Consider the following 114675-nt stretch of genomic DNA (forward strand, 5'->3'; position numbering starts at 1 on the left):
GTAGTGCTCGGGCTTGTAGGGGCCCTCGACGTCCACGTCGATGTACTCGGCCTGGTCCTTGGTCAGCTTGGTGAGCTTGCCGCCCAGCGCTTCCAGGTGGATGCGCGCGACCTTCTCGTCCAGCACCTTCGGCAGGCGGTACACCTCCTTGTCGTACTCCTGGTACTTGGTGAACAGCTCGACCTGCGCGATCACCTGGTTGGAGAACGAGTTGGACATGACGAAGCTGGGGTGACCGGTGGCGTTGCCCAGGTTGAGCAGGCGGCCCTCGGACAGCACCAGGATGGAGTGGCCGTCCGGGAACACCCACTCGTCGACCTGCGGCTTGATGTTGATCCGCCGGATGCCGGGGAAGCGGGCGAGGCCGGCCATGTCGATCTCGTTGTCGAAGTGGCCGATGTTGCCCACGATCGCCTGGTGCTTCATGGCCGCCATGTGCTCGATGCGCACGACGTCCTTGTTGCCGGTCGTGGTGATCACGATGTCGGCGCGGTCGATCACGTCCTCCAGCGTCTGCACCTCGTAGCCGTCCATCGCGGCCTGCAGGGCGCAGATCGGGTCGATCTCGGTGACGATGACCCGGGAGCCCTGGCCGCGCAGCGACTCGGCCGCGCCCTTGCCGACGTCACCGTAACCGCAGATCACGGCCACCTTGCCGCCCATGAGCACGTCGGTGCCGCGGTTGATGCCGTCGATGAGCGAGTGGCGGATGCCGTACCGGTTGTCGAACTTCGACTTGGTCACCGCGTCGTTGACGTTGATCGCCGGGAACAGCAGCTCGCCGGCGGCGGCCAGCTGGTACAGCCGCATGACGCCGGTGGTGGTCTCCTCGGTCACGCCGCGGATGCCCTCGGCGATCTTGGTCCACTTGCCCTTGTCCGCCGCCAGCGAGGCGCGCAGCGTGCCCAGGAAGACCTTCCACTCCTCGGGGTCGTCGGCCTCTGGCTGCGGGACGACGCCGGCCTTCTCGTACTGCAGGCCCTTGTGGACGAGCATCGTGGCGTCGCCGCCGTCGTCCAGGATCATGTTCGGGCCGCCGCCGTCCGGCCAGGTCAGCATGGACTCGGCGGTCCACCAGTACTCCTCCAGCGTCTCGCCCTTCCAGGCGAAGCACGGGATGCCCTTCGGCTCCTCCTCGGTGCCGTGGGGGCCGACCACGACCGCGGCGGCGGCGTGGTCCTGGGTGGAGAAGATGTTGCAGGACGCCCAGCGCACCTCGGCGCCCAGGGCGACCAGGGTCTCGATCAGCACGGCCGTCTGCACGGTCATGTGCAGTGAGCCGGAGATCCGTGCGCCCTTGAGCGGGTAGACCTCCGAGTACTCGCGGCGCAACGCCATCAGGCCGGGCATCTCGTGCTCGGCCAGCCGGATCTCTTTGCGGCCGAACTCGGCCAGGGAGAGGTCCGCCACGGCGAAATCGATGCCGTTGCGGGTCTGGAGCCTCTCGGCGGTCATCGCGGATTCCTCCATTGTCGGGTCGACGAGCCGACACTACCGCCCGCCACGCCGGGCCACGGAGGTCGGCGGCATCTGCGCACCAATGGACCAGAGTAGGGCGAAGCGGAAGTGATGTTCGCGGGAGGACTTGTGCTGATTCCCGGCCCCGACACACGGGTGGTCGAACTGCGGGTGCACGGTGTCCAGGGCACCACCCCGCAGTCGCTGGTCGACGCGGTGGCGGCGGTGGACGTGGCGGGCGACGGGCTCGGCCGCGTCGTGCGGCCGGCCGACCGGCTCCGCAGACCCGCTCCCGGCCCGGTGCTGCAGGCCGCGGGACGGCCCGTGACCAGGGTCGTCGAGGGTTACGTCTGGGGCGCGATGACCTCCGGCGGCTGGGCCAAGGCCACCTGGGCGCTGCTCTTCCCGTTCTCGCTGGCGAACGTGGCGCACTGGATGCTGCCGCCCGTGCCGACCGGTTCGGTGCCCGCTCACCTGCTCGGTGTCGCGCTGCGCGCGTTGCTTCGGTTGGCCGCACTGCTGCTGACCGTGCTGTTGATCGCACAGCTCGAAGTGATCAGCCTGGACCTGGTGGCCGCGCAGTGCCTCGCGCCGGGCGCCGCGTGCCTGTGGGGCCCGTCGTGGCTGAGCACGACGCCGTGGGTGCGCGCCGTCGTGGGCTTGGCGCCGATCGCGCTGGCCGTGCTGGTGCTGCACCGGATGTCCAGTGTGGACTGGCGGATCGAGCGCAAGGAGGTGCCCGCGGCCGAGGGCGTGGGGTCCGGGTTGCCCGGCGCGCACGTGGCCACCGACCCGGACACGCCCGCGTTGCGGGTGCTGCACGTCGTGGCAGGCCTGGGCACGGCCGTGGTGGTCGCGCTGGGCGGGCAGGCCGGTCCGCTGCTCGCGCCCGGCTGGCACGGCGTCGCGATCACGGTGTGCTGGGCGGCGGGGCTGGTGCTGGTCGGGGTGGCGGCGATGGGCGCGATGCTGCTGGACGACCCGACGGGCGGTGCGCCGCACCGGGGTGGCCGGTGGCTGCGGGCGGCGTTGGGTCGCGGGCCGCGGCGGGTGCTGCAGGTGGTGGCGTGGGTGTCGCTGCTGGTCGCGGTCGCGTTGCTGGTCCGGCTGCCGGAGCGGTTGCCCGGCGCGGACCTGGCCGTGCAGATGGTGGCGGCGGTGGTGGCGCTGGTGTGCGTGTCGATCGCGGTGCTGCTGGTGCCGGCCGCGCTGCTGGCCCGGCGCACGTGGGCCGCGCAGCCGCGCGAGCTGCGGCCGTGGGCGGGCGGGTGGATGGCCGCTCCGGTGGTGGCGGTGGCCGCGCTGCTCGGCGGCGGGTTCGGCGCGGGGGTGGCGCTGACCGTGCGGTGGGCGCTCGGGCAGCACGGCGAGCTGCCCGGCGGGTACGACTACATCGCGCTGCTGTGGGGCGTGGCCGGGGTGCTGGCGTTCCTGACCGGGGTGGCGATGGCGGCGACCACCGGGATGATGCGGTGGAGCTCACTTCGGCGTGACAAGGAGTGGGCGCGTGAGGCGTCCTTGTTGCACGCGGGACGCGCACGGGATGCGAAGCGCGCTGCGCGGGCGTGGTGGTGGGCGCGGTGGCAGCGGCGGCACAGCCACCACGTGGTGCTGATCATGTCCTCGGTGTTGGCGGTCGGCGCGGTGCCGGCGGCGTGGCTGCGGCTGCGCGGGGTCGAGCCGCCGTCGTGGTCGCGGCCGGTGATCGGGTTCGGCGTGGTCGTGCTGGCGGCGCTGGCGCTGTCGCTGCTGCGGGCGGTGTACCTGGCGGCGCGGCGGCCGGACAAGGCGCGACAGGTGGGTGTGCTGGCGGACCTGGCGGCGTTCTGGCCGCGCGAGGCGCACCCCGTGGTGCCGCCGTGCTACGCGTTGAAGGTGGTGCCGGAGCTGGTCGCGCGGGTGCGGGAGCACCTGACCGACCCCGGCACGCGGGTCGTGCTCGCCGGGCACAGCCAGGGCAGCCTGCTCGCGGCGGTGGCGGCGGCACGGCTGCTGGAGGAGCTGCCCGCGAACGAGGCGGAACGGGTCGGCCTCGTCACCGCCGGGTCGCAGCTGCAGTGGGCGTACCCGCGGGCGTTCCCGGCGGTGGTGCCGCACAGCTCGCTGGAGTCGCTGGCCGGCCGGTTGGCGGGGCGGTGGCGTGCGCTGTGCCGCGGCACGGACGCGCTGGGTGGCGCGGTGATGACGTGGGACCGGCAGGTGTTCGACGGGATGCTGCTCGGCGCGGGTTTCCGGCCGGACGGCACGTCGGGCGCGTTGCCGCCGGCGCAGCGCGGTCCGACGGGCGCGCTGGTGCTCGGCGGCGACCACTGGCTGCCGGACCCGCAGCGGGGACCGTTCCCCGGTCGGCGGTGGGCACCGGGCGTCAACCGGCACGCCGACTACACCTCCGACCCCGAGTGGGACCGGGCGATCGCCATCGCGGCCGGGCTGGAGACGACGGAGCCGCCCGCGCCACCCGTGCTGCCGACCGCGCGGCAGGCACCGGTCAGGTCGCCGTCACCCGAAGCGACGTGAGCAGCCGGTCGGCCGCGTCCGTGCGGCCGGTCCCGGCGAGCAGGCCGGCGGGTGCGAGCACGTAGTCGCGGTCCACGGTGATGGCGGCGGTGCGCAGGACCGGGCGCAGGACGGGGTCGGCGCGCAGCACCCGTTCGACGTCCTCGGTGGAGTCGGCGTGCCGGAAGACGCCGCCGGACAGCACCAGCAGACCCGCGCCCTTCGGTCCGAGTTGACCGTCGACCAGTCGGAGGTGGCGGCGGACGGCCAGCACGGCGGCGAGCGCGGCGAGCCGCCGGTCCACGGTCGGGTCGTCCGGCAGCCACGTCACGTCGGCGGCCCGGGCGGCGGCTTCCTCGTGCAGCACGGCGGCTTCCGCCTTGTCGACCAGCTTCTCGGCCAGTGCCTCGGCCACCACGCCCGGCGCGGACCAGCGCAGGCCGAGGTCGCCCTCGACGGTGCGCCGGTCCGGCGGCAGCGCGACCGTCCGCTCCTGCTCCGGGCCTTCCACCACGGAGACCGCGGAGTAGACGTCGGTGGTGGCGCCGCCGACGTCCACGACCAGCACCGCGCCCTCCCGGTCCTGCAGCGCCAGCCGCGACACGCCGGTGAGCACGGCGTCGGGGGTGACGGCACGCACGAGCCCGCGGAACCTGCGGCCGCGGGACAGGCCCTTGCCGCCGATGACGTGCCGCAGGAAGACCTCGCGGATCGCCGCACGGGCCGGACCCGGTGCGAGCTCGCCCACGTCGGGCAGCACGTTCGCGGTGCGCACCACCGTGCGGTGCCCCAGCGCCTCGGCCGCCTCCGGCTGGGCTTCGACGTTGCCCGCGAGCACGATCGGGCAGGCGACGCGGTCCAGCGCGCGGGCGTTGTGCAGGAGCACCGACGCGTCGCCGCCGTCCGTGCCGCCGACCAGCAGGACCAGGTCCGGCCTGGCCGCGCGCAGCGCCCGGACGCCCGCACCGTCGAGCGGACCGGCCGAGACGTGCACCACCTTCGCGCCCGCCGACAACGCCACCCGGTACCCGGCCTCGGCGCTGACCAGCCGTTCCTGCCCCACCACCGCGAGCCGCAGCCCGCCACCGGCCGACGAGCAGGCCAGCGTGTGCTCGGCGGGGTTTAGCGCACCTGTGACGGCGTCAATACCTCGGAGCACCTCGGGCGGGGTCGTCGTGTGCTGCGCGGTACCCAGCAACTCGCCGTCCCCGGACACGAGGGCGCCCTTCGTCCACGTCGAGCCGATGTCGAGGCAGAGCACGGTCATGGTCGCGAAACTACCGGTGCCGCCGAATGTCGGTACCCACCTCTAGGCTGAACGGACCAACCGGGCGACCGTCCGCGGAACACCGGCCACCCGAACACAGGAGGCGAGACCGTGCCAGGCAACGGGCTGTGGCGCACGAAGTCGATCGAGCAGTCGATCGCCGACACCGACGAGCCGGGCACCAGGCTCCGCAGGGACCTCACCGCGTGGGACCTGACGGTGTTCGGCGTCGCGGTCGTGATCGGCGCGGGCATCTTCACGCTCACCGCGTCCACCGCGGGCAACCTCGCGGGGCCCTCGGTGTCGCTGGCGTTCGTGCTGGCGGCGGTGGCGTGCGCGTTGGCCGCGTTGTGCTACGCGGAGTTCGCGTCGACCGTGCCGGTGGCGGGCAGCGCGTACACGTTCTCGTACGCGACGTTCGGCGAGTTCATGGCCTGGATCATCGGCTGGGACCTGGTGCTGGAGTTCGCGGTCGGCGCGGCGGCGGTGGCCAAGGGCTGGTCGGTGTACCTGCAGACGGTGCTCGGGCAGGTCGGCGTGTCGGTCAAGACCACCGCGGCGGTCGGGGGCGTCGACGTCGACTGGGGCTCGTTGCTGCTGATCGCCGTGCTGACGGTGCTGCTGGTGATCGGCACGAAGCTGTCGTCGCGGGTCAGCGCGGTGATCACGGCGGTGAAGGTGGGCGTGGTGCTGCTCGTGATCGTGCTCGGCATCGGGTACGTCAAGGCGGCGAACTACAGCCCGTACATCCCGCCCGCCCAGTCCGGCGGCACGACCGCGACCGGGTTGGAGCAGTCACTGTTCTCGCTGGTCACAGGCTTCGAGGGCAGCACGTACGGGGTGCTGGGGCTGCTCGCCGCCGCGTCGCTGGTGTTCTTCGCGTTCATCGGCTTCGACGTGGTGGCGACGACCGCCGAGGAAACCCGCAACCCGCAGCGGGCCGTGCCGCGCGGCATCCTCGGGTCGCTGGCGATCGTGACCGTGCTGTACGTGGCGGTGTCGTTGGTGATCACCGGCATGCTGCCGTACGACCAGCTCAAGACCCAGCCGGACGGCACGCGGGCGACGCTGGCCACGGCGTTCTCGGCCAACGGCGTGGACTGGGCGGCCACCGTCATCTCGGTCGGCGCGCTGGCGGGTCTGACCACCGTGGTGATGGTGCTGATGCTGGGCCAGTCGCGGGTGCTGTTCGCGATGTCGCGTGACGGCCTGCTGCCGCGCGGCCTGGCGCGCACGGGCAAGCACGGCACGCCGGTCCGGATCACCGTGGTCATCGGTGTGCTGGTCGCCGTCGCGGCGGGCTTCTTCCCGGCGGGCAAGCTGGAGGAGATGGTGAACGTGGGCACGCTGTTCGCGTTCATCCTGGTGTCGGCGGGCGTCCTGGTGCTCCGCAAGACCCGCCCCGACCTGCCCCGCGGCTTCCGCGTGCCGTTCGTGCCCGTGGTGCCGGTGCTGGCGATCCTGGCGTGCCTGTGGCTGATGCTGAACCTGACCGCGCTGACCTGGGTGCGGTTCCTGGCGTGGATGGCACTGGGCGTCGTCGTGTACTTCGTCTACAGCCGCCGCCACTCCCTCCTGGGCCGCAAGGGCACCACCGCCGTGCCCGTGGTGAAGCACGACGAGATCCCGTAAACGCGCCGGGAGCGGCTTGATCCCTTCACCCGGACCAAGCCGCTCCCGGCCAAGCGGTCAGATTTTCGCGAACTTCCTCAGGGCTTCCAGATCGGGTACCAGGACGTCACGCCTCAGGTGACTGACCACCACCCCTGCCTTCCGCAGATCGGCGAACGCCTTCTCCGCCATCCGGGGCTTCAACCCGGCGACGGAAGCGAGTTCCACGTTCGTCAGCGGAATTCCCAGTCTCCACCCATGGGCCTCTTCACGGCCGTACGACTGCACCAACTCGGCCAGCGCCCTGGCCACCCGTTCAGAGGGCGAGTGGGACAGGAAATCACGCCTGCGCCGGTTCGCCCAGCGCAGCCGCTCGTTCATCACCCCGATAATCTCCACGAACGCGTCGTTGCGCCGGTGCAGGAAGCCCATCAGCTCACCGCTGGTGATCAGCTTCGCGACCACGTCGCCGCACGTGACGACGGTGGCCGAGCGCGGCTTCTGGTCCAGCGCCGCCATCTCGCCCACCAGGTCGCCCGCGACCCTGATCGCGAGCAGCGCTGTGCCGCCGGCCTCGTCCGTGGCTTGCACCTTCACCACGCCGTCGAGCAGCAGCAGGACATGGGTGTCCTTCGCATCCTGCACGATGACCTCCCGGTCGGCGGGGTACCGCACGACCGTGCCGATGTTCAGCAGTTCTTGTCGGGTGTTCTCCCGCAGGCGACCCAACAGGGTGTTGGTGGGCCATTCCGGGTCAACCACGCCGACCGATGCCACCGCCACAGCCGCAGCGCTGCGGGACGCTGTCGGCCGCCCGCCCGTGCGGGGGATGCCACGGTCCACGGAGATCCGCCTCGCCCCGGAGATAGGCGCGTCACGCGACGGACGCACCACCGACACCGGTCGGTGGGTCCGGCTGAGGATCTCGGCGACCACGTCCGCCGGAGCGCGGTCGCGGAGCGCGCGGACGTCATCGGTGCCGAACGAAGAATCTTCGATGAGGCTCTCGACTTCCGTCGATCGACTCGCAGCCCTCTCAGAGATTGCCATCTAGGAGGAGAAGGAGGGATCCTGACGTCGCACCCAGACGCCGGAGGGCGACGAGCCGCTGCGGCTCGTCGCCCTCCGGAACGGGCAGGCGCCCTAAGACTTGGTCAGCGACCGGTCCAGGTCGGGTTCCAGGTAGATCAGGCGGGCGGCCGGGACCTTGTTGCGGACGCGTTGCTCGGCGGCGTCGATGGCTTCGGCCACCTCGTTGATCGACAAACCCGAGTTCAGCGCGATCTTCGCCGCCACGAGCAGCTCGTCCGGCCCGATGTACTGGGTCTTGATGTGGATGACGCGCTGCACCTTGCCCGCCGCCAGCTCGTCCACGATCAGGTCCAGCTCCGCGGGCGCCGAGCCCTCACCGATCAGCAGCGACTTCATCTCCACGATCAGGATGATCGCGATGACGCCCAGCAGCACGCCGATGCAGAGCGTGCCGATCGCGTCCCACACCGGGTCACCGGTGAGCATCGACAGCCCCACGCCCATCAGCGCCAGGATCAGGCCGAACAGCGCGCCGGCGTCCTCCAGCAGCACGACCGGCAGCTCCGGCATCTTCGACTGCCGGATGAACTGCCACCACGTGGCGTCGCCCTTGACCGCCTTCGACTCCACGATCGCCGTGCGGAAGCTGTAGATCTCCAGGCCGATCGCGACGACCAGGATGGCCACCGCGACCAGCGGGCTGCTGAGTTCCTCGTGCGCCTCCAGCTTGTGGATGCCCTCGTACAAGGCGAAGACCGAGCCCAGGCTGAACAGGATCAGCGCGACGACGAACGAGTAGAAGTACCGGTCCCGGCCAAACCCGAACGGGTGGTTCGGGGTGGCCGCGCGCCGCGCGGTCTTCTGCCCGAGCAGCAACAGGCCCTGGTTGGACGTGTCCGCCACCGAGTGCACCGACTCGGCGAGCATCGATGACGACCCGGTGATCAGGAAGCCGACGAACTTTGCCACCGCGATCCCCGCATTGGCCACCAGTGCGGCGATGATCGCCTTGGTCCCGCCCCCTGCTGACACGGTTGCTCCCTACGCGCCCAAGTCCGAATTGTTGGTGTGACCCTACTCAACCCCGGGGGTCGCCCGGAAAAGCTGGGTGTCGACATCCGCTGTGACCAGCACCTCAGGGTCACGCGCGGGCAGCCACACGGACTGGCCCCGTGCCAGCTCCACGGTCTCGTCGCCGCACGTCAACCGCGCCCGGCCGCGTGTGCAGAGCAGGATCTGGGGCCCGCTGTGGTCCACCCGGACGCGCACCGACGGCCCGACCTCGATGCGCGACAGCTCGAATTCCGGGCACGGCGTCCGGTACGACCACAGCCCCGGCGAGGCCTGCACCCCGGTCTGCACGGGCATGTCGCCGCACGCGAAGTCCAGCACCCGCATCAGCTCGGGCACGTCCACGTGCTTGGGCGTCAGTCCGCAGCGCAGCACGTTGTCGGAGTTGGCCAGGATCTCCACGCCGGTGCCGTGCAGGTACGCGTGCAGGTTGCCGGCGGGCAGGTAGATCGCCTCACCGGGCTGCAGCACGATCCGGTTGAGCAGCAGCGCGGCCAGCACGCCCGCGTCACCGGGGTACGCCTCGCCCAGCTCCAGGATCGTGCGGCACTCCAGGTCGAACTCTCCGTGCTCCTTCACGTGCAGCACGCACGCGTCCAGCACCTGCGGCAGGAGCATGTCCAGCGCGGTCTGCGGCAGCGTGATGAGCGTGGTGAACATGGCGCGCAGGCCGTCGCCGTCCGGCTGGGCGGCCAGCAGCTCGGCGTACGGCGCGAAGTCCGGCGCGTCCAACGACCGCAGCAACGCCACCGTGCGCGCCGGCTCGCGGAACCCCGCCAGCGCGTGGAACTCGGTCAACGCGCAGATCAGCTCGGGCTTCGCGGACGGGTCCTTGTAGTTGCGGATCGGCGAGTCCATCGGCACGCCCGCCGCGTCCTCGGCGGCGAAACCGTTCGCGGCCTGCTCGGCCGACGGGTGCGCCTGCAGGCTCAGCGGCTCGTCCGCGGCCAGCACCTTGAGCAGGAACGGCAACCTGCTGCCCCAGCGGTCGGCGTGGCGGGTGCCGAGCTGGCCGTCCGGGTCGTCGGTGAGCAGGTCGAGCAGCGACCGCGCCTCACCGTCCGGTCCCACCACCCGTGACGGGTCGCCGGGATGGGCGCCCATCCACAGCTCCGCCTCCGGGTGCGGCGTCGGCACCTCCTTCCCGAGCATCTCGGCGATGGCGGTGCGCGATCCCCACGCGTACGCGCGCACCGCGTTGTGCAGCAGGTCCACAGTCATCCCCTCACACGGCCGGCGCGTACAGCCCGGGTCCGCCCAGCGTGCCCGCCGCCAGACCCAGGTACAGCGCGGCCAGCTCGAACCGCAGGGCCAGCAGCGCGGCGCACACCGCCTCGCCGCCGCTGACCTCCTCGGCCGGTTCGAGCACGTCGGCTCCGGACAAGGTCTCCATCGCGACCCGCCGGGCGAAGTCGGCCTGCGGGCCCTGTCGCACGGCCACCAGCAGCACGCGGACCAGGCCGTCGTGCTCGTCGTCCGGGTCGGCGAACAGGTCGGCACCGGACGTGCCGCGCACGGCCCGGCGGTGCAGCACCGACCGGGTCAGGGCCTGAGGATAGCCGGCCACGTCGCTCACCACGCCCGCGTGAGCCGCGAGGACGCCCGCACCGTGCGCGGCGACGGCCGTGGCCAGGTCGTCCAGGCCCCACAGCAGCGGGGTCCGCTCGGCGATGCGCAGGGCGAGCGTCTTCGCCGGGTTGACGAACGACTCGTGCATCGGGTGGCACCGCTCGGCCTCGCGGTCCAGCTCGTCCGCGACGGCCTGCACGTCCACGTCGAGCAGCCCCAACGACTTCAGCGCCACCACCCACGCGGCGAAACCGCGGGCGAAGCCGAAGCCCTGCGGCACCGGCACCCGCGGCGGGATGAGCAGCGCGTGCTGCGCGGCGGACGCGGCCACCGGGCCGTCCGGCTCGGCGGTCAGCAGCACCCGGGCGCCACGCCGGGCCACCCGGTCCACCGACTCGGCCATCCGCACGTCACCGGGGTCCTCGGAGTGCGCGAGGACGACGTCCAGAGCACCGACCCACGTCGGCACGTCGTCGGCGACCACGACCGGCACGGGGCAGCGCGCCCCGAGCAGCGCGGTCACCACGCCGGCGATCGCGCCACCCACACCTGGCCGCGTGACCAGCACCAACGCCCTCGGGCGCTCGGAGAACACCCGGTCGACGCCGAGGTCGCCGGCCGCCTCGGCGGTCGCCCGGACCTGCGCGCCCGCGCGTGCGGCGGCGCGCAGCAGACCCTCCCGGTCGGCGTCGGCGAGCCGGGACTGGTCGTCGAGGAGGCTGTCGTCAAGCACCCGAGCTCACCCGGCCGTCGGCTCGACAGCTTCGTCCAGCAGCAGCACCGGGATGCCGTCCCGCACCGGGAACGACCGGCCGCACGACGTGCAGGTCAGGTAGTCCGCGAGCGGGTCGGACGCGGTGCCGACCTTCAGCGGCGCGTGCTCCGGGCACGGACAGGCCAGGATCTCCAGCAACTGCGCGTCCAGTTGGACAGCCACGGCGCTCATCCCCTCACGATCGCCAGGACCTCGTCGCGCAGCGCCGCGACGGAGGCCGCGTCGGCGGCTTCGACGTTGAGCCGGAGCAGCGGCTCGGTGTTGGACGCACGGAGGTTGAACCAGGAGCCGTCCGGCAGGTTCACCGTGAGGCCGTCCAGCTCGTCCAGCTCGACGCCCTCGCGCGAGCCGAACTCGGCCTTGATGGCGGCCAGCCTGCCCTGCTGGTCGTCCACCGTGGAGTTGATCTCGCCGGACGCCGCGTAACGGGCGTAGTCGCTGGTCAGAGCGGACAGCGGGCCGTCCTGCTCACCGAGCGCGGCCAGCACGTGCAGCGCGGCCAGCATGCCCGTGTCGGCGCGCCAGAAGTCGCGGAAGTAGTAGTGGGCGGAGTGCTCGCCGCCGAAGATGGCGCCGGTCTTGGCCATCTCCTCCTTGATGAACGAGTGGCCGACGCGGGTGCGCACCGGCACGCCGCCGTGCTCGCGGACGATCTCCGGCACCGCGTGCGAGGTGATCAGGTTGTGGATGATCGTGCCGCCGGGGTCCTTGGCCAGCTCGCGCACCGCGACCAGGGCCGTGATGGCGGACGGGGACACCGGCTCGCCGCGCTCGTCCACCACGAAGCAGCGGTCCGCGTCGCCGTCGAACGCGACGCCCGCGTCCGCGCCCTCTTCCTGGACGCGTTTCTGCAGGTCGACGATGTTCTTCGGGTCCAGCGGGTTGGCCTCGTGGTTCGGGAAGGTGCCGTCCAGCTCGAAGTACATCGGCACGATGTCGATCGGCAGGCCCTCGAACACCTTGGGCACCGTGTGGCCGCCCATGCCGTTGCCCGCGTCGACCACGACCTTCAACGGCCGGCTGCCGCTCAGGTCCACCAGTTCCCGCAGGTAGGCGGCGTAGTCGGTGAGCATGTCCTGCTCGGTGACGGTGCCCCGGGTGACGCCCTCGGCGTCCGGCACGCCCTGCTCGGCGTCCTCACGGATCTGCGCCAGGCCGCTGTCCTGGCCGACCGGCGCCGCGCCCGGGCGGCACAGCTTGATGCCGTTGTACTTGGCCGGGTTGTGGCTGGCGGTGAACATCGCGCCGGGCAGGTCGAGCTTGCCGGAGGCGAAGTACAGCATGTCGGTGCTGGCCAGGCCGATGCTGACCACGTCGACGCCCTGCGCCGTGACGCCCTCGGCGAACGCCGCGGCCAGGCCGGGCGACGAGTCGCGCATGTCGTGCCCGATCACCACGGCGGGTCCGCCGACCAGGCGGGCGAACGCCGCACCGAAGTCGCGTACGACGTCGGCGTCGAGCTGCTCGCCGACGACACCGCGGATGTCGTAAGCCTTGACGATGCCGGACAGATCGCGCACGGCCACACTCCCAAGTTGGCTCTTGACACTGCCTTGGGAAGCCTACCGGCGCGCGCCTCGGCGTCGTGTCCGGTCGCTGGGTCTTCGTTCAGTCTTCGTTCGGATCGGGCAGAACGCGCAGGTGGCCGCGTCGGATCGTGCCCGCGGGCAGCTCCGGCAGCTCGACCTGCGGTGTGGCCCGGCCCGCCTCGCGGACCGCCTCGGCCAACGCCGTCAAGTCGTCCACGGTGGGTTCGGGGGCGCGGAACTCGCCCTGGTGCCGGACGACCTCCCAGCCGCGCGGCGCGGTGAGGCGCAGGGCGTGCTCTTCGCAGAGGTCGTAGGAGTGCGGTTCGGAGTAGGTCGCGAGGGGTCCGACGACCGCGGTGGAGTCCGCATAGGCGTACGTGAGCGTGGCGACTGCCGGGTTCGCGCACCCGGTTCGCGAGCACCGTCTCACGCTCCGCACGGCGGGGACGATATCGCGTCCCGCGCGGCGTGTGTTGGATTACCTCCGGCGCGGCGCTGGCGGTGGTGCCGCGCTCGGGCAACTTGCCTGGTCGCGGAGGTACGTGGACGGGGCCGTCCGGCGGACAACTACCCTCTACCCCGTGGTGATGGCTCGGGGTTCACGGCGGCAGGGCGCTCCGCGGCGACGCAACCGCGACCGGCACGGTCGAGGGCTGCGCGGCCCCCTCTACCCGGCCACGTTGCCCGCGGCCCGGAGTCGGGCGGAGCGGTTCGACGCGCTGGTGCTGGAGGCGTTGGAGCCGATCGAGGCGCGGTGGCGGACCGAGCTCACGCAGCTGGACGTCGCGGTGGACGACGTGCCGGACATCCAGTCGGGTGATGACGGCGACGTGGTGGAGGACGGCAACGTGCCCTTGGCACGGCTCGTACCCGCCGGCGCCGACCGCCGTGCCCGGATCGTGCTGTACCGACGGCCTCTGGAGGCGCGGGCCAAGGACGGCGCCGACCTGTCCGACCTGGTGCACGACGTGCTGGTCGAGCAGGTGGCCAACTACCTGGGCCTGGACCCGGACGTGATCGACGGCGACTGACCCGAGCGTTCAACTCGGGGTACCCGAACGTAGGACACTCGCGTTCCGAACGTTGGACTCTCGCGTGTGTCCTACGTTCGCGTCGCGTGTGTCCTACGTTCGGAACAGGTGAGTTGAACGTTCAGGGGCGACGGCGGGACGGTAGGGCGGTCAGGAACGTGAAGAGGGCCGCGGCGGCCTGGAGCAGCAGGAGCAGTTCGCGCAGGGTCGAGGACACCTCGACGCGCACCTCCGAGGCCGTGGTGGGCACCGTCACGCCGACCAAGTGGCCCCAAGCACGCACGATCGTCGTCTCACGGCCATTCACCCAAGCCCGCCACCCCGGCTCCTCCTCCGCCGCCAACACCAACAACCGCCCCTCGGGCCCCTCGGACACCCGCACGCCGACCTCCGGCGGAGCGGCTTCAACAGGAGCGATGCCCGGCGCGCCCAGCTCGACAGGAGGGTTGCCGCCGGTCCGGGCCCGCCGCGCCAGCTCCGGTGACAGCAGCACAGCATTGCCCGCCGCCAACTGCACCCGCAGCACCGGTCGCCCGTCCGACATCGCCGGCGTCACGGCCACCAGCTCGCCCACCGCCTCGCGCACCACCTGCGCGGTCTTGCGGTCGGGCGCCACGACGAACGCCACCCCCGAGGCCGCCGCCTGCGCCAACGCCGTCCGCGCCGCCGACGCCGACCCGCCGGTCAGATCGCGCGACCACCGCTCCAGCCGCGCGGTGGCCGTCGGCGCGGGCACCAGGTCGTCGTCACCGAACGCGGGAAGCCGCCCCGCCACCAGCCTCGTCGGCGTGCCCAGCACCAGCACCGAACGCCCGGTGGACGGCACCTCCTGCGCCAACGTCGACGGCAGCCGCGCGCCGTCCGCCGTCAACGCACCCGAGCGCAGCCCGACGAACCCGGCGCACGCCAACCCGACCACCGACAGCACCCCGACCACCGACACGACCCGCCGCACCGGCACCGTGCCGACGTCCCGCCGGAACGCCGACAGCACCACCCACAGCAACCCCCACCCGACCAGCACCAACGGCCCGCCGGTCCACCCTGGTGACGCGTCGCCGCCGGGCAGCGGCGCCACCACCACGGTCCGCAGCACGATCACCGCGAACCCGCCGAGCACCACCGCCGCCCAACCCGCCAGCATCGACCGCGACGGCCGCAGCACCGCCGCGACCAGCGCGAACCCGACCACCACGAACCCCACGAACGGCACCGAACCCGTCCCGCCCGGCCGCAGCGACAGCAAATCCACCAGCCCCACCGCGGGCGACGCCACGAACGCGCCCACCCCGTGCAGCACGACGGCCGGGTTCTGCAACACCACCGCCGGCCACGGCAGCAGCAGCGCCATCGGCAGCAGCACGACCATGAACAGCGACGCCACCCGCCGCCGACCGTCACCGTGCCGCCCGGGCACCACCACGAACCCCACCAGCGCCGCCAACGCCACCAGCCCGTGCACCAACGGCGAGAACGCGCCGACCGCCGCCAACGCCAGCGCCGTCCCCGACGCCACCGGCAGCCACGACGCGCCCGCCCCACCCCGAAGCACCGCGGCCACCCCGGCGAACACCACCGGTGCCAGCACGTGCACCACGACGACGTCCAGCCGTCCCTGGCTCACCGCCGCCGTCGCCGCCGGCAGCAACGCGTACGCCGCCGCCACCAAGGCCCGCACGGGTCGCCGCACGGGCATCCGCCGTGACGCCGCGTACGCCGCCAACCCGGCCAGCGGCGCGTCGCCGAGGAACAGCAACGCCACCAGGGTGGCGGGCGACCCGACCAGCACGCCGACCGTCCCCAGCACGGCCAACGCCGCCGGTGCGGGCGCGGTCGTGCCACCGGCCACCGGGTGCCACGCGGCCAGGTACGACGACCAGGTGCTCTCCAGGTCACCGACCGGCAGCAGCCGACCGCCGCTCAGGTCGAGCCCGATCCGCGCCGCGTTGGCCAGGATGCCGAACACCGTCAGCCCCACGACCAGCAGCAACGGCGGCCCGAGCACCAGCGACCACAGCACGCGCGCCCGGTCGACCTCCACGAACACCACACCGGGCGCACCGGGAGCACGCGGCACGGGCGAAGGACGGGGACGCGGCGAAGGGCGTGGCCCGGGTGGCGCCTCCACCGGCACGGCCACCACAGGCCGGCGCAACCCGCCGGTCGCCCGCACGGGACGCCGCCGGGACAGCACACCGGCGGGCAGCGCCGACGGGCCGACCACCGGACGCTCCACTTCGGACGGAAGCGCCCACGCGCCCGGCCGCGCGTCGTCCTCGGGCAGCCGCCCCAACGCCAGGTCCGCCTCGACCCGACGCCGCACCAACGCCGCCGACGCGCCGCGGATCGCGTTGCGCAACCGGGTGATCCGGCTGGTGAACAGCCCGCGCACGACACCGTGCGCCGGTCGTTCGGCACGTCCCGCCACCAGCCGCGCCCGCCCGCTCAGCAGGTACCGCAGGGCGCCGATCTCGGCCCGCGCGTCGGAAAACCGGCGCAGCAACAAAAACCCGATGGCGCGCAGGAACGCGAGCACCGCGAACCGGGGCAGCCCCAGCACGAACGACAACGTCCCGCAGTTGAGCAGGAACGTGCGCAACCCGTGCGCCCGGTCCACACCGCGCAGGGCCGGCCCGGGAGGCGCCGCCGCCGCGTCCAACCGCCGCACGCCACGCCCCGCCGCACGCGCGTGCCGCAGCCGTGCCACCGGGACCGACAGCACCAGGTGCCCGGCGAGGTTGGCGCGCCAGCCGAAGTCGATGTCGTCGCGCAGCAGCGGCAGGGCGCGGTCGTAGCCGCCGAGTTCCTCCCACGCCGTGCGGCGGATCAGCGACCCGGCCGACGGCACCGCCAACGCCTCGGTGCTCTGCCGGAACGACCCGGCCAGCTCGACCCGACCCATGCCGGTCTGCCGGTGGCCGGACGCGTCGGTCGACAGCGCCGCCTCCACCACGAGCCGCGGGTCGGTCCAGTCCAGGCTCAGCGGGCCGAGGACGGCCGCCGACGGCGACACCTCCGCCGCGGTCAGCAACACGGACAGGCAGTCCGGTTCCGGCGCGCAGTCGTCGTGCAGCAGCCACAGCCACGCGCCCGGATCACCCCACCGCTGCACGGCGTGCTCCACGGCGGCGTGGACGGCCGCGCCGAAACCGGTGCCGCGGGGCAGCGTCAGCACACCGTCGATCACCCGATCGGGACCTTCGGAGGCGTCGGCGAGCAACTTCGCGGTGCCGTCCACGGAGCCCGTGTCGACGGCGATCACGTGCCGCGGGCGCGGCTGTTGGCGGCGCAGCGCGGACAGCGCCGTGCCCAGCCACCGGTCGCCGTCGTGGCACACCAGTACCGCCAGCACGGGCGCGGTGCGCAGCCGCGGAGTGGCGCCGCTCGTCAAGTGCCGCTCCTAGTTGCTCCGACTACGCCGTGGGACGACCACGGTAAGCCAGAGCACGGGGCGCGAGCGATCACCCGTGCGCATCGATCACACGGCGCGCTTTTTGAGCTTCCTCCGCTCACGCTCGGACAGGCCGCCCCAAATGCCGAAGCGCTCGTCGTGCTGCAGGGCGTACTCCAGGCATTCGGAGCGCACCTCACAACCGAGGCAGATCCGCTTGGCCTCCCTGGTCGAGCCGCCCTTCTCCGGGAAGAACGCCTCCGGGTCGGTCTGCGCGCACAGGGCGCGCTCCTGCCAGTCCTGCTCATCGGCCGCGTCGAACAGGTCGAGTACGACCGGCTCCGGTGCCGGGACGTCCCCGTCCACGATGCGACCCCCGTCGAATTCCTGCATAGTCCGCCTCCTCGCCTTCCGCTCTCCCCGGTTGGCGGACACCACTCGCCGTCCCCACAACGACGAATGACACCGATGTGATTACACCTGTGTCACAACACGCGGTCAAGCGGAGTCCACAGGACGGGGGATATTCCTGCGGATGGCGCGAAAAGCCTTGACTAGCAGCACAGACGGTGATTGAGGAGGTGCTCGCAGCGATAATGGCTGCGCGGATGGCCTAGTGGACGCCTGTGAAGCACCGGCGCCGGGACGTCACACTGGTGGGGTGAAGCGATCAGCGGTGCGACCGAGTCCACTGTTCCTCAGCCTGCTCGCGGTGACGGTGGCAGGCGCCGTGCTGACCCTGTTCGACGACTCCACCGCCGCGCTGACCGCGGGCACCGTGCTGTTCGTGCTCGGCGGCTGGGCGGTTTCACTGTGCCTGCACGAGTTCGGTCACGCGATCGTGGCCTACCGCGGCGGCGACTACGCCGTCCAGGCCAAGGGTTACCTGACCCTCGACATCCGCCGCTACACCGACCCGGTGTTCAGCATCGTGCTGCCGTTGGTGCTCTTGGCGTTCGGCGGCATCCCGCTGCCCGGCGGCGCGGTGTGGATCAACCACCACGCGTTGCGCGACAAGCGGGTCGAGTCGATGGTGTCGTTGGCCGGACCGCTGAGCAACCTGGTGCTGGGCATCCTGCTGTCGCTCTCGGTGATCCTTTTCACCCCGCCGGTGGGTTTGGCCGCCGCTCTGTCGTACCTGGCGGCCGTGCAGATCCTCGCGTTCGTGCTCAACATCCTGCCGATCCCGGGCCTGGACGGGTGGGGCGCGATCGAGCCGTACATGTCGTACTCGGCGCGGCAGTTCGGCGCGAAAGCCCGGATGTGGGCGCCGTTCGTGCTCTTCGCCGTGCTGATCGGGTTCCCGACCATCGGCAGGCTGTTCTTCGAGGCCGGGTACGGCGTGTTCGAGTTGATCGGCGGCGACCGCTGGCTGGCGGCCGACGGGCAGGGCACCTTCCTGTTCTGGCGCTGAGCGCCGGTGGGAGGATGGCGACTCGTGAAGGTCGTCGTACTGGTTGGCGGAGTTGGCGGGGCGCGGTTCCTGGTCGGGCTGAAGAGCCTGCTGGCCGGTCCGGAGCACGAGATCACCGCCGTGGTGAACACGGGTGACGACGTGTGGATGCACGGGTTGCGGATCTGCCCCGACCTGGACACCTGCATGTACACCCTCGGTGACGGGATCGACTCCGAGCGCGGGTGGGGTCGCGCGGGCGAGACGTGGTCGGTCAAGGAGGAGCTGACCGCCTACGGCGCCGACCCGACGTGGTTCGGGCTGGGCGACCGGGACATCGCCACGCACCTGGTGCGGACCCGGATGCTGCGCGCGGGCTACCCGCTGTCGGCCGTGACGGAGGCGTTGTGCCACCGGTGGGAGCCCGGCGTGCGGCTGCTGCCGATGTCGGACGACCGGGTGGAGACGCACGTCGTCGTGACGACCGAGGAGGGCGAGAAGGCCATCCACTTCCAGGAGTGGTGGGTCAAGCACCGGGCCGGGCTGCCCGCGCGGTCGTTCGCGTCGGTCGGGGTGGAGACGGCGACGCCCGCTCCCGGTGTGCTGGACGCGGTGCGCGACGCGGACGCGGTGCTGATCGCGCCGTCGAACCCGGTGGTGAGCGTGAACACGATCCTGGGCGTGCCGGGGGTGCGTGACGCGTTGCGCAAGACCGAGGCGGGTGTGGTGGGGCTGGCGCCGATCGTCGGCGGCAAGCCGCTGCGCGGGATGGCGGACGCGTGCCTGTCGGCGATCGGCGTGGAGACCTCCGCCGAGGCCGTCGGCCGGTACTACGGGTCGCGCAAGACCACCGACAAGGGCGTGCTCGACGGCTGGCTCGTGCACACCGGCGACCGCTCGGACGTGCCGGGGGTCGCGGTGCGCGCGGTGCCGCTGCTGATGTCCGATGTGGACGCCACGGCGGCGATGGCGCGGGCGGCGCTGGAACTGGCCGGTGTCGACGTTGACTGACCACGCGGCCGGTTCGCCGATCACGTTGTTGCCGGTGACCGGTTTGCCGGAGTTCCGGCCCGGCGACGACCTGGCTTCCGCTATCGCTTCGGCCGCGCCCTGGCTGGCTGACGGCGACATCGTCGTGGTGACGTCCAAGGTGTTGTCCAAAGTGGAAGGTCGGCTGGTGTCGGTGCCCGCCGACCCCGAGGCGCGCGACGCCGTGCGGCGTGAATGGGTCGAGGCCGAGTCGGTGCGCGTGCTGGCGCGGCGCGGGCGGACGTTGATCACCGAGAACAAGCTGGGGATCGTGCAGGCGGCGTCCGGTGTGGACGCGTCCAACGTCAACGGCGACGAGATCGCGTTGCTGCCGGTGGACCCGGACGGGTCGGCGGCGGCGTTGCGGGCGGCGTTGGCGGCGGCGTCGGGCGTGTCGGTGGCGGTCGTGGTGACCGACACGATGGGCCGGGCGTGGCGGGTGGGTCAGACCGACGCCGCGATCGGGTCGTCCGGGCTGGCCGTGCTGCACCGGTACGCGGGGTCGGTGGACCGTTACGGGAACCCGTTGGTGGTGACCGAGGTGGCGGTGGCCGACGAGATCGCGGCGGCGGCCGACCTGGTGAAGGGCAAGCTGGGCGCGGTGCCGGTGGCGGTGGTGCGCGGGTTGCCGTTCGCGGACGACGGTTCCACCGCCCGTGAGCTGGCCCGGCCGGTGGCCGAGGACCTGTTCCGGCTCGGGACGGCGGAGGCGGTCGCGCAGGGGCGGGCCGAGGCGGTGTTGCTGCGGCGTTCGGTGCGGGCTTTCGCCTCGTCGCCGGTGTCGGTGGACGCCGTGCGGCGGGCCGTGGCGGCGGCGTTGACCGCGCCCGCGCCGCACCACACGCGGCCCGTGCGGTTCGTGCGGTTGTCCGAGCGGCGGGACGTGCTGCTGGACGCGATGGCCGACCGGTGGCGGGCGGACCTGCGCGGTGACGGGTTGTCCGAGGATCGGGTCGCGGCCCGGGTCGCTCGGGGTGACTTCCTGCGGAACGCGCCGGAGATCGTCGTGCCGTTCCTGGTGCGTGACGGTGCGCACGCGTACCCGGATCCGCGCCGGGCGGAGGCCGAGCGGACGATGTTCACGATCGCGGGCGGTGCGGCGGTGCAGGGGCTGCTGGTGGCGTTGGCCGCCGAGGGGCTCGGGTCGTGCTGGGTGTCGTCCACGATCTTCTGCGCGGACGTGGTGCGTGACGTGCTGGGGCTGCCGGCCGACTGGGAGCCGTTGGGTGCGGTGGCGATCGGGCACCCGGAGGCGGAGCTGACGCCGCGGTCGTTGCCCGAGCTGGACGAGAGGTTCCTGGAGCTGTGAGCTTCTCGGCGTTGCACGCGGACGCGGTGGCGGCGTTGGGCGCCTGGCGTCCGGCGGACCCGGCGCAGGAGTCGCTGCGGCAGGCTTACCTGGGGTTCCTGGCGGCGCGGGAGGACGCGTGCCGGCGGTCGTGCGAGCCGGGGCACATCACCGCGTCAGCGCTGGTGGTGGACGCTTCCGGGGAGCGCACGCTGCTGACCCTGCACCCGCGGGTGGGGCGTTGGCTGCAGTTGGGCGGGCACTGCGAGCCGTCCGACACGACGCTGGCCGGTGCGGCGCTGCGTGAGGCGACGGAGGAGTCGGGCATCTCCGGCCTGCGCATCTCGCCCGTGCCGGTCCACCTGGACGTTCACCCGATCACGTGCTCACTGGGCAAGCCGACCCGTCACTTCGACGTCCGCTTCCTGGTCCGCGCCCCGCTCGACGCCGAACCGTCCCGCAGCTCGGAATCCCTCGACCTGGCCTGGTGGCCCCTGTCCGCCCTACCGCCCGACGTCGACGACCTGCACCCCCTGATCGCCGCCACCACCCCCCACCTCTGACCCACCCGCGCGTGAGTCCAACCTCCAGCCCGCGCGTGTCCTACGTTCGCGTCGCGCGTGTCCTACGTTCAGAACACCCGAGTTGAACACTCAGCACACGGCCCGCTGTCCTGAACGTTCAACTCGGGGTACGCGAACGTAGGACACGCCCGTTCCGAACGTAGGACACGCGGGTCCTGGAGGTAGGACACGCGCGGGGGTCAGGAGTCGCCGTTGAGGCGTTGGGAGAGGCCCGGGGGGTGTTGGGGCTGGCCGCCGGAGAGGCGTTGGGACAGGGTCGGGCGGGAGGTCGGGACCTGTTGGACGGTCGGGACCGGGCCCGGGGCCACGCGCTGTTCCGGTTCGGGCTCGGGAGCGGCGGGTGGCGGTGGAGGCGGGGGTGGCGGTGCGGGTTGACCTGCGGCTACGTGCGCGGCCAGCACCATGGTCGAGTCCGGGTCGCCGCCACGCGGGTCGACCGCGTTGACCATGGCGCGCGGGATCTGCTGGGTCGCCGACGAGTCCATGGGCGACGTCATGTTGTCCGGCGTCACGACGTGGATGCCACGTGCACGAGCACGGGCCAGCGCCGCGTCGGCCCGAGCGCGGGGGTCCATCCGGATCTCTCCTGCGTGTGCCTTGGGCCGGCTGGTTAACGCCGGCGTGCCGATCGGTGACGCTCGTCGACACGGACCACCGCCCGTGCCGCCGGAGTGCTCATGCCAGAGTATTCGCAAACTACGGGTGGAAGTAAGCCGAGGAGGAAAAACGGCATGTCGGAGCTGCAAGGCGCCGAGGCAGTGGTTCTGGTCGGGGGCAAGGGAACCCGACTTCGACCACTGACCCTGTCCGCGCCCAAGCCCATGCTGCCGACCGCCGGGGTGCCGTTCCTCACCCACTTGCTGTCGCGGATCCGGGAAGCCGGCATGACCCACGTCGTGCTGGGCACGTCCTACAAGGCCGAGGTCTTCCAGGAGCACTTCGGTGACGGCACGGCGCTCGGCCTTGAGCTGGAGTACGTGGTCGAGGACGTGCCGCTGGACACGGCGGGCGCGATCCGCAACGTCGCCCACAAGCTGCGCGAACGCGACGTGGTGGTGTTCAACGGCGACATCCTGTCGGGCGTCGACCTGCGTGCCGTGGTCGACACGCACCGCAAGGCCGAGGCCGACGTGACGCTGCACCTGGTCCAGGTGGACGACCCGCGCCGGTTCGGCTGCGTCCCGACCGACGAGGACGGCCGCGTCACGGCGTTCCTGGAGAAGACGGAGAACCCGCCGACGAACCAGATCAACGCGGGTTGCTACGTGTTCCGGCGCGAGGTGATCGAGGCCATTCCCGCAGGTCGGCCGGTATCGGTGGAACGGGAGACGTTCCCGGGGCTGCTGGCCGCCGGCGCCCGCGTGCAGGGTTACGTCGACGCGTCGTACTGGCTGGACCTGGGCACGCCAGCCGCGTTCGTGCGGGGTTCGGCGGACCTGGTGCGCGGGATCGCGCCGACGGCCGCGCTCGCGCTGCGGGGTGAGGCGGTGATCCTCGACGGCGCGTCGGTGGACGAGAACGCCGTGGTCAAGGGCGGTGCGACGGTCGGCACGAACTGCACGGTCGCGGCCGGCGCGGTGGTGGACGGCTCGGTGCTGTTCGACGGCGCGGTGGTCGGCGAGGGCGCGCGGGTCGAGCGCAGCGTGCTCGGGGCGAACTCGCTGGTGCAGGCCGGTGCGGTCGTCTCGGACGCGGTGATCGGGGACAACGCGGTCGTCGGCGCGCGGTGCGAGCTGATCAACGGCGCCCGGGTGTGGCCGGGTGTCGTGCTGCCGGAGGGCGGTGTGCGGTTCTCCGCCGATGTGTAGAGGTGCAGAGGTCTGATGGTCAGTGATGCTTTCTAGGACGTGGGCGCCGACGTTCCCGCTGGACTTCGGCGCGCTGCTGATGCCGTTGCGGCGGGGTGCGGGCGATCCGACGTTCCGCGTGGACGACGCCGGGGTGTGGCTGGCCGCCAACACCCCGGCGGGTCCGGGCACCCTGCGCGTCCGCCGCGCCGACGTGGTGGAGGCGGACGCGTGGGGCGACGGCGCGCAGTGGCTGCTGGACGGCCTGCCCGCGTTGCTGGGCGCCGGGGACGACGATTCGGCGTTCGAGTGCCACCACCCGCTGGTCGCGGAGACGCGGCGGCGGCGTCCGGGCATCAGGCTCGGCACGACGGGCCGCGTGTGGGACTCGCTGCTGCCCGCGATCCTGGAGCAGAAGGTGACCGGCGTCGAGGCGTTCCGCTCGTACCGGGAGCTGGCACGGCGGTTCGGCACACCGGCGCCGGGCGTGCCGGACCTGGTGGTGCCGCCGACGCCCCGGGCGATCCTGGGCATCACGGACTGGGAGTGGCACCAGGCGGGTGTCGACGGCGGACGTCGCCGCGCCCTGATCGCGGCGGCCCAGGTGGCACACCGCCTGGAACGTGCGGCGGAGCTGGGCGGCGAGGAGGGCCGCAACCTGCTCCGGAAGGTGCCGGGCATCGGCGTGTGGACGGCCGCCGAGGTCGCGCAACGCGCATGGGGCGACCCGGACGCGGTCAGCTTCGGCGACTACCACCTGGCCGGCATCGTCGGCTGGGCGTTGGCCGGGCAGGCCGTGGACGACGATCGAATGGCCGAACTCCTGGCCCCGTACGCCCCTCAACGCCACCGCGCGGTCCGCTACGTCCTCGCCTCGGGCGTCACCAAACCCCGCCGAGGCCCCCGCTTCTCCCCCCGCGACTACCGCGCCATGTGATCGCCCATCCCGATCGACTCCAACGCCCGCCGGAGACGGACGTGCAGGTGCCGGTCGGTGTTGGCGATCACGTCGAGGTCGAGTTCGTCCAGCAGGACCGGGAGGTCCTCCAAAGCAGGAACGTGCGCCAACTCGATGCCTAGTTCGATCAGGCAGGTCAACGCCCGGGCCACCGTGTGCGGCGCGAACTCGCGGATGTCCGGTTCCGCGAACAGGTCGTCGAGCAGACCGAGGGCATCGACCTCCTGCTCACCGGCGTCACCCAGCAGTCGCAATGCACAGCGGACCACCGATTCGGTTGTCGCGTCGCTGCTGACCCCGAGCGAGACGACCTCTTTGAGCATGAGAGGTGTGGTCGCCCGGTCCCTGGCCAGGAGGTCGAAGAACATCGCCCGGTAGTGCTCGTCCAACCGCGCACCTCCCTTCAGCGCGGCCAGGACCGACGTGTAGGCAGCCACCCGCTCTTGCGGGTCGGTCGAGGTCAATACGGTCGCCAGCAGGTGCCAGGGGGTGACCCACTGCCCTTCGTGGGGCACCAGCTCGCTCAACGCGGCCGTCAGGTCCGACATGAGGGGTTCGAGGTTGTGCAGCAGCAATCCCTCGCGCCAGGACGTGCGGAACGCCTCCCACCGGCGGATTTCATCGAGGTAGTTCGGCGCGGCAAGCTTCGCGTGATCGCGCGCGGGAACCGCGCTTCCCAGCAACCACACCACGTCGACCGGTGGAGGCGGCAACCACCCCCGCAGCACGACCGCGTCCAGTGAAGGTTCGACCGTCAGCACGCGCGTGATGCTGTCCCACTCCTCCTCACCCAGCTGTGACTGCCACAGCAGGGCCAGGGACTGCCACTCCGGTCGAGGGAAGTCCGATACGGCGTACCCGCGACCCACCACGACGGCGAGCGTGACCAGGTTCACCGTGTAGGCCGCGATGCGATGGGCGATCGTCAGCGAGCGTGGCAGGTAGTCGGGGTGGTCGGAGCCTGGTTGCCGGTGTTGGGCCGTGTCCACGAGTGCGGTGAGCAGCTTGTGCAGCTCGGTGCGGTCGGCGTCGGGGGTCCTCCGGAACAGTTCGCGAAGGAACGAGATCACCGGGCTGCGCGTGGTCAGCGGGGCGAAGGACAGCACCGGTTCCAGCCAGCCCGCGTCGGTGCCCTGACGCCCGTAGCGCGACTTGGCGGCGCGTTCCTGTGCGAGCACGTCCAGCGACACGCGGTGCACCAGGCGGGCGACCAGGAACTCGCCGAACGTCGCGTGCAGGAACTCGTAGGTCTGCAGGACGCGGCTGTCCTGGGCGGCACGGGCGGCGTGGACGAAGAAGAACCGGCCGACCGCCAGCTGGGCCGAGCTGAGCCGGAGGCGGCGGTCCGGGCCGGTTCGCGGGCCACCGGGCAGGAGGGCGTTCAGGTCGTCGTCCAGCTCGGTCTCGTCGATCCACTGCACGCCGCGGTTGAACATCGCGAACGCCACCACGGACAGCCTGACCAGTTCCTCCTCCACGGCTAGCTCGACCTGGTCGTCCAACGCGTCGTGGAGGCTCTTCGCGACCTCGCGGCGGGCGAACCTGGTCAGCAGCTGCTCGTACAACGTGGCCGTCGCCAGTCCCTCGCCCGCGGTGTGCAGCGCGTTCCCGTCCGCGTTGTAGAGCGCCAGCATGAACAGCAGCAACGGCTGGGCGGCCAGGCCCTCGAAGCGGAGTGCCACGTCCGGCGCCAGGACGGCGCGCGGGTTGGCGGTGTTCCAGACGTCGAGCCAGCGGCGCACCTGGTCGTGGCCGAACGGCTCCAGCTTCAGCACCTTGGTCGGACCGGCGAACCGGGCCCGGTTCGCCACGGCCGTGCGGCTGGTCAGGACGAAGATCACCGCACGTCCCTGATCCGCCTCGCGCTGCTGGAACTCGCGGATCCGCGCCAGGTAGTCCGACTTGCTCGTGCCGGTGGCCTGGAGCAGTTCGTCGAAACCGTCCAGCAGGACGACGGGGACGGCGGGCGCCGCCGCACGGGCGAGTTCCGGCCAGGTGAGCCGCTCGCCGGTCGCCCGGGTGATGGCGTCCTCGACCTGTTCCTGCAGGCTCGCGTCGGCAGGCACGTCCCGCAGCACGACCCGGATCGGCAGGAAGTCCTCCGGCGGCAGCCGGGCGGCCAGGATCTTGGTCAGCAGCGACTTGCCCGCGCCCGGTTGGCCCAGCACGACCAGCGGCGCGGTGGTGGCCCCGGAGGAGGTGAGGTAGCCGGCGAGGTAGTCGTCCAGGTCGGTGCGGACCGGCTCGGCGGACCACCACTCGTCCCGGCTGACGTCGGCGGACTGGTCCGCGTCGACGACCTTGAAGCGCGGCGACACGTACGCCTGCGCCAACGTCGGCAGGACCAGGCCGGAGGGGACGTCGCCCTCCACGATCGGACGGCCCAGCACCGCGCGGTGACTGCGGGCGAGGGCGTCGCGGCGGTCGTCGGGCGGCTGGGCGCCGACGAGCGGCTCCAGGAAGGCGCGCAGGTCCGCCAGGCCGGCGCGGACCTCGGTCCGGGTGGCGGCGTGCTCGATCCCGGTGGTCCACACCGCGAACTCCGGGCAGTTGAGCGACAGTCGGCGGTACAGCGCCCGGTAGTGCTCCACGGCCCGGCCCGGCACGCCCAGGCAGGTCTCCACGAACTCGTCGCGCTTGTCCTGGGTCAGGTCGGACCAAGCTGCAAAGCCGCGGAGGAAGTCGATGACAGCCGCGACCAAGGCCTGGTAGTAGTCCCAGAGTGCGGTGGAGACGGCGTCGGGCGCCTGTTCAGGGCTCGGCAGCGGGCCCGGGGTGTCCAACAAAGCGAGGGCGTGGGCCGACTTGCGCGTCGATGTCGGCCGGTCCGCGCCGGCCAGCGCCAACTGCTCGCCCGCGCTGAGCTTGAGCTGGAACGGCAGGCCGATGTCGTCCAGGGTCTCGAAGAACGCGGTGATCACCAGGACGGCGTGGGCCGCTTCCAGTAATCGGGTTCGTTCGACGCGGTGCAGGCCGGTGACGCGCTCGCGCACGGACGACAGCACCTGCTTGCCCACCCGCACGACCTCGGTGCGTGCGTCGAGCAGGTCGATCCCGCCCATGGCCAGCACCGTCGCCGCCGAGGCGTGGTCCACGAGCTTCACCAGACCGGTGTCGCCGCCGAGCAGCTTGACCGCGTCACGGTAGGAGAAGGAGCCGCGCATCGGAACATCATCCACGGCAACGGGCCGAGGCAGGGCGCGGTCAGCGGGTCATCAGGCGAAGCCGCAGGGCCAAGCCCGCGCGCACGGCCAGCATCAGCGGTGCCCACAGCGGGCCGCGGTGGCGGTCGGCGAGGTAGCGGTAGGCGCTGGAGTGGTGGGCGGCGAGCATCCGCTTCGACGCGCGCTTGGTGGAGTGGCCGCCGATGTGCACGACCTCCGCCTCGGGCACGTAGACGTTCAGCCAGCCCGCACGGCCGAGGCGGTCACCCAGGTCGACGTCCTCGAAGTACATGAAGTACCGGGGGTCGAAGCCGTCGACCGAGTCGAACGCCTCCCGGCGCATCAGCAGGCACGAGCCGGACAGCCACCCGGCGGTGCGCTCCTCCGGCGCCGCCGCGGCCTGCCGGTACTCCCGCGACCACGGGTTGCCCGGCCACACGACCGCGAACAGCGCGTGCCCCACCCCGCGCCCCAACGAGGGCAGCAGCCGTGCCGACGGGTACACCGCGCCGGACGGTTCGCGGATCAGCGGTCCGAACGCGCCGCCGCGCGGCCACCGCTTGGCCGCTTCCAGCAGCTCGTCCAGGCTGCCCACGCCCCAGGACAGGTCGGGATTGGCGATCACGACCCAACCGACCGAGTCGGGCAGTGAGGCGACGCCGCGGTTCGCGCCTGCGCCGTAGCCGAGGTTGCCCCCGGTGGGCAGGAACGTCACGTGCGGGTGCTCGGCGGCCGCGCGTTCGGGCACGCCGTCGGTGGAACCGTTGTCCGCCAGCACCACCGACACCGGCCGGGTGGTCGCCGTGGACAGGGTGGACAGGAAGGTGTCCAAGGTCTCACCGGGCGAGTAGGTGACGGTCACCACCGCCAGCTCGTCTCCGTAACGCGTCACGCCGGCAACCCTAGTGGTGACGCGCTTGGCGCACGACGGCGTGCCCCGGAACGGCCGAACGGCTCAACGCCGCCGGTACGTGCGGGCCGCGCGTTCGTAGGCCAGCCGGTGCCGGGCGGCCGACGTGGACCAGGAGAAGTCCTTCGCCCGCACGACCGCCGCCGCGGCCAGTTCCGCCCGCCGGGCCGGGTCGTCCAGCAACTCGCTCAACGCCGCCGCGATGTCACCCGCGCCGACACCGCAGTACGCCACCGCGTCGCCGCCCACCTCGGGCAGGCTCAACCGCCGGGTCGTGAGCACGGCCGCGCCGCACGCCATCGCCTCCAGCACCGGCAGCCCGAACCCCTCGCCGAGCGACGGGTAGGCCACCACCTCGGCGCCGCCGAGGAAACCGGCCAGCGACGAGAACGGCAGGTAACCGGCCCGGATCACGCGCACCCGGTGCGGCACCGCGTCCAGCGCGCGTTCCACCTGGCTGTCCCAGCCGGGCTGGCCGGCGAGCACGAGCGCGGGCGGGTCGCGCCGGTCGCGGACCGCTTGGGCGAACCCGCGGATCAGCGCCGGGACGTTCTTGCGCGGCTCCAAGGCGCCCAGGAACGCCACGTAGGGCGTGTCACCGAGGGACAGCCTGCGCCGGACCGCGGCCACGTCCTCGGGTGTCGGCGGGTGGAACCGCTCGGTCTCCACGCCGTGCTGGGCGATGTGCAGCAGCCGCCGGTCCGCGCCCGCCACCCGGGCCAGCTCGTCGGCGGTCGCCCGGGACGGCACCACGCACAGCGCCGCCCGTCGCAGCGAGGCCCTGGTCCAGGCGCGGAAGAAGCGCGCCTTGACCGACGAGTGCAGCACCGCGTCGGTGAAGAAGGTCGCGTCGTGCAGCGTCACCACCGACGCCACCCGGTTCGCCAGCGGCACGGTGTAGTGCGGCGAGTGCACGACCGCCACGCCGAGTCGGTTGGCCAGCCGGGGCAGGGTGGTCTGCTCCCAGGTCAGCCGGGCGGTCCTGGTCGCGACCGCGTCGGCCGCCGGGATGACGCGCGAACGCGGGGCCAGCGACGTGTAGAGCTCGGCGTCGCGGGGTTGGCACACCACGCTGAGCCGGGCGCCGTCCGCGTCCAGCGCCGCCACCAGGGAATCAACGTACCGCCCGACGCCACCTCGGTCGGCTGGGACGGCGGTGGCGTCGATCAGCACGCTGGGTTCGACGGGTGACACGCGGTGAAGGGTACGGCGGGCTGCGGACAGGTTGACCGGGAATGACGCAAACGGTTCGTCAACGAAACAGGTCGAGATGGATGGCCCACACCGAACGAGCGGCGTTTTCCCAGGTGAACGCCTCGGCCCTGGTCCGCCCGGCGGTGATCAGGCGGTCGACGAGTGACGAATCGGACAGTACCGGGCGCAGCCCGGCGACCAGCGCCGCACGGTCGCCGCGCGCCACCGTGACGCCCGCGCCGCCCGCCACCTCCACCAACGCGGGCGCGTCCGAGTGGACCACCGGCACTCCGGCCGCCATCGCCTCCACCACCGGCAGCCCGAAGCCCTCGGCCAGGCTCGGCGCGGCCAGCACCGCTGCCCGCCGCAGGACGAACGCCAACTGGGCGTCACTCAGCCGTCCCATCAAGTGGACGTGTGGCGCTCGCAGGTCCGCCCCTCCCCAGCCCTGCGGGCCGACCACGACCAGTGGCACGCCCAGCTCCGCCGTCGCCTCCGCCAACAGGCCGAAACCCTTGCGCGGCTCGATGGTCCCGATCGCCAGCACGTACCGGTCCGGCACGTCCACCGGCTCCTCCGCCGGGAACGCCGTCACCCCGTTTCCCACCACGTGGACGGGCACCGGTCCGGGCGCGTACCGCCGCAGCTCCTCGGCCACCACGGACGTCGGCACCACGATCGCACCGGCCCGCGCCACCGCCCGGCTGATCACCCGCTGGTGCCACGCGACCCCGCGCGGCGTCAACGTCGACGGGTGCGTCCACGGCACGGTGTCGTGCACGGTCACCACCACCCGCCCGCGCGGCGGCGCCAACGGGGTGAAGGCGTGCACCGAATCACCGCCCGGCCAGTACGGCACACCCCGCTCCCAGGCGGCGATCAGCGCACGTCGGGGCAACGGCAGCACGCGCGGCCCCCGCACCCCGGGGATGACGGCCGCCGACACGTCCGCGTGCCTGCTCACCACCCCGGTCACCGTCCACCCGGCGGGCGCGGTGGCGGCCAGCGCGGCGGCCAGCTCGCGCGTGTACCGGCCGGTGCCACCGGGCACCGGCGCCAGCAACTGCTCGGTCAGCACAACGAGGTCGGGCACGTCGCGTACCGTCTCACGCCGTGTCGATCCCCAGCACGACGGTGGTCGTGGTGACGTGGCGCGGGCGGGAGCACATCACCGCGTGCCTCGACGCCCTCGCCCGACAGAGTCCACATCGGACGCTCGTGGTGGACAACGCCTCCGACGACGGCACCGCCGAGCTGGTCGCCGCGCACCCGAGCCGGCCGGAGACCCTGCGCCTGCCGGTCAACCGCGGGTACGCGGGCGGGCTGGCGGCGGCGTTGCCGGGGATCACCACGGAGTACGTGGCCTGGCTCAACGACGACGCGAAGCCCGAGGACGGCTGGCTCGCGGCCCTCGAAGACGCCCTGGACGCCACGCCGGACGCGGCAGCGGCGACGTCGTCCCTGCTGCTGGCGGACGGCTCGACGCAGTCGGTCGGCGTCCGGCTCACCGCCGACGGGCACGGCGCCGACCTGGTCCTGGCCGGTCGCGAGGTGTTCGGCTTCTGCGGTGGCGCGGCGCTGCTGCGGCGGGAGGTGTTGGAGCACGTGGGCGGGGTCCCCGCCGCGTTCTTCTGCTACTACGAGGACACCGACACGGCGTGGCGGCTGCGGCTGGCCGGGCACCGGGTGCTGTCGGTCGGCCCGGCCCGCGTCCACCACCGGCACGGCGCGAGCACGAACCCCGGTTCCCCGCTGTTCCACCGCTGGAACGAGCGCAACCGCCTGCTGACGCTGCTGCGCTGCGCGCCCCTCGCCACGGCCCTGCGGGAACTGGCCAGGTTTGCCGCGATCACCGCCCTGCTGCCGTTGCGGCGAGACACGCCCGACGCGGCCAACTTCCACGTGCCCCTGCGCCTGCGAGTGGTGCTGGAAGTGCTGGCGAGGCTGCCGATCACGGCGATCGAGCGGTGGAAGATCAGCCGACGTGCGACAGTGGACCGGCGCGTGGTGTGGCGGGAGTGGGCGGGCCGTTAGGGGAGCACCGGGTGGTCGAACGGGCACTGGTCCGGGTGTTGCGCGACCGCGAGCCGGTGGGTATCGGTTTCCTCGTCGCCCCGGACCTGGTCCTGACGGCGGCGCACGTCGTCGGTGACGCCTCGGCGACCGAGGTCGACTTCCCCGTGCTCGGCGTGACCGCGCGGGCCGAGGTGGTCCACCGCCCGGAGGGCGTCGACGTGGTGGGCCTCCGCCTCGACCGCACCCCTCCCGGCGCACGGCCGGTGCGCGTGGTCGCCGAGGGCGATCTGCGCGACCACCGGGTGCGGACGTTCGGCGTGCCCGACCGCCGGCCGGACGGCGTGTGGTCGCAGGGCGTGGTGCGCGGCGCGATCGCGGGCGGCCGGATCCACATCGAGGACGACCGGGCGCACGGCCTGCCGATGCTGCGCGGGTTCAGCGGCAGCCCGGTCGTGGACGACGACCTGGCCGCCGTGGTCGGCATGGTCGTGGACGTGGAGGCCCGTCGCGAGCACCGCATCGGGTACGCGCTGTCCGGCGCGGTCCTGCACGACGCGTGGCCGGAGCTGTCCGCGACCGCCAACCAGCCGAGCCCGTTCCGCGGCCTGGAGCCGTTCCAGCCCGAGGACGCCGAGCACTTCTTCGGCCGCGAGGACCGCACCCGTGAGCTGGCCGAACAGCTGGACCGCGACGGTGTCCTGGTGGTCACCGGCCCGTCCGGCTGCGGCAAGTCGTCGCTGGTGCTGGCCGGTCTGGTGCCGCCGCTGCCGCACGCCGTCGTGGTCCGCCCGGCCGGTTCGCCGTGGGCGGCCCTGGCCGCCGCGCTCGACGTCGAGGAGGTCGACGCGGACCGGGTCGAGGACGTCGTCAACCGGCTCCTCGTCCGCCACGACCTGCGCCGCCTCACGCTGGTGGTGGACCAGGTCGACGAGGCCCTGACCCGGTTCCCGGACGAGACGGCCGACCTGCTCGACGCCCTCCTGGACGTCGCCGCGTCACACCACCGCACCCCGCGCGTGGACCTCGTCCTCACGACCACGACCGAACCGCTCAACCGCCTGCTCGCCGATCCCCGGTTCGGTTCGCGCCTGGCCAGCCGCACGGCCACCCTGGGCACGCCGAGCGCCGCCGAGCTGCGCGTGGCCGTGGAGGGCCCGCTCGCCGCGCCCGGCCTGCCCGTGCTCCAACAGGGCCTCGCCGACGCGCTGCTCGAAGACCTCGACGGCGAGCGCAACCCGTTGCCGCTGCTGGAGTTCACCCTGACCCTGCTGTGGGACCGGCAGGACCGGGGCGTGCTCACCCACCAGGCGTACCGGGAGCTGGGTGGTGTGGCCGGTGCGGTGTCCACGTACGCCGAGCAGGTGTGGCGGCGGTTCGACCCGGATGAGGTGCGCCGCGTGCTCACCCAGCTGGTCAGCCCCGCTGGAAGACGGCGGCTACCTGCGCCGGGCCGTGCCGCCGGACGAGCTGGGCCCGATCGCGCTCGAACTGGCCCGCACCCGCCTGGTCACGCTCGGACCGGACACCGTGGAGCTGGTGCACGAGGCCCTGGTGCGGCACTGGGACCGGCTGCGGGGCTGGGTCGAGCAGGACCGGGAGTTCCGGCTCTGGCAGGACGAGCTGGACCGCCAGGCGACCCGCTGGCGCGACACGCGCGAGCGTGCGTTGCTGTTGCGCGGCAAGGCACTGCAGCACGCGTGGGCGACCACGGCGCAACGGCACGACGACGTGACCGAGCGGCAGCGCGAGTTCGTGACGGCGAGCGCGAAGGGCTACGTCGTCCGGCTGGCGACGGTGGTGCTGTCCGCGGGTCTGGTCCTGGGCTTGGCGTTCGGCGTCGTCTACACCGTCGTGGTGTTGATCAGCCAGCAGAACGTGGTCTCGGCGGAGAACGCGGTGAGCGCGCTGCGCGCCCGAGCCGAGGAGAGCCCCTTCGACCAGCGGGTCTTCGACGCGCTCCGGGCGCACCGCACGTCCGACACCCTGTACACCCGGCAGTCGCTGCGCTCGCTGTCACGGTCGCTGCGCCACGCCGTGCTGCTGCTCCGACCGACCTCGGTGGTCAACGCGCGCGGCAGCCGGCTCGCCCGGCAGCTGCCGGACGGCCGGGTCGAGCTCTGGGACCTCGCCGCCGCCTCCGCGATCGACGTCCCGGGCCTGCCGACCGGCGCGACCCTGACCTGGACGGGCGACGACGCGCTCGTGGTCACCGCCGCCGGACACCCGCTGGTCGTGACGGAGAACCTCGCCCCACGCCCGGGACCCACCCGGACCAGGTGCGACGGTGATCGGCTGCGGCTGGAGGACGCGTTCACCGGCGCGGTGACGGCCGAGGTGCGGCCGAGCGACCAGGCGTGCGAGTCGGGTGCGTTCAGCCCGGACGGCCGCGCGTTCGAGATGGTCTACCGGAACCCGTACATCAACCCGTCGATGCTCCAGTACGGCGCGACCGACCCGGACGGCCCGCGGTACGTCGCCCAGGTGCCCAACGACGCGCTGGTCACGCACCTCGAGGTCGAGCCGTCCGGCGCGCACCGGGTCCTCCTCGCGGTCGACGGCTCGGCGCTGCTGCTGCGGATCCCGCCGCCGGACGACCTGGAACGCGCCCTGGACACCGCCCACGACGCCCGGTTCACGCCCGACGGCAGGCACGTCGTGCTCCACGGGTCCGATGTCGAGGTCTGGCACGTCGACAGCCGCACCCGGACCGGCCGGATCGAGGGCCGCGCGGAGGACGTCGCGCTCGACTCGGCGACGCTGGCCGTGCGCGGCGAGGACGGTCGGATCACGCTGTGGAACCTGCCCGACCTCGCACCGCTCGGCGACGTGCCCGGCCCGCCGGACGACGTGTGGCTGCGGTTCCTGGACCCGGGCCGGCTGGTGGTCGTGCGCGGCCAGGAGGTGGGCGTGTGGTCGGCCCGGACCGGTGAGCCGATCGGCAGGCCGTTCACCGCGGTCGGCAAGGCACCGCTGAGCGCCGTCGCGGTCGGGGCCGACCAGCTCGCGGTGGTGAGCGCGGACAAGTGGGTGCGGTGGCACGCGATCGCGGACGGCGGGGAAGTGCCGGGCTCGGCCTTCACGTTCGGCGGCCCGCCGGCCCGCTCCCCCGACGAGCCGCTCGCCGTGGACGCCGACGGCGAACTCCTGGCCGTGCCGGTGGCCGACGGCGTCGAGGTGTGGGACCTGGCGCGGGGCGAGCGGCTGGAACGGCTCGACGTCCAGGCCGACTTCGAGGTCACCGACCTGCGGTTCCGCGACGACCCCGACGAGGTGGAGGTCACCGTGGACGGCGTGGACGGCGGTGGCCAGGCCGACGGCGGGGTGCTAGTCGAGCTGTGGACGCGGGACGTGCTGTGGGGCCTGCCCGGATTGCTGGGCCGCGACGACGAGACTGTCGAGCGACTGGCCGTGCCCGCCGTGCCCGGCTACGCCAACGCGGGCGGCGAGTACGGCGGACTGGAGTCCGGTGACCCGGCCGCGTGGCGCGACGTCGTCTGCGGTGTGGTGACGCGCAGTGGGCTGTCCGAGGGTGACGTGGAACCGCCGGCCGGGTCGTTCGACGGCCCGGTCTGCTGAAAGGGGAGTTCGGTGACCGAGTACGTCGAGGTGCGCACGGAGGACGGCGAGCTGGTGCCGTTCGAGCTGGACGAGGACTACGACGGGCCGGTGCGCGCGGGCCGCTGGAACCCGGTGGAGCGCGCCGAGGAGACGTTGGAGAACGGCATCGAGCGGGCGAAGAAGGTGGCCCGGTCGGTGGCGGCGAAGATCGGCAGCATGCCGTCGCCGCGCCCGGACAAGGTCGCCGTCGAGATCGGCTTGAAGGTCAGCTCCAGCGCCGCGCTGGCGATCGCGAAGTCCTCCGCCGAGGCCCACGTCAAGATCACCGTCGAGTGGCACCGCGACAGCCTGCCCGCCGAAGCCCCGCCCGAGGACAACGAGTCGAAGCCCGACCGGGAGCCCGAAGCGGAGGCGTAGGACACCTTGACCGCACGCTGCGGAGCGTGATGAGGCAGAGTTAGCCCGTGGAGCAAGGGACCCTGCCTGACGTCTCGGTGGTCGTGGTCAACTACCGGGGCGCCGACGACACCATCACCTGCCTGCGCGCGCTGTTCGGCGACCTCGACTACCCGGCGGAAAAACTGCAGGTCATCGTGGTCGAGAACGCCTCGGGCGACGGCAGCGCGGACCGCATCCGGGCCGCCGAGCCCAGGGCCGAGGTGGTCGAGGCGCCGGCGAACCTGGGCTTCGCCGGCGGCTGCAACCTGGGTGTGCGCTCCGCGCGCGGGTCGGTGGTCGCGTTCCTCAACAACGACGCCCGCCCTCACCCGCGGTGGTTGCGCGAGGCGGTGGCCGTGCTGCGCGCCGAGCCCGCCGTCGGCGCGGTGGCGAGCAAGGTCCTCGACTGGGACGGCCGCGAGATCGACTTCGTGGACGCCGGCCTCACCTGGTTCGGCATGGGCTACAAGCGGCACGCCGGGCAGCCCGACGACGGCAGCCACGACACACCGCGCGACGTGCTGTTCGGCACCGGCTCGGCGCTCGTGGTCCGGGCCGGGGTGTTCCGCGAGCTGGACGGGTTCGACGAGCGGTTCTTCATGTTCTACGAGGACGTCGACCTCGGCTGGCGGATGAACCTGCGCGGCTGGCGCGTCCGGTACGTGCCCACGTCCCTGACCTACCACAAGCACCACGCCTCGATGTCCTCTGTGGACACCAGCCGTGAGCTGTACCTGTTGGAGCGCAACGCCCTCGCCGCGCTCTACAAGAACTTCTCCGACGAGACGCTGGCCAAGGCGCTGCCCGCGGCGCTGGCCCTGGTGGTCCGCCGCGCCACCGCGCGCGGCGAGCTGGACGCCACCCAGCTGGAGATCACCCGCCGTCCGGCGAACCCGGAGGACGACCACGCCCCCGTGCCCGTGTCGCGGCAGGCGCTGGCCGGGTTCCTCGCGATCGACCAGTTCGTGGAGCTGCTGCCGTCGCTGGCCGAGTCGCGCAAGGCCGAGCAGGCCGCCCGCCGCGTGTCCGACACCGACCTCGTGCCGCTGATGCGCAAGGCGATGGAGCCCGCCTACCCGCTGCCCCGCTACCTGGCCGCGCACGACGTGCTGGTCGAGGTGTTCGGGCTGGAGGAGGTGTTCGGCCGGCCGCGCCGGGTGCTGGTGATCACCGGCGACGCCATCACCGAGCGGATGGCCGGTCCCGCGATCCGCGCCTGGAACATGGCCGACGTGCTGTCCGGCGAGCACGAGGTCCGGTTGGTCACGGTCAACCCGCTGTGCGCGCCGCCCGAGGCGTCGTTCCCGGTGCTCAAGGTGGCCCGGCGCGACCTCGGCGCCCAGGTCGAGTGGGCCGACGTGGTCGTGCTGCAGGGTCACGCGCTGGAGTTCGTGCCGGAGCTGAAGAAGCCGACGTCCACCAAGGTCGTGGTCTGCGACATCTACGACCCCATGCACCTGGAGCTGCTCGAACAGGGCAAGGACGCGACCGACGAGCAGCGCGGGCTGGACCTCGTCGGCGTCACGAAGGTGCTCAACGACCAGTTGGCGCGCGGCGACTTCTTCCTGTGCGCGTCGGAGCGGCAGCGGCACTTCTGGCTCGGCCACCTGACCGCGCTGGGCAGGCTCACGCCCTCGCTGTACGACAACGACCCCACCGTGCGCTCGCTGCTGGCCGAGGCGCCGTTCGGGCTGCCGGGCAAGCCGCCGCAGCGCACCGGGCCCGGTCTGCGCTCGACGTTGGGCATCGGCGAGTCGGACAAGGTCGTGCTGTGGGCGGGTGGCGTCTACAGCTGGTTCGACCCGCTGACCCTGCTGCACGCGATGGACCGGTTGCGCGGGCGCCGCTCGGACGCGCGGCTGGTGTTCCTGGGCATGAAGCACCCGAACCCCGAGGTGCCGGACATGGACATCACCGGGCAGACCCGGGCGCTGGCCAAGCGGCTGGACCTCGTGGGCTCGCACGTGTTCTTCAACGAGACGTGGGTGCCCTACCAGGACCGGCAGAACTGGCTGCTCGACGCGAACGCGGGCGTGACCACGCACTACGAGCACGTGGAGACGACGTTCGCGTTCCGGACCCGGGTGCTGGACTACCTGTGGGCGGGGCTGCCGATCGTGACCACGGACGGCGACTCGTTCGCCGACCTGGTGCGGCGCGAGGGCCTGGGTGTCGTGGTGCCGTCCGAGGACGCGGACGCGTTGGCCGACGCGTTGGAGAAGGTCATGTACGACACCGCTTTCGCGGCCGCGTGCGTGGACCGGATCGCGGTCGTGCGGGAGCGGTTCACCTGGGAGAACGTGCTCGCGCCGCTGACCGACTTCTGCCGCAACCCGCGGCCCGCCGCCGACCGGCTGCCCGGCTCGTCGTTCATGGTGCGCAACCGGCCGCTCGGCAAGCTGGAGAAGGTGCAGCGGGACGTGGCGCTGGTCAAGGAGTACATGACCGCCGGTGGTGCCGGTGAGGTGGCCCGTCGGGCGACCGGCCGGGTGCTGAAGAAGTTGCGCGGCCGTGGCTAGGCCGTTGCGGGTGCTGATCGACGGCACCCCCCTGCTCGGGCAGCGGACCGGGATCGGCCGCTACACGGCGGCGTTGGCCGAGGAGCTGGCGTCGATGCTGGACGAGGTCGACGTGCGCGCGGTCGCGTTCACGCTGCGCGGGTGGCGTGCGCTGCGGACCGTGCTGCCGCACGACGTGGTGGCGCGCGGGCTGCCCGTGTCGGCGCGGCTGCTGCGGCAGTTCTGGCTGCGGATGCCGTTCCCGCCGGTGGAGTTCCTGGCCGGGCCGACCGACGTCATGCACGCGACGAACTTCATCCTGCCGCCGGTGCTGCGGGCCGGTGGCGTGACCACCATCCACGACCTGGCGTTCCTGGACGCGCCCGGCGACCTGCCGCCGTCGGACCGGCGGCTGCCCGAACTGGTGCAGAAGTCGGCGACGCGGGCGGACGTCGTGTGCACGCCGACCCGCGCGGTGGCCGAGGTCGTGATGGACCGGCTCGGCGTGCCCGAGTCGAAGATCGTGGTGACGCCGCTCGGCGTCGACCCGGCGTGGTTCGCCGCACGGCCGCCGTCACCCGCGCTGCGCGCCCGGTTGGGCCTGCCGTCGGAGTACTTGCTGTTCGTCGGCGCGGGTGGGCCGCGCAAGGGTCTCGGCACGTTGCTGACCGCGCATGCGGCACGGCCGTCGTTGCCGCCGCTGGTGCTGGCCGGGCCGCACGTGGTCGGTTCCGATGATCGCGTGATGCGGACCGGGTACCTGAACGACGTGGACCTGCGCAGCGTCGTGGCGGGTGCGGCGGCGTTGGTGCTGCCGTCGCGCGACGAGGGGTTCGGGCTGCCGGTGCTGGAGGCGTTGGCGTGCAACGTTCCCGTGGTGTGCACGGACGTGCCCGCGTTGCGCGAGGTCGCCGGTGGGTACGCGGCGCACGTGCCGGTGGATGACGTGGAGGCGTTGGCGACGGCCATGGTCGACGCCGTCGAGGCTTCCCCCACGCCCGCCGACCAGGTGGCCCGGCGGACGCACGCGGCGGAGTTCACGTGGCGCCGGACGGCGGAGTCGACGGTGTCGGCCTACCGGCGTGCCGCCGGGCGGTGACAGGTCGGGCTGGTCGGCAACGCGAACGGTGTGCGCCCCTCGGGTGGCGTTCGGCGTTCGGCGTTCGGCGTTCCTCGTTACGAGTGCCCGGGTTGCCGGTCGCTCCGGGCGGGCTTGAGGACGTTCCACGAGATCTGCCGTGAATTCGTCACGGCACAGACGCGACGCAAGAACCGCTGACGCTCGCCTTCGAGGCGGGTCGCGGTCGCTTCAGGGGATCGCCCGATCGCGGACATGGCGGAAAGGTTCTCGCACTGCTCGAGCGCAAAACCAGTGCGATAATCCGACTCCACCCCAACGGCGCAACCGACCCCTCGGGTGGTCACTCAGCGCGGCCACTGCGATGATGCCGGCCATGAGCTTCACGGCTGTGTGGCCGATCACGGACGAGCACGACGCCGACGCGGCCGACGAGATGACCGTCGACTCGCCGGAGGACGTCGACACCCTCCTGACCCGCCTCGCCGAGCCCGGCGCGGGCCCGGCCGTGATCGAGCACCAAGACCGCGAGCTGATCACCGACACCGAGGGTCTGCTCGGCGCGCCCGGCGCCACCAGGATCCCCGACCACGACGTCGCCGCCGCCATCCACCAGGGTTACGGCTACCTCACCTACGCCGACCCGGACCACGACTACTCGACGCTGGCGGGTGATTCGGCGTCGCCGGAGTACCGGTCCGAGTACGTCGACTACCCGGCTGGTGCGGGCGTGCCCCTGGAGGTCTTGGCGACCGCCTTGAAGGAGTTCCTGGCCACCGCCAAGCGTCCTACGGGCGTTACGTGGCAGGCCGCCTGACGCCGTGCCGGAGGTGCGGTCACCCGGCCCGGCCCTGCCCTCCCACCCGCACCGGTGCTTGGGTTGTTTCACGAAGTCGTGGCGGCCAGGGCAGTCCTGCGGACAGTGCGGAAACGGCGGCGACAGCCGGCTAAGCGTCCCGGCGTCGGTCCATCACCTCGGGGAGCGCCTGGAAGCCCGCCGACTTGTAGGTGGCGACGGCGCCGGCGTTGGAGCTCGGGGTGCAGACCAGGGCGCTCGACGAGCCCAGCTCACGGAGCGTGGCCGCGGCGGCGAGGGTGATCGCCTTGCCGTAGCCGTGGCCCCGGTGGTTCGAGTGCACGCCCATCGGCTCGATCAGCCCGGGCCTGCCCTGGCCGGCCGACCACACCGTCACGGCCGCCACGGCGTTGTCCTGCTCGTCGTACGCGACCAGGCACCGGGCGTCGGGGTAAGGCGTTCCGGCGGCCATCGCGCGCCAGCGCTCGTCGGTGAACGTGGAACCGCTGAACGACGCCCGCTGCACGGCCGCCCGCACGTGCGCCCGCTCCGGGCCGATCACCTCGACCCGCACGCCCGGGTCCTCGACCGGCTCGGTCAGGTCACGGCGCAGTGGCGTCCACGGGTCGTCGGTGGCCCAACCCGCCTCGGCCAGCACGTCCTGGAGCAGCGCGCCCTTCGGCGCCTCGACGTACACCTGACCCGCGACCAGCACACCGCGCGCCGGTTCGGTCACGTCCTCGACCACCCGCCGCGCCAGCTCCTCGTCCTGCTGGACGTCCGGCGCGATCGTCATCCGCAGCAGGTCGGGCGCGTCCAGCAGTCCGACGGCGAGGATCCGCCCGTCCCGGCTCCAGGTCCGCACGGCCGCCGCCGTCGCCTCCGCGCCGTAGCGCCAGAACCAGCCGACGTCGCCGGGGTGCAGCTGCATCGGCGCGCCGTCGTGCTGCCACTCCCGCAGCGCGGCCACCGCCCCGGCCAGCCCGTCGACGGCCGGCGTGCCCAACTCGATCACCATGCCCCGCATCACACACGACGGCGCGACCGACCGCACCCCGGTTTCGAGCCCGGTGCGAAGAACTGCCGGCCTGAACCGACGGCTCAGGGCACCGCGTTCGCCTTCACCGCCGCCGTCAACGCCTGCTGCCAGTGTCGAAGTGGCTTCAGGCCCGCGTCGGCCCAGGCCTTGCCGGACAGGACGGAGTAGGCCGGGCGTGGTGCGGGGCGGGGGAAGTCGGCGGTGGTGCAGGGGTGGACGCGGTCCGGGTCCAGGCCCAGTTCGGTGAAGATGGCGCGGGCGAAGCCGCACCAGGTGGTTTCGCCGGCGCCGGTGGCGTGCAGGACGCGGGACGGTGTGCCGCCGGAGGACACGAGGGCCGCCAGGTCGAGCAGGCCGTGTGCCAGGTCGAGCGACCAAGTCGGCGAGCCGGCCTGGTCGTCCACAACAGACAGTGTCTCGTGCGTGGCGGCCAAGCGGGCCATGGTCTTCACGAAGTTGTTGCCGTGCTCGCCGTAGACCCAGGCGGTGCGGACCACCCACGAACGGTCCCAAGTGGACAGGATGCGGTGTTCGCCTTCGAGCTTCGTGCGTCCGTAGACCGAGCGGGGGCCGGTTTCGTCGGTTGGCTCGTAGGGCCGCGTGCCGTCGCCGGGGAACACGTAGTCCGTGGACACGTGCAGCAGCGGCACGTTGTGCTCGCGGCAGCTGGTGGCCAGGTGCCCCGGGCCGACCGCGTTGACCTCGAACGCCCGGTCGGCGTCCGACTCCGCCGCGTCCACCGCCGTGTAAGCCGCCGCGTTCACGACCACCGGCCGGTAGCCGGCGTCACGCGCGCTGGACGCGAACACGGCCACCGCGTCCGCCACGGCCGAGGCGTCGGTCAGGTCCAGCTCGGCCGACGACGGCGCGTGCACGAGACCGTCCTCGGGCGCCGCCGCCACCACGTCCCGCCCGAGCTGGCCGCGGCCACCGGGCACCAGGAGTGCGAGAGCCATCAGCGGGCCAGGGCCGCGCGCTGCTTGAGCGGCTCCCACCACGACCGGTTGTCCCGGTACCACTGGACAGTCGAGGCGAGGCCCTCGGCGAAGTCGACGCGGGGTGCGTAGCCCAGCTCGGTGCTGATCTTGGTGATGTCCACCGAGTAGCGCCGGTCGTGGCCCTTGCGGTCGGCGACGGGCTCGACGAACGAGTCCCAGTCACGGCCCGTGGCCTGCAGGAGGCGCTCGGTCAGCTCGCGGTTGGTCAGCTCGGTGCCGCCGCCGATGTTGTAGATCTCACCGGACCGGCCACCTTCCAGCACGAGCTGGATGCCCCGGCAGTGGTCGTCCACGTGCAGCCAGTCGCGGACGTTGAGCCCGTCGCCGTACAGCGGCACCTTCTTGCCGTCGATCAGGTTGGTGACGAACAGCGGGATGACCTTCTCGGGGAACTGGTACGGACCGTAGTTGTTCGAGCACCGCGTGACGCACACCGGCAGCCCGTGGGTGCGGAAGAACGAACGGGCCAGCAGGTCCGACGACGCCTTGGACGCCGAGTACGGCGAGTTCGGCTCGAGGATGTGGTCCTCGGTCCACGAACCCTCGTCGATCGTGCCGTACACCTCGTCCGTGGAGACGTGCACGAACTTCGTCACGCCCGCCTCCAGCGCGCCCTGCAGCAGCGTCTGGGTGCCCAGCACGTTGGTCAGCACGAAGTCGGCCGAACCGGAGATCGAACGGTCCACATGCGACTCGGCGGCGAAGTGCACCACCACGTCCGTGCGGCTCATCAGGTCGGCGACCAGCTCGCGATCGCAGATGTCGCCCCGGACGAAGGTCAGCCGCGGGCTGTCCGCGACCGGCGCCAGGTTCTCCTCGTTGCCGGCGTAGGTGAGCTTGTCCAGCACCACCACCTCCGCATCGGCGTAGGCCGGGTACGCGCCGCCCACCATCTCCCGCACGTAGTGCGAGCCGATGAACCCGGCCCCACCCGTTACCAGAACCCGCATGCTCAGTGCCCTCCTGAAGCCGGCTGCTCATCGCAGTCTGTCACGAGGCCCTTCTGTGCAACCCACCTGGTTGTTACAGCGTCTCCCGTATAAGAGGAAAGTGCGACGCGGTTCACCTCCGCGCCACTAATCTCGATCAGGCACGCCTGAGCGCACGGGGGAGGCAGGCAGTGGGCTCCAGTTTGCCCGGAACAGCCGGTGGATCGGCTGCTCTTCGTGTCCTCACGCTCACCGCCCGTTCACTCCTGGCGCTGGTGTCGGCGGCTGTGCTCGTCGTCACGTGGTACGGCTGGTACTACCTCAGCGACATCGACGAGGACATCACAACCACCGACGTCATCGCGTCCTCGGTCACCCAGGACGACAACGGCGTGGCCATCCCGCCGCTCGACGGCGCGGTCGACATCCTGCTGGTCGGCGTCGACAGCCGCACCGACGCGCAGGGCAACCCGCTGTCGGACGAGGTGCTGGCGCTGCTCAACGGCGGTGTGGCGGACGGCACGCAGAACACCGACACGATGATCCTGGTGCACATCCCCCAGGACGGCACGCGCGCGGTGGCCATCTCGTTTCCCCGTGACGCGTACGTGGAGATCGCCGACGGGTTCGGCAAGCACAAGCTGAACTCGGCGCTGGCCAGGCAGAAGAACGACACGGCCCAGGAGCTGCGCGAGCGGGGCGTGACCGACGAGGCGCGCATCGAGCTGGAGTCGACGCTGGCGGGCCGCAAGACGTTGGTCAAGACGATCGAGGGGCTGACCGGCGGCTCGGTCACCATCGACCGGTACGCCGAGGTCAACCTGGCCAGCTTCTACGAGGTCACGAAGGCGCTCGGCGGTGTCGAGGTGTGCCTGAACCAGGCGACCCGCGACCGCGACTCGGGGGCCGACTTCCCGGCCGGCCGGCAGACCGTCGAGGGCGCCAAGGCGCTGTCGTTCGTGCGGCAGCGCGGCGGGCTGCCCGGCGGTGACCTGGACCGGATCGTGCGGCAGCAGGTGTTCATCGGCGCGCTGGCCCGCAAGGTGCTGTCCACCGGCACGCTGACCGACTTCGACCGGCTCAACCAGCTGGTGACGGCGGTGAAGAAGTCCGTCGTGCTCAGCGAGGGGTGGAACATCACCCAGTTCGCCATGCAGATGCAGGGCCTCGTCGGCGGCAACATCCAGTTCCGCACCATCCCGGTCGGTGACCCGGTGGACACGTGGAGCGACGGCAACGTGCTGCCCGTCGACCCGGTGCAGGTGCGGCAGTTCATCAAGGGCCTGGCGGATGACCAGGGCACGTCGAAGGCGCCCAGCACGACCACGACCCCGTCCGGACCGCCGAACTCGGCGATCACCGTGCACGTCTACAACGCCGCCGGGGTGAACCGGTTGGCGGCCGGTGTGCTGGAGGCGTTGGCGGAGAAGGGGTTCCGCCGCGGTGTGGCCGACTCCGCGCCGTACGCCGAGACGACGGTCGTGCTGCACGCGCCGGGTGAACGGGCGAGCGCCGAAAAGGTGATCCACGCCCTGGGTGGTAACGCCGAGGCCGTCGAGGACGACTCCGTGCCGAGAGGGCAGGTGCTGGTGTACGCCGGCGCCGACTACTCGCCGCCGGACCGGACCGACCCGGCGTCCGTGGACGTCACCGGCACGAGGATCGCGCCCTCCACCAGTTCCACCCCGCCGATCACCGCCGACGGTGTGGTCTGCGTCAACTGAAGCACCCACCTCGTGGCGAACCGGACGTCCGACCGGCCCAGGGTGGTTAGCCTGATCGGACACACGATTTTCGTAGGAGGACTCCGGTGAGGGCTGCGGTGATCGCCGGACGCGTGCTCATCGCGTTGCTGTCCGCGGCCGTGCTGGTGGCTGCCGGCTACGGCTGGTCGACGGTGCAGCGCGTGCAGGAGAGCGTGAACACGACGGACGTGCTGACCGCGTTGTCCGACGTGCCGAACGCCCCGCCCGCGAACGACGGCGCCACCGACATCCTGCTCGTCGGCAGCGACAGCCGCACCGACGCCCAGGGCGTGCCGCTGCCGGACCACGTGCTGCGCAAGTTGCGCACCGAGGCGACGGACACGCTGAACACGGACACGATCATCGTGATGCGCGTGCCGCACGACGGCCGCAAGGCGCACGCCGTGTCCATCCCGCGGGACACCTACGTGCCGATCCCCGGCCTGCGCGAGGAGAAGATCAACTCGGCGTACGGGTTGACCAAGTTCTTCACCATGGAGCGGTTGGCGAACGAGGGCGTGTCCGACCTGACCGAGCGGTCCAAGGCGGGCGACCAGGCCGGGCGGCGGGCGCTGGTGCAGGTGGTGCAGGACCTGACCGGCGTGCGGGTCGACCACTACGCGGAGATCAACCTGTACGGGTTCTACCTGCTCACCGAGGTGATCGGGGGCGTGGACGTGTGCCTGAAGCAGGCCACGTCGGACCCGGACTCGGGCGCGAACTTCCGGGCGGGCGTGCAGACGGTCTCCGGCGGTGACGCGTTGGCGTTCGTGCGGCAGCGCAAGGGCATCCCGAACGGTGACCTGGGTCGGATCACCCGGCAGCAGGTGTTCATGTCGGCGGCGATGTCGAAGCTGCTGTCCGCGGGGACGCTCGCCGACCCGGCGCGGCTGTCCGGGCTGCTGGACGCGGTGAGCAAGTCGATCGTGGTGGACGAGAACCTGGACCTGGCGACGTTCGCGGGTCAGGCGCGCGGACTGGCCGGCGGGAACGTCGAGTTCGCGACCATCCCGGTGACCGGCGTGGGCGCCCGCAACGACCGCGGCCAGAGCATCGTCACGGTGGACCCGGTCCAGGTGAAGGCCTTCGTCGCCCAACTCCTGGGCGAGAACCCGACCACCCCGCCCCCTCCCCCGTCGACCTCCCCCGCCACCGAGGTCACCTCCACCAACCGCTTCGCCACCACCCCGCTGCTCTCCCTGGACGGCCCCCGCCACCGCGCCGCCGCCCAACCGGGCCCACCCTGCATCGACTGACCCGCGTGTCCTACGTCCAGAACGCGCGTGTCCTACGTTCGCGTACCCCGAGTTGAACATTCGGAACGGCGGGCCGTGTTCTGAGTGTTCAACTCGGGTGTTCCGAACGTACGACACACGCGTTCTGAACGTAGGACACGCGGGTGATCGGGGTGATGGGCGGCGGGACGGCGGGGCGTGGCAAGGTTGGCCCATGACCGTCACGGATGCCCTGTTCGCGCCCCTGTTCGCGGCGAATCCCGGCCGTCCCCTGATCACGCACTACGACGACGCGGCGGGTACGCGGGTCGAGCTGTCCCGCGCCACCATCCGGAACTGGGCGGCCAAGACGGCGAACTGGCTGCGTGACGAGCACGACGTCGAACCGGGCGACCCGGTGGCCGTGCTGCTGCCCGCGCACTGGCAGACGGCCGGTGTGCTGCTGGGCGCGTGGTGGTGCGGCGCGGCGGTGACCGACGACCCGACCGGGGCCAAGGTGGCCGTCGTGGCGCCCGGCGTCGAGGCGCCCGGTGCGCTGGTGACGGCGGTGGCGTCGTTGCACCCCATGGGGCTGGGCAGCGGCGCGCCGGTCGACTACAACGACGACGTGCGCGTGTTCGGCGACGACTTCGCGCCGTGGGAACCGGTCCCCGGCAACACCCCCGCGCTGCTGCAGTCCACTGTGGACGAGGTGGTGGAGGAGGCGCACCAACGGGCGGCGACGTTGGGCATCACCACGACGTCCCGGGTGCTGTCCACTGTGGAATGGGGCCTGCCGGACGGCCTGTTGAACGGTTTCCTGGCAGTGCTGGCGGGCGGCGGCTCGCTGGTGCAGTGCAGCAACGCCGCACCGGACCTGCTGGCCGCGCGCCGCGCCAGTGAGCAGACGACGCTGGACCTGGTCGGCTGAGCCCGAGTACCTAGGCGGGCTGCCCGACCTTCCGGCCCTTCGCCAGCCGTGCGACGGTCAGCGACCCGGCGTTGAACCCGACCGCGATCGCGGCCACCGCGAGCACCAGGACGAACTCGTAGCCGCCCTGGCCGAGCAGCCCGTTCGGCAGGTGCACGAGGATCAGCGCGCCGAGCATGTTCACCGCCAGCAGCACGCCCACCACGGGCGTCGCCACGCCGAGGACCAGCAACGCGCCGCCGCCGAGTTCGACGATCGCGGCGAACCAGGCGGACAGCGTCGGCAGCGGCACGCCCATGCCCGCGAACGCGGTGGCGGTGCCGTCGAGCCCCCACTCGGCGACCTTCTGCCAGCCGTGCGCGATGAAGACCACCCCCACGCCGATGCGGCCGATGAGCGCTGCCACGTCCTTGAGCATTGCGTTTCCCCTTCGGGTCGGTGACCGGACGCCTCCGACGTTATATGAACTTTCAACAACTTCCGGCGGTCGTGGACTGTTTGACAGCGACTCGACAGGGGCGTAGAAAACCAATCAGTTAGATAACCGAGTGGTTAGGTACCCATGGCGGACGATCCCCTGAGCATCACCTTCGCGGCCCTGGCCGACCCGACGCGGCGGGCCATCCTGGCGCGGCTGGCCGAGGGCGCGGCGACCGTGAAGGAGCTGTCCGAGCCGTTCGCGATGAGCGGCCCGGCGGTGTCCAAGCACCTGCGGGTGCTGGAGCGTGCGGGGCTCATCACGCGTGGCCGTGACGCCCAGTGGCGGCCGTGCACGCTCGACGCCACGCCGTTGCGCGAGGTCACCGAGTGGGCCGACGGCTTCCGCCGGTTCTGGGACGACAGCTACCGACGCCTGGACACCTACCTCGAACGCATGAAGGAGCAGGAAGATGACCACTGACACCACCTCGTCGTGGAGCACTCCGTCCGATGTGGAGGTCGCCGTCACGAGGACGTTCGACGCGCCGCAGAAGCTGGTGTTCGACGCGTTCACCAAGCCGGAGCACGTCGTGCACTGGATGCTCGGCCCCGAGGGCTGGACCATGCCGGTGTGCGAGATCGACCTGCGGCCGGGTGGGCGGTGGCACATGGTGTGGCAGCGGGCCGACGGCACCGAGATGGCGATGACCGGCGAGTACCAGGAGGTCACGCCGTGGTCGAGGACGGTGCAGACCGAGTCGTGGGGCCCGGAGTGGGTGTCGACGGTGAACACGACCGAGTTCATCGCGGACGGTGAGCGGACGACGGTCGTGCAGACGATGAAGTACCCGTCGCGGGCCGACCGGGACCGGGCGGTGGAGACCGGGATGAAGGACGGCGCGGACATCAGCTACGACCGGCTGGACTCCTACCTCAAGTCGGTGCGCTGACGCGCGCCCGTTCGGCGGCGACGTGCACCGATCGGGTTTGGTGTTCACGCGAAAGGGTTACTGAGCGGTTGACCTTCGTCGCGGGACCGTGAACCGGATCGGTGGACATGCTGAGTTCGTACCTGGAGTCCGTGCGGACGGGCTTCGCGGCGTTCGTGGGCGTCGGCGTGCTGGTCCTGCTGCCGTTGGTGGCGTTGCACTACTACCGGTTCGGGCGGGTGGAGCCGCGCCGGGCGCTGGTCCTGTACGGGCTGCTGGCGTACGGCCTGGTGGCGCTGGCGCTGATCTTCCTGCCGTTCCCGACGCGGGTGTGCACGGGTGAGGAGATGGTGTCCACCACGCCGTTGCGGTGGGTGACGGACATGCGCAACAACCTGGAGGCGAACGGGCGGTCCGGGCTCGGGGCGGTGGTCACGTCCACCGTGTTCCTCCAGCAGGCGTTCAACGTCGCGCTGTTCGTGCCGCTGGGCGTGGTGCTGCGGAAGGCTTACGGGCGCGGGCCGTTCGCGGTGGTCGCGATCGGGTTGGGGATCTCGCTGGCGGTCGAGGTCGTGCAGTACACCGGGAACCTGGGCGCGTACGCGTGCCCGTACCGCATCGCGGACGTGGACGACCTCATCTCCAACACCACCGGTTCACTGCTGGGCTGGATGATCGCGCCGGTCGCGGTCGTCGTCCCGACCGTCCCGCATCCGAACGCGTCCACCGCCCCACCGGACACGGTCACCGTCCCGCGCCGCTTGCTCGCCCTGGCCGCGGACGTCGTCCTGCTGATCTCGACCGCCCACCTGCTCTTCGACAACAACCCGTGGTCGATCGCGGCACTGACCGCAACGCTGCGCATCGTCCTGCCGGCCGCCACGGGCTGGACCGTCGGCGGCTGGCTGCTGCGCTACCGACTCCGCCGCACCGACGGCACCCGCCCCCACCCGCTCCGGATCGCCCTGCGCGAACTGCTGGGCATCACGGCCCTGATCACCTACATCGCCCTGGCGCCGACCGAGTGGTGGTTCGCCCTGGACCTGTCCGTGCTGGCCCTGGTCATCCTGGGCACCTTCGTCGTCCCAGCCTTCCGCCGTGACCAGCGGAGCTGGCCGGACCTCCTCGCCGACACCCGCGCGTTCCCGACGACACCCCGCCCCACCCCCGCCCTGACCTGAACCCCATGGGCCCGCTGTCAGACGACGAATACCGGACCTTCTTCACCCTCCTCCACCGCTTCTGCGAGGAGGAACTGGACCAGGCGGCGACCTTCGCGGTGCCCACCAGGTTCGGCGACGTCTACGTCTACCTCGGCCGCGAACCCTTGGGTCCGGAGGACGCGTACATGCCGTTGGGTGACACGAAGTTCTGGAATTAGCCGTGACGGCGGAAAGTCCGGCGTCCGGGTGAGTTCGCCGAACGGTCCCGCCTTGGCGTGGCCGGTTGCGGACAACGTCGGTCACGGGCGTGAGCACGTTAAGAGAGTGGCGGGGTGAACCCACGCTAACGTCCGCCACCCCCTCCGAGGATGCCCGGCTGGAAGCTCGCCACGGCCGCGCTGACACCGCGGGGTGGATTGTTGACGATCTGGTACAGCCTGCTGGGACGCGGTGACCTTCTCCTCACCGCTCTCGGCATCCTCATGCTGGCGTTCGCATACTGGGACATCAGTCAGACGCTGGTGCAGTACCGGGAGTACAAGCGGTACCGCGAGAAGTACCCGTCATAACGCCAAGACCGTGGGCGGCCCCCGATCCGAATCCCACCCTGTAGTGCAACGACGAGGAGCCCGCCGCGTCCATGCCGCAGCCCGAGCCCGCCCAGAAGCCAGCGTTGCTGTCCCCGCAGCGACGGCTGGCGCTGCTGCTCGGCATCCCCATCGCCATCCTCGTGATCGCTGTCGCAGTGTGGGCGGCACTGCCGCGCACGTCGCCGGCTACGACGGCGATGGCTAGGACCACGACGGCAACCTCCACCGCCGACGCGCCCGCGGACCTGCTGTCGACTTGGGAACAGACGCTCCTCAATGTTGACGTGCGCGGCGACTGCGACGGCGAGAAGGCGTTCACACCCGACTGCATGTACGAAGTCGACCACGTGGGCGCCATCGCGCGTGATGTCGCCAAGCAAGCCGCCAAGCTCGGGAGTCGGTACGGCGAGGTGCGGGCGGAGGCTGACAAGATCGCTGGCGACGCGGACAGATGGGCTGACTGCCCCCGGACCAAGGCGTACTCGACGGAGCGGTGGGAGTGCCTGGATACCTTGGGCAGCCTCCGCACCGCCGGTGAATCGATGCTCGCCCGGATCTACGCGGTTGAACGCCCCTAGCAGGACGAAGCGCCCAAAGGATGTACCGCGCGACTGATCCTGCCGAGCGGCGGTGCCACGCGATACCGCTGCACCTCGTAGGCATGTCGCCGTTCCCCTGTCGGTGAGGGCTGCTATCTCATGGGTATGACCACGAATCCCCGCCGTCGTGTCGCAGTCGGTGTAGCACGGGGACGCATGCGTCCCCACAACAGGGCGGCCTCCACAGTCGACACCCCTGTCGCAGCGCACCCGACCGTCCAGAGCATCGGATCCCTGATCACATCCTTGGCCGCGATCGGAGCCCTGGTTTTCACCGGCTTATCCCTCAACGCCACCCGCGAACAGGTAGCCGCAGCTCATCGACAGAACGACGTCGCACAACAAGGCCAGTTCACCGACCGTTACACCCTGAGCAGGATCCGGCCATCTTCCAGCCGACGTGCGCGGATCTGCAAGGCGCCAATCTAACCGGCGCAGACCTGCGAGGTGCGGACCTGTCCGGAGCGAGAATGGCGTGCATCGATCTACACGGTCAGATCCTTAGCGCCCCGTACACACGCTGCACTGACCTGCGAAATGCGAACCTGACCGACGTGAACCTCACCAACGCGGATCTACGCGGTGCCGACCTGCGAGGGGTACGGTACGAAGGAGCCATCGTCACCGGAGCGGTCACGGATCCGACAACCCAAGGTAAGTGGTGGTGACGTCCTGCGTGCCGTACCGCTGGACCACACACGACGAAACGCCTCCGCTCCACACCGGGTCACGGTGCAGAGCGGAGGCGTTCGTTTGCCCGCGCGAGGGGACGTCGCGGGGCTACCTTCCGGGGAGCGGCAGGAGGGCCACCCGGCGGTCACGGCTCTCCTGCGCGGCCAGGATGTGACACAGGTGCCGTTCGCGACTTCGAAGCAGAGGTCGGGCAGAGCCGTCCGATCGGGTGAACTTGAAGAGCCCCCTGCCAGGTCAGGGCAACGGCAGCCCCTCACCTGCCGCTACAGGCTGGGTTGACCACATGATGAGCGTTACTCTTCAAGCGCACGAAGCGGCGTTGACCTGCGGAAATCCACTGATCGGCCTACGGCTCCGTTACCGTTTCGTAGCCGGATGCATGTGTAATTGTCGGTGGGGTATGTGACAGTGAGCAGCCGACGACGAAGGGGGGCGCCATGACTCAGGACACCAAGCGAGGGGTCGAGGTGGTTGAGTTGTCCGAGGTCGAGGCGGCCGCCATGTTCGACAGGGTTACTCGACGTCACATGGGCATCAGCGCAGAGGAGTTCCTGGCCCGGTGGGATGCGGGCGAGTGGACTGACGCCGACCTGGACGACGTTGACGGTCTTGTGGAGGTATGGGCGTACCTGCCCGCTGTACGCTGACCGGCTATGCCGGGCAACGATCCCCACGAGGGCAGTGGCAGACTTCCTGCGCCCCCTCGAAGAGGCGGTGTCGGTACTTGACGGGTACACCAAGCTCCTCGTACTAGGTAAGCAAGGGAGCTACCGCAAGGGCAGGACGTACTCGTGGGCGCTCAACGGAGACGCCGGTCTGGCGATCCGTGGAGTCGGGACCTTCTTTGCTGACATGCACTTCGCGGTTATCGACGCGGACCAGCAGCACTACGAGAAGCTCTATCGTGTCACGACGCTTGGCTACCGCTACGAGCTGGAGGACACAGACGGCAAGACCCAATGGAGGATGCATTGGCATCCCAATGGGCGTAGCCCTGTGGACTACCCGCACATGCACACCCTCCCGGACTTGAAGGCCCACAAACCCACCGCAAGGGTGACCTTCGAAAAAGCTGTCTTATGGTGCATAGCCTCCGGGGCGCCGCTCTGCTGTGAAGTCGAAGAGGCCATGCAGATCCTTGAGGTAACCGAGTCGCTACACCGGTTGCACCGATCTTGGAGCGAGCGGCCCGGCGAACCTCGGGGTTGAACACAAAGAAACACTCCCTCTCCACCGCGTCACATTGAAGAGAGGGGGTGTTTGTCGCGGTGTGGTGCACGTCCGGCGGCAGCTCAAGAAGCTCGGTCGCGATCACGTGTTCGGCCTGCCCAAGAAGGACTCAGAGCGCACGGTACCGCTCCCCGAGGGCACGGCGCAGGTGCTCCGCGAGCACATCCAAAAGTACCCGCCGCAGCCGTTCACGTTGCCGTGGGAGAAGCCGACCGGCGCCCCGGTGACGCACGCGGCTCCTGTTCCGCTGGCTCGATGGCGGACACCTGAAGCCGCCCTACTCCGAGACGGTGTGGAAGCCCTCCATCGCCGCGGCCGGGGTTATCCCGGAGCCGACGAAGGACAGCCGGGGACGGAGGCGATACGTCACCACTCGCAAGGAGGGGACGCACCAGCTGCGCCACTACTTCGTGTCGGTGATGCTGGCCGACGGCGTGAACGTCAAGGAGCTGGCCGAGTACATGGGTCACCACGACGCGGCGTACACGCTGAAGAAGTACGTGCACCTACTGCCGGACGCGCACGACCGCGCCCGGTCGGCGATGGATGCCCGCATGTTCCGGTCCGCGCGCCGTGGGCTGAGGTTTGCCAGGTCCCTCAGGGCCCCAGCACGGGGGCGACAGCGGCACCCGTTCCGTTGCTCGCCGGAGCGGGACGGAATATGGACGGAACACGCGGGGGGACCATGACCGAGAAGACGGCCGGCAGCGGTGCGGACAATGTGCGCACCGCTGCCGCTGACCTGCTCGAACTCAGCCGTTCAGCAATGCGCGGGACATGACCACGCGCTGGATCTGGTTGGTGCCCTCGTAGATCTGGGTGATCTCTCACCTGGGTGGACGCGACCAGGCCATTCGACCTGGAATCGGCCATCTGCCAGGGCTTTGAGCTCTCGATAGTTCTCGTGGTTGCCCGTGATCGCCCGACGCTTGACGGCCTGTGGACGGCCTGGAAGATGATCACGTCGGCCCCTTGGTTCCGCACTGGCGTGTGGGCTGAGGGGCCGTTGGTCGTGGTGGCCGGTGCATGGAAGACGGCGGCCCGGGGGACCGGTGGGAGGAACACGGGAGCCAACTCGGACCGGGGCGTGGGGATGACGGCGGCCCGCCGGACCGGTGCCGGGATGGCCGGCGCGGGCTCGGGGCTGGCCTGGCGGCGGTTGGCGGAGGCGGCGGCCTGGTCCTCCAGCTCGTAGCGTCCCCAGAGTGCGAGCTGTCCGGGGCCGGTGGTCCTGGTGCTCCGCATTGCTGCCTCCCTCTACCGCCTGCCGACAACGGGTCCGGTGGACCTTGGTGGCTGGTCGCCCCCCGTTCCCCGGCCCTTGCCGCAGTTAGCACCGGGACGGCGGTGTCAAGGGTGGCCGTAGGCCATCGCGCAGCGACGCGAAGCGCCCTTGATGCCGGCGGCCCGGTGTTAAACGATCTCGGGGCCATCCGGGGACAGTCAGCGTGAGAGCTGCGCGTTCGGTCGACGCCAGCACCGTGCGGCCTGTGCAGTGGTGTCATCTGCGGTGTCCCGGGAAAGTGAGGCGGCGGGAGCGATGCAGGGTGATCCGGCTGGTAGTGCGCCCATGATCTGCGAGTTTCCGGTCTTCTTGTAGTGGGCTTGGTGCTCCTTGTGTCTGGGGATTCCGTGGTCGACCTGGTACCGCTGTCGGCGGCGCGCTGCCCCAACCACGTGCACCGACTCCGCGCGCGGCCGGCGGGCGGAGCGAAGCGGGAGCCCGGCGTGCCGCGATGCGGGGAGTCGGTGCAACGGTGGGCGGTGCCGGCGTGACAGACCTTGCAGCGCGCCGCCGGCGGCGGCGCGCCTTGATCCCATAGAGCCAAGTTCGGCAACAGAACTGACACTCGAAGAGGTGTAACGGGTTCCGCTCTTCGGACGACACTACTCCTGCCGCTGCAATCTAGGAATGGACGTGGAAGTTGACGGAAGACGTAAACTGGATTCAAAGCGACGGACCTATTGTGGAAATGACGATAGACCACGAAAGGGCAATCGGTCGAATAGTACTCGACACCGGCCACTCGATTGAGTTCCCCATAGACCCTCCACCTGCCGGCGAGAGCGCCGTAAATCGAGCGTCCTACCTGCCGCACGCCGGCATTCTTCGCATGCTCTTGACCAATGGCGCAGAAGTTTCTGCCGAATTAGATTTGCTTGATACGGCTACCGCACGACGTGGACGCCCAGTTATATATCTGGATCAAGGCCATTGGAGCACATTGGCGAATGTTTCCTACAATCCGAAGCGCGTGAGCAAACGAGACATAAAGCCTGCCATTCGACTACTAGAGCTTGCAAACCAAAAAGAGATCATCTTACCGATCTCGTCCGCCCATATGATTGAAACTGGCGCAACCTATGCAACAAAAAGGCAGAATCTTGCATCGACCATGCTGGAAGCTTCGCACGGTTGGATAATGCGCGACCCCCTCGACGTTCGCCAGAGCGAATTGGTATCCACTTTTCTTAAGCGCTATCGGAAGGTCGAACCGAACCCTGCATCGATATTTACCCTGGATCACTCTCTGCTCTACGCAAGAGATGCCACACGTGGGCACCGTTACAGTCCAAGGGGCAAGTCTCCTGCCATCGTACGAGCATTGACACAAAAGCTCGTTGAGGTGCTGTCTACATACGACACCCTTGCCGACCCTCGACGAATCGACGGTGAAAGCGATTCGTCGAAATGGGCAGAGCACCACAGAAATTTAGCCCAGGAAATGGCCCGCAATAAGGAGCGACCCGAAAAGCGGCGGACCCTCGGCATCCTAGCGGCGACCATAGACGTACAAAGAGAGATTGCATTTGCCGCCACGACGGCCGGAGTCTCTACGGACCAACTTAAGGAGTGGTATGAACTGTACCGCGAGCACGATCTGACGCAAATGCCATTCCTTGGCCTGTACGCAGACTCAGTAGCCTTCCGCCTCGCAAATGCACAGCGCAAATGGAGCGGCAATGACCTAATTGACGGCCTATTCCTCTGTTGCGCCACCGCGTATGCTGACGCTGTCGCCGGGGAGCGAGGCGCTACCGAGTATATCAAGCGGTCGTGGGGCTGGAGGTCTGACGCTGCGCCGATTTTCGCAACTCTCCCAGAGTTGCTTCCATACATCGAGGAAAATCTTCTTCCGGCAACTGGCAAGCCAGAAAATGTAGAGCAAGATTGAACGTTGACGCAGAGCTTCAGATAGCCGCCTGAACGAGTGCCAGCAATTGTTCTGCTATCTCAGGTGCAGCAGCGATGGTATGGGTGGCGGTTGAGGAATGTTCATAGCCGGTGCTATCGAGCACGAAGGCTCCGGCCTCGCGGGCAATGAGGACGCCTCCTGCGATGTCGTAGGTCTTGTTGGACAAGATCACTGCGCCGTCGATGCGGCCTTCGGCCAACCACACGAGGTCGTGAGCGGCTGAGCCGAACATGCGGATGCGTTCGACCTCGGCGGCGAGTGCTGCGGTAAGCGCGATGCGCTGCTTGTTCTTGTCGTCGGCACCTTCACCTGTCGCGTAGTCGCCGATAGCGACCATCGCCTTGGACAGCTCGGCCGTCTTGCTGGCCCGAATTCGGCTCCCGTTGACGTAGGCGCCTTGCTCGTGAGCGGCCGAATAGTGCATGTCAAGGTAAGGGAGGACGATCGCGGCGACGATCGCGCGGTCACGTCGCATGAGAGCGAGAGAGACTCCGCACAGGGGCACGCCGTGTACAAAGTTCGACGTGCCGTCGATCGGGTCGAATGCCCAGACGCACTCGCTGTCAGCGGCCTGGTTGCTCGCGCCCTCCTCCTCACCGATGAAACCGATCTCGGGAGTGGTCTCGGCCAAGTAGGCGCGCACCTCGTGCTCAATCCGCACGTCAACGTCGGTGTACGTGTCGCGGTCGGTCTTCTCGGTGACCGTCTGCGGGCGGGTGTGCTTGATCAGGTCGTTCCCGATGCCAACGGCCTTCTGCGCGATTTCGGCCAACTGGTCGAGCTGTCGCATTACGCGGTCTCCTTCGCGCGGTCCCACATCGAGTCGAACACCTGCGAGAAGGTGTCGAACAGGCCGGGAACCGCGTCGTCCTTCTCGATCACGAGCGTAGGGGACTCGACGCCTCGGGCATCGGGCAAGTACGGCTGCACGATGCACTTCACCTGGTCGGTGATGAGGATGTTGTAGCGGATCGGTTCGTCGTAGACGCGGATCGCGAGCTGCCCGCGTGCGTCCGGCGAGACCTTCGAGCCCACTCGGCGCAGGGCCTCGATGTTCAGCCGTGTGAGCATGGACAGGTGACCTGCGGGCAAGCCCTCCTCTTGCTCACGAGCTGCGGTGTTCCTCCCGCTCGGATCGAGGAACAGGGCCTTGACGACGGTTCCGGTCTCGATCGAGTCGAGTAGTGCCCTGTCGGAGTACTGCTGGCACAACACGTTGAGCGACAGTCCGGCGATGTTGATCTCACGTGCGCCGTCGAACAGTGCGCGCGGGGAGACCGTCTGTAGGAACTCGGTCCGGCTCGTGTAGACGGCCGTGACGTCGGCCAAGCGCGTCTGCTGCGGCATCTGCACCGGGCGCGGCGCTGGCTGGGCGGAAGTCGCGGGGCGCTGCGGTGGGGTGACCAGGCTGTCCGCGTCGCCCTCGTGCGGCGCTAGCAACTGCTCGGCGGTCCAGCCGGGGAACATCTTTTCGAGGATGCGGCAGTGATCGGCGTAGGGCAGGCCCAGCAGGTCGCCGGACACCCACCGGTAGAACTGGGCCTTGCTCGGGTACTTGTCTACCAGGTCGTGATCAAGCTGCTTGGCGACGCGGTTGTACTCCTTGCAGAAGGTTCGGTACCCCTGCATGTGGCGTTGCCTGAGCAGCACTCTCAACAGCGTTGACTCTGTGGCCATCCGGTCTCCCCCGCTTGGTCCGTCCAGTCGAGGCTAGCACCGTGACGAGACCAAGACGAGACTATCTGAGTCCGCCACGCAGTAAGCGAGACAGCGACGGACCCTGGACGGGACTTATCGCGGCCGAATCTGAATAGGCAAGCCGCAAAAGAGCGGCCCCTGATCAGAGGAGCGAACCAATGGCGATCAGCAGGGGTTACCGGTTCCCGATCTCGTTCGATGACGCCTTCCCTCAGGGCCTGGTGATGGTCGGGGAAGTCATGCCGGATGTCGAGTACCAGACGCGGGAGGAGAAGGCGGCCGGTCGGCCTGTGCGTCAGCGGGTCGACGAGGCGACGAGCAAGCGGCAGTGGAAGGTGACGGTCACCGACCCGCACGAGCCCAACGCCAAGCGCAAGAGCTTCGAGATCACGTTGCTGGCCGATGTGCAGCCGGTCCCGACCACCGGTGAGGTGTTGCCGGGGATGCGGCCGGTCGAGTTGGACGGCCTGACGGCTGAGCCTCGGATCGCGGGCAACGGGGAGTTCAAGTACCAGTCCTTCCTGTTCCGGGCGACCGGATTCCGGGTGGCGGGGAAGTCGGCGGGTTCGGCTCCGAGCGGCGGCAAGTCGAACGGCAGCGCCGATACCAAGGCGGCCTGAGCCGTGGCGGAGCTTGCCGAGTTGGTGGCACAGTGGCAGAGCGCGTACCGGCGCTACAGCGAGGTGCACGAGACCAACCGTTACGCCAACGCTGATGACCCGGAAGCCGCTGCCCGGATCGCTCCGGCCTATCGGGAAGTCGCCTGGCTGTGGCGGCAGCTCGCTGCGCAGGAGGCGTCCCCGTGGTGGGCCAAGGCTGCGGCACTGCACGCGGCGGACACCTTCGACCACCAGGCGGGCCTGAACGAAGCGGTCGTCAAGGGCAGTCGTTCGGCCGGTGAGGTGGAGCGATGAACGGCGCGGCGGCCACGGCCGTACGTCTATTCCCCGAGCTTGGTCGTCTCGTCGAGTTGGAGGCGGCGGGGTGGTCATTCATCCACCATCGGGACGAGAAGGGCGTCAATCAGGTCGACGCCTTCCGGTCTTGGCCTGGCGGGTGGCTGGACTGTCTCCGGGTGCGGTCGGCTACGGAAGCGATGGGTCTTCGGTCGAACGGCGGTGATCCACCGGGACTGCTGTGGGAGCGGACCGGGGCGTTGGCGGAGGTGGTGGACGCGTTGATCGCGCTTCCCATTCCAAGCGCCCGGACGGCTCCGCGTCTGGTGTTGGGAACTGCTCCGCGGTTGTGGACTCCTGGGGGTCGGAGGTGAGCGAAAAGCGTAAAGCCGCACGTCAACCGGTACGGCGCTCGGTGTACTACCAGGTGTTGGGTGCGCATCTGCGGCAGTTGCGGCGTCGAAAAGGCGTCTCGACGGTGGACATGGCCACGCGGTTCGGGGTGTCGGTGGCGATGTTCTCCAAGATCGAGCACGGATCGCGGGGGCCGAGTCCGGCGGCGTTGGAGATGTACGCCGAGGTCACGGGTGTGCCGCTGCTGGAGCTGTTGGCCGGCGCGGCGGCTCGGCACCGTGAGCGGCTGGACCCCTTCGACCTGCTGTTGCGGGTGGAGCTGCCCGAGCAGGTGCGGGCTTTGGACGGCCTGGCGCTGTACGCGGGCATCCCGGCGCGGCACATGCCCCGGTCACTGCCGCTGCGGCTCACCGACACCTCGGGCGTGATCTTCGGCGCGGCCGATGCCTACACGCGCAGAAGCCCTGCGGAAGCAGGTGATAGCTGACTTAAGTCCTGATTAGACAGACCACGTGATCCGCTGTGGGTCATGTGGCGATGCCGCACGTCCTGTTGCGGCGCAACGCTTTCCGTAAGACGCAGGAGCGGTATCGGGCTACCAACCTCGCCGCTCCTGCGTTGTCCACACCGCGTGGGAGTGAACAACGATGACGGTAGGGCATGGGCGCAAGCACGCGCCAGAGAGGGTCACCCGGACGCGCTGCGCGACCTGTCGCAGGTTCACGCGGCTGCTGCCGGGACAGAGCGAGTGCAACCGGTGCCTCGGGGCGCTCGACCTGGACTTCGGCGGTGCCCGATGAACGGCGGCAGGTGGGTTGATCCGGCTCCGTTCGAGGGCGCGCGGCCTCGGGTTCCGTGGTGGGTCTTGGTGCCGGGCAAGTTGAAGTGGTTGGCGTTCGTGGTGGCGCTGTGCTGGCTGCTGCTGGTCGGCGTCGTGCGCCTGGCGCTCGTCGTCATCCGCTACCCGGTCGTCACACTCGTCCCGGCCTCGGCGGCCTGGTGCTGGTGGCGGTTCGGGCTCTCGCCGCTGGTCCTGGCGCTGCTGTCACTGGTGGCGGCGCTGACTATCTGGTCCGGTCTGGGGCGGGACTCGTTCCTGCGGCACTGCTGGTACCGGCTGGTGACCGAGTGGCGGCGCGCGAAGGTGTACGTCCCGAAGTGGCGCACGGTCATGCGGCTGGCGGACCTGACCAAGGACAACCGGGGACGCGAGTACCGGCCGAAGCTGCGGCGGGTGCGGTCGGAGGGCTGGCGGGACCGCGTTCGAGTGCGGATGGTGCCTGCACAGTCGCCGGAGGCGTGGGAGCTGCGGCGGGACGGCCTGGCGCACTCGTTCAACGCTCGGTCGTGCCGGGTTCGGGTGCTGCGTCCACGGCTGCTGGAACTGGACTTCATCCACCGCGACCCGCTGTCGCGTCCGTTGCCGGTGCCGGCGTTGTCGGACTCGACCGACGTCGATCTCAAGCGGGTGGTCGTCGGTCGGACCGAGACCGGTCGGCCGTGGCGGCTGCGGCTGCTGGGCTCTCAGGTCCTGGTGGTCGGCGTGCCGGGTGCGGGTAAGGGCTCGGTGTTGTGGTCGATCGTGTGGCAGCTCGCGCCGGCGGTCCGTGCGGGCCTGGTGCGGCTGGTCGGGATCGACCCGAAGGGCGGTATGGAGCTGGGCCAGTGCCCGGACGCGTTCGACCGGGTCGTGTACGACAACGGCCGTGAGGCGGTCGAGCTGCTGGAGGAGATCGCCGCCGAGGTCAAGGAACGGGCGTCGCGTTACCGGGGCATCCGCCGGTTGTGGGCGCGTTCGACCGGGGAACCGTTCACGGTCCTGATCGTGGACGAGCTGGCGGACCTGATCGCCTACCAGCCGGACAAGCAGCTGCGGGAGCGCGCGGCACGGGCCATCCAGACGATCACCTCCCAGGGTCGCGCGCCCGGCTACGCGGTCGTGGGCCTGGTCCAGGACCCGCGTAAGGAGGTGGTCGGGTTCCGGCACCTGTTCAGCACCCGTGTTGCCCTGCGGCTGGATGAGCCGCAACAGGTGGACATGGTCTTGGGTGACGGCGTCCGCCAGCGCGGTGCGGCAGCGCACGAGATCAGCGAGAACACGCCCGGCGTGGCGTGGGTCAAGGCCGATGGGCAGCGCGAACCCGACCGGGCTCGGGCCTTCCACGTCACGGACGCGGACCTGGTCGAGCTGGGCTTGTTCTTCGCCAAGGCCACGGTGCACGAGTTCCCCGGTCGACCGGGCGGGACCGAAGGAGGTGCGGCGGCATGAGCGGTGGGACTCGCGCGCAGCGGATGCGTCAACCGATCGCCCTGGACGTGGCCAAGGCTGCTGCCGAGAAGTACGGCGTGTGCGTGCGGCCGTTCACGATGGAAGTGGAGGATCGGGCCACCTATGAAGTCCGCTACGTCGCGGTGCCGTGCGGGTCGACGGTCGAGAGCGTGTGCCTGCCGTGCGCTCGTAAGGCCAAGGCGTTGCGGATGGCCCAGTGCCGTGAGGGCTGGCACATGGCCGAGGAACCCGACTTCATCCCGGCCGCGCCGACCAAGGACCAGACGGAGCTGTTGACGTTCCGCGCGGACCTGGTCAAGGCGTACCGGGACGCGGTCGAGGCGAACGAAGCGGGGGACGCGGACGAGCTGCGGGAGGAGATCCACTCGGTCGACGCGGAACTTCGGCAACTCGGCGTGCGGGGTCGCTTCCCCTCGCCGGACGCACCGCCGAAGCGGCCGGTGAAGCGGTCGACCAAGCGTCGGCAGGACGCGCCGAATCTGCCTCGGCGGCGGGTGGAGAAGCGCACGGTCGGCCGCGAGTACGCCGGCGGCTTTCGGCCCTCGATGTTCGTCACGCTCACCCTCGACACCTACGGGCGGGTGCGCGATGACGGCACTCCGGTGGACCAGGACAGCTACGACTACCGGCGGGCCGCTCGGGATGCGGTGCACTTCGCCTCCCTGGTCGACCGCTGGTGGCAGAACCTGCGGCGGGTCGTCGGGTGGGACGTGCAGTACTTCGCCACCGTTGAACCCCAGCGGCGAGCGGCGCCACACCTGCACGCGGCAATTCGAGGTTCCATCCCGCACGAAGTCATCCGACAGGTCACCGCGGCTACCTACCACCAGGTGTGGTGGCCCAACCACGACCAGCGTATCTACAGCGGTGACCACCTGCCGGTCTGGGACGCGCACGCCAAGGTGTTCGTGGACCCGGACACGCGCACGCCGGTGACCGCCTGGGATGAGGCGGTCGAGCGCGCGGAGGAACCCGCGCACGTGGTGACCTTCGGCCGTCAAGTGCACTCCAAGGGCATCCTCGGCGGCTCGGAGGAAGCCGGACGGCACATCGGCTACCTGACCAAGTACCTCACCAAGTCCATCGGCGAGGTCATCGAGCACACCACCGACCGCCAGCGCCGGCACGCGGACCGGTTGGCGGACGAGCTGGCCGTCACGCCGTGCTCCGACCGGTGCGCGGTCTGGCTGCTCTACGGCGTCCAGCCGCGCGGGGCCAACTCGCGCACAACGCCCGGCCGCTGCAAGGGCAGGGCACACCGCCGAACCACGCTCGGCCTGCCGGGGCGGCGCGTGCTGGTCTCGCGCAAGTGGTCGGGCAAGACGCTGGCCGATCACCGGGCGGACCGGAAGCGGTTCGTCATCGAGGCCCTGGCGGCGGTCGGGATCGAGAAGCCGGAACAGGACACCTCGCACCTCGTCTGGCACAAGGTGCGGCCCGGTGATCCGAACGTGCCACCACGGGCGCACCAACTGATGCACGCGATAGCCGAACGAACGCGCTGGAAGGCGGAATACGACCGGGCGATGCTCGCTGCCGGTGATCCTCCAGAGCTTTCGGCAACTCCGCACGCGGCTTGACCACCTTGGGGGGAAGTCATGACCAGCATTGAACCTCTGTGGGGCGTGGAAGAGGTGTCGGAGTTCCTGGGCGTCCCGATCAAGACGCTCTACCAGTGGAAGTGGCAGCGCGTCGGACCGCCCGTGAAGAAAGTCGGAAAGTACCTGCGGTACGTGCCCGCAAAGGTCCGCGCGTGGGCTGAGCAACCAGACGAACAGGCGGCCTAGAGGTTTCGGCAATTCGACAGACGGGAGGAGTCTGCCGTGGGGCACGTGCAAGATCGCTGGTGGAAGGAGGTCGAAGACCCGGCCACCAAGAAGGTGACCAAGGTCAAGACCTCGATGTACGGCCAGGGGCTTCGCTACCGGGTCCGTTACCTGGACCCAAGCGGAGCCGAGAAGAGCAAGAGCTACCCGGACCGGCAGAAGAAGCGGGCAGATGACTTCCTGCTGGAAGTGGAGTCCAACAAACTGGAGGGCAAGTACGTAGACCCGAAAGCGGGTAAGCGCAAGTTCAAGATGCAAGCCGAGAACTGGATCAAGGCGCAGTCTCCGGATGCCGCTACCCGGGAAGTGCTCAACAGTCGGCTCAAGAGTCGCATTTACCCACATTTCGGTGAGCTGCCGGTCGGCAAGATCAAGCCTGCGACCGTCCGTGAGTGGCTGGGTGTCCTGGAACAGGAGCGGCTGAGCGAGAACTACAAAACGGTGTTGTTCACCATCGTGTCTTCGGTGATGGACTCAGCCGTTGAGGACAAGCTCATCACGGAAAACCCGTGCAAGGCGAAGACGATCAAGCGCCCCACGTCGGTCAGCCCGGACATCATCGTCTGGCTGGAAGATCGAGTGCTGGAGATCGAAGGTGCGATCGAACCTCGGTTCGCGATCGTCTGCCCCCTTGGCGCTGGGTGCGGTCTGCGGCAGGGCGAAATTTTGGGCCTGTCGCCGGATGACGTGGACGACGCCGGGATGGTGCTGCGGGTCCAGCGGCAACTGAGGGTCGTTCGCGGTCAGCTCGTGTTCGCGCTTCCCAAGGGAGGAAAGCGGCGGGTGGTGCCGCTGGCGTCCGGCATCCTGCGGGCCATCAGGGAGCACATGAAGCTCTATCCGCCGGCCGAGGTGACCTTGCCCTGGAAGGACCCGGAGGGCGACGCGGTGACGGTCCGACTCTTGGCCACTGGAGACGGTGGGCGGCTCTACACCGGCGACCTGTTCCACAAGGTCGTCTGGATGGGCGCGTTCCGGGAGGCCGGTCTCATCTACCGCAAGCGGGCGGACGGGATGCACGCGCTGAGGCACTTCTACGCCTCGGTGCTGCTCTCCCAGGGCGTCTCGGTCAAGGAGCTGGCCGAGTACCTGGGTCACTCCGATCCGGGCTTCACGCTCCGCACGTACACGCACCTGGTCCCGTCCAGTCACGAGCGGGCACGGCTCGCTATTAACGGTGTGTTCGGTTCTCAAGATCACGGCCTGGAGGCGGCATGATCATGGAAATCAACCGCCTCCGGGCCGTGGTCAAGATCGTTGATCTAGCCGTTGAGCAGGGCGCGGGACATGACCACGCGCTGGATCTGGTTCGTGCCCTCGTAGATCTGGGTGATCTTGGCGTCACGCATCATCCGCTCCACGGGGAAGTCGCGCGTGTAGCCGGCGCCGCCGAACAGCTGCACGGCGTCCGTCGTCACCTCCATCGCCACGTCGGAGGCGAAGCACTTGGCCGCGGCGGTGATGAAGCCGATGTTCGGTTCGCCCCGCTCGGCCTTGGCGGCGGCGACGTAGACCATGTGGCGGGCGGCTTCGATCTTCATGGCCATGTCGGCCAGCATGAACTGGACGCCTTGGAACTCGGAGATCGACTTGCCGAACTGCTTGCGGTCCTTGACGTAGGCGATGGCGGCTTCCAGGGCGCCCTGGGCGATGCCCACGGCCTGCGCGCCGATCGTCGGACGGGTGTGGTCGAGGGTGCGCAGCGCGGTCTTCAGGCCGGTGCCCGGTTCGCCGATGATGCGGTCCGCCGGGATCGTGCAGTTCTCGAAGTGGATCTCGCGGGTGGGTGAGCCCTTGATGCCCAGCTTGCGCTCCTTCGAGCCCACGACGAAGCCCGGGTCGTCCTTGTGCACCACGAACGCCGAGATGCCCTGGGACTTCTTCGGCGCGTCCGGGTCGGTCACGGCCATGACCGTGTACCACGTCGACTCGCCGGCGTTGGTGATCCAGCACTTCGTGCCGTTCAACACCCAGTGGTCGCCGTCGAGACGGGCACGCGTGCGCATCGACGCCGTGTCCGAGCCGGCCTCGCGCTCCGACAACGCGTACGACGCCATCGCCTCACCCGACGCGATGGACGGCAGCACCTGCTGCTGCAGCTCCTCCGACGCCGACAGCAGGATCGGCATCGTGCCCAGCTTGTTCACCGCCGGGATGAGGGACGACGACGCGCACACGCGCGCCACCTCCTCGATCACGATGCACGTGGCCACCGAGTCGGCGCCCTGGCCGTCGTAGGCCTCCGGCACGTGCACGGCCGCGAAACCCGATTTGACCAACGCGTTCAACGCCTCGACCGGGAAGCGCTCCTGCTCGTCCACGTCCGCCGCGTGCGGCGCGATCTCCTTGTCGGCCAGCGACCGGACCGCCTCGCGCAGCGCCTCGTGCTCCTCGGCGAGCTGGTAGGTACCGAAGCTCGGGTCCACGTTAAGTTACCTCCCGGTAGGGCGTCCTACCAGGATGTTAGCGCGCGTTCACTCACTCCGCCGCTGTGCCCTCCGCAACAGCCCGAAGCGCCGCGTCCTTCTCCAGCACCAGCTCCGACAGCGACGCCTGGAACGCCTCCATCCGCTTCTGCAGGTCCGGGTCCGCCGCCGCCAGGATCCGCACGGCGAGCAGGCCGGCGTTGCGCGCGCCGCCCACGGACACCGTCGCCACCGGCACGCCCGCCGGCATCTGCACGATCGACAGCAGCGAGTCCATCCCGTCCAGGTACTTCAACGGCACCGGCACGCCGATCACCGGCAACGCCGTCGCCGACGCCACCATGCCCGGCAGGTGCGCCGCCCCACCGGCACCGGCGATGATCACCCGCAGCCCGCGCGACGCGGCCGTGGCGGCGTAGTCCAGCATCCGCTGCGGCGTGCGGTGCGCCGAGTAGACGCCGACCTCGTAGGTCACGTCGAACTCGGCCAGCGCCTCGGCCGCCGCCTTCATCACCGGCCAGTCCGAGTCACTGCCCATGATCACGCCGACGTGCGTCACTGCTGCCCTCCGTGGATGTCGTACCCGTCCAGCCACACGCCGTCGGACAGCCAGTGCGCCGCGAGCCGGGCCCGCTGCCGCACGTCGTCCATCCGCTCACCGAGCAGCGTCACGTGACCGATCTTGCGCCCCGGCCGCTCCGCCTTGCCGTACAGGTGCACGTGCGCGTCGGGGAACCGGGCGAACAGGTGGTGCAGCCGCTCGTCGGGCCCCATCTCGGGCGCGTCCGCCGCACCGAGGACGTTGGCCATCACGACGGCGGGCGCGGCGAGGTCCGTCGCGCCGAGCGGGTAGTCCAGCACGGCCCGCAGGTGCTGCTCGAACTGCGAGGTCCGGGCGCCCTCGATGGTCCAGTGGCCGGAGTTGTGCGGGCGCATGGCGAGCTCGTTGACGACCAGCCCGTCCGCGGTCTCGAACAGCTCGACGGCCAGCAGGCCGACCACGCCCAGCTCGGCGGCGACGTTCAGCGCCAGCTCCTGCGCCCGCTCGGCCAGCGCGGGGTCCACGTCCGGCGCGGGCGCCAGCACCTCGACGCAGATCCCCTCCTGCTGCACGGTCTGCACCAGCGGCCACGCCGCGCCCTGGCCGAACGGCGAGCGCGCGACCAGCGCGGACAGCTCCCGGTGCATCGGCACGCACTGCTCGACCATCAACGGGGTGCCGGCGGCCAGCAGCTCGGGCACGACCCGCTGCGCGCTCTGCGGCGTGTTCAGCATCCACACGCCACGGCCGTCGTAGCCGCCGCGCACCGCCTTCAACACGCACGGCCACCCGTGCTCCGCGCCGAACCTGAGCACGTCGGCGGCGTCGTGCACGGCGGTGAACGGCGGCACGGGCGCACCCAGCGCGGCCAGCCGTTCCCGCATGACCAGCTTGTCCTGCGCGTGCACCAGCGCGTCCGGCCCGGGGAACACCTTCACGCCGTCGGCGACCAGCGCGTGCAGGTGCTCCTGCGGCACGTGCTCGTGGTCGAACGTGACGACGTCGCACGACTTGGCGAACGCGCGCAACGCGTCCAGGTCGGTGTGCTTGCCCAGCTCCACGTCACGCGCGACGAGCGCGGCGGGGTCGGAGTCCGACTCGGCGAGCACCCGCAGCGACTGGCCGAGCGGGATGGCGGCCTGGTGCGTCATGCGGGCGAGCTGGCCGCCGCCGATCATGCCGACGACGGGGAGACGAGTTCGGGAGTCCACGGTTTCGTGATTCTACCTGCACAAACGCGGTGCTCCGGACCGGGTGCGGAAGCCCCGCGCGCTGCTGGAGCGCGCGGGACCCCTCAGCAGGGCCGCCGCGGTGCGAAGGCGACAGGCCCGGTCCTGGCGGACCGCGATCAGACCCGACGCGCCCGGCGCACGGTCACGAAGGTCAACGCGAGCAGGCCCGCGGCGAGCACGATGAAGATCGCGGACTCGACCAGCTGGAACGGCACGAGCCGCTCCGCCGGGTGGTACTCCCGGAAGAACAGCACGCCGTTGTCGTCCATGCACTTGGTGTAGGCATCGCTGTCCTGGACGTCCGCACACGTCGAGGGGAACGGGATCTCCTGGCCGTCCGCCCCCGCGAACCCGCTGTTCACCGTCCACGAATCATCACCGGGGCCGTCCCACGACCTCTGGTAGGCCCCGTACGTCTGCACCTCGCGCAACGGCGCCTGGAAGTTCGGCCGCAGCACACCCGCCACGACCACGCGCGTCGCCAGGAACGCCCCGAGGGCGAGGCCCATCGACAGCACCGTGCGCCGGGTGAGGGCACCGAGCGCCAGCCCGAGCGCGAAGCCGAACGCCGCGTACCCGGCCTGGACCACCGGCACCACCTCGAACGCCGGCATCTCGAACGCCGAGATGGGCGACCGGTCCGCGGCGTTGAAGCTTTCGATCAGCCTCGACGACGCCAGCCCGACCACGACGGCCAAGGCGACGGCGGGCACGCCGAGCAGCACCACCTTGCCCACCAGCCAGCGGGTCGGGCTGATGTCCTGGCTCCACACCACCAGGTGCGTGCGCTGCTCGTACTCGCGCGCGAGCACCGGCGCCGCCCAGAACACCGCGATGGCCAGGCCGACCGCCATCGGCGCCAGCATCACCAGGCTGCCCAAGTTCATGAAGCGCCAGCGCGAGTACATCGCCTGCAGGTCGCCGGTGGAGTCGATCCGCCACGCGACGGTGAGCGCCACCGCGACGACCGCGACGACGGCGACCACCATGCCGATGATCGCCCACCGGTGCTGGCGCCAGGTCAGCCACATCAGGTCACCCCACCCGACGCGGGTGCGCTTGGTCACGGGCGCGGCGGTCGTCGTGCCCGCCGTCGTGGTCGCGCTCATCCGCGGACCTCCTTCCGGGTGGCTTCGAGCTGGGCGAGCACGTAGTCCTCCAACGTCGGCGCGCGCTCGACCCACGGGCCCGCCACCACGGGCCGCGGCTGCCCCTCGGGCAGCTCGACCAGGAACGTGGACTGGCGGTCGGTGTGGCGCGCCTCCACGACCTCGCCCAACGCGGGCGGCACGTCCGAGCGCGGACCGGTGTAGCTGACGTGCCTGCCGAGCAGTTCGTCCAGGTCACCGCCCGCCAGCAGCCGTCCGTGCGCGAGCAGCAGCAGGTAGTCGGCCACGCCGGACAGCTCGGCCACGACGTGCGTGGACAGCAGCACGGTCATGCCGGTCTCGTCGACCTCGCCCAGCAGCTCGGCGGTCACCTCGCGGCGGGCCAGCGGGTCGAGGTTGGCCAGCGGCTCGTCCAGCATGAGCACGTCCGGCCGCGAGCCGATGGCCAGCGCGAACGCCACCTGTGCCTGCTGGCCGCCGGACAGCTTGCCGCACGACCGGTCCAGCGGGATCTCGAAGCGCGCCAGCCAGCGGCGGGCCCGCGCCTCGTCCCACACGACGTTGAGCCGCGCGCCCAGGCGCAGCATGTCGGCCGCCGAGAAGTGCCGGTAGACCGGCTTCTCCTGCGACACGAACGCCACCCGGCCCGCCGCGCCCGCCGACCCCTCGTCGGCGTCGAGGAGTCCGGCCAGGACGCTCATCAACGTCGTCTTGCCGGCGCCGTTCGCGCCGACCAGTGCCGCCACCCGTCCCGCGGGCAGCTCGAACGTGCAGTCCCGCAACGCCCACTTGGCACGGTAACGCTTGCCCAGCGCCTGCGCCCGCACCGCGACCGCGGTGCTGTCGACGACGGACCCGACCGCAGTGCTCACCGGACCGCCACCCCCTCCCCTGTTGTCACCTGGTCGCCGTCCTCGTCGGCGAGGACCGAACGCACCAACGCGTCGACGTCCTCGGCGTCCAACCCCGCTTCACGCGCCTCGCGGACCCACTCGGCCAGCCTCGTTCTCAGCGCGGCCATCACCTCGGGGTCGGTCGAGCCGAGACCGGCCTTGATGAAGGTGCCCGAGCCCTGACGCGCTTCGACCAGGCCGGACAGCTCCAGTTCGCGATAGGCCTTGAGCACCGTGTTCGCGTTCACACCACTCCTCGCGACGACGTCGCGGACGGTCGGCAGCCGGTCTCCCGGCCCCAGCCAGCCCAGGCGCAGCGCCTCCCGCACCTGGCGCACGAGCTGGAGGTAGGCGGGGAGGCCGCTGGACCGGTCGATGCGGAACTCCACCCGGCGCCTCCGAATTGTGTCACTCAACTAAGACACTAGAAGACCATCACGCCCACCGGCCTGTCAAACCGCGGAAAGGGTGAGGAGCCCGGCGCACTGGGAGGGGGCAGGCACCGGGCTCCTCGGGGGGAGGGGAGTCTTCAGTTGTCGGGCGCCGGACAGGGGTTCGGCGCCCGTGGCGCTACCGACCGAGCCGCGACAGCAACGCCACCGCGTCCTCGCAGGTCGGGGGCAGTTCCTCCAGCCAGACCTCGACCGGACCGGTGGGCGCGACGTGCGGGTCGACCGCCAGCCGGTCCGCGGTGAGCACCCGCAGGTTGGTCACGGCCCGCGCCAGGTGCCGGTCTCGGCGCAGCAGCACGCAGGCCACCGACGACCCGATCGAGGCCACCGTCTCACCCGAGTCGAACACCTCCTTCAGCGCGTCGGCCAGCAAGGTCATCGCCACCACGCGCGACCACCCGGACGTGCGGGACAGGTCGAGCGCCACCAGCACGAGCACGTGGTCCTGGCGACCGGCGGCCCGTGCCTCCGCGTACACCTCGCGCAGCCGCGTGCGCAGGTACGCGGGCGTGGCCAGACCGGTCAGCGGGTTGTCGGCGGCGCAGTTCGCCGCACGCTTGGTCATCACGTCACCCCAGCCCAGCGCGGCGGGGCGCAGCATCGGCACCGGGATCGCGTCCACGCTCGCCGACACGATGCCGGTCGAGCCGGGCGGCTCCTCCAGCACCGCGTGCAGCGCCGCCAGGTCCAGCAGCGTCTCGGCCAGCCCGGCGCCCGCCTCGGCGCGCGCGCCACCCAGCCGGTACAGCTGCGTGCTCGCGTCGTCACCGTCCAGCACGGCCCGGCACACGTCGTCCACCTCTGCCAACGGCCAGTCCGCCGGGAACGCCCAGCCCGCGGCCATCGTGGCGGTGCGCCACCTCGACCGCAGTGCCCGCGACCCTTCAGCGCCGGAGCGCCGTGCGACCGCTTCCCGAACACCCACCCGGATGCCTCCTCGACGTTGGATTCCGCCTACGAGACGTGGCCGGCCGTCATCCATGACGGCATTCGCTCCACCCAGTCGGGGGGTTTGAGGTGACGGTGCGCGACTTCGTGCGCAACACTGACGCCGCGCGAGGAGGGAAGAAACACGTGGCGACCGTTCCTGCAGAAGTCCAGGGACCGAGCGACGCGGAGCTGATCGACTCCGTGCGCGCCGGGAACATCGATGCCTACGGGCAGCTCTACGAGCGTCATGTGACCGCCGCGTACAACCTGGCCCGCCAGCTCGCCAGGTCGTCCGCCGAGAGCGACGACCTGGTCTCGGACGCGTTCGCGAAGGTCCTCGACACGCTGCGCGCCGGTCGTGGGCCGGACTCGGCGTTCCGCGCCTACCTGCTCACCGCGCTGCGCCACACCGCGTACGACAAGACGCGGCGGGACCGCAAGCTCGAACTGGCCGACGACGTCGCCGAGGTCGCACCCGAGGCGACCAGCGTGCCGTTCTCCGACACCGCCGTGGCCGGGCTGGAGCGGTCGATGGCGGCCAAGGCGTTCGCCCGGCTGCCCGAGCGCTGGCAGACCGTGCTGTGGCACACCGAGATCGAGGGCCAGTCCCCCGCCGAGGTCGCGCCGCTGCTCGGCCTGACCGCCAACGGCGTGTCCGCGCTGGCCTACCGCGCCCGTGAGGGTCTGAAGCAGGCGTACCTGCAGGTGCACCTGGCCGAGACGCAGGCCGAGCGCTGCCGCGCCACCGTCGACCGGCTGGGCGCGTGGACCAGGGGCGGGCTGTCCAAGCGGGAGACCACGCAAGTCGAAGCTCACCTGGACGAGTGCACGAGCTGCCGGGCGCTGGCCGCCGAGCTGGCCGACGTCAACGGCGCGCTGCGCGGGATCATCGCGCCGCTGGTGCTCGGCGTCGGCGCGACCGGCTACCTGGCCACGCTCGGCGCGGGCACGGCCAAGGCCGTCACGGTCGCCGCCGCGGCCGCGGGCACGGGTGGCGCCGCCGGTGCCGCCGCGTCCGCACCGCGCCAGTTCCTCGGCGCCGCCGCCTCGGCCGCCGCGCTGGCTATCGCCGTGGCGATCGGGCTGGCCGCGGGTGACGACCAGCAGGTGCCCGCGGCGCAGGCCGCGCCGGTGTCGACCGCGCAGCCTGCGGCGCCCACCCAGCCACCGGTGCCGAACCCGCCGCCACCGCCCTCGCCCGAGCCGTCGCCGCAGCCCGCTCCCACCACCGAACCCGCGCCCGTGCCGCCACCGGCACCCGCGCCGACACCGGCGCCCGCCCCCGCGCCCGAGCCGGAACCGACGCCCGAGCCGCAGCCGGCACCGGCGGACCTGGTGCCGGTCGTGCCCAGCGGGTTCTCCCTGACGCCCGGTGAGGCACCGGTCGACCTGCCGATCACCGTGCGCAACGCCGGTGAGACGGCGTCCGAACCGGTGACCGCCGCGCTCGACCTGCCGCCCGGTGTCCGGTCCGCCGGCCCCGTCGCGTCGTTCGCGGGCGGGCGGCTGGTCCAGCTCGACGGCGCGACCGACCAGACCGTGGCCTGCCCGGCGGGCATCGGCACGGTGACGTGCACCTCCGCCGACGGCATCGCACCCGGCGGCACGGCGACGTTCGTCTTCCGCGTCCAGGCCGACGACAACGCCACCACCGGCCGGATCACCGGCACGGTGAGCGCGGGCACGACGCTGAGCGTGGCGATCGCGGTCGACGTCGTGGTCCGACCGGTGCACGACGACCTGGAACTGCTGGTCGACAAGTGGCAGCACGGGTTCTGGGACCCGCGGCTGGACATCAGGGCCACCAACACCGGCGGCCGGGCGGGCGACCTGCGCCTGGTCGTGGAGTCCGACGAGCACATCGTGCTGGTCTCGCTGTGGCCGGGCTGCGAGCGGTCCTGGAGCCGGGTGGTGTGCGAGGTGCCGCTGGAGCGCGGCGAGTCGTTCCGGCTGGCCGTCTGGGCGTTCGGCCACCCCCACCACGAGGGTGTGGTGCGGGTCTCGGCGACGCTGGGGACGGCGGAGGAGAGCGTCGAGGTGCCGATCTCGCTGCGCCCCGGCGGCGGCCACCCCCACTTCCCGGAACCACCGGGCGGCACGACCACGAACACGACCACCCCGACGCCGACCACCACCCGCACGACGCCACCGACCACCACGACGACGGCCGGTCCGACGACGCCGACGACCACCGACCCGTCGTCTCCTCCGGCACCGTCGACGACCCCGCCGACCACGACCACCGAGCCGTCCGCACCGACCACGACGCAGCCCACGCAGCAACCGACCCCCACGCCGACCACGACCACGGCCACGCCGCCACCCACGCGCACCGAACCGTGCCGGCCCAGGCCGCCGTGGCTGCCCCCGGGTTGGGACGACCCTTTCCCCGGCCGCTGCGGTACCCCTTCGTGATCGTTCGGTCACGCGGCTCGGTAGCCTGCCCCGGTGCTGCCACTCGTGCGCCGGGTTTTGGGCCTGCTCCCGGAACCGGTCCGGTTCCTGATCAACAAGCACCGTGAGCTGATCCGGTTCGCCGTGGTCGGCGGCACGACGTTCGTGATCGACAACGGTGTCTGGTACGCGTTGAAGCTGACCGTGCTGCAGGACAAGGTCGTCACGGCCAAGGCCATCGCGGTGCTGGTGGCGGTCATCTCGTCGTACGTGCTCAGCCGCGAGTGGTCCTTCCACACCAGGGGTGGGCGTGAGCGACACCACGAGGCGGCGTTGTTCTTCGTGGTCAGCGGCATCGGCATCGGGGTGAACCTGCTGCCGCTGTACGTCTCGCGGCACGTGTTCGACCTGCACTCGGAGATCGCCGACTTCGCCGCCGGCTCGGTGATCGGCATGCTCCTGGCCACGGGTTTCAAGTTCTGGGCGATGCGGAAGTTCGTCTTCCCCCAGGCGGGCGCCCGCCCGTCGGTGCGGCCGCTGCACGTCGTCGCCGAGGAACGCGAAGTGGCCTGAACAGGCCTTTCACCCCGCTTTCCGTACACTGCCAAGGTGTCCGTTGTCGAAAGCGTCGTCCTCCACCTGCCCGAACCGCTGCGCTCCCTGGCCCTCAAGCACCGAGAGCTGCTGAAGTTCGCCGTGGTCGGCGGCACCTGCTTCGTGATCGACACGGCCATCTTCATCGGCCTCAAGACCACCGTGCTGAGCGAGAAGCCGGTCACCGCGAAGATCGTGGCGACGCTGGTGGCCACCATCGTGTCGTACGTGCTCAACCGCGAGTGGTCGTTCAAGACCAGGGGCGGGCGTGAGCGAGCCCACGAGGCGGCGCTGTTTTTCCTCGTCAACGGCATCGGCATCGCGCTGAACTCGATGCCGCTGTGGGTGTCGCGGTACCTGCTGCACTTCCAGGAGCCGCACGTGAGCAGGCTCGGCGAAGAGGTCGCCGACTTCATCAGCGCCCAGATCATCGGCACCCTGATCGCCATGGCGTTCCGCTGGTGGGGTTATAAGAAGTGGGTCTTCCCGGAAGCCGACTTCCGCCCACGCCGCGTCACCAGGGCCTACGACCGCCCCGACGACGAGGAACCGCCCGGCCGTTCCTGACCGGCGGCGCAGGCGATCACGAGGGCGGCCGACGGCGACGGGTCACGCCGCCACACCAGTTCGAGGTCCGGCGCGGGCACGCGGTCCGCGAACGGGATCATGACCGCGTCCGGGGGCAGGTGGTCGCCCAGGGTGCGCGGCACCAGCTGGTACACCTCACCGGGCGCGAGCTCGTCGAACCGGCGCCACCCGGGCAGCTTGGTGTCCTCGATCTCCGGGACGTGACCGAGCGCGGCCAGCAGCGCGGCGCGGTAGCCGGGCATGTGCCGCCGGGACAGCAGCAGTCGACTGCCGACCAGGTCCGCCGGGGTGACCGAGTCCCGGTCGGCCAGGGGGTGGGCCGAGCCGACGACCACGATCAGGTCCTCCCGCTGGAACGTGGTCCGGTCCAGCTCCGGGTGCTCGGGCACGCTCCGGGACAGCACCAGGTCGAACCTCTTCCCGACCAGCCCGTCCACCAGCTCCACCGACCACGCCTCGGTCTGGTCGACGCCCAGGCCCGGATAGCGCTCGCGGACGGCGTCCACGAGTCGGGGCACCGCGCCGTACGCGGCACTGGTGACGTACCCGAGGCGGACCGTGCCGAACTCGCCGCGCCCGGCCGCCCTGGTCAGCTCGGCCAGCCGGTCGGCGTCGTCGAGGATGCGGCGCGCGGATGCCACGAACACCCGCCCGGCCTCGGTGAGCCCGGTCGGCCGCCGGGTGAACAGGGCGACCCCAAGCCCGCGTTCCAGGTCGCCGATCTGCCGGCTGAGCGCGGGTTGGGCGACGCGCAGCCGGTCGGCGGCCCGCTGGAAACCGCCCTCGTCGGCGACCGTCACCACGTAGCGCATCAGCCGCAGGTCGATCGACATCATCGGAGGGTATGTCGGGATGCCCAAGCGATATTGGCGGTTCGGGGCAACCGGTGACGACACTGGCGCCAGGTGATCGTTTTCCCGGGAGGGGTTTTTCGATGATGCGCAGGCGCACCGCGTTGGCGGCGGCCGTGGGGTTCGGGGTGGCGGCCGTGCTGCCGTCGACCGCCGCGGCGACGGCGATGCCGACGGAGTTCCCGCTGCCGGACGGGTTCATGCCGGAGGGCATCGCGATCGGCGCGTGGCCGATGGCCTACTTCGGCTCCCGCGCCGACGGCACGATCTACCAGGTGGCGCTGGCCACCGGACGGGGCCGGGTGCTCAGCGCGGGCACCGGCACGCCGTCGCTCGGCCTCAAGGTCGACTCGGCGCGGCGCCGGCTGTTCGTGGCGGGCGGCTCCGGCGGCGACGTCCGGGTGGTCGACGCCTTCTCCGGTCGGGTGCTGCGCGGCTACCGGCTCGCCGAGGGCGAGTCGTTCGTCAACGACCTGGTGATCACCCGGGACGCGGTGTGGCTCACCGACTCGTTCCAGCCGGTGCTGTACCGGCTGCCGCTCGGGCCGCGCGGTGAACTGCCCCACCCCGATCGGATCACCCGCCTCCGGTTGACCGGCGACCTGGTCCACGTGCCGGAGGTGGCCAACGCCAACGGCATCGTCACCACCCCGGACGGCGACGCGCTGCTGATCGGCCAGACCTCCACCGGCAAGCTGTTCCGGGTGGCCCCGGACACCGGCGTGACCACCGAGGTCGACCTGGGCGGCGAAGCGCTGGAGCGCAACGACGGCCTGCTGCGCGAGGGCCGCGGCCTCTACGTGGTGCAGAACCGGGTGAACCTGTTCGCCAAGCTGGAGCTGAGCCCGGACGCGCGCCGCGCCGAAGTCGTGGCGAGGGTGACCGACCCGCGGTTCGACGTGCCCGCGACCGTCGCCGCCTGGGGCGACCGGTTCTACCTGGTCAACGGGCGGTTCAGCACGCCGCCGACGCCGACCACGACCTACGGCGCGATCGCGCTGGACAAGTTCTGACCGCCCGGTTCAGCGGCCTTCGGCGAGCACCGCAAGCACCGCGTCGTGCAGGTGGCCGTTGGTGGACAGCACGTTGCCACCGTCGAAGCGCGCCACGCCACCGAGGTCGCTGAACCGGCCACCGGCCTCCGTCACCAGCACCTGGAACGGCGCCACGTCCCACGGGTTCACGATCGGCTCCGCGGCCACGTCGATCGCACCCTCCGCGACCAGGCAGTGCTGCCAGAAGTCGCCGAACGCCCGGTTCTCCCAGCACGCGTCGACCAGCGCCAGGTACGCCTCGCGCGAGTGGTACTCGCTCCACGTGCCCAGGTGCGTGGTCGACAGGTAGGCGTCGGACAGCTCGCGCACCGCCGACACCGAGATCGGCCGCTCGCCTGAGGCGTCACGGGTGTGCGCGCCGCCGCCCGTCGAAGCCCACCAGCGCCGGCCCAGCGCGGGCGCGCTCACCACGCCGACCACCGGCGCACCGTCCACGACCAGCGCGATCAGCGTCGCCCACACCGGCACACCGCGCAGGAAGTTCTTGGTGCCGTCGATCGGGTCGAGCACCCACGTCCGGCCGTCGCCCGCCGTGCCGCCGCCGCGTTCCTCGCCCGCGATCAGGTCGTCCGGCGCCTCGGCCGCGAGCACCGCGCGGATGGCGTCCTCGACCGCCGTGTCCGCGTCGGTCACCGGGGTGCGGTCGGGCTTGCGCTCGACGACGAGGTCCAGGGCGCGGAACCGGGCGGTGGTGATCTTGTCGGCCTCGTCCGCCAGGCGGAGGGCCAGGGACAAGTCTGCGCGAAGGTCGGACACGCACGGGATCGTGCCACGCCTACGCTGGGTGCCGTGAGCGTGGTCTTGTTGGCCGAGGACGACCCGGCGATCGCTGAACCGCTGTCCCGCGCGTTACAGCGGGAGGGCTACCAGGTGCAGGTGGTCGGTGACGGCCTGGGCGCGCTGGAGGCCGCCGAGCACAACGGCGTCGACCTGCTGGTGCTCGACCTGGGCCTGCCGGGGATGGACGGGCTGGAGGTGTGCCGCCGGCTGCGCGCGGGCGGACGCGGGCTGCCGGTGCTGATGCTCACCGCGCGGTCCGACGAGGTCGACTTCGTGGTGGGGCTCGACGCGGGCGCCGACGACTACGTGGCCAAGCCGTTCCGGCTCGCCGAGCTGATGGCCCGCATCCGCGCCCTGCTGCGCCGCCGCGCGCCCGGCACGCTGGAGGTCAACGGCGTGCGGATGGACCTCGCCGCCCGCCGCGTCACCGTCGACGGGCTGGAGGTGCAGTTGGCGAACAAGGAGTTCGAGCTGCTGCGCGTGCTGATCCAACGCGCGGGCCAGGTGGTGCACCGCGACGAGATCCTGTCCGAGGTCTGGAACGACCCGGAGCTCAAGAGCAGCAAGACCCTCGACATGCACATGTCCTGGCTGCGCCGCAAGCTCGGTGACGTGCGCTCGGTGGAGCGCCGCATCGCGACCGTGCGCGGTGTCGGCTTCCGCTTCAACACCGCCGACTGATGCGCAGCCGGATCCTGCGGGCGATCCTGCTGGCCGTCGCGGTCACCGGGTTCGCCCTGGGCTTGCCGCTGGGCTACACGGCGTTGCGGCTGGTCGAGGACGGCGCCCGCACCGACCTGGCCGCGCGGGCGCAGCGGATCGCCGCGTCCATCGACGACCAGATCGCCAACGGCAGGCCGATCGACCTGGAGCCGGTGGAGGTCGGCGTGCCGGAAGGCGGCCACCTCATCGTGACCACGCCCAGCGGGAGGCACGAGTTCGGCCGCACGCCCGGCCCCGACCCGTTGTCGGTGGAAGTGCCGATCGCGCAGCAGGGCACGGTCCGGCTGGAGCTGTCGTCCGCGCCGATGCACACCGCGCAGTACCAGGTCGCGGCGCTGGTGGTGCTGCTCGTCGTGCTGTCGGTGAGCACCGGCACGGTGGTGGCCACGGTGACCGCGCGCAAGCTCGCCAAGCCGTTGCGGCACGTCGCGGCGCGCGCGACGAGGTTGGGCGCGGGCGACTTCCGGCGGGACGACCGGCGGCACGGCGTGCCGGAGCTCGACCTCGTGGCCGACGCGCTCGACCGGTCGGCGGGCGCGCTGGCGCAGCTCGTGCAGCGGGAACGGGAGCTGGTCGGCGACGTCTCGCACCAGCTGCGCAGCAGGCTGACCGCGTTGCAACTGCGGCTGGAGGCGTTGTCGCTGCACCCGGAGCCGGACATGGCGGCCGAGGCGCGGGCGGCGTTGGAGCAGGCCGAACGGCTGGCCGAGGTGCTCAACGAGATGCTGGCCGCGGCCCGGGCCGCCCGCGCGGTCGGCGCGGAACCGCTGGACCTGTGCGCGGAGCTGATGGCCATCGCCGAGGAGTGGCGTGAACCGATGCGGCGCGTCGGGCGGGCGTTGCGGGTGAAGGTGCCGGACGGCCTGCTGGCCCGGGCCACGCCCGCCCGGCTGCGCGAGGCGATCGGCGTGCTGCTGGACAACGCCCTGCGGCACGGCGAGGGCATGGTCGTGGTGTCCGCGCGCCGTGACGACGGCACGGTGGTCGTGGAGGTCGCCGACGGCGGCGCGGGCGTGCCGGACGAGTTGGCGCACCACATCTTCGAGCGCGGTGTGTCCGGCGGCGGGTCGACCGGGGTCGGCCTGGCGCTGGCGCGTGCCCTGGTGGACGCCGACGGCGGGCGGCTTGAGCTGTCCACCGCCCGGCCGGCGACGTTCGCGCTGTTCCTGCCCGTGCCGAAGGCGGAGGACGTGGTCGGCGTGACCTGGCGGACCGACCTCACGCCTCGGTAGGCGCTGCGCTCTTCGGCTCAGCGACCTCGGCGGTCTCGGTCTCGGTCTTCGCGGCCTGGGGCAGCACGCCGACCGCGCCGCGCACGACCTGCGCCCACACCAGGCGGCCGAACAGGTAGTAGCAGGCGACGTCCTCGCTGGTGAACGCCGCCCAGTCGTACCGGTTGCCCTGCTCGCGCCAGAAGACCTCGAAACCCTCCTCGGTCGGCAGCAGGCACCACTTGTGCTCGGCCTCCGCGCCGATCGACACGACCTCCGCGGGCACACCGGCCGCCAGCAGCCAGCCCTGGACCGACTCCGCGTTCATGCCATCTCCTCCAGGTAGCCCAGCGCGATCAGGTCGGCGACCGGGTAGGTGGCGCGGAAGCGGGCGCCGCCGCCGGGCTGGCCGAACCACTCGGCGGACAGGGTGAACCACACCGGCAGCACCTTCAGCACCCGGTAGCGGTGGTAGCCCGCGTCCACCAGCGCGGGCGGCAGCGAGCGTTCCGCGTAGGGGGTGCCGAGCTGGGACAGCACCCGGCCTTCCGGCCCGCCGAACCGGTCCAGCTCCACGCCGACCGCGAGCACACCGGGCTGGCCCGCCTCGTAACCGCCCTCGGGGAACAGCTCGCCGGGCGGCCAGGCGTACTCGGGCGGGTCGGCGCGCGCCAGGAACCGGCGGTCCCAGTCGCGTTCGTGCAGGCCCGCCAACGGGTCGTAGCCGGCCAGCAGCACGGGGTCCGGCGCGGTGCCGGGCCGCAGGACCAGGCGTGGCCGGTTGACCGCGGGCACCGGGTCGGTCGAGACCGGGCCGGTGGGCTGCGCGCCGGACAGGCGTGAGCGCAGCGCGTCCTGGCTCACCGCGCGCAGGTCGAGGCCGAACTGGGCGGAGGCGTCGACCAGGTGGCCGTCCGGGTGGCCCTGCGGCTCGAAGCGCAGGCCCGCCGCGAACGTCTCGTCCTCCGACGGCGGCGGCAGCTGGCGGGCGGGCTTGGCGCTGGGCGGCGGGAGCGTGCCGCCCGGGAACATGTGCAGCAGGAACAACGCCGCCGCTTCGGTGGTCGGCTGCGCGCCCTGCGCCGCCCGCACCGGTGCCGCGGGCGGGGTGGCGTCCGGTTCGGTCGGCAGGGTCGCGGACGTCGGCCCGGCCGGGAGCGGCGGTGCGGTGGTGTCGCGACCGCCGACCGGGAGCGGGACGACCGCGAACGCGAGGTCGCCCTCCTTCACCGCCTGCCCGACGGCCGCCAGGGCGTCCTTGAGGTCCTTCTGGACGTCCTTGAGCTCGCCCTTGGCCTGCGGCGCCTCGGCCTTCGACTGGGCTTCGGCCTTGGCCTGGCCTTCGGCCTTCGCCGCGGTTTCGCCCTTGGCCTGACCACCTTGGCCCTGGTTCTGGCCCTGCCCTTGGCCGGACTGCCCTTGGCCGGGCTGTCCCGAGCCGGGCTGTCCCGAGCCGGGCTGTCCCGAACCCGACTGGCCCGAACCCGACTGGCCCGAACCCGACTGGCCGGAGCCGGACGGGCCTTGGCCCGTCGGCGACTGACCCGCCGGCGGCTGACCGGGCTGGAGCTGACCCGCTTGGGCGGCACGCGCTTCGACCTTCGGCGCGGGCTGCTGGCCGGGAGCCTGGGTGTTCGCGGCGGCGTTGGCGTTCGCGGCCGGGCTCTGCGCGACGGCAGCCGCCGCAGCGGCGGCCGGAGCCGCCGCGGGCGCGCCACCGGCGGACGGGCCGCTGAACGACGGACCCTGCGGCGTGGCCTGGTTCGCGGCCGGAGCCGCGGGCTGGGCGGTCGCGTGCGGTGCTTCGGTGTGCGGCAGCAGCGGACGGTCCAGCACCGCCGCCGCCGACTGCGTCACGGTGTCCGTGCCGCGGGTGACGGGCTCCACGACAGGGGCCGCGGCACCGAGCACGGGGTTCACCACGTCGCCGACCAGGTTGCCCAGGCCACCGCCCTGGCCGCCGCCTTGACCGGGTGCCGCCCCGGACCGGCCGGGCGCGTTGTCGTGGCCCGGTGCCACCGCGTCGGCCACGCCCTGGACCGTGTCCGCCGCGCCCTGGACGGTGCGGCCGACCGTGTCGTCCACCGCGCCGCCGACGTCCTGCACGACGTCGCCCGCCGTGTCCAGCACCGGCTCCACCACGGCCGCGACCGGCGGTGCGACCGTCTCCACCACGTCCACGACCGGCTCGGTCACCGCGGTCACCGTGTCGGTCACCGCGCCGAGCAGACCACCGATCAGGCCGGGAGCCTGACCGTTGCCCGGAGCCGCGGCGGGAGCACCGGCGCCCGGAGCACCCGCGCCGGGGGCCTGGGCGGCACCGTCACCACGGCCTTCGGAACCGCCGGGCAGCAGGCCGTCGAGCAGACCGCCGCCCTGGCCGCCGCCCAGCAGGCCACCGCCTTGCGGCTGGCCCGAACCGGAACCGTGGCCTTGACCTTGCCCTTGGCCGGGGCCCGCGTCGCCGGGCGCGTGCACGCCGGGGTTGGCATCGACCGGTGGCTGGTGGCCGCCGATCTGCACACCGCTGTCCAACCGCACCGCGCTGGTCAACGTGTCGGTCAGGTGGGCGATGTTGGCCGCCGCGCCGCGCACCGCCGTGTCCAGTCCCAGCAACGCCGTCGGGTGCCCGGCGCCCGCCGCCTGCTGAGCGGCGTCGTTGTTCTTCGCCAGGTTCACCAGCTCGCGCACCAGCTCGACCTTGGCCGCGCCGATCTGCTCGGCCGCGTGGTCCAACCGGTCGGCCGCCGCGTGGCAGCCGCGCAGCACGGAGTTCAGCGTGCCGTCCGGCGCGGTGAACTTGTTCCAGTGGCCGCGCGCCGCCTCACCGGTCGACCCGGTCATCGCGGTCAGCGCCTTGCCCGCCGAACCGTCGGACTCACCCGCCAGCGTGGAGAGCTTGGTGCCCGCCTCGCGCCACGCGGTGGCGGACGCGCGCAGCTTGTCCTCATCGGCCTGGGGCCAGGACACCCCGGCCTTGGCGGCGACGTCGGCCAGCTCGGCCGGCAGCTCGATCCCCATCACGGCCCCCTGAGTCAGATCGCGCCGAGCGCGTCGCTGTTGCCCTCATCGACTTCGCGGTACGTCCGGGCCGTCGCGGCGAAGCGCTCCCCGACGCCGCCGAACCCCGAGCTCAACCCCGTCAGCCCGCTCAACACCTCGCCCGACGGCTGCACGTGGCTCGCCGCGAAGCTCTGCCCGATCGCGTCGGCACCCCAGCAGTCACCGATCGAGTCCAGCACACCGCTCAGCTCGCCCGCGATCTTCCCGGCGCGTTCGGCGAACGCGGTGAAGTCGTCGGCCCCCTCGGCGAGGCGGGCGAGGTCGGTCTCGAAGCCGGTCATCTCGTTCTCCTCGCGATCGGGCTCGGGTTCGGGCGGCGACCCGTGCCGAAGTCCTGATCGTGGCCAGGGCTCGGCGCGACGGCCGGGTTCGCGTCGGCGTCGAGCCAGTCGCGCTGCTCGAAGTCCTCGTCGTCATCGGCGACCGGGCGCCGCCTGGCCGGTTCCGTCGGCGGGACCTCGTCGGCGCCGATCTCTTCCGGGCGAAGGTCGGCCGTGCCGCGCAGCAACGCCGCCGGATCCGTGCCGGCGGGCAGCACCGGGCTCAACGTCCGGTAGGTGCCCTCGGCGGCCTTGGCCACCGCTTCCCGCGTCGTGCGCAGGATCAACTGGGCGAGCTGCGCCGGCCGCAACCGGTACGCGCGGTCGTCCAGCTCCAGGTCGGTGAGCGTGCCCTTGGCGTCGACCACGGCGGTCACCGAGCCGTCGGGGCTGGTGGCCGACCCGGAGATCCGGGCCAGGTCGCGCTGCACGGACGCCAACTGGTCGCGGCTGCGCCGGTAGTCGGCGAGCAGCTCGTCCACCTGGGCGCGGTGATCGGTCGTCACGGCCACCTCCGGGTTTCGCCGTCGCCGGGCATGGTCGTCGGTCGCGCGTTGGACGTTACGACCCCTACCCGGGTTCCCGTCCGTTCGAGGGAAATCCCGGTGTGCACGGCGCGGTGCACCGTTCGCGCCAACGCCGACCCGATCACCGACCGCGGCCCGCCGTACGGCTCAACCGGACCGTCCGACGGGCACAGCAGCACGACCGCGTCCGTCACCGTCCCGGTGCCCGGCACACCCGCCTCGCCCAGCGCCTGCGCCTTGGCCTCGGCGACGGTCGCTACCGCGTTGACCAGGGCGGCGTCCGCCAGCCGCACCGGCAGCACGCACACCGCGTTGATCGTGCCGACGCTGGGCGGGTTCTCGGCGGGCGGCCCGGCGGCCCACGTCGGGTGCGCGCCGATCCCCGTCGTCACCCACGACCGCACACCACCTTCGGTCTCCAGCACCACGTCCCGCACGTCGACGGCGGTGAGCAGCCCGGTGCCGGGACCGCGCAGCCCGAGGTCGGCCGCGATCTCGGCGACGTGCACGTCCGGGTCGGTGCGCGCGTAGTCCTTGGGCACGGTCGCGTTCAGCGCCCAGTGCCGCACGCCGAGGCCGCCGCCGTGCGGGCCGGACGAGATCGCCAGCAGCGGCTCCGGCAGCCGCCACACCAGGACGCCGGGGTGCCGTTCGATCACGTGAGCCGCACGAGCGCCCGGTTCGCGCCGCGGCGCTCCACCAGCTCGAAACCGGCGTACGGCCACGTCTCCGGTGTCAGCTCGACGACCCGCACGGCACTACCCCCGCAGCGCCCGGACCACCCGCGACGGGCTCGGCCGACCCAGCCGCTCGGCCATCCACGCGCTGGTGTCGGCGAGCTTGTCGAGGTCCACACCGTGCTCGACGCCCAGCCCGTCGAGCATCCACACCAGGTCCTCGGTGGCCAGGTTGCCGGTCGCGGACTCCGCGTAGGGGCAGCCGCCGAGCCCGCCGGCCGACGAGTCGATCGTGCGCACGCCCGCCTGCACCGCGGCCAGCGTGTTCGCCAGCGCCTGCCCGTACGTGTCGTGGAAGTGCACGGCGAGCCGGTCCACGCCGTCGAAACCGGCCAGCAGCGCGGTCACCTGACCCGGCGTGGCCACACCGATCGTGTCGCCCAGCGACAACTGGTCACAGCCCATGTCCAGCAGCCGCTTGCCGACGCCGACCACCTGCTCGCGCGGCACGGCGCCCTCCCACGGGTCGCCGAAGCACATCGACACGTACCCGCGCACCGCCAGCCCCTCGGCCTTGGCGCGGGACACGACCGGGTCGAACATGGCGAACTGCTCGTCCAGCGACCGGTTCAGGTTGCGCTGGGCGAACGTCTCGGTGGCACTGGCGAAGATCGCGACGTGCTCGACGCCCGCGCGCAGCGCGCGCTCCAGCCCGCGTTCGTTGGGCACCAGCACGGGATAGCTCACGCCGGGGCGCTTGACCAGGCCGGCCAGCAGCTCCTCGGCGTCGGCCAGCTGCGGCACCCACTTGGGGTGCACGAAGCTCGTGGCCTCCAGCACCGTGCCGCCCGCGTCGGCCAGCCGGTCCAGGAACTCCAGCTTGGTGGCGACCGGCACGACCTCGGACTCGTTCTGCAGCCCGTCCCGCGGCCCGACCTCCCAGATCGTCACGCGGTCCGGCAGTCCGTTCGCGCCCACCGTGTCCGGCAGGCCGACTTCACGCGCGCCCATCTGTGACCCTGTCCTCCGTCCGGTGGTCGTCGGCGGGGTTGTCGTTGATCTCCCGGTACAGCAGCGAGTGCACCTTCTCCACCCGCCCGATGTCGTCGAACTCCAACGGCTCGTCCGACGCCGACTCGATGATCAGCGTGCCGCAGCCCAGCACCCGGTCCAGCAGGGTGTGCTCGAAGCGGACGCTGTTGATCCGGCTCAGCGGGATGTCCAGCCCGGTGCGCTTGAACACGCCGATCCGGTACATCACGCGCTCGCTGGTGATGATGAAGTGCGTGGTGCGCCAGCGGACCACCGGCGCCAGGGTCAGCCAGGTGACCAGCACCACGACGACCGCGGCGAGTACGAGCCACGCGATCGACGCCCAGCCGAAGTCCGACACCAGCACCGCGAGGTAAGCGCCACCGCCGACCGCGACGACGAGCACGAGCACCGGGACGAGCAGCGTCTTCCAGTGCGGGTGCTGGTGGATCACGACGTGCTCGCCCGTGCTGAGCAAGTCGTCCGGGTACGCCACGACTGGTCCCCTTCGGTGGCTGGGCACGCCTCAGGGCCTCACCGTACCCGCAGGTGCACCACGTCCCCGGCGGAAACGGAGTGGTCGGCGCCCGCGTCGTCGCGGACCAGGAGCGTGCCGTCGGACTCCACGTAACGGGCCGTCCCGAGCAGCGCCTCGCCCCTGGCCAGCTCGACCCGCACCGAGCGGTCGAGCGTGCCGCAGTGCCGCCGGTACTCCTCGCGCAACGACGGCTCGTCGCCACCGGCCCGCCGCCACCGCTCCTCCACCGCGGCCAGCTCGCGGAGCAGCGTGATCGCCACCTCGGTGCGGTCCAGCGGACCGGCGTGGTCTTCGAGGCTGGTCGGCACGAGGCCACCCGCGCCCGGCTCGACGCCGTCGGGCAGCCTGGCCACGTTGAGCCCGATGCCGACCACCACCGCCTGCGTCGCGCCCGGAGCGATCTCGGCCAGCACCCCCGCCGCTTTGGCGTCACCGACGAGCAGGTCGTTCGGCCACTTCAGCGACGCGTCCACGCCGACGCTCGCGGCCGTGCGGACCAGCGCCAGGCCCGCGAGCAGCGTCAACCACGGCAACCGCGCGGGTGGCACGCCGGTCGGCCGGAACAGCGCGCTCAGGTACAGGCCACCGGTCGGCGACGTCCAGCCCCGGCCGCGTCGCCCGTGACCGGCGGTCTGCCGTTCGGCGATGAGCACGGTGCGGTCGTGCGCGCCGCGGTTCGCCGCGTCGCACAGGTCGACGTTCGTGGAACCGGTCTCGGCGACCACGTCGACGGTCGCGTAGGGGCCGACGAGGGCGGAGCGGAGGGCGGCGGCATCCAAGGTCACGCTCGAAGGTTAGAAGCGACCCGCCCCACCCGCTGTGTCGGAGCGGTGTGGATGGTGGGGCGGGACGCCGTGATCAAGCCTGCAACCTCCACCGCGCTGGAGGTCAACTCCCTGTCCAGTGACCTGGGCTACTACCCCCGGCCGTACCGAGACGGTCTGGTTAAGCTGCCGCGCTATGAGCAGTGCGACCGCCCCCATCGGCGAGGAGCCGGACGTCCACACCACGGCCGGGAAGCTGGCCGACCTCTACCGGCGCAACGAGGAGGCCGTGCACGCCGGTTCGGCGCGCATGGTGGAGAAGCAGCACGCCAAGGGCAAGAAGACCGCCCGCGAGCGCATCGAACTGCTGCTCGACCCCGGCTCGTTCGTCGAGCTGGACGAGCTGGCGCGGCACCGCTCGACGAACTTCGGGCAGGAGCGCAACCGGCCCTACGGCGACGGGGTGGTGACCGGCTACGGCACCGTCGACGGCCGCCCGGTGTGCGTGTTCAGCCAGGACGTCACGGTCTTCGGCGGCTCGCTCGGCGAGGTCTACGGCGAGAAGATCGTCAAGGTCATGGACCTGGCGATCAAGACCGGCCGGCCGATCGTCGGCATCAACGAGGGCGGCGGCGCGCGCATCCAGGAGGGCGTCGTCTCGCTCGGCCTCTACGGCGAGATCTTCCGCCGCAACGTGGCCGCGTCCGGCGTCGTGCCGCAGATCTCGCTGATCATGGGCGCGAACGCGGGCGGTCACGTCTACTCGCCCGCGCTGACCGACTTCGTGGTCATGGTCGACCAGACCTCGCACATGTTCATCACCGGCCCGGACGTGATCAAGACCGTCACCGGCGAGGACGTCGGCTTCGAGGAGCTGGGCGGCGGGCGCACGCACAACACCAAGTCCGGCAACGCGCACTACCTCGGCGAGAACGAAGAGGACGCCATCTCCTACGTCAAGGAGCTGCTGTCCTACCTGCCCGCCAACAACATGTCCGAGCCGCCCGTCTTCGACGCGCCGGACGACCTGGTGCACGGTTCGGTCGAGGACTCGATCACCGAGTCCGACCGCGAACTGGACACACTGATCCCGGACTCGGCGAACCAGCCCTACGACATGCACGAGGTCATCACCCGCGTGCTGGACGAGGGCGAGTTCCTGGAGGTCCAGCCGCTGTTCGCGCCGAACATCCTGGTCGGCTTCGGCCGGGTGGACGGCCACTCGGTCGGCGTGGTGGCCAACCAGCCGACCCAGTTCGCGGGCTGCCTGGACATCGACGCCTCGGAGAAGGCGGCGCGGTTCGTGCGGACCTGCGACGCGTTCAACATCCCGGTGCTGACGTTCGTGGACGTGCCCGGCTTCCTGCCCGGCACCGACCAGGAGTGGAACGGCATCATCCGGCGCGGCGCGAAGCTGATCTACGCCTACGCCGAGGCGACCGTGCCGCTGGTCACCGTGATCACCCGGAAGGCGTACGGCGGCGCGTACGACGTGATGGGTTCCAAGCACCTCGGCGCGGACATCAACCTGGCGTGGCCGACGGCGCAGATCGCGGTCATGGGCGCGCAGGGCGCGGCGAACATCGTGCACCGCAAGACGCTGGCGACGGCTTCGGCGGCCGGCGAGGACGTGGACGCGCTTCGGGCCCGTTTGCAGCAAGAGTACGAAGACACCCTCTGCAACCCTTACGTCGCGGCGGAACGCGGCTATGTTGACGGTGTGATCCCTCCCTCTTTCACGCGTGCGCACGTCGCCAGGGCGCTGGCGGTGCTGCGCGACAAGCGCGAGGTGCTGCCGCCCAAGAAGCACGGGAACATCCCGCTGTGAGCGGCGGGCCGCACCTCCGGGTGGTGCGCGGCAACCCGGACGACGTCGAGTTGGCCGCCGTGACGGCGGTCGTGGTCGGTCTCGCCTCGGCCGACGGTCCCGCCGTGGACGAGCCGCGCCGTTCGGCGTGGTCGGACAAGTCCCGGCAGGTCAGGCGCCCGCTGCCGCACGGCCCAGGTGCCTGGCGGTCGTCAGCACTGCCGTTCTGAACATCGCTCGAAGACCGCCGCCGGCACACCCCGGCGGCGGTTCTCGGCTTGCGCTCAGCAATCCACGCGGCGGGAGTTGACCTGCACCCCGTCGCCGAGCACGGTCACCTCGCGGCACCGCGTGCCGTCCGGCACGTGCAGGCGGACCCGCATCCACATGGCGCCGACGTCGACCCGTGCCTCCAGCACCTCGACGCCCTGCTCGGCCAGCGCCGACGGCACCGCGTCGAGCCGGTTGATCGCCCGCGCTACGGACGTCACCCGCCCCATCACCTGCTGTTCGACGCGGTCGCTGCCGTTGGCGAAAGGCCAGAACGGCACGCCGTAGCCGACCGGGTCCGTGGACACGACCCGAGCCGTCAGGACCAGGATCAGGACGGCCGGCACCAACCAGAGCCACCGGTACCGGCCCCGACCCCGGTCGATCCGGCGGACCACCAGAGCCAGACGCTGCACCACTCCGAGGGTGCCGCACGCCGTCACGGCGCGCATCGGTAGTTCTACGCACCGCCTGGCACGGCATCCCGAAGTGCCGTGAGCAGGGATTTCGGGTTCGGTTCCCCGTACCGCGCCCACCCGACCGGGCGGGCCCTAGGCTGCACGCCGTGCGCTTCGTTCTCGCTTCCCAGTCACCCGCCCGCCTGGCCGTGCTGCGTGCCGCCGGTGTCGAGCCCGTCGTCCGCGTGTCCGGCGTCGACGAGGACGCGTTGGCCGCCTCGCTCACCGATCCGACACCGGACGAGCTGGTCACGGCCCTGGCGACGGCGAAGGCCGAGGCGATCGCCCGGGACGAGGACGACGACGCGGTGATCGTCGGCTGCGACTCGATGCTGCGCACCGCCGACGGCGAGGTGCACGGCAAGCCCGGCACGGTCGAGGTCGCGCGGGAGCGCTGGAAGAAGATGGCCGGCACCACCGGCACCCTGCTGACCGGGCACGCCGCGCTGCGGGTGCGCGGCGGGCAGGTCGTGGCCCGCGCGGTCGGGCACGAGGCGACGCTGGTCCGGTTCGGCCGACCGACCGACGACGAGCTGGAGGCCTACCTGGCGACGGGCGAGCCGCTGCACGTCGCGGGCGCGTTCACGCTCGACGGCCTGGGCGGCTGGTTCGTGGACGGCATCGACGGCGACCCGTCCAGCGTGATCGGCATCAGCCTGCCGCTCACGCGCCGGCTGCTGCGTCAAGTCGACGTCGCGGTGTCCGACATCTGGTAGCCGTTGTCACACTTTCCCTGATCCGGGAAGCTCTCCGAAGGGCCTTCGCGTTGGGGGAGCTGTGGGTGAACTGCTGACGCGCCGCCGTCACATCGACTTCGGGCGCAGGACGAACACGGGCTGTCGCGGCTGACGCCGCCCCCGTCGCCCACCCCTGCGCACCCATCCGGAGCAGTCGTGTCGTTCGTCCGCAGTTATACGAAGCCGAAGGTGTTCGGCATCACCGTCCTCGCCGCGCTCGTGCTCGGCGCCCTGGCGGGGTACGTCGCCAAGAGCACGGACCAGGCGTGGCTCACCACCACCCTCGGCTCCATCGGCGACGTCTTCACCAGCTTGTTGCAGTTCACCGTCATCCCCCTGGTGTTCACCGCGATCGTGGTGGGCATCACCAGCCTGCGGCGGCTCGGCACGTCACGCGCCGCGCGGCTGGGCGGCAAGACGCTGCTGTGGTTCGCCATCACGTCCCTGATCGCCGTGCTCATCGGCCTGGCCATCGCGTTGGTCTTCAAGCCGGGCGCGGGCGTGCGGGTGGAGCCGTCGCAGGCGGCGGTGGAGAAGCTCGCCGCCCGTGACCAGGGCTCGTGGAGCACGCTGCTTGAGACCCTGATCCCGTCCAACCTGTTCAGCGCCTTCACCGAGGGCGAGGTGCTGCAGGTCGTGTTCATCTCGGTGCTGGTCGGCTTCGCCGCGTACGCGCTGGGTGAGAAGGCCCAGCCCTTCGTCACGCTGACCCGGTCGGTGTTCGACCTGATCCAGAAGGTCGTCGGCTGGATCGTGCTGCTCGCCCCGATCGGCGTGTTCGGCCTGATCGGCACGGCGTTCGCGACTTACGGCAACTCGTTCGTTCGGCCGCTGTTCTCGCTGATCGCGTCGGTGTACGGCGGGTCGCTGCTGGTGCTGTTCGTGGTGTACCCGCTGCTGCTGCGGTTCGTCGGCCGGGTGTCGCCGGTGACGTTCTTCGCCAAGGCGTGGACCGCGATCCAGTTCGCGTTCGTGTCCCGCTCGTCGGGCGCGACGCTGCCGCTGAGCAGGCAGACCGCCGCCAACCTCGGCGTGGACAACGACTACGCGTCGTTCGCCGTGCCGCTGGGCACGACCACGAAGATGGACGGTTGCGCCGCCGTGTACCCGGCCATCGCCACGGTGTTCATCGCGAACCTGTTCGGCGTGCAGCTGGGCGTGTGGCAGTACGTGGCGATCGTCGCGGTCGCCGTGTTCGGCGCCCTGGCCACCGCAGGCACCACCGGCTGGTTCACCATGCTCACGCTGACCCTGGGCGCGGTGAACATGCCGCCGGAGGTCATCGCCACCGGTGTCGCCGTGGTCTACGCGATCGACCCGATCCTGGACATGGTCCGCACGGCCACCAACGTGACCGGCCAGATCACCGTCCCGGTCCTGGTCGCCCGCACCGAGGGCCTGCTGGACGACGAGGTCCTGAACTCCCCCAGCGAGCCCCCGCTGCTGACGGGCCCCCACCCCACCCCGGTCCCCGCCTGACCGTTCACCTCACCGGACCTGAACGTAGGACACGCGCGTTCCGAACGTAGGACACACGCGCGTGTCCTACGTTCGCGTCGCGAGTGTCCTGCGTTCGGGATACCCGAGTTGAACGTTCGGGATGATCATGCGCCGCATTGGCGCAGGTCGGCCGGGTCCGGCGTCACGGTCGGCCAGCCGGGCAGGGACTCCGCCTCACGCACCACCGGCGTGCAGCCCAGCTCACCGCCACCGCCCGCCAACGAGAAAACCTGCGCGAACCACCGCGAGCAGTCCACGCCCGCCTGGCACACCCGCTGCACGGCCACCACGTCGGCCACCGTGTCCTTGTTCACGTCGTGCAGCGCCAAGTACGCCCCACTGGCCACGTACGGCAGCTGCGCCCGCGACCACGCACCCGACCGGCGCACCAGCACCTCGCCCAGCACCTCGCCGTTGACCGCACCGCGCACCAGGCACACGGCGACCTCCGCGTCCACGCACTGCAGCGACGACTCGTCGATCCGGGCTCCCGAAGACGCGATGGTCAGCTCGAAGATGGTCGGCCCCGAAGCACCACTGGTGCGGATCCGGCCCGCGCCCTCGCCGACGACCAATTCCACTGAATCGACACCGACCTCCTGCTTCACCACCGAACGGCACGCCGTCGCGCCGCACCGCAATTCGTCCCGCGGCGCCTCCGCACCGGGGTCCGTAGCTGCGGGAGGGCGCAGTGACCAGGCGATGACCAACCCCGCGATAGTGATGAGCACAGCTGCGCAAGCCGTCAGAAGCGCGGCGGTGGGCGGGCGTGTCACGATTTCCGATTGTTCCACCCAAGCGTGAGCTGTCTCTCGGTCACCGGGTACTGACGGGTCACTAAACTCCCCGACCATTGCCGCTCCAAGTTCCAGCGTTGCCAGGAGGTAGGACGTCGTGTCGCTGCGCAAGGTCCTCGTCGCCAACCGCGGTGAGATCGCCGTCCGGGTCATCCGTGCCTGCCGAGACGCCGGTCTGGCCAGCGTCGCCGTGTACGCCGACCCGGACCGGGACGCCCCGTTCGTCCGGTTGGCGGACGAGGCGTTCGCCCTGGGTGGCAGCACGCCCGGGGACAGCTACCTCTCCATCGACAAGATCCTCGACGTGGCCAAGCGCGCGGGCGCGGACTCGGTGCACCCCGGCTACGGCTTCCTGTCCGAGAACGCGGACTTCGCGCAGGCGGTGCTGGACGCGGGCCTGATCTGGGTCGGCCCGACCCCGCAGGCCATCCGCGACCTGGGCGACAAGGTGACCGCGCGGCACATCGCGACGCGCGCGGGCGCGCCGCTGGTGCCCGGCACCAAGGACCCGGTCTCCGGCCCGGACGAGGTCATCGCCTTCGCGGAGGAGCACGGCCTGCCGGTCGCCATCAAGGCGGCGTTCGGCGGCGGCGGGCGCGGCCTCAAGGTGGCCCGGACGATGGAGGAGATCCCCGAGCTGTTCGACAGCGCGGTGCGCGAGGCCGTCACGGCGTTCGGCCGCGGCGAGTGCTTCGTGGAGCGCTACCTGGACAAGCCGCGGCACGTCGAGGCGCAGGTGCTGGCCGACCAGCACGGCAACGTCATCGTCGTCGGCACGCGTGACTGCTCGCTGCAGCGCCGCCACCAGAAGCTGGTCGAGGAGGCGCCCGCGCCGTTCCTGACCGACGAGCAGCGCGCCGAGATCCACCGCTCCGCCCGCGCCATCTGCAAGGAGGCCGGCTACCACGGCGCGGGCACGGTCGAGTACCTGGTCGCGCTGGACGGCACGATCTCGTTCTTGGAGGTCAACACCCGCCTGCAGGTCGAGCACCCGGTCAGCGAGGAGACCGCGGGCATCGACCTGGTCCGCGAGCAGTTCCGGATCGCGGCGGGCGAGGAGCTGCGGTTCACCGAGGACCCGACCCCGCGCGGCCACTCGATCGAGTTCCGCATCAACGGCGAGGACGCGGGCCGCAACTTCCTGCCCGCCCCCGGCACGGTCACCACGTTCACCGCACCGTCCGGCCCCGGTGTCCGGGTGGACGCGGGCGTGGAGAGCGGCACGGTCATCGGCGGCCAGTTCGACTCGCTGCTGGCCAAGCTGATCGTCACCGGCGAGGACCGCCCGCAGGCCCTGGAGCGGGCCCGGCGCGCGCTGGACGAGATGGTCGTGGAGGGCATGGCGACCGTGCTGCCGTTCCACCGCGCGATCGTGCGCGACCCGGCGTTCGTCGGCGACGAGGACGGCTTCACCGTGCACACGCGGTGGATCGAGACCGAGTTCGACAACACCATCGCGCCGTTCACCGACGGCGCGGAGGCCGAGGAGTCCGAGCCGCGGCAGACCCTGGTGGTCGAGGTCGGCGGCCGTCGGCTGGAGGTCTCGCTGCCCGGTGACCTGGCGCTCGGCGGCGGTGGCGGTGCCGGTGCCGGTGCGGCCAAGGCGGGCGTGAAGGCCAAGCCGCGCAAGCGCGCCGGCGGCAAGGGCGGCGGGGCGGTCTCCGGTGACGCGGTGGCGGCGCCCATGCAGGGCACGATCGTCAAGGTCGCGGTCGAGGACGGGCAGCAGGTCGAGGCGGGCGAGCTGATCGTCGTGCTGGAGGCCATGAAGATGGAGAACCCGGTCACCGCGCACAAGTCCGGCGTGGTCACCGGGCTGGCCGCCGAGCCGGGTGCGACGGTCACCCAGGGCACGGTCATCTGCGAGATCAAGGAATAGGCTCACCCGTGTGAGCGAGCGGGACATCCGGATCGGCGACGCGGAGCGCGAGCACGCGCTCGGACTGCTCGGCACGCACCTCGGTGAGGGGCGGCTGAGCGTGGACGAGTACGGCGACCGCTCCGCCCGCGTCGCCACCGCGAAGACCCGCGGTGACCTGTACGCGCTGTTCAGCGACCTGCCCGCGCCACGGCCGACGTTCCCGCGGGTGGAACCGCCCGTGCCCGACCGGGCCCGGCGCGGTGCCCCGGTGGAGTTCCGGGTGAGCACCGCGGCCGTCACGGCGGTCGCGATCATCAGCGTGGTGCTGTTCGTCCTGCTCCGCAATCCGTTCGTCTTCCTGCTGATCCCCGCGGTGATGCTGCTGATCGGCCGGATGGGCAGGCGGTGAGCGCGCCGTCGCTGCTGCTGCTCGACCTGGACGGCGTGCTGCGGCGGTTCCCACCGGACGGGCCGATCGAGGACGGGTTCGGCCTGCCGCGCGGCACGTTGGCGCGGGTGTCGTTCGCCCTGGCCGGTCCCGCGACGGCCGGCCGTGCCACCGACGAGGAGTGGCGCGCGGCCGTGCGGGAGCAACTGGTCGCCGAAGGGCTGTCGCCGGCACGCGCGGCGGACGCGGTGGCGGCGTGGACCCGGGTCGGCGAGGTGATCCCCGAGGCGTTGGAGCTGGTGCGGCGGGTGCGCGAGCGGTGCCGGGTGGCGTTGCTGTCCAACGCCACCGACCGGCTGCCGCGCGACCTGGCGGCGTTGGGGCTGGACCGCGAGGTGGACGCGGTCGTGTCGTCCGCGCGGCTCGGGGTGGCCAAGCCGTCGCCCGAGGCGTTCCGGCGCGCGTTGCGGGTGCTCCAACACTCGCCGTCGGGCACGTTGTTCTGCGATGACAACTCCGTGAACGCCGAGGCGGCGCGGACCGTCGGCATCGACGCCGTGCACACCCCGGATTTCCCCTCGCTGCACGAGGCGTTGTCGTCGCGCGGCTTGCTGGACGACGGTGTCGGCACCGGGTCGGCAGCGGCGTCGGGGCCGTTGTTGCTGGTCCTGCACGACCGTGACGACGCCGGGGAAGCCGCCCGTGAACTGGCCGCGGCGGGTTGGCAGCCGTGCGCGGTGCACAAGGACGTGCTCGCCGGGGAGGACGACCTCGAAGACGCCGACTGGGCGGTGGAGTTGACCACCGGTCCCGACGACCGGCCCGCGTCCGCCCACCGCGGGCTGCTCGAAGAGCTGGCCGGGCGTTACGACGGGTTCGTCACGGACTAGTCTGCGCCGCCTTGCGGGGTCGCGTCGGCAGGTCGCGACTCATTTCGCGGCGATCACGCTTTACGATCGTCGCGAAATCAGGCTCGACCTGCCGACTTCCGGGCGACCTCGCCCGTCCGAGCGGAGCGAGGACCATCCGGCATGGAGGCCGTCGAGATCAACGCGGGTGAGTTCTACCTGCGTCAACTCCGCGCCGACGACCGCATCGACGACCGGGGGGCGTTGGTGGGCGGCGGTTTGTGCGCGGACCTCGACGCGGCCGGTGCGCACATCGCCGAACGCGCGGACCAGTGGCACACCGAAGAAGCCTGCTCGTGGGCCGTGTGCGACCAGCTCACCGGAACGGCCGTGGGCGTGATCTCCTTGAGCCGCACCGGTGAACTCGACTGCTGGATCACCCCGGACCTGCGCGGGAAGGGCATCGCGACGCACGCGACGGCGGCCGTGCTGCGGTTCGGCTTCGGTTTCCTCGACCTGCCCCTGATCACCGCCAGACCCCCGGACGACGCGGCCCGCCGGGTCGCGGCGAAGTGCGGCTTCACCGCCGAGGGTCCACTTGGCGTGTGGACCCGGCTACGGTAGGTCGCCATGAGGGGTGCTCGGGTGCTCACCGCCACGCTCTGCGCGTTGGCGATGGCCTCCTGCACGCCCATCCCGGAGCAGAAGGCCGACCGGGTCGACGAACCGCTGACCGTCACCACGACCACCGTGCCGTCGTTGCCGCCCAGGCCGCGGGAGCTGCGGTTGGACGACGTCGACCCGTGCGCGGTGCTCTCGCCCGAACTGCGCATCGAGCTCAGCCTGGACAACCCGCCCAGCGCATATGTGGAAACCGGCTTCGGCAACGCGAAGGCGTGCACCATGCGCAGCAACATCAGCGGGAACGTCGTGCGGCTCGCCCTCGTCACAGTCGAGGGCGTCGGTGTGTGGCTCAGCGAGAACGCCCAGGTCCACGCCGAGCAGACCACGGTCGCCGGTTTCCCGGGGCTGACCGTGCGGACGCCCGGCATGGACAACGTGTGCAACGTCGAAGTGGACGTCGCCGAGGGGCAGTTCCTCGACGTGATGTTCCGCGACGGCGGTAACGAAAAAGCGGCGAAGCAAGACACCCTGTGCCAAGGGGCGCAACGGGCGGCAGAAGCGGCGGTAGCCGGTTTGCTGCAGCGGCGCTGATCCACGCGGGGGATGTGCGCTCCACCTACTCCCCGCTGTCGGACCGGGTGGCTAGAGTGACGTTGCGCGAGAACCGGACGGCGCGTGACGGGGAACGAGGAGAAGGCGGGAGGTTGTCCATGCCGTCGGAAGACCACGGCCACGGCGCTGACACGGGCTCACCACCGCCCCTGGCGCACACGCTGAACGTCGAGCCGAGCGCGATCCCCAGCCTGCGCAGCGCGTTCGCGGGCGCGTTGACCAAGCTGGACAAGCAGATCGAGCTGGCGATCACCGAGGTCAGGGTCCGCCCGTGGGCAGGCGACCCGGTGAGCCAGGACGCTGCGGAGCGGTTCAACGAGCGGTCGCTCGAATCGGGCGACTCGGCGCTGATCGCGTTGGAGAACTACCAGCGGCAGCTCAAGTCGGCCATGGACGCACTCACCACGGTCGAGCGGCAGTACCAGTCCATCGAAGAAGACAACACCGGGTTGATGGGACAGCAGGGCAGCCGCTGAGCGCCCGGCGCAGGCAAGGGGAACGTTCATGCCCGATGGACACCGCTGGAGCGGGTACAGCCACGAAGAGCTGTACGAGCAGATCAACTCGGGGCCGGGGCCCAAGGCCTCGCACGCCTCGATGGAGCGGTGGCAGGGCGTTTCCGCCGCGTTGACCGAGATCAACGCCGAGCTGCACGCCGGCGTGCTGCGTTCCGGCGCGTCCTGGGAGGGCACGGCCGGGGACAAAGCCAGGGCAGGCATCAACCCGCTGGCCTCGTGGGCGGACGACGCCCGGGCCGGCGCGGAGGTCATGCGCATCTCGGCCGAGTTGCAGGCGGACTACATCGCGAAGGCGCGCTCGGACATGCCGCCGCCGGTGAAGGTGACCGCGGAGGAGCCGAACCTGCTCGTCAGCGCGTTGACCCACCTGGTGGGCGGGCAGACGGACTACGAGCAGCAGGAGAAGGCGCAGAACGCGGCGGAGCAGCGCGCGCGTGAGGTGATGACGACCTACGCGTCCAGCACGTTCTCCAACACCAGCACGTTGGGGCAGTTCCACCAGCCGCCGCAGTTGGTGATCAACGCGGGCGAGGTGGCGCGCAACGACTCGGCGGGTGTGTCCGGGCCGGGTTGGGGTTACGGCGGTCCGCGCGGTGGGCGTGGCGGTGGCCGTGGTGGGTGGCGTGGCGGCCGCGGTGGTCGTGGTGGCGGCGCTCCGGCTCCGCGTCCCGTGACGCAGCCTTCGTTCGGCGGCTCGACCGGCACGTCGTCGTCCGGGTCGACCAGGACTTCGACGGCCGCGTTACCGGCCTCGGCGTCGGGCTCCTCCGGTTCGACCCAGTACGGGCCGGGTGGCGTGATCGGCGGCTCGGCCGGCCAGCAGGACAAGGACCGGCGGAAGTCTTCGGCCACGGGGTCCGACACGACGAACGGCCAGCACGCCGGTGGTGGCGGTGCCGGTGCTCCCGGTGGTGGCTCGCCGAACCCGCTCCTGCCCGCCGGCATCCCGCTGCCCGCCGGTACGACGTCGACGAGCTCGGCGGAGTTCGGCGCGTTCGCGGCCAGCGCGCAGCACGCGGCGGCGGCCGGTCCCGGCGGGACCACGGGCACGATGCCCGGCGCGGCCGGGCACGCCGCCGGCGGCCAGGACACCGTGCACAAGCGGAGCACGCCCGCACCGGCGCAGCCCGCGTTCGACCCGTTCGGCGGATTGGGTGGTGCGCGTGGCGCGGATGAGGAAGAAGATGCCACGCACGACGCCGCCGACTACCTTCGGGAGACGGACGACATCTACGGCGTTGGCGGGATCATCTCGCCTCCGGTGATCGGGGAGAGCACTACCCACTGATGACGACGTTCGGCTTGGACTTGGGCAGCAACGACCTGCGCGAACCCGTGACCATCTCGGCGCTGGAGTTCGACGTGCTGTGGGAGCACCTGCGGCTGGAGACCATGCCGCTGGTGCTTAAGGTGCCGTCGCCCGGCAAGACGCACGCCGAGCGTGCCGAGCTGGAGCAGCGGGTGTGGACGGAGCTGGACCGCCGCGGTCTGGGCCGGCCGGTGTCGCTGGACCCGTTGCTGGAAGACCTGCTGCACCTGCTCAACCGGCCGCAGCAGGAGGTGGACGGCCGTTTGTGGCTGGACGGCCACAGCGTGCGCGTCCTGGCGGCCGCCAAGGGCCAGTCCGGCGTCCTGGCGGTCCTCTCCCGTGACCAGCTGACCCTGCGCCCGGCGTCAGCCGAGGGACTGCCCCGCGAAGCCCTCTCCATGCTGCCGTCGCTGCCCGCGGGTCCGGGCCACTCCGTGACGCTGCCCAGCGCCGACCTGGACGCCGCCGCCGCGACTTCCAACACCCCCGACGACCTCCAGCAGGCGCTGCTCTCCCGCGGCATCCGCGCCGAGGACGCGCGCACGTTGGCCGACATGTTCCGCGACGCGGGCAACCGCGGCCAGTTCGGCGCCGCGAGCCGCGACAAGTGGGGCAAACGCGTCCGCCAGGACCGCGTCGTGTCGTTCTTCGACACCCCTCAGGGCCGCTACATCCAACTCCGCCAGGCCACCCCGGGCCAACAACCGTGGAGCACCGTCTCCCCCATCGACACCCGCCGCCTCCTCCACCACCTGGAAACCCTCACCACCCCCTAACCGGCGTGTCCTACGTTCAGAACGCGCGTGTCCTACGTCCAGAACACCCGAGTTGAACACTCAGAACGGCACCTCGACACGATCAGGTGAACCGTGTACGGGATCGGGGGTCCCGCCACTCGGTTATGCATGATCGAACTGCCTTCCGGCCTCCACGGTGCCTACCCGCGCTCGCGCCTGCAGGACCACATGGGCCTGCAAGCCCTTCGCCGCGCCATCCAGGACGGCCATCTGGTCAGCTACTGCCGCACCGTGCTGGTCCAGCGGGAACGCATGACCGACCTGCGCACCCGAGCCGCCGCCGCACTGCTGATGGCAGGCCCGGACGCCGTGCTGACAAGCCACACCACGATCTGGCTGCACGGCTGCACAGCCGCCGAAACCAACCCGGTCCACATCCTCTTGCCGCACGACCGCAGGCTGCGACCCCGCCCGGACGTCGCCGTGCACTACAACCAGTACGACCCCGCCGACGTGGTCGAGGTCGACGGCATGCGCACCATTGCGCTCGACTACGCCGTCGCCGAGTTGCTCTGCCGGGGCCGCTATCGTTCCACCGCCCTGGCCTGCGCTGATCAAGCGCTCGGAGCGCTGCCACCACAGCAGCGAGCCGAGTTCAAAGCCGACCTCACGATGCGCATCGCGACCCGCCGTGATTACCGCGGCAGGCGACAAGGAGTGTTCCTCCTCGACCTGGCCACCGGACTACCCGAGTCACCGGCGGAGAGCGCACTCCTGCTGCTCATCGCCGAAGCGGGCTTTCCGCTCCCCGAACTTCAGTACTCCGTCCGCGACCTGGACGACCGCGAGATCTGGCGCCTGGATTTCGCCTGGCCGGACGCACGCGTAGCGCTCGAGTACGACGGCTACGCCGCGCACGTCGACAAGGCCGACGCCGATCAAGCCCGTGACGACGATCTTCGACGGCGCGGCTGGACAGTGCTCCGGGCAGACGCCTCAGACCTGCGGAGCCCGACCCGGCTGTTCAGGCACCTGAGCGTTCAACTCGGCAGTCCTGAACGTAGGACACGCGCGTTCCGAATGTAGGACACGCGGGGGTTAGGGGCCGATGCCTTGGCAGGGGCGGGTGCGGAGGTCGGCGACGTAGTCGTCGGGGGCGCCCGCGGCTTCGGCGGCGTCGGCGACGACGCCGATGTAGCGGGCCGACGGCAGGCCGCCCTCATAGGCGTCCAGGACGTAGAGCCAGGCGGTCACCGAGCCTTCCAGGGTCTGGACGCGCAGGCGGATCTTCTTGTAGAGACCGAGGGCGCCTTCCCAGCGGTCGAGGCGGGACTCGTCACGTGGGCTCACGTCGTAGAGCACGCAGAACACCTGCGAGTCCGGGTCTTCGACGATGGTGGCGAGCGCGCCCTCCCAGCCCAGGTCCTCGCCACCGAACGTCAGACGCCATCCGGCGAGCCACCCGGTCCCCGCCATCGGGGAGTAGGGGGCTCGCTCCATCATCTGGTTCGGGTCCATGTTGGACCCGTACGCGGCATAGAGCGGCACGACCACAGCCTAGCGACCTTGCGATCACCGCGAGGGACCAGAAGACCGGACGACACACCTCGACACCCGACCGCGTACGGTTACCACCGGCTGCAAGCGGCGCAAACAGCGCCGACGACCACTGAGGAGGACGTGTCGTGACCCGCATCGTCATCATGGGCGGTGGCCCCGCAGGTTACGAGGCGGCACTGGTCGCGGCCCAGCACGGGGCCGACGTGACCATCGTGGAACGCGAGGGCCTCGGCGGCGCCTGCGTGCTCTACGACTGCGTGCCGTCGAAGACGTTCATCGCCTCCGCGGGTGGCCGCAGCGCCTTCCGCAACGCCGGTGAGCTGGGCATTCGCACCGACAACACCGAAGCGGCGGTCGAGCTGCCGGTCGTCCACGGACGGGTGAAGGGTCTTGCGCTCGCCCAGTCCGCCGACGTCCGGGCCCGCCTGCAGCGCGAGGGCGTGCGGATCATCAACGGCATCGCCAAGTTCTGCGACAACGCCAAGGGGCTCGCCCAGCACGAGGTCGTGGCCATCGCGGACGACGGTTCGAAGGAGGTCCTGCCCGCCGACGTCGTGCTCATCGCCACGGGTGCGACCCCGCGCGTGTTGCCCGGCGCCGAGCCCGACGGCAAGCGGATCCTGACCTGGCGGCAGATCTACGACCTCCCGGAGTTGCCCGAGCACCTGGCCGTCATCGGATCGGGTGTCACCGGTGTGGAGTTCGCCTCCGCGTACACCGAACTGGGTGTGAAGGTGACCATGGTCTCCAGCCGCGACCGGGTGCTTCCGCACGAGGACGCCGACGCGGCTGTGGTGTTGGAGGACGTGTTCGCCGAACGCGGCACCGCCGTGGTCAAGCACGCCCGCGCGGACCAGGTCGAGAACGTCGGCGACGGCGTCCTGATTCACCTGGAAGACGGTCGCACGATCGAGGCCAGTCACGCCCTGATGACGGTCGGCTCCGTCCCGAACACCGCCGACCTCGGCCTGGACAAGATCGGCATCGAACTCGGTCGCGGCGGGTACATCCCGGTCGACCGGGTCTCCCGCACGAACATCGCCGGCGTCTACGCGGCGGGTGACTGCACGGGCCTGCTGCTGCTGGCCAGCGTCGCCGCCATGCAGGGCCGCATCGCCATGTGGCACGCGCTGGGCCAGGGCGTCAGCCCGATCCGCCTCAAGACCGTCGCGGCGAACGTGTTCACCAACCCCGAGATCGCGTCCGTCGGCATCAGCCAGCAGGCGATCGACTCCGGCGAGGTCCCCGCCCGCACGATCATGCTGCCGCTGGCCACCAACCCGCGGGCCAAGATGGAAGGCCTGCGCCGCGGTTTCGTGAAGCTCTTCTGCCGCCCGGCCACCGGTGTCGTCATCGGCGGCGTGGTCGTCGCGCCCAACGCCAGCGAGCTCATCCTGTCGATCACGCTCGCCGTGCAGAACCAGCTCACCGTCGACGACCTGGCGACCACCTTCTCGGTCTACCCGTCGCTGACCGGCTCGATCACCGAGGCCGGCCGCCAGCTGATGCGCCACGACGACCTCGACTGACGCCAGAGCAGGGGCGCCGCCCGCGCGCGAGCGGCGCCCCCAAGGCTCACTCCACCCAGTCGAACGTCCTGGTCACGGCCTTCTTCCACTGCGCGTACGTCCGGTCCCGCGCGTCGGAGTCCATCGCCGGGTCCCACTGCTTGTCCTGTGCCCAGTTCTGCCGGATGTCGTCCTCCGACGCCCAGAACCCGACCGCCAGACCAGCCGCGTAGGCCGCGCCCAGCGCCGTCGTCTCGTTGACCACCGGCCTGATCACCGGCACGCCCAGGATGTCCGCCTGGAACTGCATCAGCAGCTCGTTGACGACCATGCCGCCGTCGACCTTCAACGACTTCAGCGGCACGCCCGAGTCGGCGTTCATCGCGTCGATCACCTCACGGGTCTGGAACGCCGTCGCCTCCAGCACCGCCCGCGCCAGGTGCCCCTTGTTCACGAACCGGGTCAACCCGACGATCGCCCCGCGGGCGTCCGAGCGCCAATAAGGCGCGAACAGGCCGGAGAACGCGGGCACGAAGTACGCGCCACCGTTGTCCTCCACCGTCCGGGCGTGCTGCTCGATCTCGGCGGCCGTCGAGATCATGCCGAGGTTGTCGCGCAGCCACTGCACCAACGACCCCGTCACCGCGATCGACCCCTCCAGCGCGTACACCGGCGCCTGGGACCCGATCTTGTAGCACACGGTCGTGAGCAGGCCGTTCTCGCTCATCACCTTGTCCGTACCGGTGTTGAGCAGCACGAAGTTGCCGGTGCCGTAGGTGTTCTTGGCCTCGCCCGGCGACAGGCACGCCTGCCCGAACGTCGCCGCCTGCTGGTCACCGAGGATGCCCGCGATCGGCACGCCGGCAAGGGCGCCGCGCTCGCGCACCTTGCCGTACTCCTCGGACGACGACCGGATCTCCGGCAGCATCGACAACGGGATGCCCATGTCCGCCGCGATGCCCTCGTCCCAGCTCAGAGTCTCCAAATCCATCAACAACGTGCGGGACGCGTTCGTCGGGTCGGTGACGTGCACACCGCCGTCCACCCCGCCGGTCATGTTCCACAACACCCAGGTGTCCATGTTGCCGAACAGCAGGTCACCGGCCTCGGCCTTCTCCCGGGCACCCTCGACGTTGTCCAGGATCCAGCGGACCTTCGGCCCGGAGAAGTACGTCGCCAACGGCAACCCGGTCTTGTCCCGATACCGCTCCTGCCCACCGCCCAACGCAGCCAGTTCCTGGCAGATCCGATCCGTCCGGGTGTCCTGCCAGACGATCGCGTTGTAGACCGGCTGACCGGTGGTCTTGTCCCACACCAGGGCGGTCTCGCGCTGGTTGGTGATGCCGACGGCGGCGATGTCCGCGGTGGTCAGGTCGGCCTTGGCCAACGCGCCCGCGGCCACCTGCCTGGTGTTGGTCCAGATCTCGTTCGCGTCGTGCTCGACCCACCCGGCCTGGGGGAAGATCTGCTCGTGCTCCTTCTGGTCGACCGAGACCACGCGGCCCGAGTGGTCGAAGACCATGCACCGGGTCGACGTCGTGCCCTGGTCGATCGCGGCGACGTACTTCGTCATGCGCTGGAGTCCTTTCAGACCGGGAGAACCAGGAACAGGAGACCGGCGAGCAGGCCGCCTACCAGCGGTCCGACCACCGGCACCCAGGCGTAGCCCCATTCGGCGCTGCCCTTGTCCCGGATGGGCAGGATCGCGTAGGCGATGCGCGGCCCCAGGTCGCGGGCCGGGTTGATGGCGTAACCGGTCGGCCCACCGAGCGAGGCGCCGATGCCGATCACGACGAACGCGACACCGGCGTAGCCGAGGGCCGAGTTGCCCAGCTGCGGCACGCCGTCCGCCGCCTCCTTCGCGGCCGGGCTCAGCAGCACCCACGCGACCAGCACGAACGTGCCGATGACCTCGGTGACGACGTTCCAGCCGGCCTTGGGGATGGTCGGGCCGGTGCAGAAGATCCCGCGCGTGCCCGCCGGGTCGTCGTGCGCGTCGAACTGCGCCTTGTAGGCAAGCCACGCGAGCACGGCGCCGAGGAACGCGCCGACCATCTGACCGGCGATGTAGACGGGTACCTGGTCCCACGGGGTCTTGTCCGCGACGGCCAGGCCCAACGTCACCGCGGGGTTGAGGTGAGCGCCGCTCGGCGCGGCGATGCTGGCGCCCGCGAAGACCGCGAAACCCCAGCCGATGTTGATCAGGAGCCAGCCGCCGGCGTTGCCCAAGGTGTTCTTCAGCACGACGTTGGCGACGACACCCGCACCCAGGAGGATCAGGATCCCGGTGCCCAGCACTTCCCACACGAAGATCGAGCCACTGCTCACTCGCCGACCTCCTCGCCTTGGCAGGAGGCAGCACTGTCCGGGTCCGGCGGCGCTGCCCACCCCACAACGGGAGTTGACGCTAGTTCCGACCTGATCAGTTGTCCACGGGTGGCGTACCGGCGGGTAACGTGGTCGAGTCAAGTCCTGGTCGAGCATCAGGGAGGCGTCCGTGGTCATGCGTCAGCAGCACCCCGCCACCGCAGGCCGGCTGGGACCGCTCGAACGCTCGCAGGCCTGGGAACGGCTGGGCGCCGAGACGTTCGACCTGGTGATCATCGGTGGCGGCGTGGTCGGCGTCGGCGCCGCTCTCGACGCCGCGACACGTGGTCTGCGCGTGGCCCTGGTCGAGGCGCGCGACCTGGCGTCGGGTACCTCCAGCCGCTCGTCGAAGCTCTTCCACGGCGGCCTGCGCTACTTGGAACAACTGGAGTTCGGGCTCGTCCGCGAGGCACTGCGGGAACGCGAACTGATGCTGACCCGCCTCGCACCCCACCTCGTCAAGCCGGTCGCGTTCCTCTACCCCATCACCCACCGGGGCTGGGAACGCCCGTACACCGCCGCCGGCCTGCTCATGTACGACACGATGGGCGGCGCGCGCTCCGTACCGGGCCAGAAGCACCTGACCAAGGCGGGCGCCCTCCGCCTCGTGCCCGCCCTGAAGCCCTCCGCCCTCGTCGGCGGCATCCGCTACTACGACGCCCAGGCCGACGACGCCCGGCACACCATGATGGTCGGCCGTACCGCGGCCCACTACGGCGCCGTCGTCCGTACGTCCACCCAGGTCGTCGGCTTCCTCCGCGAGGCGGACCGCGTCTCCGGCGTCCGCGTGCGCGACGTCGAAGACGGCCGCGAGACCTCCATCCGCGCGCACGCCGTGATCAACGCGACCGGCGTCTGGACCGACGAGCTGCAACGCCTCTCCGGCAGCCGCGGCCGCTTCCGCGTCCGCGCCTCCAAGGGCGTCCACATCGTCGTGCCCCGCGACCGCATCGTCTCCGAATCAGGCCTGATCCTCCGCACGGAGAAATCGGTCCTGTTCGTGATCCCCTGGCGGAACCACTGGATCGTGGGCACCACCGACACGGACTGGGACCTCGACCTCGCCCACCCCGCCGCCACCAGGTCGGACATCGACTACATCCTCGACCACGTCAACGAAGTGCTCGCGACACCGTTGACCCACGACGACATCGAAGGCGTCTACGCGGGCCTGCGCCCACTGCTGGCCGGCGAGAGCGAATCCACCTCGAAACTCTCCCGTGAACACGCCGTCGCCCGCGTCGCACCGGGCCTGGTCGCCATCGCCGGCGGCAAGTACACGACCTACCGCGTCATGGGCGCCGACGCCGTGGACGCCGCCTCAGTCGACCTCCCCGGCCGAATCCAACCGTCGATCACCGACAAAGTTCCCCTGATCGGGGCCGACGGCTATCACGCCCTGGTGAACCAAGCCGACCAGCTGGCCACCCGCTACGGCCTACACCCGTACCGCGTCCGCCACCTGCTGGACCGCTACGGCTCCCTCGTCCACGAAGTCCTGGAGTCCGCGAATGCGGAACTGCTGAAACCTGTGCCAGGCGCGCCGGACTACTTGCAGATCGAGGTGGTGTACGCGGCCTCGCACGAAGGCGCCCTCCACCTCGAAGACGCCCTCACCCGCCGCACCAGGATCTCCATCGAATACCCCCACCGGGGCGTCGAGTGCGCACTACCGGTCGCCCGCCTCATGGCCAGTGTCCACAACTGGGACGACGCCACGATCGCCCACGAAGTCGCCGTCTACACCGCCCGCGTCGACGCCGAACGGGCCTCCCAGACCGAACCCGACGACCAAGCCGCCGACGCCGTCCGCTCCTCCGCCCCGGAAGCCCGCCCGGAGATCGTCGAACCGGTCAGCTGACCGCCTCGACCCACGACCTACGCCAGCGCCGCCAACGCCGCGTGCACCATCACCCGCACACCCACCAACAAAGCCCGCTCATCCAGGTCGAACCCGGGCTGGTGCAGGTCCTTCTGCTTCCCGACCCCATCCCAGACCCCCAACCGGGCGAACGACCCGGGCACGTGCTCCAGGTACCACCCGAAGTCCTCACCGCCCGACGACTGCTCGGTCCCGGCCAGCGCGTCCTCACCCAACGCCGCCTCGACGCCGGCCCTCAACAACATGGTGCTTTCCCGGTCGTTCACCACGGGCGGCACCCCACGCCGGTGGTGCAGGTCGAACCCGACCCCGGTCGGCGCCAGCAGCGCCCCGACCAACTCCTTGATCAACGGCTCCAGCTCGGCCCAGATGTCCCGGTCACCGGTCCGCAGCGTCCCCCGCAGCACCCCGTCCTGGGGCACCGCGTTGGGCGCCTCCCCGGCGTGCACCGCGCCCCACACCAGCACCGTCCCCGACCTCGGGTCCACCCGCCGTGACAGCAACCCCGGCAACCCCGTGATCACCGTCCCCAGCGCGTGCACCAGGTCCGCCGTCAGGTGCGGCCGCGACGTGTGCCCGCCCGGCGACGTCAGCCGCAGCTCCAGCATGTCGCTGGCCGAGGTGATCGCACCGATCCGCGTCCCGATCCGCCCGACCTCCAGCCGCGGGTCGCAGTGCAGGCCGAAGATGCGCTCCACACCGTCCAGACCACCCGCCGCCAGCACGTCCAGCGCACCGCCCGGCATGACCTCCTCCGCCGGCTGGAACACCAATCTCACCCGTCCGGGCAGCTCGGTGGCCGACGCCAGCGCCAGTGCCGCGCCCAGCAGCACGGTGGTGTGCGCGTCGTGCCCGCACGCGTGCGCCACGCCGTCCACAGTGGACGAGTACGGGGCACCGGTGTTCTCCGGCAGCGGCAGCGCGTCGATGTCCGCGCGCAACGCCACGCACCGCGGCCCTGAGCCGACGTCGCACACCAGACCCGTCCCACCTGGCAGGATGCGCGGCTTCAGCCCGGCCGAGCGCAGCACGTCCGCGATCAGCTCGGTGGTGGCGAACTCGTGCCGGGACAGCTCGGGGTGCGCGTGGATGTGCCGGCGCCAGGCGACGACCTCGGAGGCGTTCGCCGCCAGCCAGTCGTCCAGCCACGAGGGTCCGCGACCATCACCGGGATCATCCACAGGGGCAATGCTGACCCCGCGATCGGTCAACAGCACCTCGGCACCCTCCTCCGGCAGACGCGAGTCCAGGACCGTCATGCCACACCCGCCAGCAGTCGAGAACGCTGCTCACCGTCGGTGGCAGCGGAAATTGTGGTCCAGGCGAGGGCGAGTGCCCCGTCGAGCACGGCTCGGTCGGCCGAGGCCGAGGCACAGGCGGTCGCGAACTCGATTTGGTGGTTCACCGCGTCTCCGCAGTCGATGGCGATGGTCGGGTGGATGGCCGGCAGCGCACGGGTGATGTTGCCCATGTCGGTGCTGCCGATCTTCTCCTTGAGCTCCTGCTCGGGGCTCAGCGGATGCCTGCCCAGCTCGATCGCGGCACGCCGGTAGGCCTCCGCGAGCCAGGGGTCCGGAGCCAGCTCGGCGTACACCGGGGAGACCTTCACGACCTCGTGGGTGCAGCCGGTGGCGACGGCGCCCGCCTCGAAGCAGCGGTTGATCCGCTCCTCCAGCCGGCGCAGCGAGTCGAGGTCGTCGGCACGCAGGTCGAACATCGCCGACGTGCGGGCGGGGACGATGTTGGGCACGGCGCCACCTCGGGTGACGATGCCGCTGACCATCTGGCCCGGCTCCAGGTGCTGCCGGGCGAGCCCGATGGCGACCTGGGCGACGGTGATCGCGTCGGCGGCGTTCACCCCGAGGTGCGGCGCGGCGGCGGCGTGCGACGGCTTGCCGGTGTAGTGGACCTCGACGTCGGTGATGGCCAGCGAACGGGCGGCCACCGCCTCGTACGGGGCCGGGTGCACCATCATCGACAACGCCACGTCGTCGAATACCCCGCGTTCGAGCATCAGCACCTTGCCGCCGCCGACCTCTTCGGCCGGGGTGCCGATCACCCGGACGGTGAGGCCCAGCTCATCGGCCAGGTCACGCAGCGCGAGGGCCGCGCCCGTCGACGCCGCGGCGATGACGTTGTGCCCGCACGCGTGGCCGATCTCGGGCAGCGCGTCATACTCCGCGCACAGCCCGAGGACCAGCTCTCCCGAGCCGAACGACGCGGTGAACGCCGTCTCCAGGTCCGCGACACCGCGTTCGACCTCGAAGCCCTCGGCGGCGAGCAGGTCGGCGACCTTGGCGGCGCTGCGGTGCTCGGCGAACGCCTGCTCGGGCTCGGCGTGGATGCTGCGCGAGAGGCCTACCAGCGCATTCGAGTACCGCTCGACGGCCGAGCGTGTGCTTATCTTGAAGTCGGTACTCATTTGCGTCCATCCTGCATCACGGTCCGGCGGGCACGTCGCAACCCTGGTTGATCAACCGGCAACCGGTCGCGGGGCTGCGCCAAGCGGTGCTCGATTTTCGGTCAGACCGATCACACCCGCGCGAAGGCCGTTCACATTCGCCCGGGCCATGCGCGCGTCATGCTAGGAGAAGACCTCAGGCCACCCAGGCTTTTCCCACCAAGTGGGAATCACTTGGCCTTGCGCCCGGCCTTCCACTTCGACCACCGCTTCTTGTTACGCCAGTAAACGAGGGCGAACAACAGCACCGCGATACCACCGATCCACAACTTCCTGCGGGTTTCGGCGCTCGACGCGGGCGCGGGCTCCTGAGGTGCGTCGATCGTGGGACCGGGCGGCATGGTCCCGCCCGGCTGGATCGTGCCCCCGGGGGCGAGGGTCTCCGTGGGCTGGGCCGCGAAGTGCGGCGACGTCGTCACGGCCGCCCCTGTGCCGGCCACGGCGAACACACCGGCCAGCGCTAACAGGCACACCGCGAGCAAAGATCGCCACATGGTCGCCAAGCCTAGCTACCGCCTTTCGTGGTTACCACTGTCAGTGGTCAGCCAAACCGGGTTCCGCTCACGTGCTGTGAGCGAACCTCACGCGCCCGCGCCCTCGCCGGACCGGAACGCGGCCAGGATCCGCTCGGCGGCCAGCGTGGCCGTCAACCGCCCCTCCCGGACCTGCCGCTCCACCTCGGGCACGACCGACCGCACCGCGTCCGCCGCACGCAGGCTCGCGAGCAGCTGGTCGTTCACCATCGCCCACGTCCAGTCCACCTGCTGCCGACGCCGCCGCTCGGCCAGCTCACCGGCCGCCTCCAGCGTCTCCCGGTGCCTGGTCACCTGCTCCCACACCACGTCGAGCCCCGACCCGTCCAACCCGCTGCACGTCAGCACGGGCGGGTGCCACAACGCGTCGGCCGGGCGCAGCAGCCGCAACGCGCCCGCCAGCTCCCGCGCGGCCTTGCGGGCGTCCATCTCGTGCGGCCCGTCGGCCTTGTTGACCGCGATCACGTCGGCCAGCTCCAGCACGCCCTTCTTGATGCCCTGGAGCTGGTCACCGGTCCGCGCGAGGGTCAGGAACAGCGAGCAGTCCGTCATGTTCGCCACCGCGACCTCGGACTGGCCGACGCCGACCGTCTCGACCAGCACCACGTCGAAGCCGGCGGCCTCGACCAGCACGATCGACTCACGGGTGGCCTTGGCCACGCCGCCGAGCGTGCCGGACGTCGGCGACGGCCGGATGAACGCCGCCGGGTCGACCGCGAGCCTGGCCATCCGGGTCTTGTCGCCCAGGATCGAGCCGCCGGTGCGGGTGGACGACGGGTCGACCGCCAGCACCGCCACCCGGTGCCCGCGCTCGGTCAGCATCGAACCGAACGCGTCGATGAACGTCGACTTGCCCACGCCGGGCACGCCGGTGATGCCGACGCGGTGCGCGTTGCCCGCGTGCGGCAGCAGCTCGACCAGCAGCTCCTGCGCCGCCGCGCGGTGGTCCGGGCGGGTCGACTCGACGAGCGTGATGGCCCGCGCCAACGTGCCTCGGTTGCCGGCCAGCACGCCCTTGGCGTACTCGCCGACGTCGACCGGCTTAGCCATCTCGTCCCGGCAGGTCGGCGTGACCGAGCTGCTCGGCGAGCTTGCGCAGCAGGTCACCGGCCGCGTCCGCGATGACCGTGCCGGGCGGGAAGATCGCCGCGGCCCCCGCCTCTCGCAACGCGTCGAAGTCCTGCGGCGGGATCACGCCGCCCACCACGATCATGATGTCGTCGCGGCCCATGTCCGCCAACGCCGACCGCAGCGCGGGGACCAGGGTGAGGTGTCCGGCGGCCAGTGAGGACACGCCGACGATGTGCACGTCGGCTTCGACGGCTTGGCGGGCGACCTCGTCGGGGGTCTGGAACAGCGGGCCGACGTCGACGTCGAAGCCGAGGTCGGCGAAGGCGGTCGCGATGACCTTCTGGCCGCGGTCGTGCCCGTCCTGGCCCATCTTGGCGACCAGGATGCGCGGCCGACGGCCTTCCGCCTCCGCGAAGGCCTCCACCACCTCACGCGTGGCCTCGACGTTGGACACGGATCCGGCCTCCTCCCGGTAGACGCCGGTGATGGTGCGGATCTGCGCGGAGTGGCGGCCCCACACCTTGCCCAGCGCCTCGGAGATCTCGCCGACCGTGGCCTTGGCCCGCGCCGCCGCGATCGCCAGCTCCAGCAGGTTGCCGTCCGAACCGGCCGCGCGCGTCAACGCGTCCAAAGCCGAGTCCACACTGGACTGATCACGCGCGGCGCGCAGCCGCTGCAGCTTGGCGAGCTGTTGCGCGCGCACCCCGGCGTTGTCGACCTTGAGCACGTCGATCTTCTCGTCGACCTCGACCTGGTACTTGTTCACGCCGATCACGGGCTGCCGCCCGGAGTCGATGCGGGCCTGGGTGCGCGCGGCGGCTTCCTCGATGCGCAGCTTCGGGATGCCCGCGTCGATGGCCTGCGCCATGCCGCCGGCGGCTTCGACCTCGGTGATGTGCGACCAGGCGCGGTGCGCGAGGTCTTGCGTGAGGCGTTCGACGAACGCGCTGCCGCCCCACGGGTCGATCACCCGCGTGGTGCCCGACTCCTGCTGGAGCAGCAGTTGGGTGTTGCGGGCGATGCGCGCGGAGAAGTCCGTGGGCAGCGCCAGCGCCTCGTCCAGGGCGTTGGTGTGCAGCGATTGGGTGTGTCCCTGGGTGGCGGCCATGGCCTCGACGCAGGTGCGGGCGACGTTGTTGAACACGTCCTGCGCGGTCAGTGACCAGCCGGAGGTCTGGCAGTGGGTGCGCAGCGACAGCGACTTCGGGTTCTTCGCGTCGAAGCCCTTGACCAGTTTGGCCCACAGCAGCCGGGCGGCGCGGAGTTTGGCGACTTCCATGAAGAAGTTCATGCCGATCGCCCAGAAGAACGACAACCGGGGCGCGAACGCGTCGATGTCCAGCCCGGCGTCGCGGCCGGCGCGCAGGTATTCCACGCCGTCGGCGAGGGTGTAGGCCAGCTCCAGGTCGGCCGTCGCGCCCGCTTCCTGCATGTGGTAGCCGGAGATGGAGATGGAGTTGAACTTCGGCATCCGCTGCGAGGTGAAGGCGAAGATGTCGGAGATGATCCGCATCGACGGCCGTGGCGGGTAGATGTAGGTGTTGCGGACCATGAACTCCTTGAGGATGTCGTTCTGGATGGTCCCGGCCAGCTGCTCGGGCGCCACCCCCTGCTCCTCGGCCGCCACCACGTAGAGCGCGAGGATGGGCAGGACGGCGCCGTTCATGGTCATCGACACGCTCATCTTGTCCAGCGGGATGCCGTCGAACAGTTGGCGCATGTCGTAGATGGAGTCGATGGCGACCCCGGCCATGCCGACGTCACCGGCCACGCGGGGGTGGTCGGAGTCGTAGCCGCGGTGGGTGGCCAGGTCGAAGGCGACGGAGAGGCCTTTCTGTCCCGCGGCGAGGTTGCGGCGGTAGAAGGCGTTGGACTCCTCGGCGGTGGAGAACCCGGCGTACTGGCGGATCGTCCACGGCTGGTTGACGTACATCGTCGGGTAGGGGCCGCGCAGGAACGGCGCGATGCCCGGGTAGGTGCCCAAGAAGTCCAGGCCCTCGGTGTCGGCGGCGGTGTAGACGGGCTTGACGCCGATGCCCTCGGGCGTCTCCCACGTCAACGCGTCCACGCCCTTGCCGGTCGCCTCCTGCAGCGCGGCCTGCCACTGCGCGGCATCGGCGGCGGTGCCGGGCTCACCCAGATCGATGTCGGCGAAGTCGGGGATCATCGCTGGACTCCCAGGGCGTCGAACGTGTGCTCCAGCACTTGCAGCGCCGGGCAGCCGGTGAACACGTACTCGTCGATCTCCGCTTCCGACTTCTTCCCCGCCAGGAGGACCCGCTCCGCTCCGGCCTCGCGCAGGGCTCGTGCGACGGGCGCGGCCAGCTCGGCGTAGCTGCTCTCGCTGCCGCACAGGCAGGCGATCCGCGCACCGCTCTCGCGGAACTTCGCGACCACGTCCTCGACCGTCGTGGTGGGACCGGCGTCCGGCGTCTCGATACCGCCCGCCTGGAACAGGTTGGCCGCGAACGTGGCCCGCGCGGTGTGCGCGGCCACCGGACCCAGCGTGGCCAGGAAAACCCCGGGCCGCACGGGCGCCGCGTCCGCCGCGTCCCGCAACGCCTCGAAGTCCTGGGCGTAGCGGATGCGCGGCAGGGGCTTGGACCCCGAAATTGTCGTACCCCTCTGGGAGAATGAGTTCAGGGGACCCCCTGGCGGGGACTCCTGCGCAGCATGAGCCGCAGGCCCTTCGCCCGGCTGGCCCGAGGCCGCGGGCCGGGCAATCGGCTGCTCGTCGGGGTACGGCGGCCGGACTACCGGCTGCTCGGTCAGGTTCGGGAACTCGCTCACGCCGGTCAACGGGTCGGTCCGGTCGGCCAGGTTCGTCCGCCGCCGTTCCCAGGTGGCCGCGATCCGGTCGGCGACCAGGTCGAACGCCTTCGGCAGCCCACCCGCGGCCTCGATCTCCCGGAACCAGGCCCACGCGGCCTTCGCCAGGTCGTCGGTCAGGCGTTCCACGTACCAGGAACCACCCGCCGGGTCGATCACGCCGGCCAGCTTCGACTCCTCCAACAGCAGCGACTGCGTGTTGCGGGCGATGCGCCGGGAGAAGTCGTCGGACAGGCCGATCGCGTGGTCGAACGGCAGCACGGTCACCGCGTCCGCACCGCCCAGGCCCGCGCCGAAGCACGCCACGGTCGTGCGCAGCATGTTCACCCACGGGTCACGGCGGGTCATCATCGCGGGCGACGTGACCGCGTGCTGCACCTGCGGGCTGGGTGCGCCGGCGACCTCGGTCACCCGCGCCCAGAGCCGCCGCGCGGCCCGGAACTTCGCGATCGTCAGGAACTGGTCGGCCGTCGCCGCGTACCGGAACTCCAGCAGCCGCACGGCGTGCGCGACGTCCACCCCGGCCTCGGTCAGGTGCCGCAGGTACGCCACACCGGCCGCCAGCGACGCGCCCAACTCCTCCGCGTCCGACCCACCCGCCTCGTGGAACGGCAACCCGTCCACCACGACCAGCCGCAGTTCCGGGAACTCGCGGGCCTTGCCGAGCAGGTCGGTCAACGCCGGGAGATCAGCGGGCTGCCCCGTGCGTGCCTGCACACCCAACGGGTCCGCGCCCACGTTGCCCCGAACTTCGCTGGCCAGCACCGGCCGCCGGCCCCAGACCCGCAGCACCGCGCGGCCGGCGGCGAGGAAGTCCGCGCCCGCGTCCACGACCACCGGCGCCAGGTCCAGGTAGACGTCGGCCAGCACGTCGTCGTAGGTGGCCGGGTCCAGACCCTTGAGCCACAGCGACGTCACGCCGTTCTCCAGGTCGGCCAGCACCGCCTCGCGGTCGGCGACCCGGTGCTGCTGGCGGACGTCCCAACCCTCCACCGCGCCCTGCGGCCTGCCGCCACGCGTGAACGGGGCCAAACCCGGGAAACCGGCCTCCGGCACCCGATCGGCAGCCGTGTACAGCGGCTGCACCTCGATGTTGTCGTAGGTGGTGGTGATCAGCGACCCCAAGTCCGCACCCGACTTGCGCAGCACGCCCTGGACCAAGTCCAGCCACTGCTCGCGGTCAGGGGTGGGGAACTCGGCGGCCAGCGCCAACTCGCCTGACGGCTCCATCATGCTCCGCAGTGTTACTCACCAGTAGTACGACGGCTATGTGAGGTTCACCGCCGTGAACGATGCAGACGCCAGTCTTCCACGCTGGGGAATGATGGCGCAGTGGACCAAGACCACCCGGTTACCGGGCCGGACCGGCTGATCGCCGGACGCTACCGCCTGCGGCACGTCCTGGGGCGTGGCTCGATGGGCACCGTCTGGGCCGCGCACGACGAAGTCCTGCGGCGCGACGTCGCGGTGAAGGAGATCCTCCGCCCGGAGGGCACGCCGGACGACGAAGCCGAGGTGCTTCGGGAGCGCACGTTGCGGGAGGCGCGGTCGGCGGCGGCGCTCGCGCACCCGAACCTGGTGACGCTGTACGACGTGGTGCAGGCCGACGGCGACCCGTACGTGGTGATGGAGCTGGTGCCGTCGTCGTCGCTGGCGGAGGTGGTGCGGCAGCGCGGTCCGTTGACCGACGTGCAGGGCGCGGTCGTGGCCGATGCGGTGGCCGCGGCGCTGGAGGCCGCGCACCGGGCCGGGATCACGCACCGGGACGTGAAACCGGGCAACGTGCTGGTCGCGGACGACGGCCGGGTGAAGCTGACCGACTTCGGCATCGCCCGCAACGTCGCCGAGGCCACGCTGACCAGCCGCGGGATCACGTTGGGCACGCCCGCGTTCATCGCGCCCGAGGTGGCGGCCGGTGGGGCGGTGTCGTTCGCGGCGGACCAGTGGTCGTTGGGCGCGACGCTGTTCGCGGCGATGACCGGGCAGCAACCGTACGAAGGCGCGAACGTGCTGCAGACGATCAACCAGGTCGTGCACGGTGACGTGCCGTCGGCTTCGGCGTGCGGCGCGTTGGAGGCGGTCGTCGCGGGGCTGATGGTGAAGGCGCCGGAGGAGCGGATCGGGTTGGCCGAGGTGCGGCGGCTGGTGCGGCCGCTGCTGCCCGAGCCGGGGACCGACGTGTTCCCGGTGACGGCGGACACCCGCCCGGTGGTCGAGGTCGTGCGGCCGCCCCTGGTCAAGCCGCCGATCGCGCCGGACACGCCGTTGGCGGCCGACCCCGGTCCGCTGCCGTTCGTCTTGGCGGATCCGCCGACGCGTGAGCTGACCCGCCGGCCGGGGTTGACGGTGCTGGTGGCGTTGTCCGCGGCGGTGCTGTTCGCGATCGGCAGCGTGTCCGGTTTCGCGCTGACCAGGACCGTCGCCGGCGCCTCCCTGCTGCCGCCGCCGACCCGGTCCGCCCCGGCCCTGCCCGCGATCACGGAGACGCCGTCCCTGCTGCCGACCACGGCGTCGGCCGCGTCGGCGAACGGCGAGCAGGGCGCCGAGTTCACCATCGAGGTCGGGCCGGACTGGACGAGCTTCCTGGAGCAGCGGGCGAACGACGGGCTGGTCCCGAGCACCGTGGTGCACCTGGT

At 71.2% G+C, this 114675-nt stretch carries 107 protein-coding genes and 2 pseudogenes (1 of these 109 only partly in view); 59 read left to right on the plus strand and 50 right to left on the minus strand.

Annotated elements, in window-relative coordinates; all coding sequences use genetic code 11:
* Positions 1-1455, minus strand: a 1455-nt coding sequence (gene ahcY, locus A6A25_RS00005) for an adenosylhomocysteinase (RefSeq protein ID WP_073886312.1), incomplete at its 3' end; no start/stop codon positions are given.
* Positions 1456-1587: 132 nt separating this feature from the next.
* Here ahcY and A6A25_RS00010 point away from each other — a divergent pair.
* Positions 1588-3975, plus strand: coding sequence for a hypothetical protein (locus A6A25_RS00010; protein ID WP_241828438.1), 2388 nt, complete (start codon positions 1588-1590; stop codon positions 3973-3975).
* On the opposite strand, the gene A6A25_RS00015 is transcribed toward A6A25_RS00010, so the two are convergent.
* On the minus strand, positions 3947-5221 hold the full coding sequence (locus A6A25_RS00015; protein WP_073885651.1) for a glutamate mutase L: 1275 nt from the start codon (positions 5219-5221) through the stop codon (positions 3947-3949). The genes A6A25_RS00010 and A6A25_RS00015 overlap by 29 nt on opposite strands.
* Positions 5222-5332: 111 nt before the next feature.
* On the opposite strand from A6A25_RS00015, the gene A6A25_RS00020 reads away from it, so the two are divergent.
* Complete coding sequence (locus A6A25_RS00020) at positions 5333-6853, plus strand: amino acid permease (RefSeq protein WP_073885652.1); 1521 nt, start codon at positions 5333-5335, stop codon at positions 6851-6853.
* A 57-nt stretch (positions 6854-6910) separates the two neighbouring features.
* On the opposite strand, the gene A6A25_RS00025 is transcribed toward A6A25_RS00020, so the two are convergent.
* From A6A25_RS00025 to A6A25_RS00055, 7 genes are all read right to left on the minus strand, one after another.
* A complete protein-coding gene (locus A6A25_RS00025) occupies positions 6911-7594 on the minus strand; it encodes a Crp/Fnr family transcriptional regulator (protein WP_241828439.1) in 684 nt (227 codons plus the stop codon).
* A gap of 381 nt (positions 7595-7975) precedes the next feature.
* The gene (locus A6A25_RS00030; RefSeq protein WP_073885654.1) at positions 7976-8896 is read right to left on the minus strand and encodes a cation diffusion facilitator family transporter; all 921 of its coding nucleotides are present in this window, start codon (positions 8894-8896) and stop codon (positions 7976-7978) included.
* 42 nt (positions 8897-8938) lie between these two features.
* Positions 8939-10156 carry a mannose-6-phosphate isomerase, class I gene (manA, locus tag A6A25_RS00035; protein ID WP_073885655.1) on the minus strand — a complete coding sequence of 406 codons (1218 nt, stop codon included), beginning with the start codon at positions 10154-10156 and terminating at the stop codon, positions 8939-8941.
* Between the two features lie 4 nt (positions 10157-10160).
* On the minus strand, positions 10161-11237 hold the full coding sequence (locus A6A25_RS00040; protein WP_073885656.1) for an SIS domain-containing protein: 1077 nt from the start codon (positions 11235-11237) through the stop codon (positions 10161-10163).
* 6 nt (positions 11238-11243) lie between these two features.
* Positions 11244-11441 (minus strand): Trm112 family protein, encoded by a 198-nt coding sequence (locus tag A6A25_RS00045; RefSeq protein ID WP_073886315.1) that lies wholly within the window; start codon positions 11439-11441, stop codon positions 11244-11246.
* 5 nt (positions 11442-11446) lie between these two features.
* Positions 11447-12799, minus strand: coding sequence for a phosphomannomutase/phosphoglucomutase (locus tag A6A25_RS00050; protein WP_073886314.1), 1353 nt, complete (start codon positions 12797-12799; stop codon positions 11447-11449).
* 88 nt (positions 12800-12887) lie between these two features.
* Positions 12888-13247 (minus strand): DUF3499 domain-containing protein, encoded by a 360-nt coding sequence (locus A6A25_RS00055; protein ID WP_073885657.1) that lies wholly within the window; start codon positions 13245-13247, stop codon positions 12888-12890.
* 148 nt (positions 13248-13395) lie between these two features.
* Here A6A25_RS00055 and A6A25_RS00060 point away from each other — a divergent pair, with 148 nt between their 5' ends.
* Positions 13396-13839 (plus strand): metallopeptidase family protein, encoded by a 444-nt coding sequence (locus tag A6A25_RS00060; RefSeq protein WP_053723291.1) that lies wholly within the window; start codon positions 13396-13398, stop codon positions 13837-13839.
* A 121-nt stretch (positions 13840-13960) separates the two neighbouring features.
* On the opposite strand, the gene A6A25_RS00065 is transcribed toward A6A25_RS00060, so the two are convergent.
* On the minus strand, positions 13961-17230 hold the full coding sequence (locus tag A6A25_RS00065; RefSeq protein ID WP_073885658.1) for a glycosyltransferase family 2 protein: 3270 nt from the start codon (positions 17228-17230) through the stop codon (positions 13961-13963).
* 87 nt (positions 17231-17317) lie between these two features.
* Positions 17318-17623: a WhiB family transcriptional regulator gene (locus tag A6A25_RS00070; protein WP_053723270.1), complete on the minus strand. Its 306-nt coding sequence runs from the start codon at positions 17621-17623 to the stop codon at positions 17318-17320.
* A 268-nt stretch (positions 17624-17891) separates the two neighbouring features.
* Between A6A25_RS00070 and A6A25_RS00075 the strand changes: the two genes are divergently transcribed.
* The 4 genes from A6A25_RS00075 to A6A25_RS00090 are packed head-to-tail and all read left to right on the plus strand — an operon-like array spanning position 17892 to position 21503.
* On the plus strand, positions 17892-18644 hold the full coding sequence (locus tag A6A25_RS00075; RefSeq protein WP_073885659.1) for a site-2 protease family protein: 753 nt from the start codon (positions 17892-17894) through the stop codon (positions 18642-18644).
* 24 nt (positions 18645-18668) lie between these two features.
* Positions 18669-19634, plus strand: a complete 966-nt coding sequence (gene cofD, locus A6A25_RS00080; RefSeq protein WP_073885660.1) for a 2-phospho-L-lactate transferase — start codon at positions 18669-18671, stop codon at positions 19632-19634.
* Entirely contained in the window at positions 19627-20961 is a 1335-nt protein-coding gene (locus tag A6A25_RS00085; RefSeq protein ID WP_073885661.1) for a coenzyme F420-0:L-glutamate ligase, read from the plus strand. Before cofD ends, A6A25_RS00085 begins: the two co-directional genes overlap by 8 nt.
* The gene (locus A6A25_RS00090; protein WP_073885662.1) at positions 20958-21503 is read left to right on the plus strand and encodes an NUDIX hydrolase; all 546 of its coding nucleotides are present in this window, start codon (positions 20958-20960) and stop codon (positions 21501-21503) included. Before A6A25_RS00085 ends, A6A25_RS00090 begins: the two co-directional genes overlap by 4 nt.
* A 200-nt stretch (positions 21504-21703) precedes the next feature.
* On the opposite strand, the gene A6A25_RS00095 is transcribed toward A6A25_RS00090, so the two are convergent.
* On the minus strand, positions 21704-22099 hold the full coding sequence (locus A6A25_RS00095; protein WP_073885663.1) for a hypothetical protein: 396 nt from the start codon (positions 22097-22099) through the stop codon (positions 21704-21706).
* A 156-nt stretch (positions 22100-22255) separates the two neighbouring features.
* Here A6A25_RS00095 and A6A25_RS00100 point away from each other — a divergent pair, with 156 nt between their 5' ends.
* Together A6A25_RS00100 and A6A25_RS00105 are read left to right on the plus strand one after the other, a co-directional pair.
* On the plus strand, positions 22256-23332 hold the full coding sequence (locus A6A25_RS00100; RefSeq protein ID WP_073885664.1) for a nucleotidyltransferase family protein: 1077 nt from the start codon (positions 22256-22258) through the stop codon (positions 23330-23332).
* Between the two features lie 25 nt (positions 23333-23357).
* The gene (locus A6A25_RS00105; protein ID WP_073885665.1) at positions 23358-24248 is read left to right on the plus strand and encodes a DNA-3-methyladenine glycosylase family protein; all 891 of its coding nucleotides are present in this window, start codon (positions 23358-23360) and stop codon (positions 24246-24248) included.
* On the opposite strand, the gene A6A25_RS00110 is transcribed toward A6A25_RS00105, so the two are convergent.
* The 4 genes from A6A25_RS00110 to A6A25_RS00125 all read right to left on the minus strand — a co-directional run bounded on the left by A6A25_RS00110 (position 24233) and on the right by A6A25_RS00125 (position 30630).
* Positions 24233-27433, minus strand: a complete 3201-nt coding sequence (locus tag A6A25_RS00110; protein ID WP_073885666.1) for an NACHT domain-containing protein — start codon at positions 27431-27433, stop codon at positions 24233-24235. The genes A6A25_RS00105 and A6A25_RS00110 overlap by 16 nt on opposite strands.
* A 40-nt stretch (positions 27434-27473) precedes the next feature.
* Positions 27474-28325, minus strand: a complete 852-nt coding sequence (locus A6A25_RS00115; protein ID WP_073885667.1) for a glycosyltransferase family 2 protein — start codon at positions 28323-28325, stop codon at positions 27474-27476.
* Positions 28326-28388: 63 nt separating this feature from the next.
* Positions 28389-29516 carry a glycosyltransferase family 4 protein gene (locus A6A25_RS00120; protein ID WP_073885668.1) on the minus strand — a complete coding sequence of 376 codons (1128 nt, stop codon included), beginning with the start codon at positions 29514-29516 and terminating at the stop codon, positions 28389-28391.
* 79 nt (positions 29517-29595) lie between these two features.
* Positions 29596-30630, minus strand: coding sequence for a glycosyltransferase family 4 protein (locus A6A25_RS00125; RefSeq protein ID WP_073885669.1), 1035 nt, complete (start codon positions 30628-30630; stop codon positions 29596-29598).
* A 26-nt stretch (positions 30631-30656) separates the two neighbouring features.
* On the opposite strand from A6A25_RS00125, the gene A6A25_RS00130 reads away from it, so the two are divergent.
* The 7 genes and pseudogenes from A6A25_RS00130 to A6A25_RS00165 all read left to right on the plus strand — a co-directional run bounded on the left by A6A25_RS00130 (position 30657) and on the right by A6A25_RS00165 (position 39942).
* The gene (locus A6A25_RS00130) at positions 30657-31571 is read left to right on the plus strand and encodes a glycosyltransferase family 2 protein (RefSeq protein WP_073886316.1); all 915 of its coding nucleotides are present in this window, start codon (positions 30657-30659) and stop codon (positions 31569-31571) included.
* 56 nt (positions 31572-31627) lie between these two features.
* Positions 31628-32917 (plus strand): annotated as a pseudogene (locus A6A25_RS46740) (nSTAND1 domain-containing NTPase); the annotation flags it as partial.
* 19 nt (positions 32918-32936) lie between these two features.
* On the plus strand, positions 32937-35129 hold the full coding sequence (locus A6A25_RS00145) for a WD40 repeat domain-containing protein (protein WP_073885672.1): 2193 nt from the start codon (positions 32937-32939) through the stop codon (positions 35127-35129).
* A 12-nt stretch (positions 35130-35141) separates the two neighbouring features.
* Positions 35142-35528, plus strand: a complete 387-nt coding sequence (locus A6A25_RS00150; protein ID WP_073885673.1) for a CU044_2847 family protein — start codon at positions 35142-35144, stop codon at positions 35526-35528.
* Positions 35529-35575: 47 nt separating this feature from the next.
* Positions 35576-38068, plus strand: coding sequence for a glycosyltransferase (locus A6A25_RS00155; RefSeq protein WP_073885674.1), 2493 nt, complete (start codon positions 35576-35578; stop codon positions 38066-38068).
* Entirely contained in the window at positions 38061-39146 is a 1086-nt protein-coding gene (locus A6A25_RS00160) for a glycosyltransferase family 4 protein (RefSeq protein WP_073885675.1), read from the plus strand. The genes A6A25_RS00155 and A6A25_RS00160 overlap by 8 nt, the downstream gene beginning before the upstream one ends.
* 355 nt (positions 39147-39501) lie before the next feature.
* On the plus strand, positions 39502-39942 hold the full coding sequence (locus A6A25_RS00165) for an Imm1 family immunity protein (protein WP_073886317.1): 441 nt from the start codon (positions 39502-39504) through the stop codon (positions 39940-39942).
* A gap of 130 nt (positions 39943-40072) precedes the next feature.
* Here the strand turns inward: A6A25_RS00165 and A6A25_RS00170 are convergent, their stop codons facing one another.
* From A6A25_RS00170 to rfbB, 3 genes are all read right to left on the minus strand, one after another.
* Positions 40073-40939 carry a GNAT family N-acetyltransferase gene (locus tag A6A25_RS00170; RefSeq protein ID WP_073886318.1) on the minus strand — a complete coding sequence of 289 codons (867 nt, stop codon included), beginning with the start codon at positions 40937-40939 and terminating at the stop codon, positions 40073-40075.
* A gap of 83 nt (positions 40940-41022) precedes the next feature.
* Positions 41023-41916, minus strand: a complete 894-nt coding sequence (gene rfbD, locus A6A25_RS00175) for a dTDP-4-dehydrorhamnose reductase (protein ID WP_073885676.1) — start codon at positions 41914-41916, stop codon at positions 41023-41025.
* On the minus strand, positions 41916-42908 hold the full coding sequence (gene rfbB, locus A6A25_RS00180; RefSeq protein WP_073885677.1) for a dTDP-glucose 4,6-dehydratase: 993 nt from the start codon (positions 42906-42908) through the stop codon (positions 41916-41918). The genes rfbD and rfbB overlap by 1 nt, the downstream gene beginning before the upstream one ends.
* A 254-nt stretch (positions 42909-43162) precedes the next feature.
* On the opposite strand from rfbB, the gene A6A25_RS00185 reads away from it, so the two are divergent.
* The 3 genes from A6A25_RS00185 (at position 43163) to A6A25_RS00195 (ending at position 46777) form a co-directional block, all read left to right on the plus strand.
* Positions 43163-44611, plus strand: a complete 1449-nt coding sequence (locus A6A25_RS00185; protein ID WP_241828440.1) for an LCP family protein — start codon at positions 43163-43165, stop codon at positions 44609-44611.
* An 86-nt stretch (positions 44612-44697) separates the two neighbouring features.
* On the plus strand, positions 44698-45888 hold the full coding sequence (locus tag A6A25_RS00190) for an LCP family protein (protein ID WP_073885679.1): 1191 nt from the start codon (positions 44698-44700) through the stop codon (positions 45886-45888).
* A gap of 193 nt (positions 45889-46081) precedes the next feature.
* Positions 46082-46777 (plus strand): TIGR03089 family protein, encoded by a 696-nt coding sequence (locus A6A25_RS00195; RefSeq protein WP_073885680.1) that lies wholly within the window; start codon positions 46082-46084, stop codon positions 46775-46777.
* 10 nt (positions 46778-46787) lie between these two features.
* Here A6A25_RS00195 and A6A25_RS00200 read toward each other — a convergent pair whose 3' ends face one another.
* A complete protein-coding gene (locus A6A25_RS00200; RefSeq protein ID WP_073885681.1) occupies positions 46788-47195 on the minus strand; it encodes a DoxX family protein in 408 nt (135 codons plus the stop codon).
* 144 nt (positions 47196-47339) lie between these two features.
* On the opposite strand from A6A25_RS00200, the gene A6A25_RS00205 reads away from it, so the two are divergent.
* From A6A25_RS00205 to A6A25_RS42715, 11 genes are all read left to right on the plus strand, one after another.
* On the plus strand, positions 47340-47678 hold the full coding sequence (locus tag A6A25_RS00205) for an ArsR/SmtB family transcription factor (RefSeq protein WP_073885682.1): 339 nt from the start codon (positions 47340-47342) through the stop codon (positions 47676-47678).
* Positions 47668-48147: an SRPBCC family protein gene (locus A6A25_RS00210; protein WP_073885683.1), complete on the plus strand. Its 480-nt coding sequence runs from the start codon at positions 47668-47670 to the stop codon at positions 48145-48147. The genes A6A25_RS00205 and A6A25_RS00210 overlap by 11 nt, the downstream gene beginning before the upstream one ends.
* A gap of 107 nt (positions 48148-48254) precedes the next feature.
* Positions 48255-49307 carry a VanZ family protein gene (locus tag A6A25_RS00215; RefSeq protein ID WP_073885684.1) on the plus strand — a complete coding sequence of 351 codons (1053 nt, stop codon included), beginning with the start codon at positions 48255-48257 and terminating at the stop codon, positions 49305-49307.
* A 5-nt stretch (positions 49308-49312) separates the two neighbouring features.
* Positions 49313-49507 carry a hypothetical protein gene (locus A6A25_RS00220; protein WP_073885685.1) on the plus strand — a complete coding sequence of 65 codons (195 nt, stop codon included), beginning with the start codon at positions 49313-49315 and terminating at the stop codon, positions 49505-49507.
* A gap of 201 nt (positions 49508-49708) precedes the next feature.
* Positions 49709-49858, plus strand: a complete 150-nt coding sequence (locus tag A6A25_RS43780) for a hypothetical protein (protein WP_158073661.1) — start codon at positions 49709-49711, stop codon at positions 49856-49858.
* A 71-nt stretch (positions 49859-49929) separates the two neighbouring features.
* On the plus strand, positions 49930-50457 hold the full coding sequence (locus A6A25_RS00230) for a hypothetical protein (protein ID WP_073885687.1): 528 nt from the start codon (positions 49930-49932) through the stop codon (positions 50455-50457).
* A gap of 431 nt (positions 50458-50888) precedes the next feature.
* Entirely contained in the window at positions 50889-51146 is a 258-nt protein-coding gene (locus A6A25_RS45180) for a pentapeptide repeat-containing protein (RefSeq protein ID WP_274534281.1), read from the plus strand.
* A 462-nt stretch (positions 51147-51608) separates the two neighbouring features.
* On the plus strand, positions 51609-51818 hold the full coding sequence (locus A6A25_RS00240) for a hypothetical protein (protein WP_073885689.1): 210 nt from the start codon (positions 51609-51611) through the stop codon (positions 51816-51818).
* A 34-nt stretch (positions 51819-51852) separates the two neighbouring features.
* Positions 51853-52380, plus strand: coding sequence for a hypothetical protein (locus A6A25_RS00245; RefSeq protein ID WP_073885690.1), 528 nt, complete (start codon positions 51853-51855; stop codon positions 52378-52380).
* Positions 52381-52691: 311 nt separating this feature from the next.
* Positions 52692-53090, plus strand: a complete 399-nt coding sequence (locus A6A25_RS00250) for a tyrosine-type recombinase/integrase (RefSeq protein ID WP_073885691.1) — start codon at positions 52692-52694, stop codon at positions 53088-53090.
* 1236 nt (positions 53091-54326) lie between these two features.
* Positions 54327-55577 carry a hypothetical protein gene (locus A6A25_RS42715; RefSeq protein ID WP_143192886.1) on the plus strand — a complete coding sequence of 417 codons (1251 nt, stop codon included), beginning with the start codon at positions 54327-54329 and terminating at the stop codon, positions 55575-55577.
* Between the two features lie 16 nt (positions 55578-55593).
* Here the strand turns inward: A6A25_RS42715 and A6A25_RS00260 are convergent, their stop codons facing one another.
* Entirely contained in the window at positions 55594-56388 is a 795-nt protein-coding gene (locus A6A25_RS00260) for an inositol monophosphatase family protein (RefSeq protein ID WP_073885693.1), read from the minus strand.
* The gene (locus A6A25_RS00265) at positions 56388-57248 is read right to left on the minus strand and encodes a DUF5919 domain-containing protein (RefSeq protein WP_241828441.1); all 861 of its coding nucleotides are present in this window, start codon (positions 57246-57248) and stop codon (positions 56388-56390) included. The genes A6A25_RS00260 and A6A25_RS00265 overlap by 1 nt, the downstream gene beginning before the upstream one ends.
* Before the next feature lie 206 nt (positions 57249-57454).
* Here A6A25_RS00265 and A6A25_RS00270 point away from each other — a divergent pair, with 206 nt between their 5' ends.
* The 7 genes from A6A25_RS00270 to A6A25_RS00305 all read left to right on the plus strand — a co-directional run bounded on the left by A6A25_RS00270 (position 57455) and on the right by A6A25_RS00305 (position 63880).
* Positions 57455-57916, plus strand: a complete 462-nt coding sequence (locus A6A25_RS00270; RefSeq protein ID WP_073885695.1) for a hypothetical protein — start codon at positions 57455-57457, stop codon at positions 57914-57916.
* Positions 57917-57919: 3 nt separating this feature from the next.
* Entirely contained in the window at positions 57920-58210 is a 291-nt protein-coding gene (locus A6A25_RS00275) for a hypothetical protein (RefSeq protein WP_073885696.1), read from the plus strand.
* 352 nt (positions 58211-58562) lie between these two features.
* On the plus strand, positions 58563-59033 hold the full coding sequence (locus A6A25_RS00285) for a helix-turn-helix domain-containing protein (RefSeq protein ID WP_158073662.1): 471 nt from the start codon (positions 58563-58565) through the stop codon (positions 59031-59033).
* Between the two features lie 309 nt (positions 59034-59342).
* A complete protein-coding gene (locus A6A25_RS00290) occupies positions 59343-60815 on the plus strand; it encodes an FtsK/SpoIIIE domain-containing protein (RefSeq protein ID WP_073885699.1) in 1473 nt (490 codons plus the stop codon).
* Complete coding sequence (locus A6A25_RS00295; protein ID WP_073885700.1) at positions 60812-62416, plus strand: replication initiator; 1605 nt, start codon at positions 60812-60814, stop codon at positions 62414-62416. Before A6A25_RS00290 ends, A6A25_RS00295 begins: the two co-directional genes overlap by 4 nt.
* A gap of 18 nt (positions 62417-62434) precedes the next feature.
* Entirely contained in the window at positions 62435-62623 is a 189-nt protein-coding gene (locus A6A25_RS00300; protein WP_073885701.1) for a helix-turn-helix domain-containing protein, read from the plus strand.
* A 36-nt stretch (positions 62624-62659) separates the two neighbouring features.
* Positions 62660-63880 (plus strand): site-specific integrase, encoded by a 1221-nt coding sequence (locus A6A25_RS00305; RefSeq protein ID WP_073885702.1) that lies wholly within the window; start codon positions 62660-62662, stop codon positions 63878-63880.
* A 44-nt stretch (positions 63881-63924) separates the two neighbouring features.
* Here the strand turns inward: A6A25_RS00305 and A6A25_RS00310 are convergent, their stop codons facing one another.
* From A6A25_RS00310 to A6A25_RS00340, 7 genes are all read right to left on the minus strand, one after another.
* Positions 63925-65088 carry an acyl-CoA dehydrogenase gene (locus A6A25_RS00310; protein WP_073885703.1) on the minus strand — a complete coding sequence of 388 codons (1164 nt, stop codon included), beginning with the start codon at positions 65086-65088 and terminating at the stop codon, positions 63925-63927.
* A 52-nt stretch (positions 65089-65140) separates the two neighbouring features.
* The gene (gene purE, locus A6A25_RS00315) at positions 65141-65626 is read right to left on the minus strand and encodes a 5-(carboxyamino)imidazole ribonucleotide mutase (protein WP_073886319.1); all 486 of its coding nucleotides are present in this window, start codon (positions 65624-65626) and stop codon (positions 65141-65143) included.
* A 17-nt stretch (positions 65627-65643) separates the two neighbouring features.
* The gene (locus A6A25_RS00320; protein ID WP_073885704.1) at positions 65644-66840 is read right to left on the minus strand and encodes a 5-(carboxyamino)imidazole ribonucleotide synthase; all 1197 of its coding nucleotides are present in this window, start codon (positions 66838-66840) and stop codon (positions 65644-65646) included.
* A 137-nt stretch (positions 66841-66977) separates the two neighbouring features.
* Positions 66978-67970 carry a hypothetical protein gene (locus A6A25_RS00325; RefSeq protein WP_073885705.1) on the minus strand — a complete coding sequence of 331 codons (993 nt, stop codon included), beginning with the start codon at positions 67968-67970 and terminating at the stop codon, positions 66978-66980.
* Positions 67967-68842, minus strand: coding sequence for an ATP-binding cassette domain-containing protein (locus A6A25_RS00330; protein ID WP_073885706.1), 876 nt, complete (start codon positions 68840-68842; stop codon positions 67967-67969). The genes A6A25_RS00325 and A6A25_RS00330 overlap by 4 nt, the downstream gene beginning before the upstream one ends.
* The gene (locus A6A25_RS00335; protein WP_073885707.1) at positions 68839-69252 is read right to left on the minus strand and encodes a GntR family transcriptional regulator; all 414 of its coding nucleotides are present in this window, start codon (positions 69250-69252) and stop codon (positions 68839-68841) included. The genes A6A25_RS00330 and A6A25_RS00335 overlap by 4 nt, the downstream gene beginning before the upstream one ends.
* Before the next feature lie 181 nt (positions 69253-69433).
* Positions 69434-70240 (minus strand): GGDEF domain-containing protein, encoded by an 807-nt coding sequence (locus A6A25_RS00340; RefSeq protein ID WP_241828442.1) that lies wholly within the window; start codon positions 70238-70240, stop codon positions 69434-69436.
* A 149-nt stretch (positions 70241-70389) separates the two neighbouring features.
* Here A6A25_RS00340 and A6A25_RS00345 point away from each other — a divergent pair, with 149 nt between their 5' ends.
* The 3 genes from A6A25_RS00345 to A6A25_RS00355 are packed head-to-tail and all read left to right on the plus strand — an operon-like array spanning position 70390 to position 73800.
* Positions 70390-72660, plus strand: coding sequence for a sigma-70 family RNA polymerase sigma factor (locus tag A6A25_RS00345; RefSeq protein WP_073885708.1), 2271 nt, complete (start codon positions 70390-70392; stop codon positions 72658-72660).
* Positions 72661-72696: 36 nt separating this feature from the next.
* The gene (locus A6A25_RS00350; protein ID WP_083667873.1) at positions 72697-73212 is read left to right on the plus strand and encodes a GtrA family protein; all 516 of its coding nucleotides are present in this window, start codon (positions 72697-72699) and stop codon (positions 73210-73212) included.
* Positions 73213-73248: 36 nt separating this feature from the next.
* Positions 73249-73800, plus strand: a complete 552-nt coding sequence (locus tag A6A25_RS00355) for a GtrA family protein (RefSeq protein ID WP_073885709.1) — start codon at positions 73249-73251, stop codon at positions 73798-73800.
* On the opposite strand, the gene A6A25_RS00360 is transcribed toward A6A25_RS00355, so the two are convergent.
* On the minus strand, positions 73758-74654 hold the full coding sequence (locus A6A25_RS00360) for a LysR family transcriptional regulator (protein WP_158073663.1): 897 nt from the start codon (positions 74652-74654) through the stop codon (positions 73758-73760). The genes A6A25_RS00355 and A6A25_RS00360 overlap by 43 nt on opposite strands.
* Before the next feature lie 104 nt (positions 74655-74758).
* Between A6A25_RS00360 and A6A25_RS00365 the strand changes: the two genes are divergently transcribed.
* On the plus strand, positions 74759-75685 hold the full coding sequence (locus A6A25_RS00365) for a superoxide dismutase (RefSeq protein WP_073886322.1): 927 nt from the start codon (positions 74759-74761) through the stop codon (positions 75683-75685).
* A 9-nt stretch (positions 75686-75694) separates the two neighbouring features.
* Here A6A25_RS00365 and hisN read toward each other — a convergent pair whose 3' ends face one another.
* A complete protein-coding gene (hisN, locus tag A6A25_RS00370) occupies positions 75695-76483 on the minus strand; it encodes a histidinol-phosphatase (protein ID WP_073885711.1) in 789 nt (262 codons plus the stop codon).
* Between the two features lie 39 nt (positions 76484-76522).
* On the opposite strand from hisN, the gene A6A25_RS00375 reads away from it, so the two are divergent.
* Entirely contained in the window at positions 76523-77188 is a 666-nt protein-coding gene (locus tag A6A25_RS00375) for a response regulator transcription factor (RefSeq protein WP_073886323.1), read from the plus strand.
* A complete protein-coding gene (locus A6A25_RS00380; RefSeq protein WP_073885712.1) occupies positions 77188-78462 on the plus strand; it encodes an ATP-binding protein in 1275 nt (424 codons plus the stop codon). Before A6A25_RS00375 ends, A6A25_RS00380 begins: the two co-directional genes overlap by 1 nt.
* A gap of 58 nt (positions 78463-78520) precedes the next feature.
* On the opposite strand, the pseudogene A6A25_RS00385 reads toward A6A25_RS00380, so the two are convergent.
* From A6A25_RS00385 to A6A25_RS00420, 8 genes and pseudogenes are all read right to left on the minus strand, one after another.
* Positions 78521-78769: pseudogene (locus A6A25_RS00385) on the minus strand (hypothetical protein); the annotation flags it as partial.
* Entirely contained in the window at positions 78766-81462 is a 2697-nt protein-coding gene (locus A6A25_RS45185; RefSeq protein ID WP_073885713.1) for a TNT domain-containing protein, read from the minus strand. The pseudogene A6A25_RS00385 and the gene A6A25_RS45185, both read right to left, overlap by 4 nt.
* A 14-nt stretch (positions 81463-81476) precedes the next feature.
* Positions 81477-81785 (minus strand): hypothetical protein, encoded by a 309-nt coding sequence (locus tag A6A25_RS00395; RefSeq protein WP_073885714.1) that lies wholly within the window; start codon positions 81783-81785, stop codon positions 81477-81479.
* On the minus strand, positions 81782-82330 hold the full coding sequence (locus tag A6A25_RS00400; protein ID WP_083667876.1) for a YbaB/EbfC family nucleoid-associated protein: 549 nt from the start codon (positions 82328-82330) through the stop codon (positions 81782-81784). Before A6A25_RS00400 ends, A6A25_RS00395 begins: the two co-directional genes overlap by 4 nt.
* The gene (locus tag A6A25_RS00405; protein ID WP_073885715.1) at positions 82327-83010 is read right to left on the minus strand and encodes an adenosylcobinamide amidohydrolase; all 684 of its coding nucleotides are present in this window, start codon (positions 83008-83010) and stop codon (positions 82327-82329) included. Before A6A25_RS00405 ends, A6A25_RS00400 begins: the two co-directional genes overlap by 4 nt.
* Positions 83011-83109: 99 nt before the next feature.
* Complete coding sequence (locus A6A25_RS00410) at positions 83110-84039, minus strand: hydroxymethylglutaryl-CoA lyase (protein WP_073885716.1); 930 nt, start codon at positions 84037-84039, stop codon at positions 83110-83112.
* Positions 84026-84556, minus strand: a complete 531-nt coding sequence (locus A6A25_RS00415) for a PH domain-containing protein (RefSeq protein ID WP_073885717.1) — start codon at positions 84554-84556, stop codon at positions 84026-84028. The genes A6A25_RS00410 and A6A25_RS00415 overlap by 14 nt, the downstream gene beginning before the upstream one ends.
* Positions 84557-84594: 38 nt before the next feature.
* Entirely contained in the window at positions 84595-85383 is a 789-nt protein-coding gene (locus A6A25_RS00420; protein ID WP_073885718.1) for a biotin--[acetyl-CoA-carboxylase] ligase, read from the minus strand.
* Between the two features lie 175 nt (positions 85384-85558).
* Between A6A25_RS00420 and A6A25_RS00425 the strand changes: the two genes are divergently transcribed.
* The gene (locus tag A6A25_RS00425; RefSeq protein ID WP_073885719.1) at positions 85559-87190 is read left to right on the plus strand and encodes an acyl-CoA carboxylase subunit beta; all 1632 of its coding nucleotides are present in this window, start codon (positions 85559-85561) and stop codon (positions 87188-87190) included.
* Complete coding sequence (locus A6A25_RS00430) at positions 87187-87399, plus strand: acyl-CoA carboxylase subunit epsilon (protein WP_073885720.1); 213 nt, start codon at positions 87187-87189, stop codon at positions 87397-87399. The genes A6A25_RS00425 and A6A25_RS00430 overlap by 4 nt, the downstream gene beginning before the upstream one ends.
* Before the next feature lie 54 nt (positions 87400-87453).
* Here the strand turns inward: A6A25_RS00430 and A6A25_RS00435 are convergent, their stop codons facing one another.
* Positions 87454-87855: a hypothetical protein gene (locus A6A25_RS00435; RefSeq protein WP_143192888.1), complete on the minus strand. Its 402-nt coding sequence runs from the start codon at positions 87853-87855 to the stop codon at positions 87454-87456.
* Positions 87856-88004: 149 nt separating this feature from the next.
* Between A6A25_RS00435 and A6A25_RS00440 the strand changes: the two genes are divergently transcribed.
* Entirely contained in the window at positions 88005-88613 is a 609-nt protein-coding gene (locus A6A25_RS00440; protein WP_073885722.1) for a Maf family protein, read from the plus strand.
* A 177-nt stretch (positions 88614-88790) separates the two neighbouring features.
* Entirely contained in the window at positions 88791-90113 is a 1323-nt protein-coding gene (locus A6A25_RS00445) for a dicarboxylate/amino acid:cation symporter (RefSeq protein WP_073885723.1), read from the plus strand.
* A 125-nt stretch (positions 90114-90238) separates the two neighbouring features.
* On the opposite strand, the gene A6A25_RS00450 is transcribed toward A6A25_RS00445, so the two are convergent.
* Positions 90239-90715, minus strand: a complete 477-nt coding sequence (locus A6A25_RS00450) for a hypothetical protein (RefSeq protein WP_143192889.1) — start codon at positions 90713-90715, stop codon at positions 90239-90241.
* Positions 90716-91028: 313 nt separating this feature from the next.
* On the opposite strand from A6A25_RS00450, the gene A6A25_RS00455 reads away from it, so the two are divergent.
* The 9 genes from A6A25_RS00455 to A6A25_RS00500 all read left to right on the plus strand — a co-directional run bounded on the left by A6A25_RS00455 (position 91029) and on the right by A6A25_RS00500 (position 98914).
* Complete coding sequence (locus tag A6A25_RS00455; protein WP_073885725.1) at positions 91029-92810, plus strand: acetyl/propionyl/methylcrotonyl-CoA carboxylase subunit alpha; 1782 nt, start codon at positions 91029-91031, stop codon at positions 92808-92810.
* Positions 92811-92820: 10 nt separating this feature from the next.
* A complete protein-coding gene (locus tag A6A25_RS00460; RefSeq protein WP_083667764.1) occupies positions 92821-93201 on the plus strand; it encodes a DUF1707 SHOCT-like domain-containing protein in 381 nt (126 codons plus the stop codon).
* A complete protein-coding gene (locus A6A25_RS45190) occupies positions 93198-94070 on the plus strand; it encodes an HAD family hydrolase (protein ID WP_083667766.1) in 873 nt (290 codons plus the stop codon). The genes A6A25_RS00460 and A6A25_RS45190 overlap by 4 nt, the downstream gene beginning before the upstream one ends.
* Positions 94071-94211: 141 nt before the next feature.
* Positions 94212-94652: a GNAT family N-acetyltransferase gene (locus A6A25_RS00475; protein WP_073885726.1), complete on the plus strand. Its 441-nt coding sequence runs from the start codon at positions 94212-94214 to the stop codon at positions 94650-94652.
* Between the two features lie 6 nt (positions 94653-94658).
* A complete protein-coding gene (locus tag A6A25_RS00480; RefSeq protein WP_073885727.1) occupies positions 94659-95243 on the plus strand; it encodes a DUF3558 domain-containing protein in 585 nt (194 codons plus the stop codon).
* Positions 95244-95362: 119 nt separating this feature from the next.
* Positions 95363-95740 carry a transcriptional regulator gene (locus A6A25_RS00485; RefSeq protein ID WP_073885728.1) on the plus strand — a complete coding sequence of 126 codons (378 nt, stop codon included), beginning with the start codon at positions 95363-95365 and terminating at the stop codon, positions 95738-95740.
* Between the two features lie 28 nt (positions 95741-95768).
* Positions 95769-97070, plus strand: coding sequence for a PPE domain-containing protein (locus A6A25_RS00490; protein ID WP_073885729.1), 1302 nt, complete (start codon positions 95769-95771; stop codon positions 97068-97070).
* Positions 97070-97867, plus strand: coding sequence for an ESX secretion-associated protein EspG (locus A6A25_RS00495; RefSeq protein WP_143192890.1), 798 nt, complete (start codon positions 97070-97072; stop codon positions 97865-97867). The genes A6A25_RS00490 and A6A25_RS00495 overlap by 1 nt, the downstream gene beginning before the upstream one ends.
* A 129-nt stretch (positions 97868-97996) precedes the next feature.
* A complete protein-coding gene (locus A6A25_RS00500; RefSeq protein ID WP_083667878.1) occupies positions 97997-98914 on the plus strand; it encodes a DUF559 domain-containing protein in 918 nt (305 codons plus the stop codon).
* Between the two features lie 12 nt (positions 98915-98926).
* On the opposite strand, the gene A6A25_RS00505 is transcribed toward A6A25_RS00500, so the two are convergent.
* The gene (locus A6A25_RS00505) at positions 98927-99376 is read right to left on the minus strand and encodes a gamma-glutamylcyclotransferase family protein (RefSeq protein WP_033429064.1); all 450 of its coding nucleotides are present in this window, start codon (positions 99374-99376) and stop codon (positions 98927-98929) included.
* 137 nt (positions 99377-99513) lie between these two features.
* Between A6A25_RS00505 and A6A25_RS00510 the strand changes: the two genes are divergently transcribed.
* On the plus strand, positions 99514-100917 hold the full coding sequence (locus A6A25_RS00510; RefSeq protein ID WP_073885730.1) for an NAD(P)H-quinone dehydrogenase: 1404 nt from the start codon (positions 99514-99516) through the stop codon (positions 100915-100917).
* Between the two features lie 46 nt (positions 100918-100963).
* Here the strand turns inward: A6A25_RS00510 and glpK are convergent, their stop codons facing one another.
* Both glpK and A6A25_RS00520 read right to left on the minus strand, forming a co-directional pair.
* The gene (glpK, locus tag A6A25_RS00515; protein ID WP_073885731.1) at positions 100964-102469 is read right to left on the minus strand and encodes a glycerol kinase GlpK; all 1506 of its coding nucleotides are present in this window, start codon (positions 102467-102469) and stop codon (positions 100964-100966) included.
* Between the two features lie 14 nt (positions 102470-102483).
* Complete coding sequence (locus A6A25_RS00520; protein ID WP_073885732.1) at positions 102484-103224, minus strand: MIP/aquaporin family protein; 741 nt, start codon at positions 103222-103224, stop codon at positions 102484-102486.
* 175 nt (positions 103225-103399) lie between these two features.
* Between A6A25_RS00520 and A6A25_RS00525 the strand changes: the two genes are divergently transcribed.
* Positions 103400-105124 (plus strand): glycerol-3-phosphate dehydrogenase/oxidase, encoded by a 1725-nt coding sequence (locus A6A25_RS00525; protein ID WP_073886328.1) that lies wholly within the window; start codon positions 103400-103402, stop codon positions 105122-105124.
* Positions 105125-105141: 17 nt separating this feature from the next.
* Here the strand turns inward: A6A25_RS00525 and A6A25_RS00530 are convergent, their stop codons facing one another.
* The 6 genes from A6A25_RS00530 to A6A25_RS00555 form a co-directional block, all read right to left on the minus strand.
* Positions 105142-106404 carry an amidohydrolase gene (locus A6A25_RS00530; protein ID WP_073885733.1) on the minus strand — a complete coding sequence of 421 codons (1263 nt, stop codon included), beginning with the start codon at positions 106402-106404 and terminating at the stop codon, positions 105142-105144.
* The gene (locus tag A6A25_RS00535) at positions 106401-107567 is read right to left on the minus strand and encodes a M20 family metallopeptidase (protein WP_073885734.1); all 1167 of its coding nucleotides are present in this window, start codon (positions 107565-107567) and stop codon (positions 106401-106403) included. Before A6A25_RS00535 ends, A6A25_RS00530 begins: the two co-directional genes overlap by 4 nt.
* A gap of 209 nt (positions 107568-107776) precedes the next feature.
* Complete coding sequence (locus A6A25_RS00540) at positions 107777-108100, minus strand: hypothetical protein (RefSeq protein ID WP_143192891.1); 324 nt, start codon at positions 108098-108100, stop codon at positions 107777-107779.
* An 87-nt stretch (positions 108101-108187) separates the two neighbouring features.
* Positions 108188-109189, minus strand: coding sequence for a methylmalonyl Co-A mutase-associated GTPase MeaB (meaB, locus tag A6A25_RS00545; RefSeq protein ID WP_073885736.1), 1002 nt, complete (start codon positions 109187-109189; stop codon positions 108188-108190).
* Positions 109182-111377: a methylmalonyl-CoA mutase gene (gene scpA / locus A6A25_RS00550; protein WP_073885737.1), complete on the minus strand. Its 2196-nt coding sequence runs from the start codon at positions 111375-111377 to the stop codon at positions 109182-109184. Before scpA ends, meaB begins: the two co-directional genes overlap by 8 nt.
* Positions 111374-113269: a methylmalonyl-CoA mutase family protein gene (locus tag A6A25_RS00555; RefSeq protein ID WP_083667768.1), complete on the minus strand. Its 1896-nt coding sequence runs from the start codon at positions 113267-113269 to the stop codon at positions 111374-111376. Before A6A25_RS00555 ends, scpA begins: the two co-directional genes overlap by 4 nt.
* A 102-nt stretch (positions 113270-113371) precedes the next feature.
* On the opposite strand from A6A25_RS00555, the gene A6A25_RS00560 reads away from it, so the two are divergent.
* Positions 113372-114675, plus strand: partial view of a serine/threonine-protein kinase gene (locus A6A25_RS00560; RefSeq protein WP_241828443.1) — the 5' portion only. Its footprint extends 388 nt past the window's final position; the window shows 1304 of its 1692 coding nt (coding positions 1-1304); its start codon is at positions 113372-113374; its stop codon lies off the right edge, out of view.

The organism is Saccharothrix sp. CB00851 (assembly GCF_001905065.1).
In the GTDB taxonomy this organism is placed as follows: Bacteria; Actinomycetota; Actinomycetes; order Mycobacteriales; family Pseudonocardiaceae; genus Actinosynnema.

Excerpts from the sequence above, each read along its gene's own strand:
- A6A25_RS00015 (WP_073885651.1), bottom strand. The coding sequence starts at position 5,221 with ATGACCGTGCTCTGCCTCGACATCGGCTCGACGTGGACGAAGGGCGCC.
- manA (WP_073885655.1), bottom strand. The coding sequence starts at position 10,156 with ATGACTGTGGACCTGCTGCACAACGCGGTGCGCGCGTACGCGTGGGGA.
- A6A25_RS00060 (WP_053723291.1), top strand. The coding sequence starts at position 13,396 with ATGGCTCGGGGTTCACGGCGGCAGGGCGCTCCGCGGCGACGCAACCGC.
- A6A25_RS00070 (WP_053723270.1), bottom strand. The coding sequence starts at position 17,623 with ATGCAGGAATTCGACGGGGGTCGCATCGTGGACGGGGACGTCCCGGCA.
- A6A25_RS00095 (WP_073885663.1), bottom strand. The coding sequence starts at position 22,099 with ATGGACCCCCGCGCTCGGGCCGACGCGGCGCTGGCCCGTGCTCGTGCA.
- A6A25_RS00100 (WP_073885664.1), top strand. The coding sequence starts at position 22,256 with ATGTCGGAGCTGCAAGGCGCCGAGGCAGTGGTTCTGGTCGGGGGCAAG.
- A6A25_RS00105 (WP_073885665.1), top strand. The coding sequence starts at position 23,358 with ATGCTTTCTAGGACGTGGGCGCCGACGTTCCCGCTGGACTTCGGCGCG.
- A6A25_RS00110 (WP_073885666.1), bottom strand. The coding sequence starts at position 27,433 with ATGCGCGGCTCCTTCTCCTACCGTGACGCGGTCAAGCTGCTCGGCGGC.
- A6A25_RS00145 (WP_073885672.1), top strand. The coding sequence starts at position 32,937 with ATGAGGTGCGCCGCGTGCTCACCCAGCTGGTCAGCCCCGCTGGAAGAC.
- A6A25_RS00165 (WP_073886317.1), top strand. The coding sequence starts at position 39,502 with ATGAGCTTCACGGCTGTGTGGCCGATCACGGACGAGCACGACGCCGAC.
- A6A25_RS00170 (WP_073886318.1), bottom strand. The coding sequence starts at position 40,939 with ATGGTGATCGAGTTGGGCACGCCGGCCGTCGACGGGCTGGCCGGGGCG.
- rfbD (WP_073885676.1), bottom strand. The coding sequence starts at position 41,916 with ATGGCTCTCGCACTCCTGGTGCCCGGTGGCCGCGGCCAGCTCGGGCGG.
- rfbB (WP_073885677.1), bottom strand. The coding sequence starts at position 42,908 with ATGCGGGTTCTGGTAACGGGTGGGGCCGGGTTCATCGGCTCGCACTAC.
- A6A25_RS00195 (WP_073885680.1), top strand. The coding sequence starts at position 46,082 with ATGACCGTCACGGATGCCCTGTTCGCGCCCCTGTTCGCGGCGAATCCC.
- A6A25_RS00200 (WP_073885681.1), bottom strand. The coding sequence starts at position 47,195 with ATGCTCAAGGACGTGGCAGCGCTCATCGGCCGCATCGGCGTGGGGGTG.
- A6A25_RS00205 (WP_073885682.1), top strand. The coding sequence starts at position 47,340 with ATGGCGGACGATCCCCTGAGCATCACCTTCGCGGCCCTGGCCGACCCG.
- A6A25_RS00210 (WP_073885683.1), top strand. The coding sequence starts at position 47,668 with ATGACCACTGACACCACCTCGTCGTGGAGCACTCCGTCCGATGTGGAG.
- A6A25_RS00215 (WP_073885684.1), top strand. The coding sequence starts at position 48,255 with ATGCTGAGTTCGTACCTGGAGTCCGTGCGGACGGGCTTCGCGGCGTTC.
- A6A25_RS00220 (WP_073885685.1), top strand. The coding sequence starts at position 49,313 with ATGGGCCCGCTGTCAGACGACGAATACCGGACCTTCTTCACCCTCCTC.
- A6A25_RS00230 (WP_073885687.1), top strand. The coding sequence starts at position 49,930 with ATGCCGCAGCCCGAGCCCGCCCAGAAGCCAGCGTTGCTGTCCCCGCAG.
- A6A25_RS00240 (WP_073885689.1), top strand. The coding sequence starts at position 51,609 with ATGACTCAGGACACCAAGCGAGGGGTCGAGGTGGTTGAGTTGTCCGAG.
- A6A25_RS00260 (WP_073885693.1), bottom strand. The coding sequence starts at position 56,388 with ATGCGACAGCTCGACCAGTTGGCCGAAATCGCGCAGAAGGCCGTTGGC.
- A6A25_RS00270 (WP_073885695.1), top strand. The coding sequence starts at position 57,455 with ATGGCGATCAGCAGGGGTTACCGGTTCCCGATCTCGTTCGATGACGCC.
- A6A25_RS00290 (WP_073885699.1), top strand. The coding sequence starts at position 59,343 with ATGAACGGCGGCAGGTGGGTTGATCCGGCTCCGTTCGAGGGCGCGCGG.
- A6A25_RS00295 (WP_073885700.1), top strand. The coding sequence starts at position 60,812 with ATGAGCGGTGGGACTCGCGCGCAGCGGATGCGTCAACCGATCGCCCTG.
- A6A25_RS00300 (WP_073885701.1), top strand. The coding sequence starts at position 62,435 with ATGACCAGCATTGAACCTCTGTGGGGCGTGGAAGAGGTGTCGGAGTTC.
- purE (WP_073886319.1), bottom strand. The coding sequence starts at position 65,626 with ATGGGCAGTGACTCGGACTGGCCGGTGATGAAGGCGGCGGCCGAGGCG.
- A6A25_RS00325 (WP_073885705.1), bottom strand. The coding sequence starts at position 67,970 with ATGAGCGCGACCACGACGGCGGGCACGACGACCGCCGCGCCCGTGACC.
- A6A25_RS00360 (WP_158073663.1), bottom strand. The coding sequence starts at position 74,654 with ATGTCGATCGACCTGCGGCTGATGCGCTACGTGGTGACGGTCGCCGAC.
- A6A25_RS00365 (WP_073886322.1), top strand. The coding sequence starts at position 74,759 with ATGCGCAGGCGCACCGCGTTGGCGGCGGCCGTGGGGTTCGGGGTGGCG.
- A6A25_RS00380 (WP_073885712.1), top strand. The coding sequence starts at position 77,188 with ATGCGCAGCCGGATCCTGCGGGCGATCCTGCTGGCCGTCGCGGTCACC.
- A6A25_RS45185 (WP_073885713.1), bottom strand. The coding sequence starts at position 81,462 with ATGGGGATCGAGCTGCCGGCCGAGCTGGCCGACGTCGCCGCCAAGGCC.
- A6A25_RS00395 (WP_073885714.1), bottom strand. The coding sequence starts at position 81,785 with ATGACCGGCTTCGAGACCGACCTCGCCCGCCTCGCCGAGGGGGCCGAC.
- A6A25_RS00410 (WP_073885716.1), bottom strand. The coding sequence starts at position 84,039 with ATGGGCGCGCGTGAAGTCGGCCTGCCGGACACGGTGGGCGCGAACGGA.
- A6A25_RS00425 (WP_073885719.1), top strand. The coding sequence starts at position 85,559 with ATGAGCAGTGCGACCGCCCCCATCGGCGAGGAGCCGGACGTCCACACC.
- A6A25_RS00475 (WP_073885726.1), top strand. The coding sequence starts at position 94,212 with ATGGAGGCCGTCGAGATCAACGCGGGTGAGTTCTACCTGCGTCAACTC.
- A6A25_RS00480 (WP_073885727.1), top strand. The coding sequence starts at position 94,659 with ATGAGGGGTGCTCGGGTGCTCACCGCCACGCTCTGCGCGTTGGCGATG.
- A6A25_RS00485 (WP_073885728.1), top strand. The coding sequence starts at position 95,363 with ATGCCGTCGGAAGACCACGGCCACGGCGCTGACACGGGCTCACCACCG.
- A6A25_RS00490 (WP_073885729.1), top strand. The coding sequence starts at position 95,769 with ATGCCCGATGGACACCGCTGGAGCGGGTACAGCCACGAAGAGCTGTAC.
- A6A25_RS00495 (WP_143192890.1), top strand. The coding sequence starts at position 97,070 with ATGACGACGTTCGGCTTGGACTTGGGCAGCAACGACCTGCGCGAACCC.
- A6A25_RS00500 (WP_083667878.1), top strand. The coding sequence starts at position 97,997 with ATGATCGAACTGCCTTCCGGCCTCCACGGTGCCTACCCGCGCTCGCGC.
- glpK (WP_073885731.1), bottom strand. The coding sequence starts at position 102,469 with ATGACGAAGTACGTCGCCGCGATCGACCAGGGCACGACGTCGACCCGG.
- A6A25_RS00525 (WP_073886328.1), top strand. The coding sequence starts at position 103,400 with ATGCGTCAGCAGCACCCCGCCACCGCAGGCCGGCTGGGACCGCTCGAA.
- A6A25_RS00530 (WP_073885733.1), bottom strand. The coding sequence starts at position 106,404 with ATGACGGTCCTGGACTCGCGTCTGCCGGAGGAGGGTGCCGAGGTGCTG.
- A6A25_RS00535 (WP_073885734.1), bottom strand. The coding sequence starts at position 107,567 with ATGAGTACCGACTTCAAGATAAGCACACGCTCGGCCGTCGAGCGGTAC.
- A6A25_RS00540 (WP_143192891.1), bottom strand. The coding sequence starts at position 108,100 with ATGTGGCGATCTTTGCTCGCGGTGTGCCTGTTAGCGCTGGCCGGTGTG.
- meaB (WP_073885736.1), bottom strand. The coding sequence starts at position 109,189 with ATGGCTAAGCCGGTCGACGTCGGCGAGTACGCCAAGGGCGTGCTGGCC.
- scpA (WP_073885737.1), bottom strand. The coding sequence starts at position 111,377 with ATGATCCCCGACTTCGCCGACATCGATCTGGGTGAGCCCGGCACCGCC.
- A6A25_RS00555 (WP_083667768.1), bottom strand. The coding sequence starts at position 113,269 with ATGGAGCCGTCAGGCGAGTTGGCGCTGGCCGCCGAGTTCCCCACCCCT.